This is a genomic window from Ochrobactrum sp. AN78 (assembly GCF_029909885.1).
GTDB classification, from domain to species: Bacteria; Pseudomonadota; Alphaproteobacteria; order Rhizobiales; family Rhizobiaceae; genus Brucella; species Brucella quorumnocens.
Map to the genome: position 1 here is coordinate 57,672 of NZ_JASAMU010000010.1, position 110,091 is coordinate 167,762.

Genomic DNA, 110,091 nt, shown 5'->3' on the forward strand with positions numbered 1-110,091 from the left:
ATCCGCTTTTGTTTTAAAGTCGGCCTTTGAATTGCAGCTCGCCGGTTATGGTCTGACGACGGCGAAAATCTTCTATCATCTGCCTGATCACCCGCATTTGCTGCAACTTTTTGTATGGCAGGACTATGATCTCGCGCCGGAATTTCCGGTGCTCAATCATTTCATAGAATTCTGGAAGGAAAAGATCGACGGGCCGCTGCATTCGGTCGCCTACGCGCATCATCGGTTGCTTGGTCCATCCGACTGGAAGAACGTGCAAGGAGAAATTCTTTTACACTGACAACGGCTCATCTATGATGCGTGCCACGGTCTGATTTGAGAGCGGTTCCAGTTGAGGTTGAATCGTTGGAACCGCTCTCATTGTTTGTTTTTACGCATTATCCGACGCAAAACCGCTACGCACTTTTGCTGGAAATGCTTCAATGTAGGCTGCTGGAAGGCCAAATGGCGTTTGTGCATCTTTCCCACCCAGAAAAGGCGCTGCTTTACGCCTCAAAGACGTTGCTCGGCTGTCTTATTTGTTGGTTTGCATTGCAATGGGCAGGGATTGAGCATCCGATTTGGGCGGTGATCACGGTCCTAATCATTTCAGATCCCGACGTTCGCACAACGCTTGCTCTTTCGCAGGCACGGGCGATCAACACCGCAGTTGGATGTGCCATTGGCATGATAACCATCTGGTTAGTGGGATATTCGCCGGTTGCGAGCTTGTTCGGAGCAGCCCTAACGGTATTTGTCATCCTGATGATCGACCGATATCCAGTCAATTGGCGACTGGCGCCCGCAACCGTGGTAATTGTGATGGATGCGGGGCGCTTTGCTCAAACACGCAACGAGGAGCTGTTGCTTGCCTTATCGCGGTTGATCGAAATCGCGCTCGGCTGCGTGGTAGCGATTGCTTTGGCCTGGATTTATACCAAGTTCATTGAGCGGGTGCGAGCACATAGGCAGCAACTGCCACCTCACGCGGAAGGCGAATAGCTTCGTCCGCCAAAGATCGCCGAACCAACACGCACTGACGTTGCACCAAAGCCAACGGCGGTCTCAAAGTCGCCCGACATGCCCATGGAGAGTTTACCGACATTGGCTTCGCGCGCCAGCTTTTCGAGCAAAGCGAAATGCGGCCCCGGATTTTCGCCCGCAGGTGGAATGCACATCAGCCCTTCAATGGCGAGGCCGTGCTCGTTGCGGCAACGCTCGACGAAGGCGACTGCTTCTTTGGGTGGAATACCAGCCTTTTGTTCTTCAAGCCCGGTATTGACCTGAACATAAAGCTGCGGGCTTATACCTTGCTTTTTGATCTCGGCAGAAAGAGCAACCGCAATTTTCTCACGGTCGACGGTTTCGATAACGTCGAACAGCGCCACCGCATCGGCGGCTTTGTTGGATTGCAGCGGACCGATCAGGTGCAGCTCGACGCCAGAATAAGCTTCTCGAAGTGCTGGCCACTTGCCTTGTGCTTCCTGCACGCGGTTCTCACCAAACACGCGCTGACCGGCATCAAGAACCGGGCGGATTTCGTCTGCCTCGAATGTCTTGGACACGGCTACGAGCATCACAGAGCCCTTATCGCGGCGCGCTTCTTCTTCGGCATTGGCAATGACCGCCTTGACCTTGTTCAGGTTCGCTACAATATCTGACATGAAACTCTCGCTTTCAGGCTTTTCATCCGCAAAAGGTTGACGCTTTCGCCAATACGTGGTGAAGGTCGCCATTAAATATCGACTCTCCTTATTGCATCACCTTCGTACGAGTAAATACGCTCATGGCAGCCGAACGTTATAATCCGCGCGTGGCGGAAGCACATTGGCAGAAAATCTGGGAAGAAAACCAGACTTTCGAGACAGACAACAGCGACAGCCGCGAAAAATATTACGTGCTCGAGATGTTCCCCTATCCATCGGGGCGCATTCACATGGGCCATGTGCGCAACTATGCGATGGGTGACGTGGTCGCTCGCTACAAGCGCGCCAAGGGCTTCAACGTGCTTCATCCAATGGGATGGGACGCCTTTGGTATGCCTGCGGAAAACGCGGCAATGCAAAACAACGTGCATCCTAAAGAATGGACCTATCAGAACATCGCCACGATGAAGCGTCAGCTGAAATCGATGGGTCTGTCGCTCGACTGGTCGCGCGAGTTTGCGACCTGCGATGTTGAATATTATCAGCGCCAGCAGATGCTGTTCATCGATCTGTTTGAAAAAGGTCTGGTGACGCGCAAGACCTCCAAGGTTAACTGGGACCCGGTCGACAACACCGTGCTTGCCAATGAGCAGGTTGTGGATGGTCGCGGCTGGCGTTCGGGTGCGCTGGTCGAACAGCGCGAACTGACGCAATGGTTCTTCAAGATCACCGATTTCAGCGAGGAATTGCTGGCCGGTCTCGACACGCTTGACCAATGGCCGGAAAAAGTTCGCGTCATGCAGAAGAACTGGATCGGCAAGTCGGAAGGCTTGCAGGTTCGCTTCGCGCTCGACGGCAAGACCGCGCCACAAGATTTTTCGGAAGTGGAAGTCTACACGACACGTCCAGATACGCTGTTTGGCGCATCTTTCGTGGCGATCGCCGCCGATCATCCGCTGGCTAAGAAGCTTGCCGAAACCAATGCCGATCTGTCTGAGTTTGCAGATGAATGCCGCCGCACCGGAACCTCCGTTGCAGCGCTTGAAACGGCTGAGAAAAAAGGTTTCGACACAGGCGTCAAGGTTAAGCATCCGTTCGATGAGAACTGGGAACTGCCGGTTTATGTCGCAAACTTCGTGTTGATGGAATATGGCACTGGCGCGATTTTCGGTTGCCCTGCTCATGATCAGCGCGATCTGGATTTCGCCAACAAATATGGTTTGAAGGTAACGCCGGTCGTTCTGCCAAAGGACGAGGATGCGGCGAATTTTGTGATCGGCGAGACAGCCTATACCGATGATGGCGTGATGGTAAACTCACGCTTCCTCGATGGCATGACGCCGGAAGCAGCTTTCAACGATGTCGCGAATCGTCTTGAAAAGACCGATCTTGACGGTCGTGCGCAGGCCCAACGCAAAGTGCAGTTCCGTCTGCGCGACTGGGGTATTTCGCGTCAGCGCTATTGGGGTTGCCCAATCCCGATGATCCATTGCGAAAGCTGTGGCGTCAATCCGGTGCCGCGTGCTGATTTGCCGGTCAAGTTGCCGGATGATGTCGAGTTTGACCGTCCGGGAAATCCGCTTGATCGGCATGCCACATGGCGTCATGTGAACTGCCCGATATGCGGTGGCGTAGCGCGTCGCGAAACCGACACGATGGATACATTTGTTGATTCGTCCTGGTACTATGCACGCTTTACCGCCCCGTGGGAAAACGAGCCTACAAACCGCGCGATTGCCGATCACTGGTTGCCGGTTGATCAGTATATTGGCGGCGTAGAACACGCGATCCTGCATCTGCTTTACTCGCGCTTCTTCACCCGTGCCATGAAAGTGGCTGGTCATGTCGGCATTGATGAGCCGTTCAAGGGCCTGTTCACGCAAGGCATGGTGGTGCACGAGACCTATAAGTCTGATGGCCAGTGGGTGGCACCTGCCGATATTCGCATTGAAGACATTGATGGTAAGCGCACCGCTACCATGCTTGATAGCGGTGCTCCGGTAGACATTGGCTCAATTGAGAAGATGTCGAAGTCGAAGAAGAATGTGGTCGATCCCGATGACATTATTTCTTCTTACGGTGCTGACACTGCGCGCTGGTTCATGCTGTCTGACAGCCCGCCAGAGCGCGATGTAATTTGGACAGAAGCGGGTGCAGAAGGCGCGCATCGTTTCGTGCAGCGCGTCTGGCGTCTGGTATCGGAAGCGGCACCTGTTCTGAAAGATGTTGCGCCCAAGTCGGGCATTGACGGTGATGCTCTCGCTATTTCCAAAGCTGCGCACAAAGCAGTTCAGGCTGTCGGCGACGATATTGAAAAGCTCGCTTTCAATCGTGCGGTTGCGCGTCTTTATGAATTGGTGAATGCGCTTGCAGCATCGTTGCAACTGGCTGCCTCGGGCAAGGCTGACGATCAGTTGAAGGGAGCTCTGCGTGAGGCCACCGAAATGCTGGTTCTGATGGTTGCACCGATGATGCCGCATCTGGCTGAACAGTGCCTGACTGAACTCGGCGGCAAGATCACCGGCAAGGACACGCTCGCTGCAACAGCAGCATGGCCATCGTTCGATGCCGCGATGATCGTGGAAAACGAGATCGTTTTGCCGGTACAGATCAACGGCAAGAAGCGTGGGGATTTGACAATCGCCCGCGACGCTGATCAAGCTACAATCCAGCAGGCGGTGCTCGAACTTGACTTTGTCAAGGCTGCGCTCGATGGGGGCTCGCCGAAGAAGATCATCGTGGTGCCGCAAAGGATCGTCAATGTCGTTGCCTGATCGCCTCATTTCCACATTCAAGGCTTTCCGCGTCGCAATCGCTGCTCTAGGGGCAGCGGTTCTGATCGCAGGCTGCACCGTGCAACCGCTTTATTCGTCGGGTGGTACCGGCGGCACAATCGGTGGCAGCGTCACGCCGGATATGCGCAGCAAGCTTGCGTCGATTTCAATCGACCCGGCAGGCAATGTGTTTCAGCAGCAGGTTCGTAACCGCCTGATCTTTTTGCTCAGCGGTGGGGCAGGTGAGCCTGCCACTCCGAACTATCGCCTCAGCCTGGGCTTAAGCAGCAACACGCTGAACGCGGTGAGTGTGGATATTGGCGATCAGACTGACCGTACCGGTCGTCCATCGGCTGGTATCGTCAAAGCGACATCCAATTATGTGTTGCGTGACAAGGACGGCAAGCCTCTTGTCTCGGGCACACGCACAGCGGGATCGTCATTCGATCGTCCACGTCAGGAATTTGCTAACCTGCGCGCACAACGCGATGCGACCAAGCGTGCAGCGGAAGAACTGGCAGAGCAGATATTCCTCTCACTTGCGATGCAGATGTCGAAGCTCTGAGCGGGTTAGATTTTGTGAGTTTTAAAAGGCGGCGCAATTTGTGCCGCCTTTTGTTTATGGAGCAGAGAAAACATGCGTCTCGTTTCGTTCTCGGCAAAAGGCTATCGGTCGCTTAGATCAGTCCGGTTTGAGCTTGGACAGGTTACGGTCTTTGTCGGTGAGAATGGTGCGGGAAAGTCCAATCTTTATCGCGCGCTTCAATTGGTGAAGGCAGCGGCTGAAGGTACATTCTCGAATGAGATTGTTCGTGAAGGCGGCATGCAATCGGCCATGTGGGGTGGAATTCGACGCAAGCATGAGCAGGCTCGAATCATTCTGGAAGCGGAGTTTGAAGACGAACGGCTTGCATCGTGTCTGTCTTACCGTGTTGAGGCGGGATTACCGCCACCGGTATCGGGTGCTTTTCCGTTTGAGCCGCAGATAAAGGAAGAACAGCTCAATCTCGACACCGGACGCCGCCCCGTTGATCTGATGGATCGAAAAGGACCTGCCGTCTTTGCACGAGATGGAGAAGGGCGGCGGATGGAACATCCGGCACGGCTCCTTACTTCCGAAAGTGGCCTCGCAGTCCTCGGGCAGTCGGGTCACTATCCCGAAATTGGCGATTTATCTGCTCAATTGCGGGGCTGGCGCTTTTATCATGGTTTCAGAAGTGATCGTGATGCGCCGGTGCGGCAGCCATCCATTGCTGCAACTGCTGCGATGCTGGACGAGGACGGTAGCAATCTCGCATCGGTGTTTGCGACACTCGCCCATATTCGTCAGGATACAGTCGATCTTGACCGTCTGATTGCCGATGCCTTGGAAGGCGCAAAGCTTATCATTCCGTTTCCGGAAGAAACAGCAACATTCGGTCTGAATTTTCCAGCTTTCCCACCACGTGTGTTCAGACCCGGTGAATTATCGGATGGGCAGATCAGATTACTAGCCCTGGCAGGTGCGCTTTTATCTTATCGTTTGCCGCCGCTGATTGCATTGAACGAACCAGAAGCAAGTCTTCACCCGGATATGATTCCTTCGCTTGCGAAGATGATCGCGCGAGCCTCGGAGCGCAGTCAGATATGGGTGGTGACGCATTCGGCTCGGCTTGCGGATGCAATTACGGAGCATTGTGGCAGCAGGCCCATCCGTGTTGCCAAGAACGATGGCGAGACGATATTGGGATAAACAAAAACGGCGGATCATTGATCCGCCGTTTTGCTTGATTAAGTGATCTGCCTTAAGCGATCTTCTGGCCAGTCTTCGCCCAGTCGGCAAGGAAGGTTTCGAGGCCCTTGTCGGTCAGCGGATGCTTGACGAGTGCCTTGAGCGTTGCCGGAGGTGCAGTAACAACATCGGCACCGATGAGAGCAGCTTCCTTGACGTGGTTTACGGTGCGAACCGAAGCGGCAAGGATTTCGGTGCGGAAATCGTAATTGTCGAAGATGGTACGGATTTCGGCAATCAGTTCCATGCCGTTGACGCCCATGTCATCGATACGACCGATGAATGGCGAAACGAAGGTCGCGCCGGCCTTGGCAGCGAGCAGAGCCTGATTGGCTGAGAAGCAGAGCGTCACGTTGGTCTTGTGACCGTCCGAGGTCAGAGCCTTACATGCCTTGAGGCCATCAAGGGTCAGTGGAAGCTTAATGCAGATATTGTCTGCGATCTTGGCAATGACTGCCGCTTCCTTCATGATCTGCTCATACTCTGTTCCAGCAACTTCAGCCGAAACCGGGCCCTTGACGAAGGAGCAGATTTCTTTGGTTACTTCAAGAATATCGCGGCCCGATTTCAGGATGAGGGATGGGTTAGTGGTTACGCCATCGACCAGACCCAGGTCGTTGAGTTCGCGGATTTCCTTGACGTCCGCAGTGTCGACGAAAAACTTCATAACAGCGTTCCTCCATAGTGAGCGCGGGTGTTGAGGGAAACTAAATCCATTTAATTCCCGGAAGGTGGCTTTTCTTTAGCGCAAAGCCACGCCAAGGTCACGCAATCATGTCGAAAGATTCGCACGATATTTTGGGCCTCTTTGCGGAACCCACTCCGAGTGTGGTGCCGGTGCTTGTACCCATGCCCGCTGAGCGGCCTTATTCTTATATGGTGCCGGAGGGAATGCGTGTCCAGCCCGGCTCGATCGTGCGCGTCCCGTTGGGACCGCGTGAGGTTGCAGGAATCGTTTGCGATGGCGTGACCGATGCGGTGGATGCCAAAAAGCTCCGCGCAATCTCACAGGTTTTTGATTGTCCGCCCGTGGACAGCGAAATGCTTCGCTTTATGCGCTGGGCTGCTGACTACACGCTTTCACCACCCGGAATGGTGGCGCGCATGGTGCTGCGGGCCCCTGCGGCCTTTGATCCAGAACCCGCTGTTCCGGGTCTTCGCTACAATGGCGGCGAGCCAGAGCGTATGACTGATGCTCGCGCCCGCGTCATGGAATTGGCGCGCGATGGACTCGCCTGGACACGCTCAGGCCTTGCCCATGCAGCAGGTGTCTCGCTGACTGTTGTCGATGGCCTGAAAACGCAGGGCGTGTTTGAAGAAGTGATGTTGCCTCCGCCTGCGGTGGTGGCAACACCTGACACTGATTATGCGCGAGCAGCGCTTTCAGAAGACCAGCAGGCTGCCGCTGAAATGCTGGCCGAATCGGTTGTGGCAAAGTGCTTTTCGGTTTCGCTTCTTGATGGCGTGACGGGCTCGGGCAAAACGGAGGTTTACTTCGAGGCGGTAGCCAAAGCGCTCGATCAGGGCAAACAGGTAATGATTCTCTTGCCTGAAATCGCACTCACACAGCAGTTTCTCGACCGTTTTCATGATCGATTTGGTGCAAAGCCCGCTGAATGGCATTCCGATCTTGCACCGCGCACGCGCGAGCGTGTCTGGCGACAAGTGGCCGAAGGCACGGTGCGTGTTGTGGCGGGCGCACGTTCTGCGCTGTTTTTGCCGTTCAAAGAGCTTGGGCTGATCGTTGTCGATGAAGAGCACGATCCGGCTTACAAGCAGGAAGATCGCGTTTTCTATAATGCGCGCGATATGGCGGTGGTGCGCGGACATATCGGTAATTTTCCGGTCATATTGGCATCGGCTACGCCTTCGATCGAGAGCCAGGTGAATGCCGACCAGGGCCGTTACAAGCGAATCAAGCTTTATGGGCGATATGCGGAAGCGGCATTGCCGACGCTCAAGACCATCGATATGCGGCGCTCGCCGCCGCCGCCAGGACGATTTCTTTCACCGGCACTCACAGAAGCTGTGGGAAAGACGGTGGAGCGTGGCGAGCAGGCGCTGCTGTTCCTCAACCGCCGTGGCTATGCGCCGCTAACGCTTTGCAGGGTGTGCGGACATCGCTTCCAGTGTCCGCAATGCTCAAGCTGGCTGGTCGAACATCGTTTTCGCGGTCAGCTCATGTGTCACCAGTGCGGCTATCATGAGCCAGTGCCGGAAGCGTGTCCTGAATGCGGTACGCTTGATCATCTGGTTGCTTGTGGCCCTGGCGTCGAACGTATTGCAGAAGAAGTTGCTACGACTTTTCCAGATGCGCGAATCATAGTGCTTTCGTCTGATATGGCTGGTGGTGTAAAGCGTTTGCGGCTTGAACTTGATGCCATTGCTAAAGGCGAGGCCGATATCGTGATTGGCACGCAGCTTGTGGCCAAGGGGCATAACTTCCCCAACATGACACTGGTGGGCGTGGTGGATGCCGATCTCGGGCTTGCGAATGGTGATCCGCGTGCCGCTGAGCGCACATTCCAGTTGCTCAATCAGGTCACGGGCCGCGCTGGGCGTACAGGTCGCAAGAGCTTGGGTCTTCTTCAAACCTATCAGCCGGATCATCCCGTGATGCGCGCCATCGTTAGTGGCGATTCGGAAGCATTCTACGCCCGCGAAATCGAAGAGCGGGAACGCAGTGTTTTACCGCCCTTCGGTCGTCTCGCCGCGCTTATCATTTCGGCCGATAATCGACCCGATGCCGAGAATCAGGCACGTGCACTGCGCCGTGCAGCGCCAGCGTCGCCTGAGATTTCAGTGCTTGGACCTGCGGAAGCACCACTCGCCCTTGTGCGTGGCCGGCACCGGTTCCGCATCCTCGTGCACGGAACAAAAAGAGCAGATATTCAAGGGTTTATACGCGCATTGCTCGCCGCCGCTCCCAAGGAACGCGGTTCTATCAGAGTGCAGGTGGATATCGATCCGCAGAGCTTCCTTTAGTTCTGTATCCTACAAAAACGGAGGTCAGAAAAAAGGGTTTGCATCTCTAGTGACTAGAGGATGTAGCCTTTATCCCGCGCGCTTTTTAAGGTTTTTGAAAAATGATGAGATATGACCGAACTTCGCAACAGCAACACGTAAGAAACGGTAGTCGCTTTTGGATTATCTCCCTGATTGGATTAATGATCTGGTCGCTTGCGATCTGGCTTTCCTATTCTTTTTCTGATGCTGTAATCGCCTGGATTGACAGCAATGGGCCAGCTCTGACCTCCATTGGAACAACGGTGGTCGGTAATGAGGCGAGTGCCTTGATCGGTATTTTCAAGCTTGATCAACTGGCTGGTTCTGGGGTCGCTATTCTGCGGGGTTTGCTCGCACCGGCGCTTTGGATCATATGGGTGATTGGCGCGGCGATTATTCTCTTCATTCCGTTAATTGCAGGGCGCATCGCCAAATTACGCAGCTCCAATAAGCACTGAACGTCTGCGGTTCGGTCTGACTGCTGTGTCGTTGCCGGTTAATATACTGCGTAGTGATCGACCTGATCGGTTTTCGGTCGCGCAAAACTGGGTTATAGCCAAGCAGTTCAGATTGAGGGTGAAACGCAATGGAATTTTATCTTCCCGCCACAACCGGCGAATGGCTCGCATGGAGTGCGGCGGTTGTAACCGCTTTTGCTGGCATCGTTATGCTTTTCGCACCGGGCATCACCATGAAACTGATGCGGCTTCAACCGATCAATGCGCGCCCGGAAGCTTATAGCTCCATTCGTGCCGTGCTGGCTGGTCCTTATCTGGGGATAGGGCTTGGCTGCCTCATTTTTGCACAGCCATTTTTGTGGGTCGTTCTTGGCGCTGCGTGGGGATTTGCGCTGTTCGGACGTTTCATTTCGATGATGTCGGATAAGGGGGCAACTTTCTATAATATTGTCGCTGCCGTTATCGAGTTTGCGCTGGCTGCCGGACCTTTGCTTTATGCTTTTGGCTTTATCCGCTGAAGTCGGATTGATGCGCTAAAGAGCACCTTGCTGTATTAGTGGGCTTGGTTAGTACTTTTCTAACCTAAAATTGCGGCAAAACTTACGCAAAAGTGCGGGATTCGCGTGTTGCGAGTCTGGTTCGTCTATGCTAGACGGCAATCACATTTCGGTGTTGTCGCGCTCGCGCGTCAGGGGTTACCCGGAAACATTCAATAAAATCATCTGCTTGGCCTTTCGGTCCTGCCGAATTCCCAAAAAGATGGTTTCAACGTAGAGAGCAGGTTTTTCGTGGCAGAAACGTCTTCGCTCATTTCAGGTGTCGCACAGCGCTACGCCGGATCGTTGTTTGAGCTTGCGCTCGACGCTAAATCCGTTGCTGCTGTGGAAAAAGATCTTGGTCGTTTCGAGGCGCTTCTGAGCGGAAGCGAAGACCTGAAGCGCCTGATTTCCAGCCCGGTCTTCTCTGCTGAAGACCAGCTTCACGCTATTAGCGCGATTGCTGACAAGGCTGGCATCAAGGGTCTGGTCGGCAATTTTCTGCGCGTCGTCGCGCAAAACCGTCGCCTTTTTGTGCTGCCGGGCATTATTGCCGCTTTCCGTGAGATTGCAGCTGAACATCGTGGTGAGATTTCCGCTGATGTTATTTCTGCGCACGCATTGACTGCCGCGCAGCAGAACGAATTGAAGGCAACGCTGAAGGGCGTCGCCGGCAAGGACGTGACGATCAATGTCACCGTCGATCCGTCGATCCTCGGCGGTCTTATCGTCAAAATGGGTTCGCGTCAGATCGACACGTCCCTTCGCACTAAACTTTCTTCTCTCAAGCTTGCACTGAAAGAGGTCGGCTGATGGACATCCGCGCCGCGGAAATTTCCGCTATCCTGAAAGAGCAAATCAAGAACTTCGGCAAGGAGGCTGAGGTCTCCGAAGTCGGTCAGGTTCTGTCCGTCGGCGACGGTATCGCCCGCGTTTACGGTCTGGACAATGTTCAGGCTGGCGAAATGGTCGAATTCCCTGGTGGTATTCGCGGCATGGCGCTTAACCTTGAAACCGACAATGTCGGTGTGGTTATTTTTGGTGCTGACCGTGACATCAAGGAAGGCGACGTCGTCAAGCGTACCGGCGCGATCGTCGACGTTCCAGTCGGTCCAGGCCTGCTCGGCCGTGTTGTCGATGCTCTCGGCAACCCAATCGACGGCAAAGGCCCTATCGTTGCTACTGAACGTCGCCGCGTCGACGTCAAGGCACCGGGCATCATTCCGCGTAAGTCGGTTCACGAGCCAATGTCGACCGGCCTCAAGGCTGTTGACGCTCTGATCCCGGTTGGCCGTGGTCAGCGCGAGCTGGTCATCGGTGACCGTCAGACCGGCAAGACCGCGATCATTCTCGATACCTTCCTTAACCAGAAGCCAATCCACGACAACGGCCCAGACAAAGAAAAGCTTTATTGCGTCTATGTCGCTATCGGCCAGAAGCGTTCGACTGTTGCTCAGTTCGTTAAGGTCCTCGAAGAACGCGGCGCTCTCGAATATTCCGTCGTGATCGCAGCTACTGCTTCTGATCCGGCTCCGATGCAGTACCTTGCGCCATTTGCAGGCTGCGCGATCGGTGAATATTTCCGTGACAATGGCCAGCACGCTCTGATCGGCTATGACGATCTTTCCAAGCAGGCTGTTGCTTACCGTCAGATGTCGCTCCTGCTTCGTCGTCCTCCGGGCCGTGAAGCTTACCCAGGCGACGTTTTCTATCTGCATTCGCGTCTTCTTGAACGCGCTGCAAAGCTCAACGACGAAAACGGTGCTGGCTCGCTGACGGCTCTGCCGGTCATCGAAACGCAGGGCAACGACGTTTCCGCGTTCATTCCGACCAACGTGATCTCGATCACCGACGGCCAGATCTTCCTCGAAACCAACCTGTTCTATCAGGGTATCCGTCCGGCTGTTAACGTCGGTCTGTCGGTTTCCCGCGTTGGTTCGTCGGCTCAGATCAAGGCCATGAAGCAGGTTGCAGGCTCGATTAAGGGTGAACTCGCCCAGTATCGTGAAATGGCAGCATTTGCTCAGTTCGGCTCGGATCTTGATGCTTCGACGCAGCGTCTGCTTAACCGCGGTGCTCGCCTGACCGAACTTCTCAAGCAGCCACAGTTCTCGCCGCTCAAGACGGAAGAACAGGTTGCCGTGATTTACGCTGGCGTGAATGGCTATCTTGATAAGATCGCCGTCAACCAGGTTGGCAAGTTCGAAGCAGGTCTTCTTTCTTCGCTGCGCACCGAGCACAAGGATGTGCTGGATGCGATCCGCGATGAAAAGGCACTCACCGACAACATCAAAGCAAAGCTCAAGGCAGCGGTCGACGCGTTCGCCAAGTCTTTTGCTTGAATTTTGTGACGGGATGAACGGATGCCTTCACTAAAGGATCTGAGAAACCGTATCGCCTCGGTCAAGGCGACGCAGAAAATCACCAAGGCGATGCAGATGGTCGCCGCGGCGAAGCTGCGCCGTGCCCAGGAAGCTGCGGAGGCTGCACGGCCTTACTCGCAGCGCATGGGTGCCGTCCTCGCTAATATCGCGCAAAACGTGAGCGGCGAAGACGCACCGGCATTGATGGCTGGTACGGGCAAGGACGACGTGCATTTGCTCGTCGTCGCGACTGCAGAACGTGGCCTTTGCGGCGGTTTCAACAGCCAGATTGCGCGTCTTGCGCGTGATCATGCTCGTAAGCTCCTCGCTGAAGGCAAGACGGTCAAGATTCTCACCGTTGGCAAAAAGGGCGCAGACATTCTGCGTCGTGAATTTGCCTCGCTGATCATCGACCATGTCAATTTGCGTGAAGTCAAACAGCTTGCTTTCGTGCATGCCGACCAGATCGGCCACAAGGTGATTGAGCTGTTTGAACAGGGCGCATTTGATGTCTGCACGCTGTTCTATTCCGAGTTCAAGTCGGTAATCGCACAGATTCCGACCGCGCAGCAGCTCATTCCAGCTTCGGCTGGTGATGTTGCGCAGGCGGATACTGCAGGCGATGCGATTTATGAGTACGAACCTGATCCTGCGGCGATCCTGAGCACGCTGATCCCGCGCAATATTTCGGTCCAGATTTTCCGCGCTCTGCTGGAAAATGTGGCGGGCGAAATGGGCGCGAAGATGAGCGCAATGGACAATGCGACGCGTAATGCCGGTGACATGATCAACAAGTTGTCGATCACGTATAACCGTCAGCGTCAGGCTCAGATCACCAAGGAACTGATCGAAATCATTTCGGGCGCGGAAGCGCTTTAGAGTTAAGGTTCATCGCATGATCTTCCCCGAAAAGTCTGCAACTTTTCGGGATCATGCTAACGGAAGGTAAAGGATCGATGGCAAAAGCAGCGACCCCGAAAACTACCGCCGCGGCCGAAGCGAAGCCAGCAGCGGCCAAAGCTCCAGCCAAAAAGGCTCCAGCCAAGACTGCTCCAGCTAAGGCAGCTGCCGCTCCTAAGGCAGCTGCGACCGGTGCAGTGGGCAAGATCACTCAGGTCATCGGCGCTGTTGTCGACGTACAGTTCGAAGAAGGTCAGCTCCCGCTGATCCTCAACGCTCTGGAAACCGACAACCTGGGCAGCCGTCTGGTTCTTGAAGTTGCACAGCATCTGGGCGAAAACACTGTTCGCACGATTGCTATGGACTCGACCGAAGGTCTGGTTCGCGGCCACGAAGTGCGCGACACGGGCAACCCGATCATGGTTCCGGTTGGCGAAGAAACGCTCGGCCGTATCATGAACGTTATCGGTGAGCCGGTTGACGAAGCTGGTCCGATCAAGACGACTGCACGTCGCGCGATTCACCAGGAAGCTCCTGAGTATATCGAACAGTCGACCGAAGCTGAAATCCTCGTAACGGGCATTAAGGTTGTTGACCTTCTCGCTCCTTACGCAAAGGGTGGTAAGATCGGTCTGTTCGGCGGCGCAGGCGTTGGCAAGACCGTTCTGATCATGGAACTGATCAACAACGTTGCTAAAGCGCACGGCGGTTACTCCGTATTCGCAGGCGTTGGTGAACGTACCCGTGAAGGTAACGACCTTTACCACGAAATGATCGAATCGGGCGTTAACAAGCTCGGTGGCGGTGAAGGCTCCAAGGCCGCACTCGTTTACGGTCAGATGAACGAGCCTCCGGGTGCGCGCGCTCGCGTTGCACTGTCGGGTCTGACGGTTGCTGAAAACTTCCGTGACAAGGGCCAGGACGTTCTGTTCTTCGTGGACAACATCTTCCGCTTTACGCAGGCTGGTTCGGAACTCTCGGCACTTCTGGGCCGTATTCCTTCCGCAGTGGGTTATCAGCCAACGCTGGCAACCGACATGGGCCAGATGCAGGAACGCATCACCACGACGACCAAGGGTTCGATTACCTCGGTTCAGGCAATTTACGTTCCTGCCGACGATTTGACCGACCCTGCACCGGCAACGTCGTTCGCTCACTTGGATGCGACCACGACGCTTAACCGTTCGATCGCTGAAAAGGGTATTTACCCGGCTGTGGATCCACTTGAATCCACGTCGCGTATGCTCGATCCGATGATTGTTGGTGAAGAACACTACGCAGTTGCACGTCAGGTTCAGTCGATCCTTCAGCGCTACAAGTCGCTTCAGGACATCATCGCCATCCTCGGCATGGACGAACTGTCGGAAGAAGATAAGCTGACTGTTGCGCGCGCTCGTAAGATCGAACGCTTCCTGTCGCAGCCGTTCTTTGTTGCTGAAGTGTTCACCGGTTCGCCAGGTAAGCTGGTTGATCTCGCCGACACCATCAAGGGCTTCAAGGGCCTTTGCGCAGGTGAATACGATCATCTTCCAGAACCAGCCTTTTACATGGTTGGTTCGATTGAAGAAGCGATCGAAAAGGCGAAGAAGTTGGCTGCTGAAGCCGCGTAATGAATTGAGTTTTCGGCGGGCTTTCATGCCCGCCGCAAATGCCTGTTCATTTGTTTGAGCATGATCTTTTCCGAAAATCGGTTTCCACTTTCGGGATCAAGCTCTGGAAATTTAAGTGAGAACCATGGCTCAAGCTTTCCAATTCGAACTCGTGTCGCCTGAACGCCTTCTGCTATCCGCGCAGGTGACGGAAGTCGTCATTCCGGGCAGTGAAGGCTATTTGACGGCTCTTGCCGGACATTCGCCGTTGATGGCGACGATCATGCCGGGTGTTGTTTCGGTTAAGCTGAGCGACGGCAAGTCCGATTCCTATGTGGTTTTTGGCGGCTTTGCCGACATTACCCCACAGGGCTGCACTGTTCTGGCCGAATCGGCAACACATGTCGACGATGTTGATCCCGCCGACATTCAGAAGCGTATCGAAATCGCTCGCAAGCATCTTGAAGATGCTTCGACGAACGAACATCGCACGAAGGCAGAGATTTTCCTGCATCAGCTGATGACACTGCAGGGAACCGTATTGCCGGCCTGAAAAGGTTAGGCTTCGGCTTCCTATACCAACAATTCTTTGAAAGCGGGCCTTGGCCCGCTTTCGTTTTTTTCACGCTCTTACTGCCGGGGATTTTTCGGCCGAACCGGCGCTATGCTTTGGTTGTACCATCACGCTTGCGTGAGTTTGGTATGATCGCTTGAAAACCGTGTGCTGGCCATTTATCTCATTAATTAATTGTTAGGTCCCTAATATAAGGCTTTCACGATGAGCAGAGCAGATCTCAGTGCGGAGATGATCGACGCAATGGCGAAGGTCAATCGCAGGCTTCGCACATTGTTTGATGCTCGCGTCAAGGAGCGCGGCCTTACGCTGGCGCGCGCGCGTACTCTGCTGACGCTGATCGAACAAGAAGGCCTTTACCAGAAGGAACTGGCAGAGGTGCTTGAGATCGAAAACGCCACCATGGTTCGTTTGATCGACGGCTTGGAGCGTCAAGCTTTTGTCGAGCGGCAAGCAGTGGAAGGTGATCGTCGCGCAAAGCGCATTATGATGACCGAACAAGGCAAACAGCTCGCTGAGGAAGTCGTCAAACTTGCTGGTGATGTTCGTGCTGATTTGCTTGAAGGCATCAGTGACGAAGATCTGAGTACAGCACTTCATGTGATGCGTAAAATGTCTGACTCCATGAACAAACCACTGTAGATCGGATCGCGGTTTCGTGAACCGTCGCCCTGCCTTCGATCCACATCTGCCATTTTTTTGACATCAGCGACCGCTTAATTTCATCTCATTAAAGTTCATGGCGGAGCGTTGGAGATGCGTTACTCGTCGCAGACTGTATTTGGTCTTCTGGCCATTCTTTCCATAGCTTCGGTTCAGACGATGGATATGGGGCATGGAACACGGCATTTGTATGCAAATGCGGTCAATGACATAGGCACTGACGACGGCCTTATTTTCGATACGAGATCAACGACGGCCGTTGGCGTTAATGCCCTAGCACAAGTGCGTAATTCGTTAAGCGCAGCCTGATCCATCGGCGCTTTATTGTACTGTTAATTAAAATCCCAAGCCGTTTTGAATTTTGCTGGATGCGGGTTCGATCTTATGGTGCAAGCGTCCGCAGATAAGCCATCAATTCACTGGCCGTGTCGCTGGCGCGCTCCGGTTCACGAGATACGATAGCTTCGATCAGGGTGGCGTGGGCATTGGCAGAACCGGTTATGCCGGTCGAGGGGCGCAGTCTAAACCAGAATCTGCGGCTATGCGTTTGTAAAGGCGCTGCCAGACGTGCCGCGTAGGGATTGCTGGCTGCTGTGCCAAGCACGATATCGAATGCTTTATCCGCATCCAGAAATAGTGAAACATCTTCGGAAGGTATGGCCTGACGCATGGCGTCCGCGGCAGCCTTGAGTCGCTCGTAATCGCGCGCGCTGCCAAAACGCGCAGCATCACGCGCTAGTACCCGCTCGACACCTTCGCGCGCATCCAGAACCTTGGTGAAGTCCGTGGGATCAATTTGCGCGATAGCAATGCCAGAACGCGGACGCACCTCAACCAGTCCTTCCCAAGCCAAACGCTGGATCGCTTCGCGAATAGGGGTTCGGCCCATTCCGGTTAACTCGATCAAGGATCGTTCGTTGACGATAGCACCAGGTTCCAGCTCAAGCGTCACAATCGAGCGCTCCAGAACGCGATAGGCCTGTTCTGCGAGGCTCTCGCTGCCCCAGCTATCAATAAGAGTCGCGGTAGTTTTCGCTGTCTTGTCGTGGATGCTTGCATGTTCCATGCAGATCTAAGCCTTATAATGATAGCAATTGACAGGTTTGAACCTTACAGATATATCTGTGATATATCAATGAAGAGCGCTATGCCGTCGCAAAAATAGCAAGAATACCGATACTGAGCGATTATCATCGATAGCGAGCTTTTGGCATGGTGTCATTCCAAAAAATGGATGGACAGAACCGGTGCGAAATGCGCGAAAATAGATCAAAGTTGTAAGCTGAGGCGAATATTAGCAGACCGGTCGGGAGCCGTGCATTTATGAATTCTGATCCAAAGGGGCAACACGACATCGTCATCGTTGGAGGCGGGATCGTGGGTGTGGCCACCGCTGCATTACTGGCCGAAAAAGGTCGCGATGTTCTTGTGATCGACCGCAGCGGTATCTGCGAGGAAACAAGTTCCGGCAATGCCGCCGCCCTTGCATTTTCCGATATTCTACCAATGGCATCCAAAGGCGTCATGCGCAAGGTTCCCGGTTGGCTGATGGATCCTCTTGGGCCGTTTTCGATCCGGCCTTCCTACTTCCCGAAAATGATCCCTTGGCTTTACCGTTTCTGGCGTGCGAGCAGTGTGGAAGCGCTTGAAAAGACGACAGTCGCTCAGGGCAATATGATGCGCCTTGCCGAGAGCGAGATGCTCGGGCTGATTGATCGTGCTGGTCTGCGCGATTGTCTGCGAGAAGACGGAAATCTTGAACTTTATGAAAGCGAAACAGAGCTTGCTGCGTCGCAACCCGGATGGGATGTGCGTGAGAAGGCCGGTATTGCTTATGAACATGTACGCGCGAGCCGATTGAAGGAATTGCAGCCGGGTCTTGATGCGCGATTTGTGGCTGGCACCTTTGTTCCCGGCTGGAAAAATGTCAGCGATCCAAAACTGTTCGGTCAGGCCATCTGGGCCTATGCGGAGAGTAAAGGTGCGCGCTTCCTGCAGGCGAAGGTGGTAAATGCACAAAAGCGCAATGATGGTGCGGCTGTTCGCCTTGATGATGGTACGGAAATCAACGCATCGCACCTTGTGCTTATGGCGGGTGCGTGGTCGAAGGATATCGCCCAAGGGTTTGGCGATGCGGTGCCTCTCGATACGGAGCGCGGCTATAATACGACACTGCCGGTTGGCAGTTTCGATGTGAAGCGGCAGCTGACTTTTCCCGGTCATGGCTTCGTCATCACGCCAATGGCAACGGGTTTGCGCGTGGGTGGTGCTGTCGAATTTGGAGGCCTTCAATTGCCGCCAAACTTTGCGCGCTCAGCTGCGATGCTGAAAAAAGCCTCGATGTTTTTGCCGGGACTGAAGACAGAGGGCGGGCGACAGTGGATGGGCTATCGTCCTTCGCTGCCCGATTCCATGCCAGTTATCGGCCGCGCATCCTCAGGTGGCAATATTTACTATGGTTTCGGCCATGGTCATCTGGGTCTCACACAATCGGCAGCGACAGGGAGAATTATCTGTGATCTCATCACAGGTTTTGCGCCTGTCATCAATATTGAACCATTCAAGCCACAACGTTTTCGGAACTGACCACCATGGCAAGACATTCTTTCTTTTGCATCGACGGACACACATGCGGTAACCCAGTACGTCTGGTGGCCGGCGGTGGCCCGAACCTTGAAGGTTCCAACATGATGGAAAAGCGCGCACATTTCTTGCGCGAGTATGATTGGATCCGCACTGGTCTCATGTTCGAGCCACGCGGACATGACATGATGTCTGGCTCCATCCTCTATCCACCGACACGTCCGGATTGCGATGTGGCGGTGTTGTTTATTGAAACGTCGGGCTGCTTGCCGATGTGTGGCCATGGTACCATCGGCACCGTGACCATGGCGATCGAGCAGGGGCTTGTGACGCCCAAGACGCCAGGAAAGCTCAATCTAGATACGCCTGCGGGGCTTGTGTCCATTGAATATGAGCAGAACGGTCAATATGTGGACCGCGTCCGTCTCACCAATGTTCCGGCCTTCCTTTATGCGGAAGGGCTGGAAGTGGAATGCCCCGATCTGGGGCCTCTCAAAGTAGATGTCGCATATGGCGGAAACTTCTACGCAATTGTTGAGCCGCAAGAAAATTACACGGACATGCAAGATTATTCCGCGTTGCAGTTCATTGCCTGGAGCCCGGTGCTGCGCGAGCGTTTGAACGAGAAATATAATTTCCAGCACCCTGAGCTGCTGGACATCAATCGTCTGACACATATTCTCTGGACGGGAAAGCCGACGCACCCTGAAGCTCACGCACGCAACGCAGTTTTCTATGGTGACAAAGCGATTGATCGTTCGCCTTGCGGCACCGGCACTTCGGCCCGAATGGCGCAGCTAGCGGCCAAAGGAAAGCTGAAACCAGGTGATGATTTCGTGCATGAATCCATCATTGGATCGCTGTTTCACGGTCGGGTGGAGCGTGCTGTGGAAGTGGCTGGAGGCAGCGGAATCATCCCGTCCATTGCTGGTTGGGCACGCATGACAGGCTACAATACCATCTTCATTGATGACCGCGATCCGTTTGCGCACGGATTTACTGTTGCGTAAAACCGGTACGGTAGGCAAAAATAGGGGGAAACTCCCTATTTTTTGTCTGTGACGCAGTGGGGAAACTATGGAATAAACGGCCCTGGGTAGGAGAAAAAAATATATACAGGGCCCTTCTTAGGGGACATAACTAGTTTGTGGAGGAAGGAAGTCATTAGTCTTTTGTCTGAGACAAAAGGGGCTTGCATTCCTTTATACAGCCGTTAGGTGTAATTATCCGGGAAAAAATGAAGTCGCACGAAATAATGATGCGGCAATAAAACCGGGTAGAGTAAAATGGGTGGCTTCTAGATGGAATATTTCTTCCAGCAGGTGATCAACGGGCTTGCGCTCGGGTCGATCTATGGCCTGATCGCCATCGGCTATACGATGGTCTACGGCATTATCGGCATGATCAACTTTGCGCATGGCGATGTCTTTATGCTCGGCGCCTTTATGGCGCTGATTGTTTTTCTAATCATCACAACATTCATAGGAGCGCTGCCGATCGCGCTCATGCTGCTTCTTATGATGGTTGTCGCAATGGTGCTGACGGGGCTCTGGAGTTGGACGATCGAACGGGCGGCCTACCGGCCTCTGCGTGGGTCGTTTCGCTTGGCGCCGTTGATTACAGCAATCGGTATGTCCATTGCATTGTCCAACTTCGTTCAAGTGACGCAGGGACCGCGCAACAAGCCGGTGCCACAGTTGCTCAACGGCTCCTACAGTATCTTTGGAACCGATGTGACGATCTCGCTTAAGCAGATTGTGGTCATTGTGGTGACGGCGGTTCTGCTGACGATCTTCTGGTATATCGTCAACCGTACATCGCTTGGGCGTGCGCAGCGTGCCTGTGAACAAGATCGTAAGATGGCGGCACTTCTCGGCATCAATGTCGACCGCGTGATTTCGCTGACCTTCGTTATGGGTGCGATGTTGGCTGCTGTTGCTGGTACGCTTTATCTCTCCTTCTACGGCGTGATTTCGTTTGCTGACGGGTTCATCCCCGGCGTCAAGGCGTTCACTGCTGCTGTTCTGGGTGGGATTGGCTCACTGCCGGGTGCTGTTGTCGGTGGTCTGCTGATCGGTCTCATTGAGGCATTGTGGTCGGCTTATTTCTCGATCGATTACAAGGATGTTGCTGCGTTCTCGATCCTTGCCATCGTTCTCATCTTCATGCCGTCCGGCATTCTTGGCCGTCCTGAAGTCGAAAAGGTGTAATCATGGCCGTACAAACAGGTTCACGCCCGGATTCCCTTTTTGCCCGGGCTATTCGTGAAGGGTTCATTGCCGGTCTTGTGGCATTGGGGCTTTTCATTCTGATCGTCGGTTTTAAAACCGAACAGAATATCAACAATGAGCTGGTGCTGCAGCAGCGTTGGGGAGCGCTCGCGATCCTCGTTGCGATGGCTGCTTTCGGGCGCTTTGGCTTTATCGCCTTCCTGCAGCCCTGGCTTGAAGCACGAAAGTTTGCGAAAGCGAGCCGCCCGACGGTTGTAGCCGGAAGCCCGTCTTTCTTCCGCAGGCATTTTTCGCAGTTCGGCGTCGTGTTTCTCTTCGTTTACCCGATCCTGATCGTCAGCATGCTTGGTTGGCAGGGATCGCTTAAGTGGGTCGATAACTTTGGCGTTCAGATCCTTATCTATGTGATGCTAGCATGGGGCTTGAATATCGTGGTTGGCCTCGCTGGCCTACTCGATCTGGGGTACGTCGCTTTTTACGCGGTGGGTGCTTATTCCTACGCGCTGCTCTCTTCTTATTTCGGCCTGTCCTTCTGGATGCTGTTGCCGATTGCAGGCATTCTGGCTGCAACGTGGGGCGTTATCCTGGGTTTCCCGGTCTTGCGTCTGCGCGGAGACTATCTGGCTATCGTGACGCTGGCATTCGGTGAAATCATCCGGCTTGTGTTGATAAACTGGACGGATCTGACCAAAGGAACGTTCGGTATTTCCGGCATTGCCAAGGCAACCTTTTTTGGTCTGCCTTTCAATGCCAGCAAGGATGGCTTCGCAGCATATTTCGGTCTGACCTTCTCGGCCGCCCACTACAAGTTCTTCCTTTACTATGTGATCCTCATTCTCGCCCTGATCACGGCTCTGGTCACGATCCGTCTTCGCCGCATGCCTGTGGGTCGTGCATGGGAAGCACTGCGTGAAGATGAAATCGCTTGCCGTTCGCTCGGGATCAACACCACCACGACCAAACTCACCGCCTTTGCGACGGGTGCGATGTTCGGTGGTTTCGCCGGTTCCTTCTTTGCTGCCCGTCAGGGCTTCGTAAGCCCTGAATCATTCGTGTTCCTTGAGTCCGCTGTCATTCTCGCCATCGTCGTTCTGGGTGGCATGGGGTCGCTTGTCGGTATCGCCATTGCTGCGATTGCGATGATCGGTGGCACGGAAATCCTGCGCGAGATGGGCTTCCTTAAGGCCATCTTCGGTCCAAATTTCACGCCTGAACTTTACCGCATGCTGATCTTCGGCCTTGCCATGGTGGTTGTCATGGTCTGGAAACCACGCGGATTTGTCGGAAGCCGAGAACCAAGCGCGTTCCTTAACGAGAAGAAGATGGTGTCGGGTGCCTTTACCAAGGAAGGGCATGGCTGATGGCGGAGACAAAAAATATGGCTGGCAATGGTTCGAAAGACACCATTCTTACAGTTGAGCATCTGTCGATGCGCTTTGGCGGTCTCGTCGCAATCAATGATCTGAGCTTCGATGTGAAGCGCGGGGACATCACGGCGATCATCGGTCCGAACGGTGCGGGCAAGACGACTGTCTTCAACTGCATCACCGGCTTCTACAAGCCGACCGGCGGTATGCTGACGATGAACCGTAATACCGGCGAGAAGTTCCTTCTAGAACGCTTGCCTGATTTCAAGATCACGCAAGTGGCACGTGTCGCCCGTACATTCCAGAACATCCGCCTGTTCTCAGGTCTGACAGTTCTGGAAAACCTCCTTGTCGCACAGCACAACACGCTGATGCGCTCCTCGGGCTATACGATCCTCGGACTTCTTGGGCTGCCGGGCTACAAGAAGGCTGCCAAGCAAGCGGTTGAAAAAGCCCGTTACTGGCTCGAAAAGATCAACCTCATTGATCGTGCGGACGATCCGGCCGGTGATCTGCCTTACGGCGATCAGCGTCGCTTGGAAATCGCCCGTGCCATGTGCACCGAACCCGAAATCTTATGCCTTGATGAGCCTGCGGCTGGTCTTAATCCGCGAGAATCAGCTGAACTCAACAAGCTGCTGCTCGATATCCGTAAGGAAACGGGTACGTCGATCCTGTTGATCGAACACGATATGTCGGTGGTTATGGAAATTTCCGATCACGTGATCGTACTTGAATATGGCACAAAGATTTCTGACGGTTCGCCGGAGAAAGTGCGTAACGATCCACGCGTTATTGCAGCTTATCTTGGTGTCGATGATGATGAGATTGCCGAGCTGATCGAAGAAGCTGACAAGCCGGGTACCGGCGATCCTGCAGACTTTATCGCAACTCAGCTTGCCGTAGAGGCAATTGAGGAAGAAAAAGCTGAGGAAGCTGTTCGTTTTGCAGGCGGATTGGCAGCCGCGCGTGACGGGAAGCCTGACAATCTGACGCTCATCAAGGGCATCGGTGCAGTCAACGAGAAGAAGCTCAACGAGCACGGCATCTATCATTTCGATCAGATTGCTGCCTGGACTGAAGCCGACATCGTTCAGGCTGAAACCTATCTCGAGTTCGACGGTCGCATTTCCCGCGAAGACTGGGTGGGGCAGGCAACCGAGCTTGCTTCTGGTCAGGCAACCGAGTTTTCAGCGCGTGTTGAAGCCGGTGATGTTCCAACGAGCCATAAGACTGCTCCCGCAAAGGTAGCCAGAACCCCGAAAGGCACAAAGAGCGCCAAAGCTCCGGCAAAGCCCAAGAAGGGAGCTGAATAATGACGGCTGAAACCATGCAAATAAAGCAACCGCTTCTGGCCGTCGAAAAGGTCGAGACCTATTACGGCAACATCCGTGCGCTCAAGGGTATCGACCTGACTGTCAACGAAGGTGAAATCGTAGCGCTTATTGGCGCCAACGGTGCTGGCAAGTCCACGCTGATGATGACCATCTTCGGTTCCCCGCGTGCGAGCACAGGCCGTATTCTCTTCGGAGGCAAAGACATCACGTCGATGCCGCCACATGAGATCGCAAAGCTCCGGATCGCGCAGTCGCCGGAAGGTCGCCGTATCTTCCCGCGCATGACTGTTCTTGAAAACCTTCAGATGGGCGCCAGCCTCGATCACCAGCAATATTTCGAAGAAGATGTTGCGCTGATGTTCGATCTATTTCCGCGTCTGAAAGAGCGTATCACACAGCGTGGCGGGACTCTTTCAGGTGGCGAGCAGCAGATGCTGGCAATTGCCCGTGCACTGATGGCGCGTCCGAAGCTTCTGCTTCTTGATGAACCGTCGCTGGGCCTTGCTCCACTGATCGTCAAGCAGATCTTTGAGGCGATCAAGGAACTTAACCGTACGCAGGGCTTGACCGTGTTTCTCGTCGAACAGAATGCCTTTGGTGCGCTGAAGCTCGCGGATCGCGGCTATGTTATGGTCAATGGATCAATCACGATGAGCGGCGCGGGCCGCGAACTGCTGGCTGACCCGGAAGTGCGTGCTGCCTATCTCGAAGGCGGAAGGCATTAAGGAGAAAAATCATGCAGGGAATTCTCTACGAAGAACCGTCATTCTGGTTGTTTTTTCTCATCACCTGTCTTCTGGGCGGTTGGGCGGCCTGGATGACCGGTCGTGCCTGTGCGCAGACCTGGCGGACTTATCCGCAGCTGCTGCTCTATCTCATCCCTTTGGGTGCAGCGGTCCGGTTCATCCATTATGCCTTGTTTGAAGGCACGCTGCTTTCGCTGCACTATTATCTGGTTGATGTGATTGTGCTGATGATCATCGGCACGGTCGGGTTTCGTTATACCCGCACCAAGCAAATGGTGCGCCAGTATAACTGGCTTTATGAAAAAGCTTCGCCTCTCAGCTGGAAGGCAAAATAATTCAAAGCTTCGCCGTTACGCGGCGGAGCTTTTTTAAAAAGATCACGCTGAAAAACAGGTTCAGCGTAGATATTGCTGGCTAATCAGCAAGATAATAAGGCGATGCAAAAACATCGTTTCGGGGTAACTATAATCGGGAGTTCAAGTAATGAAGAAATCGCTTTTCTCAGGCGTTGCTCTTGCAGCGGTGATGGCTTTCAGTGGCTCGGCTTGGGCAGATGTACTGTTGGGCATCGGCGCACCGCTGACCGGTCCAAATGCTGTTTATGGTGCTCAGATTCAAAAGGGTGCTGAAGCGGCAGTCAAGGAAATCAACGATGCCGGCGGCATCAATGGCGAAAAGATCGCGATCTCGCTCGGTGATGACGTTTCGGATCCGAAGCAGGGCATTTCGGTTGCCAACAAGTTCGCTGCTGACGGCGTAAAATACGTTATCGGCCACTTCAACTCCGGTGTTTCGATCCCGGCATCTGAAGTCTATGCTGAAAACGGCATTCTCGAAATTTCACCGGCAGCAACCAACCCGGTCTATACAGAACGCGGTCTGTGGAACACGTTCCGTACCTGCGGCCGTGACGATCAGCAGGGCATCGTTGCCGGTCAGTATATCTTCGACAACTTCAAAGATGCCAAGATTGCTGTGATCCATGACAAGACACCTTATGGTCAGGGTCTTGCCGACGAAACCAAGAAGAAGCTTAACGAACTTGGCGCAAAAGAAGCACTTTATGAAGGCGTAAACGTCGGTGAAAAAGACTTCTCCGCTCTTATCGCCAAGATGAAGCAGGCTGGTGTGACGGTTGTTTACTGGGGTGGTCTCCACCCAGAAGCTGGTCTCATCATCCGTCAGCTCGCTGATCAGGGTCTGAAAGCCCAGTTCATCTCGGGCGACGGTATCGTGTCGAACGAACTGGCTTCGATCGCAGGTCCTGCTGTTGAAGGTACGCTGAACACGTTTGGTCCGGACCCACGTAACGCCCCAGCCAATGCTGAACTCGTCAAGAAGTTCCGCGATGCTGGCTTTGAACCAGAAGCCTATACGCTCTACTCCTATGCAGCGGTGCAGTCGCTGGCAGGCGCAGCTAAGGCTGCTGGCAGCAATGACCCACAGGAAATTGCCAAGGCTCTGCGAGAAAAGGGGCCATTCCCAACCGTTCTGGGCGACCTTGCTTATGATGAGAAGGGTGACCCCAAACTCCCAGGTTACGTAATGTATAAGTGGGAAAAGGGTGCTGACGGGAAATATAATTACATTCAGCAGTAATATTCATTCAGCATTGTTGCGTTAAGCTAAAGAATGCCCGGACATGTGCCGGGCATTTTTATTTCATAAAATCTATAGTCGCATGAAGTCATGCGAAAAAAGCATCATAATTAGATAATAATGTGGGTAGACAAGCGCAACATAAGCCATTCTACCTATCACAACGATATTGTTCGGTGTAAACCACGGTGAGCAATTTGTTCCCTGGAGGAGGGGTGAGGGCATGTCGCGATCTGATTAAGACAGCGCAACGCTCTGACATTTTGAGTTTACGCGCATCTTTTCCGAAAGCCGTTTCACTGTTTTCGGGGGCGCTCTAATGGGAGTAATTGAAATGAAGAAGTCCTTATTCTGTGGCGTGTGCTTTTCTGCTCTTGTCGCGATGGGCGGAGCGTCTTTCGCTGATGTGCAGCTGGGCGTTGGTGCGCCCTTGACCGGCGGTCAGGCTGCCTACGGCGATCAGATCAAGCGTGGCGTTGAAGCGGCTGTCGCAGAAGCAAATGCTAAGGGCGGCATGAATGGAGAGCAGATCACCATCGTTTATGGCGACGATGCTGCCGACCCACGTCAGGGTATTTCGGTTGCAAATAAGTTCGTCGGCGATGGCGTGCAATTCGTAATTGGTCATTTCAATTCGGGTGTCAGCATTCCGACATCGGATATTTATGCTGAAAACGGCGTACTGATGATTGCGCCAGGCACCACCAATCCGACCTTCACCGAGCGGGAATTGTGGAACACTTTCCGCACCTGCCGTCGCGACGACCAGCAGGGCATCGTTGCGGGCAAGTACATTGCTGACAATTACAAGGACGGCAAAGTCGCAATTCTGCACGACAAGACGCCTTATGGTCAGGGTCTTGCCGATGAAACGAAGAAGTCACTTAATGCCAATGGCAAGGAAGAGACGCTCTACGAAGGCATCAATCAGGGTGACAAGGATTTCTCGGCTCTGATCTCCAAGATGAAGGCCTCAGGCATCACTGCCGTTTATTGGGGCGGCATGCATCCGGAAGCAGGCCTGATTATCCGCCAGATGGCTGATCAGGGCCTGAAGGCTCAGTTCATTTCGGGTGATGGCATCGTGTCGAACGAACTGGCCTCTATCGCTGGTGATGCAGTGTCGGGTGTTCTGAACACATTTGGTCCAGATCCGCGTGACGACGCAGCCAATGCCGATCTGATCAAGGCGTTCCGCGACAAGGGGTTTGAGCCTGAGGCCTACACCTTCTATGCATATGCGGGTGTTCAATCGCTGGTGGATGCGGCCAATGCGGCCGGAAACAATGACCCGCAGTCAGTTGCCGAAGCCATGAAGAGCAAAGGTCCGTTCAAGACCGTGCTGGGCGATGTATCCTATGATGCAAAGGGTGATCCAAGCCTTTCGCCTTATGTCATGTTTGAGTGGCGCAAGGGAGATGACGGCAAGTATAACTACTTCCAGAAGAAATAAGGCTGATTGAGGCAGACTCAACCGCCTGATGGGGTGCTGAACAGTGTTCAGCTAGCTGAATGTATTATTTATTCAGTAACATTGTGCAGATTGCCTCATATATTAGCATATTTTGCTTTAAATTTCAGCAGATTGCCCGACTTTTGGTCGGGCATTCTGTTTTTATCTCCTGATTGCACAGTTTGTTTGCGCTGGCCCATTTTGCGGGTTAAGCAAAGGCACATTTTTCATTGCAGCCTGGGAGACCTGCCTTGTCCATACGTAAAATACTGGTCGCCAATCGTTCAGAGATTGCCATCCGCGTGTTCCGTGCAGCCAACGAGCTTGGCATAAAAACGGTTGCGATATGGGCTGAGGAAGACAAACTTTCGCTGCATCGTTTTAAAGCGGATGAGAGCTATCAGGTCGGTCGCGGACCGCATCTGGAGCGCGATCTTGGGCCAATCGAAAGCTATCTGTCGATTGATGAAGTGATCCGCGTAGCCAAGATTTCGGGCGCGGATGCCATTCATCCGGGCTATGGCTTGTTGTCGGAAAGCCCTGAGTTTGCCGATGCTTGTGCTGAAAACGGTATTATCTTCATTGGCCCGAAGCCTGAAACCATGCGTCGTCTTGGCAACAAGGTGGCCGCGCGCAATCTCGCGATCGAGATTGGCGTTCCGGTTGTACCTGCAACTGATCCGCTGCCAGACGATATAGCAGAAGTAAAGAAGCTTGCGGCCAAGATCGGTTATCCTTTGATGCTGAAAGCGTCATGGGGCGGTGGTGGTCGCGGTATGCGTGCGATCCGTGCCGAGGAAGATCTGGCGCGTGAAGTGACGGAAGCCAAGCGCGAAGCCAAGGCAGCGTTCGGCAAGGATGAAGTCTATCTCGAAAAGCTCGTCGAACGTGCGCGTCACGTCGAAGTGCAGATTTTGGGTGATACGCATGGCAATGCGGTTCATCTTTATGAGCGTGATTGTTCGATCCAGCGCCGTAATCAGAAAGTGGTGGAGCGTGCGCCTGCGCCTTATCTCAATGATGCGCAGCGTCAGGAACTGGCCGGACATGCGCTCAAGATTGCGCACGCAACCGATTACATCGGTGCTGGCACGGTCGAATTCCTGATGGATGCCGATACGGGCAAGTTCTACTTCATCGAAGTGAACCCGCGTATTCAGGTCGAGCATACCGTTACGGAAGAAGTGACGGGCATCGATATCGTCAAGGCGCAGATCCATATTCTGGAAGGTTTTGCGATTGGTACGCCAGAATCGGGTGTGCCTGAGCAGAAAGATATTCGTCTCAACGGTCATGCGCTGCAGTGCCGTATTACGACTGAAGACCCTGAGCACAACTTCATTCCTGACTATGGTCGCATTCAGGCCTATCGCTCGGCATCGGGTTTCGGCATTCGCCTTGACGGCGGCACGGCTTATTCGGGTGCGGTCATTACCCGCTATTATGATCCGCTGCTGGTGAAGGTGACAGCTTCTGGTTCGACACCGCTTGAAGCGATCCGCCGTATGGATCGCGCGCTGCGCGAGTTCCGCATTCGCGGCGTTGCCACGAACCTTACTTTCGTGGAAGCGATTATCAATCACCCAAGCTTCCTGGCGAATGACTATACAACGCGCTTTATCGACACGACGCCTGAACTTTTCACCCATATGAAGCGTCAGGATCGTGCGACCAAGCTTTTGACCTATGTGGCTGATGTGACCGTCAATGGTCACCCGGAAACCAAGGGTCGCGCCGAGCCGTCGAAAGATGCCGCAACGCCGGTATTGCCGTGGTTTGGTGATCGTCCGGTAGTGGATGGCACCAAGCAGTTGCTCGACAAGCTTGGGCCGAAAAAGTTTGCCGAATGGATGCGTAATGAAAAGCGCGTTCTCATGACCGACACGACGATGCGTGATGGCCATCAGTCTTTGCTAGCTACCCGCGTGCGTACCTATGACATTGCGCGTGTGGCAAATGCCTATGCACAAGCACTGCCGAACCTCTTCTCGCTTGAGTGCTGGGGTGGTGCGACCTTTGACGTGTCGATGCGCTTCTTGACGGAAGATCCGTGGGAGCGTCTGGCAATGGTGCGCGAAGGTGCGCCGAATATCTTGCTGCAAATGCTGCTGCGCGGCGCCAATGGCGTTGGCTACAAGTCTTACCCGGACAATGTGGTGAAGTACTTCGTGCGTGAAGCTGCACGTGGCGGCATGGATATCTTCCGCGTGTTCGACAGCCTCAACTGGGTTGAAAACATGCGCGTGTCGATGGATGCTATTCTGGAAGAGGATAAGCTCTGCGAAGCAGCCATCTGCTATACAGGCGATATTCTCAATCCGGACCGCGCCAAATACGACCTTAAATATTACGTCGATCTGGCCAAGCAGGTTGAAAAGGCCGGCGCGCATATCATTGCGCTGAAGGATATGGCGGGGTTGTTGAAGCCTGCGGCTGCACGTGTGCTTTTCAAGGCGCTGCGTGAAGAAACCGATCTGCCGATCCATTTCCACACCCATGATACGTCGGGTATTTCGGCGGCAACGGTGCTTGCAGCGGTTGATGCAGGTGTCGATGCCGTCGATGCGGCGATGGATGCCTTCTCCGGCAATACCTCACAGCCGTGCTTGGGATCAATTGTTGAAGCACTGCATGGAACGGAGCGTGATCCGGGTCTTGATACGGAAACGATCCGCCGCATTTCATTCTATTGGGAAGCAGTGCGCAATCAGTATGCGGCCTTTGAAAGTGATCTCAAGGGACCTGCTTCGGAAGTTTATCTTCATGAAATGCCGGGTGGTCAGTTCACCAACCTCAAAGAACAGGCGCGTTCGCTTGGCCTTGAAACCCGCTGGCATGAAGTGGCCCAAGCCTACGCCAATGTGAACCGCATGTTTGGCGATATCGTCAAGGTCACACCATCCTCCAAGGTGGTGGGAGACATGGCGCTGATGATGGTCTCTCAGGACTTGACCACGGCAGATGTCGAAAACCCGGACAAGGACATTGCTTTCCCGGATTCGGTTGTTTCGATGATGCGCGGTGATCTCGGTCAGCCGCCTTCGGGTTGGCCAAAGGCACTTCAGAAGAAGATCCTGAAAGACGAAAAGCCGTTCACTGTGCGCCCGGGCTCGCTGCTTCCGGCTGCTGATCTTGATGCAGAACGCAAGTCGGTTGAAGAGACTGTTGGCCGTGAAATCAGCGATCAGGAATTTGCTTCCGCGCTGATGTATCCAAAGGTCTTCACGGACTATGCTGCGGCACAGGAAAATTATGGCCCGACCAGTGTTCTGCCAACGCCTGTTTACTTCTATGGCCTGAAGCCAGAAGAAGAAGTCTTCGTTGATCTGGAGCGCGGCAAGACGCTTGTTATCGTCAATCAGGCGATGAGCGAGACGGATGAGAAGGGCATGGTGACCGTGTTCTTCGAGCTCAATGGTCAGCCGCGCCGCGTAAAGGTGCCAAACCGCGCCAAGGGTGCGTCAGGTGGCGTCAAGCGCAAGGCAGAACTGGGCAATGACAAACAGGTCGGCGCGCCGATGCCGGGTGTTGTGTCTACTGTTGCTGTCTCGCAAGGGCAGAGTGTGAAGGCAGGCGATGTGCTGCTTTCTATTGAAGCCATGAAGATGGAAACGGCTCTTCGTGCCGAACGCGATGGTGCAATTGCCGAAGTTCTGGTCCGCCCCGGTGAGCAGATTGATGCGAAGGATTTGCTCATCGTTTATAACGACTAAGCTCGCTTATTTTACTGATCGAACAACGCCGCGTCCTGCAAAGGGCGCGGCGTTTTGGTTTTGGTTTGCGTCATCACAAAAATCTGGTATGCACGTTTGTACCGATTCATGCGTGTTTATGCATGTTAATAGGAAGGCGATTATGACCGAGCTTTTATTGCATGAAAGACAGGCGCACATTCAGGCGCTGCTCGACCAGTCAGGGCGTGTGCTGGCGAGTGAGTTGGCTGAGTCTTTTGGCGTATCGGAAGACACGATCCGCCGCGATCTGCGCGAGATGGCGGCTGCAGGTCTTTGCAAGCGTGTTTATGGTGGTGCACTGAAGGCAGCACCTTCTTACGCGCCGCTTGTTGAGCGCGATGGCGAAAGGCCAGAGGCGAAAGCAGCGCTTGCTACGGCTTTGGCCGGATTGATCGAACCGGATACAACAGTGTTTCTGGATTCGTCGTCAGCCAACCTTGCCCTCGCCCGTTTGCTGGTGGATCGCGGCGATCCGCTGACTATTGTCACCAACACGCCGTCCATCGCTGCTATCCTTCTGCAATCAGAAAACATTGATGTGGTCATGATAGGCGGTCCTATCGATCGCCGCGTCAGTGCAGCTGTTGGCGCCCGTGCTCTGCGCGATGCAGAACTGGTGCGGCCTGATCTTTGCGTGCTGGGTGCCTGCGGTATCGCTGCAGAAATAGGTGTAACGGCGCTTCATCTTGAAGATGCAGAATTCAAGCGGGTGATTGCAGGTCGCAGCCGTAAAGTTGCCCTCGCTATCACGACAGAAAAGCTTGGTACGGTTGCTGCTCACGATGTCGTCTCACTTGATGATGTGAGTGTCATGGTTGTCGAAGACGATGTGGATGAAGATGTGCTTGCGCCTTATACGGCGTTAGGCCTGAACATAGTATGCGCGGCACAGGGCCGTAACTGAGGACCAAATGGAACAGACTGCCGGACGAAATGATGTGCTGAATGACCGTGCGCCTATCGTGACCAGAGAGCGTATCGCTGTGGCGCTGCTCTTTTTGATGAATGGCTATATCTTTGGCGGCTGGGCACCGAAAATTCCCGAATTTGCAGGGCGTCTCGGGCTCGATACCAGTGGTATGGGATTGATGATTCTCGTCTTCGGTGTTGGCTCTCTGTCGATGATGCCGGTGGCCGGTGCACTGTCTGCGCATCGCGGTTCGGGCGCGGTCGTCAAGCTATTTGCAATCGGACTTATCCCCGCTTTGCTGATTATTGCGCTTGTGCCGAATATCGTCACAGCTGTGATTGTCATGTTCTATTTTGGCGGCATGATCGGTGCGATGGATGTCGCAATGAACGCCAATGCAGTCGCCGTTGAGAAGAACATGCGCCGGGCCATCATGTCGTCCTGTCATGCATTCTGGAGTCTTGGTGGTCTGATTGGGGCAGCAACTGGTGGCTTTCTCATCGCGCATGTCGGCTCGACTATTCATGCGCTGATTGCGACCGTTGTGGCAGCAGGATTGCTGGTTTTTGCATGGCCTTCGATTGTCGCGGACAAGTTTCATCATCCAAGCGGCGAGAAGCAGAAGCTGGTGCTGCCGCGCAATGCGCTGCCATGGCTGGTCGGCATTATCGCATTGTTCTCGATGATCCCGGAGGGCGCGATACTTGACTGGGGTGCATATTATCTGCGCGATGAAATGGGTGCGTCAGTGACGGTCGCTGGTTTTGGCTTCGCAGCTTTCTCCATGACCATGGCGATCATGCGCTTTGCAGGCGATATCGTCCGCGACCGTTTCGGCGCGATCAACACGCTACGCTTCTGCACTTCGATTGCGATTGTCGGCATGGTGATCGTCGGACTGTCGAGCCATCCTTACGCGGTGATCTTTGGCTTTGCCATTTGCGGTATCGGCATTTCCAACATGGTGCCGATAGCCTTCTCGATTGGCGGCAATCTGCCGGGCATCAATCCAAGTGTTGGCCTGTCGATTGCCACCACCATGGGCTATTCCGGTATGCTGGTTGCGCCTTCGCTGATCGGCTTTGTCGCCAAGCATAGCGGTTTCAGTATTGTGTTTTTGGCACTGCCTGTTCTGTTGCTGGTCGTTCTCGCGTTTTCAGGACTGGCGAAGTATGCGGATAGTTCACACTAAAAGCATTTCCCACAAAAGTGCGAAGCGGTTTTACGCAGGATAATGCGATGGAAAAAATGCATCGAGCGGTTATCGCTCGACGTTATTCAGCGGTCCAGCCGCCCTCGACTGGCAGGGCGGCACCGTTGATCTGTGCTGCTGCGTCCGTTGCAAGGAAGGCTGCAAGCGCGCCGATCTGGGCGGTGGTCACAAATTCCTTCGTCGGCTGTTTATCCAGCATGACTTCGCGGATTACTGTTTCCCGATCCATGTTATGGGCTTTCATCTGATCCGGGATTTGCGCTTCGACAAGCGGGGTCAGCACATAGCCGGGGCAGATGGAATTGGCCGTGATTCTGTCAAGGGCAAGCTCAAGTGCCAGCGTTTTTGTGAAGCCGACAATACCGTGCTTTGCTGCCACATAGGCCGATTTGAATGGCGAGGCGACAAGTCCATGGGCCGATGCGATGTTGATGATCCGGCCCCAGCCAGCTTTCTTCATATGAGGAATTGCAGCCGCTGACGTGTGGAACGCCGAGGTCAGGTTGATCGCAATGATCCGGTCCCATTGCTCGGTCGGAAACTCTTCGACCGGTGCCACATGCTGGATGCCGGCATTGTTGACGAGGATATCGGCACTGCCCAAGGCTTCCACGCTCTTGTCAATCAGCGTTCGGCAGTCATCAGCTTTGGACATATCGGCGCTGACATAGATCACGCTTACGCCATGTTCTGCGGCGATTGTTTTTGCCAAATCGTGGTCTTCGCTGCGGTCCGTGAAGGAGTTGATCACAACATTGTGCCCGGAGCCCGCAAGCGCGTGGGCAATGCCAAGCCCGATGCCTGAATTGGAACCGGTGATAATCGCGGTTTTGCGGGCATTCGCATTTGGCATGTTTAAATTCCTCCCATTTGACGCGCAACTCTTCCGAAAACCGCTTTACACTTTTCGGGATGCACTTTGAATTCTTCGTATAATGAGGAGGCGACAAGGCGTCGGCAAGTGATTATATAACAACAAAGCGAGGCGGTCAGGCGTTGACAATTGCGCCTTGCTACGCCACCTGAAAGCAGGCCCGTACCAAGAGCAGTTCCCGATGCGTGAAATATGGTTTCCATCGGCAATTGCGGCAGGACAAAAGAACAGAGCACAATGTCTTCCGAGACCGTCAGCTATTTTTCGCATCCATTTCCCCGTCGCCAATCCGTTGGCGTGAGCGTTGGCGGAGTTATCGTTGGCGGCAGCGAACCGGTTGTTGTCCAGTCGATGACCAATACCGATACGGCTGATATCGATGGCACAGTAGCGCAGGTTGCAGCCTTGCATCGCGCGGGTTCCGAGATTGTGCGCATCACGGTGGATCGTGATGAATCCGCTGCTGCCGTTCCAAAAATTCGTGAACGTCTTGAACGCCTCGGTATGAATGTGCCGCTGGTCGGAGACTTCCATTATATCGGCCACAAGCTACTCGCCGATCATCCGGCCTGTGCGGAAGCGCTCGCAAAATATCGCATCAATCCGGGCAATGTCGGCTTCAAGGACAAGAAGGACAAGCAGTTCGCCGATATCGTCGAAATGGCAATCCGCTACGACAAGCCTGTCCGTATCGGCGTTAACTGGGGTTCGCTTGATCAGGAATTGCTGACCACGCTGATGGATCGTAATCAGGCTGAGGGTGCGCCTTTGAGCGCGCAGGAAGTCATGCGTGAAGCCATTGTTCAGTCGGCACTGATTTCGGCAAATCTTGCAGAAGAAATCGGTCTTAGCCGCGACAAGATCATCCTGTCGGCCAAGGTCAGTCAGGTGCAGGATCTGATCGCCGTTTACACAATGCTTGCACAGCGCTCCGATCACGCGCTGCATCTGGGCCTCACCGAAGCGGGCATGGGTACCAAGGGCGTTGTCGCTTCGTCGGCTGCCATGGGTATTCTGCTTCAGCAGGGCATTGGCGATACGATCCGTATCTCGCTGACGCCAGAGCCGGGCGGTGACCGCACGCGTGAAGTGCAGGTGGCACAGGAACTGCTGCAGACCATGGGTTTCCGTCAGTTTATTCCGATTGTTGCAGCATGCCCCGGTTGTGGGCGCACAACCTCAACCGTGTTTCAGGAACTGGCGCAGAATATTCAGGACGATATTCGTCGCAGTATGCCTGTCTGGCGCGAGAAATATCCGGGTGTGGAATCGCTTTCGGTCGCCGTCATGGGCTGCATCGTCAACGGTCCGGGCGAATCGAAACATGCTGATATTGGCATCTCGCTTCCCGGCACGGGCGAAACGCCGTCCGCACCGGTCTTTGTCGATGGCAAGAAGGTTACGACGTTGCGCGGACCTGAGATTGCCGCTGATTTCCAGAAGATGGTTGCCGAATATATCGAGAACCGCTTCGGGCTTGATCAGAAGATCGCCGCAGGCCAGAATTGATTTCAGTTTAAGACAGGGGATGTGACGGCTTCAGGCATTGATTTACGGGTTGCTGCCCAGAATATGAGCGTGAATAGGCTGATGCTTGCACCAAGCAGAGAAACGCCGTTCCAGCCTGCATAGGCATAGATCCAAGTTGAAATTGCCGAACCACTGGCGCTGCCGATGGAATAAAAAACCATATAGGCAGCAGTCAGTCGATTTTGCGCGTCTGGACGCACGCGATAGATCATTGCCTGATTGGTGACATGTACGGCCTGAAGCCCGAAATCAATTACCAGTACGCCTATAATCAGCCAGAGTAACGAATGCCCAAGCAGAGCAATCGGCAGCCATGAAACCAGCATGAGTGTAAGCGCTACGCCAGTCATACGTTGGCCGTGCCCGCGGTCGGCGGCGCTTCCTGCACGTGAAGCAGCAAGCGCGCCTGCAGCCCCTGCAAGGCCAAACAAGCCGATTTGCGCATGGCTCAGTTCGAATGGCGGCGCGCTCAGTGGCATGACAAGTGGTGCAAGCAGCGTGGTGATATCCGCAAAGATCAGCATCGCGATGATTGCACGAATGCGCAGTACTGGCTCTGCTCGGAAGAGCGTTATCAGCGAAAGGATAAGGGTTGGGTAGGAGACGCTCGCCGTCTGGCGATGCTGTTGCGGCAGGCTGCGCCAGAGAAGAAGCGAGATCAGCAAGGTCAGTGCTGCAGAACTGAGATAGACGCTGCGCCAGCCGCCAATGTCGGTAAGCGCTCCGGCTATGGCGCGCGCCAGCAGTATACCGAGCACGATGCCGCTTGTGACAATACCCACCACATGACCACGCCGTGCGGGATCTGCGAGACTTGCCGCATAGGCTACAAGCGCCTGAGTAACGACAGCCAGAAGGCCCGTCGCGGCCATTGCCAGGAGAAGTATGCCCGCACTTCCTGCGAAGCCAATGGCGAGCAGCGATAAAGCTGATAGCAGGAAATGAGCGATAATCAGCTTGCGTCGGTCGAAAAGATCGCCAAGAGGCACTAAAAAAATGAGGCCGATTGCATAGCCAATCTGGCTGGCGGCGACGATTAGGCCTGCGGTCGAACGCTTAAGCCCCATATCATCTGCCATCACATCAAGAAGCGGATGCGCGAAATAAACATTGGCCACTGCTAGGCCGCTGGCGATGGCGAATAGCAAAAGTGTCGCTTTAGAAAGCGCAGGGCGTGCGAGGTCATTCACAGCAGACGGTGCTGCTGCGTCAACGGAGGACGTCATGATTGGCTCCTATAAATGGTTTTAAAATGAAACCATTTTGCTTTTAGCTCGATTGGTTTTATATTGCAACCAAGTTGCAATGATGGAGTAAACATGGTTCGCAAGAAGAGCCTGAAAGGTGACTATTGCCCAAGTGCGCGCGCGCTTGATGTGATCGGGGATTGGTGGTCGCTGCTGATCGTACGTGAAGCATTTGACGGCGTAACGCGCTTCAGCGCTTTCCAGAAGAGCTTGGGTATAGCGCGCAACATACTCGCCGAGCGGCTACGTAAACTGACCGGTGAAGGGATTCTGGAATTAGTGCCCGATCCCAAAGGTGGCGCGCATCAGGAATACGGGCTAACAGCCAAGGGGCGTGATCTGTTGCCAGTTGTCGTCGCCTTGCGGCAATGGGGAGAGAACTATCTTTTCTCGCCTGATGAGCCGCATTCAAAGCTGGTCGATACGGCAAATGGTAAAGGTGTCGCGCAGCTGCAAGTTCGCGCACTTGATGGTCGCCCGCTCTCGGTCGATGACGTTGCCATCATCAAGGTGCGCGAAGAGGATTTATAAAACTTTGTTTTTGACGCGCATCTTGTCCGAAAACTGGTTCCCGCTTTTCGGGATGCGCTCTAGTTTCTTTTAACTAACGCATGTTCGCGACCGCTAAATGACGCCATTTGGGAGCGACATGCTTTAGCTCTGGCGTTCTGCGATGAAGCGGGCAGCCTGCTTGAGAATAGTCGCGTCGTCGGCAAAAGGCTCGAGTAGGCTCTCGGCCTGAGCGACAAGGCCGGATAGCTGCTTGCGGGTCCAGTCAATGCCATGAAGCGCCACGAGTGTGGCTTTGCCAGCGGCGGCGTCTTTGCCGGTTGCCTTGCCCATAGCAGCCGCATCTGCGGTCACGTCGAGAAGATCGTCGGCGAGTTGGAAAGCAAGGCCGATTGCCGAGCCGAATTCGGCCATACGCTCACGGTCCTCGCGTGATGCGCCTGCAATGATTGCGCCCGCTTCACAGGCAAAGCGGATCAGTGCTCCGGTTTTCATCGCCTGCAGGGTTATAATGCCTGCTTCATCTGGCTTGTTGTCTTCCGCCATCAGATCAAGCGCCTGACCGCCAGCCATGCCACCAACGCCGGATGCACGTGCGAGCGCCGATACAAGCTGGATGCGAATATCGGCAGGCAGATCGGTTTCGTCTGAAGCCACAATGTCGAACGCATAGGTCAGCAGGCTATCGCCCGCGAGTATGGCTGCAGCTTCATCATAAGCTTTGTGTACGGTTGGCTGGCCGCGCCGAATGTCGTCATCATCCATCGCCGGCAGATCGTCATGGACAAGCGAATAGCAGTGAATGCATTCAAGCGCCGATGCAACGCGCAGGACCGCATCGCCGTGTTTGCCGAACAGGGCCGCACTCTCGACGACGAGGAAAGGGCGCAGCCTTTTTCCGCCGTTCAGCACGCCGTGGCGCATGGCTGCAAGCAGTCGCTCCGGGCGAGCCACTTCTCCAGTGCGCAAACGAAGATCCAGAAGCCCGACCAGCATTGTCTCGACTTCGAGCGCACGCAGGTTCAGGGATTGAGCAAAATCGACAGACACGTTTTCCATGCAGAAGGGGATGGACGAAAGCGCTGAATTGGTCAACTGGGCACAACGATCAGCACAGGCTTTTTCATCAAGCGGTCATCAAACGGCAAGTTTGTAGCAAGGACTGGTTGAATTTGGTGTTTGAATACCGCCACCGGCTTATGGAATCGGGTTCATTATTGTTAAGGAATAGTTTATGTCGCTTGAAAGGGATTAACGGGCGGTGGAAGTGGCAAAAATCATTCTCAAGAGCAAAGATGGGCGCAATTACTTGGCTGATCCCGTTTGGGGTGGCAGAATTGCCCTTATGCTCAAGATTTTGGTGGCACTTGCTATTCTTCCGCTTTTTCTGATCCTGATCTATTCGGTTCCCTTTGTGCGCCCGATTTCGACTTTGATGGTCAAGGATTATGTCCTCTTACGGGATGTCGACCGGCAGTGGGTTAGCATAGAAGATGTGGCACCCGTTCTGGTGAATTCAGTCATGATGGCAGAGGACGGACAGTTCTGCAGCCATGGTGGCGTGGACTGGCATCAGCTCAGTCTGGTGCTTGATAACTCGGGCGAGGGTGGCCCGAGCCGTGGGGCCTCTACCATCACCATGCAGACGGTGAAGAACCTGTTTCTCTGGAACGGGCGTTCCTATGTGCGTAAAGGGCTTGAATTTCCTCTGGCAATTGCTGCCGATGCGGTGCTTTCGAAACGGCGTATCATGGAGATTTATTTGAATATCGCCGAATGGGGGCCGGGTATCTATGGAATCGAGGCTGCAGCTCAACATTATTTCAAGCGCCCCGCATCTCGCCTCACACCTCAGCAAGCAGCACTGCTTGCCGTAACGCTTCCCAATCCTGCTCTTCGCAATCCGTCTAAACCCACCCGAAACATGCAGCGCATCTCGCGCATTGTTGCCGGTCGCGCTTCACGAGCTGGTCCTTATGTGACGTGTGTGCGATAAACGCCTGGACCGGAAAAAAGATAAGACTCCGACTGGTCAAATGCCGCAAGAGCGTGTATAGGCACGTGACTTTCCGGAATTTTGTCCGATGTGACAGGCTCCTCGGGGCCGTGCCGGACGTTTGTTTATCGATCAGTGGAGCTGGATCCATGGCAGTACCAAAACGCAAAACGTCTCCGTCGAAGCGCGGCATGCGCCGTTCGGCAGACGCTCTCAAGGCCCCGACTTACGTCGAGGACAAGAACTCGGGCGAACTTCGTCGTCCGCATCATATCGATCTTAAGAGCGGTATGTATCGCGGCCGTCAGGTCCTCGAAGCTAAGGAATAAAGTCTGAAGCTGCATTGCAGCTGAAAGATGGATTTCAAAAACGCCGTTTCCGGTTTCCGGAAGCGGCGTTTTCTTTTTGAGAGTTTTGAATTACGAGGCCACTACAGCATAATTCCTTCAACTTGAATCAGTTTAACGTAAAATTATGCTGTCAATATAGAGTGTTAGAGCGCCGTGCGCCCAAGAGGGCGCACGGCGCTCTAGTGTACGTCACCTCGAGATGACAAACTCAGCCAGCGTCGGCGTTGAACCCGGTGGCTTCGATGCCTGCAATCGCTGCGAGTTCATCATTGTCCGACGTATCACCTGAAATGCCGACGGCGCCGATGATTTCGTTTGATTCATCTTTAATCACGACGCCGCCCGGAACAGGAACGATTTTCCCACCAGATACGCCTGAGAGACCTTCCAGAAAATGCGGACGATCCTTGGCCTGATTGTGGAGCCAGCGTGAGCCGGTGCCAACAGCCAAAGCGCCAAATGCTTTACCAGAGGCGATCTCAAAGCGAAGAATTGAAGTTCCATCCTGTCGCTGAAAGGCCTTGAGATGGCCACCAGCGTCGAAGACTGAAACAACAATTGGCTTCAGTTGCAGTTCTGTGGCCTTGGCAAAAGCGCCGGCAATGATCGCGTTCGCTTTTTCCAGCGTTAGTTGGGACATGGTTTTCTCCTTTGTTTGCATGGTGCTAATCTAACGGTTGTTGAGCAATGCGCATGGTCAAAAATGCATGCCTATCGAAGAAACTGATTATCATTTTGAGCGAAGGTGTCTTCTCGCAACCCTTGCGTCAGTTCTTGCAAAAGGGTTCATTTTGGGTTTTCTCTGTCAGTGATTTTTCAAGGAGGAAAGAATGACAGCCACAAATAATCCGAAGGCCATCGTTATTGCCAGCGCTGCCCGTACAGCGGTGGGGGCTTTCAACGGTGCCTTTGCCAACGTGCCAGCGCATGAGCTGGGTGCTGCTGTTATCGCGGCAGCTCTTGAACGCGCAGGCGTTGATGCGGTCGATGTGGACGAGGTCATTCTTGGTCAGGTGTTAACGGCTGGTGAGGGGCAGAACCCGGCCCGTCAGGCGGCAATGGCTGCTGGTTGCCCGCAAGAAACGACGGCTTTCTCGATCAACCAACTCTGCGGTTCCGGTTTGCGCTCTGTGGCGCTTGGTATGCAGCAAATTCTGTCAGGCGACGCAAAAATCATCGTGGCGGGTGGACAGGAGTCCATGTCAATGGCGCCACACTGCGCACATCTGCGCGGTGGCGTGAAAATGGGCGATTTCAAAATGGTCGACACCATGATGAAAGACGGCTTGGTCGACGCCTTTCACGGTTATCCCATGGGGATTACAGCGGAGAATATTGCCAAACAGTGGCAGTTGAGCCGCGAGGAACAGGATGTGTTTGCGCTTGCCTCCCAACATAACGCCGAGGCCGCACAGAAGGCCGGCCGCTTCGATGATGAAATCGTTCCTTTTACTGTGAAGAACCGCAAGGGCGAGACGATCGTTTCCGCCGACGAATATATCCGTGCTGGCACGACCATTGAAGCACTTGCCAAGCTGAAGCCTGCTTTCGACAAGGAAGGCACGGTCACAGCGGGCAATGCCTCCGGCATAAATGACGGTGCTGCTGCCGTGGTTCTGATGGATGTGGACGAAGCTGTAAAACGCGGTGTCGAACCGCTTGCGCATGTTGTTTCCTGGGCGACTGCGGGTGTCGATCCATCAATCATGGGGACGGGCCCAATTCCTGCGACAAGGAAAGCGCTCGAAAAGGCAGGCTGGACTGTTTCTGATCTGGAGCTGGTTGAAGCCAATGAGGCTTTTGCAGCGCAATCCTGCGCTGTCGTGCGCGATCTCGGTCTTGATCCAGCAATTGTCAACGTCAATGGCGGCGCTATCGCTATTGGCCATCCGATTGGCGCCTCGGGTGCGCGTGTGCTGACAACGCTTCTCTATGAAATGAAACGGCGCAATGTGAAGCGCGGTCTGGCAACGCTATGCATCGGCGGCGGCATGGGTGTCGCCCTGTGTGTCGAGCGGTAATAAATGGGTAAAAGTTAACGCCGACATCGTTTGTATCAAAAATGGAGCGGCAAAGCTGGGCTGCTCTATGGGATTTACGCCCGGTCGCTACCATATATGGTGAGAACAAAAGAGGAAAACCTGCAGATCAGCGATTCGTCGCCGATTCGTTCCGGCTTTGGCCTGAAGGTTAATGAAAATGGGTTCTCATGGGATGTGGGCGTTAACTAACTGTCAGGAAAGATTGATACTTTATAAACGATTGGGTTTCGCGCTTCTCTTGTACGAAAGCGTCAAAAGCAAAGGTTAACGTGCCCATTGTTTTGTTCTTGCTTAAGCTCGAACCTTAACGCGAGTGATTCATCATATGGTGGGTCCGGGTTTCTTCACCACCATATGTGGCCGTGAACAAAAGGCGAAGAGCGCAGAAACAGCGATTCGTCGCCGATTCGTTCTGGAGTCGTTCTAGTTCTTAAGAGAGGCATTTGTTAAGATATGGAAACGCATATAATCAATGTCCCAATCTGTGTTCTCACTCCTATGGCCATTTGAAAGCCGTTTTGTTCTTTTCAGGGTGCGTTTGAGAACAGTTCCAGTTAAAACAGCGAAGGTTTTGCAGGGCGATAAAGGCCCTAAAACACTGAATGAAACTTAACAGGAGCGCTTTAAGCTCAAGTCATATAGTGCTATCGCATGGCATTTGTTCCGGGAATTCTATTATTGGCATGAACCATCTCCCTGCCCACGATCTGCCGCTAAGCTTGAGCGGCCGCGGTGTTACTGCGGTGCTGGGGCCAACAAATACCGGCAAGACACATCTCGCTATTGAGCGGATGTTGTCGCATGGCAGTGGCATGATAGGCCTTCCGCTGCGCTTGCTTGCGCGCGAGGTTTACAATCGTGTTGTCGAGAAGGTCGGAGCTGCTAATGTCTCGCTGATAACAGGCGAGGAAAAAATCACACCTCCCGGTTCGCGTTATTCAGTTTGCACCGTTGAAGCCATGCCACGTCGGACAGATATGCCTTTTGTGGCTATCGATGAAGTGCAGCTCGCGGGTGATCTGGAACGTGGTCACATCTTTACCGACCGTATTCTGCATCTGCGTGGGCGACAGGAAACCTTGTTGCTTGGTGCAGGCACCATGCGCGGCATTCTTGAAAAGCTTTTGCGCGGCATCACCGTGGTGACACGTCCGCGTCTGTCTCATCTTTCCTATGCGGGCGCCAAGAAAATCATTCGTCTGCCGAATCGCTCAGCTATCGTGGCGTTCTCAGCCGACGAAGTTTATGCGATTGCAGAACTGATCCGACGTCAGCGTGGTGGTGCTGCCGTGGTGATGGGTGCGCTCAGTCCACGCACCCGCAATGCGCAGGTTGAGCTTTATCAGTCGGGCGATGTCGATTTTCTGGTTGCGACCGATGCGATCGGCATGGGACTTAACCTTGATGTTGATCATGTGGCATTTGCACAGAACCGCAAGTTTGATGGCTACCAGTTCCGCGATCTGACACCCGCCGAGGTTGGTCAGGTCGCAGGTCGCGCTGGGCGTCATTTGCGTGACGGTACTTTTGGCGTGACAGGGCAGGTGCAGCCGCTTGACGATGAGCTTGTGGAGCGGGTCGAAGCGCATGCGTTTGATCCGGTGAAAGTGCTGCAGTGGCGGACGGGGAGGTTCGACTTTTCGTCGCTCAGTGATTTGCGTTATTCTCTGGAAACACCGACGCCCATCGAAGGGCTCACCAAAGCATTGCCTGCGGTTGATCAACAAGCGCTTGAAAATTTGTCGAAAGACGAAGACATTGTGCGGCTTGCAACGACGCCTGCGCGGATCGAACTTTTGTGGGATACCTGTGCGCTCCCCGATTATCGTAAGATCGCGCCGGCTCAACATGCCGATATCATTGCAACCATTTATCAGGATCTGGTCCGCCGAGGGAGCGTTGATGAAGATTATATGAGCGAACAGGTGCGCCGCGCAGACAGTACAGAGGGGGAAATTGACACTCTGTCGCATCGCGTGGCGCAAATCCGTACCTGGACTTTTGTGTCGCACAGGCCGGGATGGCTTGCCGATCCGACACACTGGCAGGAAAAGACGCGCGAAATTGAGGACAGACTGTCCGATGCGCTGCATGAAAGGTTGACGAAACGCTTTGTAGACCGCAGGACAAGCGTGCTTATGAGGCGCCTGAGAGAGAATGCCATGCTAGAAGCAGAAATCAGCCCGGCCGGTGACGTAATTGTCGAGGGCCACAATGTTGGGCAACTAGAAGGATTCCGGTTCACTGCCGACGTTCAGGCTGAAGGGCCGGACGCGAAGGCTGTGAAGACGGCTGCACAAAAGGCGCTTGCCGCCGAGTTCGAACGTCGTGCGGAGCGGTTTGCTGCGGCACCCAATGGCGATTTTGCGCTTGGGTCGGATGGCGTGATGCGCTGGGTTGGTGCAACCGTAGCAACGCTCGTCGCTGGCGACGATGTGTTGAAGCCGCGCGCAATCATTCTGGCCGACGAACAACTCACCGGATCAGCACGCGACAAGGTTGCTGCCCGTATTGAACGTTTTGTCGTGCACCATATCGAAACCGTATTGAAGCCACTGACTGATCTCAGTGCTGCTGACGCTTTGACCGGTATGACACGCGGCCTGGCTTTCCAGATCGTCGAAGGTCTTGGTATTCTTCAGCGCCGCGAAGTGACTGAGGAAGTACGGGGTCTGGATCAGGATTCGCGAGCAGCACTTCGACGTCTCGGCGTACGTTTTGGTGCCTACCACGTTTTCATGCCAATGCTGCTGAAGCCCGCTCCGGCTGGCCTTATCACACTGCTCTGGGCTCTGAAGAATGATGGTCGTGAACGCGCTGGTTATGGCGATGTGGTCAATGTACTGGCCGCCGGTCGTACATCGGTCGTCGTTGATCCGGCTTTTGATCCGATGTTCTATCGTCTGGCCGGTTATCGCGTGCTTGGTCGTCGTGCCGTGCGTATCGATATTCTGGAGCGTCTTGCTGACCTCATTCGTCCGGCACTTGCCTGGCGTCCGGGTTCGGGTACGCGTCCGGAAGGTGCCTATGACGGTGGCCGTTTCATCGTGACCCCTGCCATGATGTCCATTCTGGGCGCGACCGGCGAGGACATGGAAGAAATCCTCAAGAGCCTGGGCTATCGTCATGAAGCCATGGATGCAGCCGATGTAACGGCAAAGCTTGCCGAGCTCGATGCATTCGCTGCCGAAGCCACTGTCAAGGACACGGTCTTCAAGGCTGCCATACCTGTTGCAGTTTCAGTTGCAAGTGAAGGCGAAAAGCCTGCCGTCCCGGCAGCTGAGCCTGTGCCTGCACCAGTGGAAGCCGCTGTTGCTGAGACTGTTGCAGAAGCCAAGCCTGTTGCAGAAACAACTGAATCTCCGGCTGAAGAGCCGAAGCCTGTTCTTCTGTGGCGTCAGGGCCGCTTTGAAGGTCGCAACCGCAATCAGGATCAAAACCGTCAGCGCCACAATCGCCCACAGCATGGTGGTCAAGGTGCCGAGGCTCGCAAGTCCGAAAGTGGTTCAGAAGGCGGCGAAACGCAGAACACGCGTGACAATCGTGGCGGCAAGCGGTTTGACAAGAACCGTCGCAATCATGATGGTGCCGGTCAGAATCAAGGACAGAATCAGGGCCAAAACCAGAGTCAGGGCAAGCGCGAAGGCTTTAAGGGCAAGCCGCGTGATGGCGATCGTAACCGTCAGCCAAAGCGCGACAATGCAGGCCAGCAGGGCAATAAGCGTTTCGAGCAGGAACGTCCTGTAAGAGTCGATCCCGATTCGCCTTTTGCAAAGCTTCTTGCTCTTAAGGAGCAACTGAAGAAGTAAGATGGCGACCGAAGCGATTGCAAAGCAGCGTATCGACAAGTGGCTGTTCTTTGCGCGCGTGGTCAAATCAAGATCGCTGGCGGCGAAACTCGCCGTCGGCGGCAAAGTTCGTGTTAATCGCGACAAGATCGAGCAGGCCTCGCATCAGGTGAAAGTCGGTGATGTTTTAACCATCACCCTTGAGCGGCGCATTGTGGTCTACAAGATATTGTCCGGCGGAGAGCGGCGTGGTCCAGCTCCAGAAGCGCAGCTTCTTTACGAAGATCTGACGCCACAGCCCACTCAACAATCTGAAACCGATGAAGCTATGCAGCCCCGACGCGAAAGCGGTACAGGCCGTCCGACCAAGAAAGAACGGCGCGACACAGACCGGTTGCGCGGTGGTTGATGCGGACGCGTTGCCGCAGTATTACGCGGCAGCGTGATGAAAATTGCGCATTAAAGCGTTAAATTAAAAGCTCTTTCCGTGATTGATGCCATAAATGGAACGTCGTTTCAGATGTTCGTGACATATTGATATTGCGGCGTTTCGGCCCTTGTCATAGGACAATAAAGTCGCTACCTCACCGTTGGCGATTGCAAAGGCATGAGCTGGCAAGCAAGCCACACGCCGTACACCATATGCGTGACACATATGTCGTGACCGGAGCGAACCATTCAGATGTCCGATCTGAGTGTTCAAACAGCCAGTTCAGGATAGATAAGCCGTTCCTTCAAACAGAAGGTTGGCAACAGGAGTTGGACAATGACTTATGTCGTGACCGATAATTGCATTCGTTGCAAATATACGGACTGCGTCGAGGTTTGTCCTGTCGACTGTTTCTATGAGGGCGAGAACATGCTCGTCATTAATCCGGACGAATGCATTGATTGCGGCGTCTGTGAGCCTGAATGCCCAGCGGAAGCCATCAGCCCGGATACCGAGCCGGGTCTCGACAAATGGCTTGAGCTGAACGCGGAATATGCGGCCAAGTGGCCAAACCTGACCGCCAAGAAGGACGAGCTCCCAGAAGCCAAGGAAATGGATGGCGTAACGGGTAAGCTTGAGCAGTTCTTCTCGGCAGAACCAGGCTCGGGCGACTAAAAATCGCATTGCGGGCGCGTTTTGTCTGCACGGTTGCGCGAATACAGCCTATTTTAAGGGCGTCTAAAGTTGCCGAAAGTAAGATATTTGGCAATTTGTTGATTCTTGCGCAAAATTGTGTTAAGTTGCACAGATAATTTCGGTGACTGGACGTCAACTCGTGGCGCAAACGCATTAATCTCTGAAAGGGCTATATTTTTTTACTGGGCTGTATGGCACCGGAACGGATTTTTGCGATTTCGCGTCCGTCCCTAACCAACCTTCCCGGTAGATAAATCTGTGTCCGAGACGCGCTTCCAGTTCAAACCGCAACGACTTCCGTAGCTCTCCCAAGAGGTGCGGTCGAAATCATGTGTAAACCGGCGAGTTGCGCCGGGCACAACAGGGAGTATTGAAGCGTATGTCATCCCAGCAGAAGAAGACTCCGGCTCGTCAGGGTTTCAAGACCGGTGAATCGATTGTATATCCAGCTCACGGCGTTGGCCAGATCGTCGCGATCGAAGAGCAGGAAGTAGCCGGTCATAAGCTTGAGCTTTTTGTTATCGACTTTGAAAAAGACAAAATGCGCCTCAAGGTGCCAGTCGCTAAGGCTGTAACCATTGGTATGCGCAAGCTGTCGGAAACCGATTATGTCGAGCGCGCATTGAAGGTCGTTCAAGGCCGTGCGCGCGTGAAGCGTACCATGTGGTCGCGCCGTGCGCAGGAATATGATGCAAAGATCAATTCCGGCGACCTCATCATGATTTCTGAAGTCGTTCGCGATCTGCATCGCGCTGAAAACCAGCCTGAGCAGTCTTATTCCGAGCGTCAGCTTTATGAAGCAGCCCTCGACCGTATGGCGCGCGAAATCGCTGCCGTGAACAAGCTTTCCGACACGGAAGCTGTTCGTCTTATCGAAGCAAATCTCGCCAAGAGCCCGAAACGCACCAAGGCTGATGCTGATGCGGAAGGTGATGCTGACGGCGATGAAGTCGAAGCAGCGTAATAAACGCTCGCATTGTTCTCTAAAAAGCCCGGTTCTGCCGGGCTTTTTATTTATCTGAATTAGAACAGACCAAGTTGTGTGCTTCTAAGATACCTATTTTTCAATGGGGTCTTATCTAAAGCCGCTTCGGACTTTTGGCTCAAGTGCTCTATTTTCCTGCAATGTCAAAGATTTATAGTGCGTAAATGGAACCGGAAGGTTCTTGCCGCGTTGTTAAGCAGCACCAGTTCGTAAACGGGTTTGTTTTGCGGCGTATCAGTCTGGCCTCAGAGCAGGTCTGTAAAAGGCATTTTGAACGAATACGTGACGTTCATTCAATTGTTCTTCGCAGAGCTGGAATATCTTTTGTCTTGCGCTTCCAATTTTTTTGAAAGCCTCGCAGTCAGAACAGGAGAACCAGATGAAGACGTCATCCACGAGCAGTTCCTCCACCGTTCCAGCAGTGCGTTTGCCAATGGCGGCGCGCAACATGCCACCAGCTGCCGCCTCTTCTCCCCAGTCAATGATCCGCAACGCAATGTCCGCTCCTTATCTGGAGCGCGAAGAAGAACGCGCGCTGGCCATTCGCTGGAAAGAAAACAAAGATCAGGAAGCACTTCATCGTATAACCGCGTCGCATATGCGATTGGTGATTTCCATGGCCGGGCGCTTCCGTAAATTCAAGTTGCCAATGAGCGATCTCATTCAGGAAGGCTATGTGGGTTTGCTCGAAGCGGCTGCGCGCTTTGATCCTGAGCGAGATGTGCGCTTTTCGACTTATGCGTCGTGGTGGATACGCGCTTCGATGCAGGATTACATTCTGCGCAACTGGTCTATTGTCCGCGGCGGCACAAGTTCTGCGCAAAAGTCGCTATTTTTTAATCTTCGTCGTCTGCGCTCCAAGCTTGCTCAGGAAGATGAGACGATGAGCAAGGCGGAAATCTATAGCCAGATTTCCACTCAGCTTGGTGTTTCTGCAAGCGATGTCGAATTCATGGATAGCAGGCTCTCTGGGTCAGACAGTTCGCTCTCGGCTTCGGTGAACAGCGATGAATCCGGTGGATCCAGCCGCATGGATTTTCTTGTCGATGATCATCCATTGCAGGATGAGGTGGTGGAAAGCACCATCGACATGGAGCGCCGAGTAAGCTGGCTTCACACAGCCCTTCATGCGCTGAACGAGCGTGAGTTGCATATTATTCGGGAGCGTCGGCTTGATGATGACGGTGTGACATTGGAAGCGTTGGGCGAAAAGCTCGGCATTTCAAAAGAGCGTGTCAGGCAAATTGAGAGCCGGGCTATGGAAAAACTCAAGCTTGCCCTATTGGATCAGCACGAAATGGCCGCCTATCAGGCTTAAAGTTTTTCCTGGAGCGCATCCTACGCAAAACTACTTCGGACTTTTTGGCGATGTTCTAATTGCCTTTAAGCCGGGGCGACCAGTCTTCTACCTTGCGATTTTCGAGACGGCGGACAGCATAACGCTTCCAGCCGTCTGCAAGGTGTGGGATCTGAGCCATCTCAGCAAGCTGATCATAGTTGAGCATATCGACGTAAAGCAGATGCCAGATCCGTTGCAGCGTCCATTCTGGTGATAGCCGCTCGACGAGCAGCATCGCATCGTTCTCAGCAATGACCCCTTCTTCAAGAACACGATAATACCAGCCGGTGCGTCCGGTTTTTTGAACCCGCACGGCCATATCCGGTACATCAAAACGTGCATTGAGTTTCCAGCAAGGCTGTCGGCCTTGCGACACTTCCACCAGCGCTGTACCAATGCGAAAGCGATCACCGACTGCAACATTGTGCTCGGTCAGTCCGGTCGTGGAAATATTCTCGCCAAAAGCGCCAGATGCATCAAGACGAGGATTGTCACCTACATCCTTACGCCAATCGGCATAATGATCGTGTGGATAGTGATGGACGGCCTTTTCTGGGCCGCCATGCACTTTTCTGTCGCCTTGCTCATCGCATTCAAGACCGTCACGAAGAAGCCTTACGCGGCCAGAAACGGGCTTCTTATCAATGCCGCTCGGTGCCTGTCGTTCTCCCAATGGAGCGATCTTTCCGGCAAGCAATGCACTGATACAGATTTCCACTTCTGGGGCATCCTTATTCGCTAATGAGCTTTACCCGATCACCAACCGACACCGTCGCGCCAGCAGACATCGCATTGAGCAAACGGAACAATTCAAGCTTACGGGTTGTGCCTTGCATGCGTGCGGAAAGGCTCGCCATCGTATCGCCCGGCTTCACAGTAACGACGCGGATGCGCAAAGGCTTGATCGCCTCCTGTTCGGCTGGTGACAGCAAGCGGAAGGATTGCGTAACGGTTTGCGATGCGGGAAGCAAGGTATTGCTGCCCTTCGGCGCTGCGGTGAGGAAGCGATAAACCTTATTGTTTGCGCCAATTACCACAATGTCGAACTGCCAGCGGTCGGCGCTTGCGCGCGCGGTTGCGGCAGGCAGGCCATTGATGGTGATCGGACGGATCGAGCTTTCGTCAAGGCCTGTTACCCAGCCCGATTTGATATAATCGGTGAGGCTTGAACCTGAAGGCAAAGATGCGCCGTCAAAACGGATCGCCACTTCACCCGGACCGCTTGCCATAACGGCATTGGCCGAATTGTCGATCGTGAAGCCTTCTGGTGCGGTGAAGGTCACGCCCAGTTTTGGATGAATGAAGGTCTGCTCCCGAACATAGCCTTCATTGGGCGAGTCGCCATAAAGCAGGCCATCAATCCCGTTGAGGAAGGAATCGCGGTCTGTCGTGCCAACTCCGGGCGCACCAATACGGCGTGCATGTCCGAGCGCAAGCTGAATGCGCTGCGGGGTGGCAGGGTGGCTTGCGAGGAAATCTAGGCTTGCATCCGTTGCGCCAGAAACCGATCGGAAGTCCGTATAGGCTTCCATCGACTGCAGGAAGCGCGCGGATGCAAAGGGATCGTAGCCCGCTTCACCGATCATCTTGATGCCAATGGCGTCGGCCTGCAGTTCCTGATTGCGTGAGAATTGCGCTAGGCGCAGTTTGCCGCGAATGGTAGCTTCCCGGCTTGCGCTCTCATTATGCAGGACTTCCGTCGCGACACGTCCGGCAATTGCCGTTTCGGCTTCCTTCTCCTGACGAAGGATACCGTGATTAGCAACAACATGGCCCATTTCGTGGGCGATAACAGCTGCGACTTCCGAGGAATCATTGGCAAGCGCCAGCAAGCCGCGCGTTACATAAAGAAAGCCGCCGGGCAGTGCGAAGGCATTGATATTAGGACTATCAAGAATAGTGATGCGATAGGTCTGATCCGGCTTGTCGGAAACTGTCGTCAGATTGCCAACGATCTTGGCAACCATGCGCTCAAGCCTCTGATCCTTGTATTCGCCGCCATAGGTGGCAAGGATGCGTGGGTGCTGCTGCGCGCCGATCTGTGCCAGACGGTCGTTGCGGGTGACGTTTTCAACTGTTACCGGATTTGAGGATGGCTGAAGGCCAAGATCCTTGCTTGAATTGATCGACTGACAGCCTGAAATCAAAGCAAGAGCAAGCAAGCCAAGACCGATGGCTGGTTTCCGCCAATTGCGCTGCATCCGTTCTGGCAGAGAGACTGGAAGACACAGGGAGGCCCGGGCACGGGTCTGTTGACGGATCAGTATTTTACCCTCGCAATTGAATCAGCGTCGATATCTTGGCGCAAATCTAGCTACAGACTGAATATCCTACAAGAAGCAGATCAGCGTTCTAAGCCGTTCTTCAAGCTGATTGCGAACAAAATATGTCCACAACCGTAACATTAGGAGTGTTTCCTGCTGCGTGTGAATCGCAGGGGCACTCTAAATTTTTGCCTGTTCACCGATATAGCGTTTCAATGCTTCCGGTCCAGATGGTGATAGCAACTCGCGTGCGGGCCCCTGAGCGGAAATCTGTCCGCCGTCGAGAAACAGCAACAATGCATCGAGATAGATGGCATCTTCAGGAGTATGGGTGACCATCAACACGGTCATGGCGTTTTCCTGTTGCAGTTCACGCATAAGATCAAGCATCTGATGACGCAACGCCGGTCCCAATGAAGCGAAAGCCTCATCAAGCAAAAGCACGGGTCGCTCGCGCACCAGTGCACGCGCTATCGCCACGCGCTGACGTTCGCCACCGGAAAGCGCTTCAGGTTTACGCTGTTCTTTCCCTCGAAGGCCGACGCGGGCAAGAGCGTTAGCAACAGTTTCGCGGTCCATTTGACTGAATTTTAGATCGGGCGAACGCCCAAGTCCGACATTCTGTTCGACCGTCAGATGGGCGAAGAGATTGTTTTCCTGAAACACCATCGAGACAGGTCGAGATGCTGGCGGCAGGCGGGTGACGTCTGTCGTGCCGATCAGAATTTTCCCAGACTGTGGTGTTTCGAACCCGGCAATGAGATTGAGAAAAGTGGATTTACCCGAGCCACTTGGGCCGACAATCGCTGCGATGACACCGCCCGGCACTGTCGCATCGAAATTCATAGTGGTTTCGCCATAGCTGAAACGCACATCCTGAAAGCAGATATCAGCCAGATTGGCTTTAGGCGGCTGGGCATTCATGGACAGGACGTTTCCTTTCGGGCTGCGGCGCGGTCTGCAATAAACATCAGACCAAGACACAGCAGGCCGAGGATAAGCGCAAGGCCTGCTGCGTCGAATGTGCGATAGCTGCCCATGCGTTGGAACAGAAGATAGGGCAGAGTTAGCAATGCGTCGCTGCCGAACAGGGCGATAGTGCCGAGATCGCCGAGAGACAGTGCCATGGCAAAGGCAAAAGCCATTCCGAATGGTCTGCGGATGGACGGCCAGTCGATAAGTCTCAACCGGTTAAGGCCTGTGATTCCAAGCTGTGCGCAAAGTCGGTTATGGCGCGCCGCCGATGTGTCCCATGCGGGCCTGAGTAGCCGTACTGCGAATGGCATTGCCATGGCGGCGTTGACCGTTACGACCATGAAGGGGGCCATAACGAATGGGTCGGTGAAATGGCGTAGCAGAATGAACCAGCCTGCACCCAAAACGATGGGCGGCATCACCAATATGAGGCTGGCGCCAGTGTCGAAGAGATTGGCAAGACGTATGCTGCGTGTCGCCTCACGCGCGATTACCAGTGAGAGCGAGAGAATGACGGAAAGAAGGGCGGCAGAAAAACCAAGTGCGATGCTGGTAGAGATAGCGCGCCATACGGTCCATTCGCTTAACAAGCGTATGAGATCGGCCGCGAGGCCTGAAATGACAACGCCTGAAACGGGTAGCGCCACATAAAGAAAGCCGATAGCGATGGCGAAAATATTGAAAACCCGTTCTCGCTTGGATGGGGTGCCATAGCGTCTGGCTGTCGCCGCTAGGGTGAAACCCTCTTCTGACGGCCGTCCAGTCAGGCGCAATCCCAGCAAGATCGCCAGTGTGAGCGCGAGTTGTGCCAGGGTGAGGGCTACGGCTCGTGCCGGATCAAAGTCGAAATGCAGGCTTTGGTAGATGGCGACTTCAAGCGTTGTTGCGCGAGGGCCGCCGCCAAGCGTCAGCACAGTGGTAAAACTGGTGACACAGAGCATAAATATGAGGCCGATCATGCCTGGCAGGTTGCGGCGAATGACCGGCCATTCGATGAAACGGAAGCGCGGTGTGCTGCGCATACCAAGCTGCGAGGAAAGTTTCGAGTAATCAGCGGGGATCGTTTCATAAGCGGCAAGAATGAGCCTGACCGCCAGCGGCATATTGAAAAACACATGCGCAATCAGAATGCCGGTGATGCCGTAAACATCGGGAGAAACCGGGTAGCCTGCCGATTGCGAAAGCTGCGCGATAAATCCATTGCGCCCATAAATGCTGGTGATACCGAGCACAGTCACAAGGGCTGGCAGCGCCAACGGCAGCGCGAACAGACGCAGAATCAGACCACGTCCCGGAAAGCTTGCTTCCGAATAAAGCGCGCGCGCCACAGGAATTGCAAACAGCACTGATAGAAGGCTCGATGCTGCCGCCTGCAGAACCGTGAAACGGGCAGCCCTGAGTAGGTAGCTGTCGAAATAGACATCCGTGTTAAAACCACTGGCCTCCATCGCCAGAGCAAGGAGAGACCCGCCGACCAGAACCGCCAGAAAGCCAAGCGCTAATATGCCTGCAAGTGGTTTCATTGCAGGCGTTTGTCTTGCGCGGCTGATGGTCAGCGGGTTGTTCATTTGCTGGAGGCTTTAAGCCATTCGTCGACCCAAGCCTTGCGGTTCTTTGCAACCTCATCAGCAGGGATCAGAAGTGTCTTTTCAGGCTTTGGCAACTTGTCGAAAGCGTCAGGAAGAGGAGTGGAAGTTTTACCAGCCGGGAACATCCAGTTGGTTTCCGGGATTACATCCTGAAAGCCGGGGCCGGTCATGAAGGCAAGAAATTTCTGTGCCAGCGGGTTCTTGGCACCAGTGGTTGTCTGTGCCGCCAGCTCGATCTGCAGGTAGTTGCCTTCTGGATAGGCCAGCGCCTTACAGCGCTCGGTGTTTTCCGCGACCATGTGATAGGCAGGCGATGTCGTATAGGAGAGCACCATTGGTGCTTCGCCTTTGGTGAAAAGACCATAGGCTTCCGACCAGCCCGGCGTCACCGTCAGGATGCGCTTTTGCAGCTTTTCCCAAGCTTCATCGGCCTGATCGCCATAGACTGATTTGATCCACAGCAGAATGCCAAGGCCGGGTGTTGAAGTCCGCGGGTCCTGAATGACGATTTTCTGCGACGGATCTCCTTCGACCAGTTCCTTCAGGCTTTGCGGTGGGTTGGGCAGTTTCTCGGAATCATAGACGATAGCGAAGTAGCCATAGTCATAAGGTACGAAAACATCGTCCTTGAAGTCACCCGGCACTTTGACATTGGACAGATCAATACCGCTTGGCGCGAAATAGCCCGTGGCACGTGCTTCTGTTGTGAGGTTCGTGTCTAGACCAAGCACGATGTCGGCTTTTGTGTTGCCGCCTTCCAGCTTCAGGCGATTGAGAAGGGCGACGCCATCAGCCGATGCGATCCATTCCAGTTCGCAATCGCATTCCTTCTCGAAGTTTTCCTTCACCTTGGGGCCGGGACCCCATTCGGAAACGAAACTGTCATAGGTATAGATTGTGAGCTTGTTTTTTGCCTGAGCAGCCGGTGCAAAGGCAAAAGCTGCAGAGAGCGAGAAGGTCAGCAGAGATAAAAGCCGCATAACGGCAGGTCCTTTCTTTTACTTAAAGGATTGAGCGCCGTTATCGATAAATCGGGCAGCATCTAATCCCTCCGCCGGTATAAGCCGGATCAGGTTCAGCGGGTTAGCCGGAGTACGGCTTCTCAGCTATTCAATGGTTGAATGGCACCCCGTTAGAGCAGGGCCGACAATAGAGCCTTGCAAAGAGAAGGGCAAGGGATGCTTCCGCATCAACATGCAGGCTTCCGGGTAGAATTAACGCGTGTTATGAGCGATTTATGAGCACATTTGTTATTCTTCTCGGCGGCGATCTCGTCGTCACGGAACGCTTGAAACGGCAGATAGCTGGCGCGCGAGTTCTTGCTGCGGACGGCGGGATGCGCCACGCGGAAGCCCTTGAGGTTGAGCCCGAACTTTGGTTGGGAGATTTCGATTCAACCTCCGACGCATTGAAAAAGAAATATGCGCATGTGCCGCAAAGAACCTTTCCCGCTGCCAAGGATATGACGGATGGTGAGCTTGCGCTTGAGGAAGCCTTTAAGCGTGGAGCGAGTAAGGTCATTCTCTGCGGTGCTTTTGGCGGCTCGCGCACCGATCACACCTTGCTGCATCTGACTATGGCAACCGCGCAAGTCGCAAAAGGCAGAGACATTCTTCTGTCCAGCGGAGCGGAGGAAGCATGGCCATTGGTCGCAGGAGACTATGTTTATGATTTACCCGACGGCACATCTTTTAGCGTTGTGAATTTCTGCACCGTTGAAGGACTTACAATCACAAATGCCGAGTGGCCGTTAGACAATGTGACCTTGCCGTTTGGTTCATCGTGGACTGTCTCCAATATTGTGCGTGGAACTCTTTGCGTTTCAGCGCGTTCAGGTCTTGCGATACTTGTAGCGAACTTGAGTGAGGAGGCTCATTTTCAGGGCAGCTGCTAACCTTAAAAATTGAAACTGCTTGACGCTGACAGGTGAAACGTATTGTAAATGGGTCAAGCGGGTATGATCTGCTTTACGCCGAAGTTGGGGACGCAAAGTCGGTGTTGGTGTAACTCTAGTAGGAGATTGTTTCATGAAGTCACGTCTTTCCATGATTGCAATCGTCGGTGCGCTTGCGTTCTCAACAGCAGCATGCACGACGGGTGAACAACGTACTGCCGGTTATGGTGTCGGTGGTGCAGCTCTTGGTGCGCTCGCAGGCGGCGCAATCGGTGGCAATGGTCGTGGTGCTTTGACCGGGGCTGCCATTGGTGCTGTCGGCGGTACGCTTCTCGGTGCTGCGACAACCCGTAACAATGTTCAGTATTGTCGTTACCGCGATAATTACGGTCGCGTTTACGAAGCACCTTGTAACTAAGACGGGTTGGTCCGTTTAGCGGGATCAAAGTTTAAAAACAGGCCGGGGAAACCCGGCCTGTTTGTTTTTTGACGGTTCCATTTGACAGAACGGCTTTTGTCCCCGACAAGCAGGGCGGAATTTTCAACCGCTTTTTTCAAAGAGAACCATGGCACCTCCGCTTCTTCGCCTCGACCAGATCAAGCTCACCTTTGGCGGCACACCGCTTTTGGAGGAAGCTGCCCTTTCTGTGAGTGAGGGCGACCGCATCGCGCTGGTCGGCCGCAACGGTTCAGGCAAGTCCACTTTGCTCAAAATCGCGGCCAATATGGTCGAGCCGACCTCGGGCGAAGTGTTCAAGCATCCGGGCGCGACGGTTCGTTATCTGCCGCAGGTGCCGGACCTTGATGGTTTTCCCAATGTACGTGCATATGTCGAAGCCGGGCTTGGACCGGCAGATGATCCGCATCGCGTAACCTATCTTCTTGAGCATCTGGGCCTTACTGGCGAAGAAAAACCCGATCATCTGTCTGGTGGTGAGGCGCGCCGTGCAGCCCTTGCACGCGTGATCGCGCCGCAGCCTGATGTGCTGTTGCTTGATGAGCCGACAAACCATCTCGATCTCAATACCATTGAATGGCTGGAAGACGAACTGCGTCAGATCCGTTCGGCTATCGTGTTGATCTCGCATGACCGTCGCTTTCTTGAAAATGTCAGCCGTTCGACTGTGTGGCTTGATCGCGGCATTACCCGTCGCATCGATCAGGGCTTTGCGCATTTTGAGGAATGGCGTGACAAGGTTCTGGAAGAAGAAGAGCGCGATCTGCACAAGCTTGGCCGCCAGATCGCACGCGAAGAGCATTGGTTGCGCTATGGCGTGACGGCTCGCCGCAAGCGCAACGTGCGTCGTCTTGGTGAGCTGCATTCGATGCGGTCGGAGTTTCGCAATCATCGCAAGGCGCAAGGCAATGCTGTTCTGGCAGCAAGCGATTCCAAGGAGTCCGGCAAGCTTGTCATTGAAGCGAAAAAGCTCAACAAAGCTTATGATGAGCGCGTACTGGTCCGAGATTTTTCGACTCGTGTTCAACGCGGTGACCGGATCGGGCTTGTTGGTCCTAACGGGGCAGGCAAGACCACACTTTTGTCAATGCTTACTGGCAAGCTTCAACCGGACTCAGGCACTTTGCGCCTTGGTGTCAATCTCGAAATGGCCGAGCTTGATCAGAAGCGTGAAAGCCTCAATCTGGATGATACGCTGGCGCATTATCTGACCGATGGTCGCGGCGAAAGCCTCATCGTCAACGGTGAGCAGCGCCATGTCGTTTCTTACATGAAGGACTTTCTTTTCCAGCCTGAACAGATACGCACGCCGATCCGTGAGCTGTCAGGCGGTGAAAGAGCGCGTCTTATGTTGGCGCGCGTTCTGGCAAGGCCTGCCAATCTGTTGATCCTTGACGAGCCGACCAATGATCTCGACATGGAGACGCTCGATCTTTTGCAGGAACTGGTTTCCGGATTCCCTGGCACGGTCATTCTCGTCAGCCATGATCGCGATTTCCTTGACCGCACTGTGACCTCTGTGATTGCGCCGGAAGGTGATGGCAACTGGCTCGAATATGCTGGTGGCTATGCCGATATGATGGCGCAGCGCAAAGAACAGGCTTTGGCGCGCCGCAATGTGAAGGCCGCTGCCGCACGCGCCGACGAAAAGGGCAATGAGGCTGTGCAGCCCAAGCGGGAGGAAAAGCGCAAGCTTTCCTACAAGCAGAAATTTGCACTTGAAAGCCTGCCGGGCAAAATGGATGCGCTGGCAAAGGAAATCACCGTTCTGGAAGGGAAGCTGGCTGATCCGCAGCTGTATGCCAAAGATCCAACGCTGTTTGCCAAGACGGCCGATCTTCTTGAAAAGAAGCGCACAGAGCATTCTTCCATGGAAGAAGAATGGCTGGAATTGGAGATGCTGAGGGAGGAGATCGAGGGATAATTTCTTATCCCTCGACGACCGATTCTAAGCACTTGCCTTGTTGAGCAGCGCGATAGCTTCCGCATCCAGTTTTATCTGCGTTGCGTCGATCAGTTCACCAAGCTGGGCAGAACGCGTTGCACTGGCAATGGGTGCAGTGATTGCCGGATGGGCAATCAGCCAGGCAATCGCAATCTGCGCAGGTGTGGCATCATTTGCGCGGGCAACCTGATCGAGCGCCGCAATAATGCGTGATCCACGATCGGTCAGGTATTTTTCGACGGATGAGCCGCGCGCACTCTGCCCAAGATCATCCTTCGAACGGTATTTACCCGTCAGGAAGCCGGCTGCGAGCGCGTAATAGGGAATGACGCCCAGCTCATTGTCACGGCAGATTGCTTCAAGTCCGCTTTCAAAACCCGAACGATCATAGAGATTGTAAAGTGGCTGCAAAGTTTCATAGCGCGGCAGATTGTGTTTGCTGGACGTATCAAGCGCTTCGGTGAGACGTTCTGGGGTGAGGTTTGATGCGCCGATAGCGCGCACTTTGCCAGCGGCCATGAGCTCTTTATAGGTTCCCAGCACATCCTCGAACGGTGTTTCCGGGTCGTCCCAGTGAGACTGGTATAGATCGATATAGTCGGTTTGGAGCCGCTTGAGGGAGGCATCGACGGCTTTGCGGATATAAGTGGGAGAAAGGCCTTTTTCGTCCGGCCCCATTTCTGAGCCAACTTTGGTGGCGATGACGACTTTATGGCGCAGGCCACGGGATTTCAGCCAGTTGCCGATAATAGTTTCGGATTCACCACCAGTATTTCCTGTCGCCCATGCGGAATAGACATCCGCCGTGTCGATGAAATTAAGTCCTGCATCGACAAAACGGTCGAGAAGCGAAAATGAAGTCGCTTCGTCGACCGTCCATCCAAATACGTTGCCGCCAAAACAAAGCGGCGAAACTTCGAGTTCAGTACGTCCGAGCTTTCTAAACTCCATGGACCCTATCCTCTTCCTGTGCATACGACCCCTTGCGGACCCGCAGGGTTACGATTTCAGGAAGAGAGTCGGGCCCTTAAAGTCAGCCCATGCCCAATGCATCCATATAGAGCTGGAGCATGGCTTCTTCTTCCTGACGTTCATGGTCTTCTTTTTTACGCAGACGAATAATGGTCCTTACGACCTTGCTGTCAAACCCCGAACCCTTCAATTCCGCGTAAACTTCCTTGATATCGTCGCCGATGGTCTTTTTTTCTTCTTCGAGACGCTCAATGCGCTCGATGAAAGCACGCAACTGGCCAACAGCAATTGTCTGGGCTTCGCTGGTAATGTCGTCGCTCACGGGTTTCTCCAATTCAAAGTCGATTATGAATGCAAGCAATAGCGGTTTGTTTCGACGCGCGTATCGTCACCGGAAAGCCGGTTCCATCTTTTCTGCGACATGCTGTAAAGGAACGGCGCGATTGTCGAAAGTCTGAAACGTTTTTCGTGCGAGTCGCGAGCAAAATTAAGAGGCTTTGGGGCCATTTATCGCCTTTTGGCTGTGGATAGCGGGCAAAGGCGATTAATCGATAGGCCCTGTTCGCGAACCAAAATGCCGGATTTCATGGATTTCCGGCAGCGTGTTGATAGCGGTAAGCATTGGTGCCAGTCGCTCGGCCCACTCAGTCGCGCCAGTTTTCTCTGCGATCAGATCCTGTCGTACTTCAATGAGCACATGCGCATAGCCGCGGCTGGTTGCGTGACGATACATGGCATCGTTTTTCAGCGCGCCATTATATGGCTCATTGTCGCCTACGATCAGGCCGGGTTGGTCGCGTAGCATCGAAAGGAGTGGAGTAATCGCGCGCGGGTCGGAATCCCATAGAAGACCAATGTGCCATGGCCGATCGTTGCCACGCCAGTTTGGCGTGAAGGAGTGGATGGAAACAACAAAAGGCGCTTTGCCACTCGCAAGTGCGACCTGGGTGCTCACGGATGCGACTGCATCATGATAGGGACGATAGAACTTATCGAGGCGTTTTTTACGCTCATCCGGGGTCATCGGATAATTGCCGGAAATGACCGCGCCGTCCGATAATTGCATGATGAGGGTCGGATCATCCTCACCGCGATTGGGGTCGATCAGCAGGCGCGAGAAGCCACCCATGACTGCTGGTGCGTCAATCTTTGCAGCGAGCTGACGTGTAAGTTCCTCGACGCCGATATCATACGCGATATGCCGTTCAAACTCGCTTTTTGCCAGACCCAGACTGCCATATTCAGCCGGCAAATCACGTCGGGCATGGTCGGCGGTCAGAAGCAGGCCAAGACCGAGATTGCCATCGACCTGATGGACGGGGGAAAAGGACGGAGCAGATGACATGCAAGTGGCTTCTTCGGTGAGATTTTTGTCACAAATCGCAAGTAGTTCCAGCTCTGTCATGAGAAAGTCGAGATTGCAACGATCATTCTCAAAAGATTGAGGAAGGAGTTTCCGGGTTGAGACAAAGAAGCCAATCTAATCGTTTAAATTGGACGTTTTTCCGCTTAAATCGCTATGCAGTTTGAATGGAAATGCTGTAACTGATTTGTTCTCTCCGGGATTGCGTTGACATCAAAGGCGAAACTGCCGAAAAGAGAGCGATCGAAAGAGGATTTCCTTGCGTGAGACAAAAGCGATTGCGGGCTGAAGGAGTTCGGCGAATGCGACTTCCACTTTTCTTAGGTTTGTTCTCCAGCGTGCTTATCGGTACACTGGGCATAACAGCTTTGGAAGCGCGTGCTGATTTTCGGGTGTGTAACTCAACTCAGAACCTGGTTGGTGTCGCCATTGGCTATAGAGCCAAGACAGGCTGGGTGACTGAGGGCTGGTGGCATATTGACGGTTCAACCTGCAAGACGCTGCTCGAAGGCCCACTCTCGTCACGCTATTACTATCTCTATGCTGAAGATTCCCAGAGCGGCGGCCGCTGGGAAGGTAAGGTGAACATGTGTGTTGCGGAAAAGGAATTCCGTATCACGGGTGTTCAGGACTGCTTTGCGCGGGGTTTCCAGCGCAATGGCTTCCAGGAATACGATACCGGGGAACAATCGAGCTGGATGGTACAGCTTACTGACGAAACGCCGCTAGAAAACTCCACAGTTACAGGAACTAATAATCAATGAAGCGCAACCGCAAGGTCAAGATTCTCGCCACACTCGGCCCGGCGTCCGGCGAGGAATCCGTCATCCGTCAGCTTTTTGAAGCCGGTGCAGACGTCTTCCGTATCAACATGAGTCATGCCGATCATGACACGATGCGTACGCTTGTTCAGCGCATTCGTAATGTAGAAAAGGAACTTGGCCGTCCTATCGGAATTCTGGCTGACCTTCAGGGTCCCAAGCTGCGCGTTGGCAAGTTCAAGAATACCAAGGTTGCGCTCGTTGCAGGCCAGACTTTCACACTCGACAACAATGAAGAGCCGGGCGACGAAACCCGTGTGTATCTTCCGCACCCGGAAATTCTGGAAGCTGTGGAGCCCGGTCATCGTCTGTTGATCGACGACGGCAAGCTGGAACTGATTGCCGAAGCCTCTGACGGCAAGTCGATCCGCTGCAAGGTTGTCGCTGGCACAAGCATTTCTGATCGCAAGGGCGTGAGCCTTCCGGACACCACTTTGGGTGTCGGTGCTCTGACAGAGAAAGATTACAAGGATTTCCACGCGGTTCTGAAGGAAGAAATCGACTGGGTTGCCCTGTCGTTCATTCAGCGTCCGGAAGATCTGATCGAAGCACGCAAGATTTCGGGTGGCAAGGTCGGCCTGATGTCGAAGATTGAAAAGCCGCAGGCTGTGACGCGTCTCGATGAGATCATCGAGCTTTCCGATGCGATCATGGTTGCTCGTGGTGATCTTGGCGTTGAAATGCCACTGGAAAGCGTTCCGGGCATTCAAAAGCAGATGATCCGCAAGGCACGCCGCGCTGGTAAGCCGGTCGTGGTGGCGACGCAGATGCTCGAATCGATGATCACTGCACCGGTTCCGACCCGCGCTGAAGTGTCTGACGTTGCGACCGCTGTTTTCGAAGGCGCTGATGCTGTCATGCTTTCTGCTGAATCCGCGTCCGGCCAGTATCCGGTCGAAGCTGTTGCAACAATGAACCGTATCGCCGAGAAGGTTGAGCGCGAGCCGACCTATCCGGGTATTCTCGATGCACAGCGTGCGATCCCTGAGCCGACTGGTTCAGATGCGATAGCGCTGGCTGCTCGTCAGATTGCTGAAACGCTCAATCTTTCGGCTATTGTCACCTATACGGCTTCAGGAGCCACGGGCCTGCGTGCAGCGCGTGAACGTCCTCGTACGCCAATCATTGCACTGTCGCCGATTGTTGAAACCGCGCGCCGTCTCTCGGTCGTCTGGGGTCTGCATTGCGTGGTGACAGAAGACGCGCATGATCTGGAAGACATGGTTGATCACGCCTGTCAGGTTGCTTTCAAGGAAGAGTTTGGCAAGGCTGGTGATCGTTTGATTGTTACGGCAGGTGTACCATTCGGAACGCCGGGTGCTACCAATTTGCTGCGCATCGCCTATATCGGTGCCGACGGTCAGTCCACAGACTAAACTGCCGGCATTCGGTTAAGGTGCTAGTTATGGTTGATAAAAAACGCGCTCCTTTCGGGGCGCGTTTTTGTTTGTTGAAGAAGGACAAGGCCTCGGTCTCATCCTAAGCATGGCAAAGGATCAAGCCATGGAGAGCCGCAGGTGATCAACGCCTTGCGCTTTGAGATGACGCTCTACACTTTCTCAGTTTGAGGCGTCCTGCAAAGGAATCAGGTGCGAGTGTCGCTCAGTTCTTCGGTGAGATCGAAGAAACTCTTCTGCGCGTCCCGCATCATTGGATTGATCTGTAGCGCTTGTTCATAGGCGCGCAGCGCCTGTTCTTTCAGCCCGCGTGCACGCAGAATCTCGGCCATGCCGGTAAGCGCACCATAATGACGCGGCTCAAGTTCCAGCGTACGATTGATGTCGTACATAGCGTGGGCATAGTCGTTGCGAAGGTAATAGACAGTCGCACGACGGTTCCATGCTTCAGCATAGTCCGGATCGATTGCGATGGCTTCATTTAGGAAATCGAGTGCTGAAGTATAGCGTTTTTCAAGCATGGCGCTACTCGCCCATTGCACGAGAAGGTCTACCGTAGCGCTGCCAGATTGCGACCAGATCTGATTGATCTGAACGGTGATGCGGCGCGCCTTTGTCTCGTTGGATGTGCGCTTGAGATCAGCAAAAAGCTTGTCGAGGCGCTCTTCAGGCGTTTGCGCTGCAGCCGGAGCAGGCTTTTCCTGCTGTGGCTTTTGTTCGCTGTCAGCGCCAACCTGAACAGGCAGAATAGGGGCTGTGAGCGATGGCTTTGTATCAGCAAGGGCAGAGCTTATGATAAGCAAAGCTGCGCTGATAGCTGACAAAAGCGAGGTGTGACCCAGATGTGCAAAAACGTTCCGCATGCGCATAATCTTCATCATGCGCAGCGAAACGTCAAATGCAAAATCAGAAATAAGATTAGCCCTGGCGAGCCTTGAAGCGCGGAGCAGTCTTATTGATGATGTAAACGCGGCCCTTGCGGCGAACGAGCTGGCAGTCACGATGACGAGCCTTGAGCGCCTTGAGCGAATTCTTGATCTTCATGTCAATCACCGGTCTTGGTTGGCCCATCGACAGAACATGCCGCCGGGCTGCATAAAAACAGGCGCCCAAGGCGCCAATTGGTTACAGGCAGTATTCCTGCCCGAAGGGTTGGCCGAAATACACAATATTCCAGCCAAATGTCAACTCCCGCACGACAGATTCACGAAGCTCTGTTCGGAAAATCTTGCCGCAGGGGCCTGTTAACAGGGGAATCTGATGGATTCCCCTGTAATGCTTAACTTGCACGGGGCTTAATGCGGGTCACATGACCCATTTTGCGGCCCGGGCGAGCTTCCTTCTTGCCATAGAGATGAAGCACTGCATTCGATTCTGCGAGAATCGCTGGCACCTGCTCAATGTCGTCACCGATCAGATTCTCCATCACGCAGTCTGAATGGCGAACCGTATCACCAAGCGAAAGCCCCGCAACTGCGCGAATATGCTGTTCGAACTGTGAAATGGCGCAAGCGGCTTCTGTCCAGTGACCTGAATTGTGCACACGTGGCGCAAACTCATTGGCCAGCAGAGTGCCGTCGGCGAGAACGAAAAATTCGAGGCCAAGCACACCGACATAGTCGAGTGCATGTAAAAGCTTCTCGGCTGCCTTGCTGGCCGCTTCCGCCGTTTTTGCAGGGATGGTTGCTGGAACGCTAGAGGTCGCGAGAATGCCGTCCTTGTGGACGTTTTCGGCGATATCGAAAATCGCAATATTGCCGCTGCGGTCGCGGGCGGCGATAACCGAAACCTCGCGCTCAAACGCAACAAAGCCTTCAAGGATCGCAGGCGCGTGCTTGATCGTCTCAAGTGCTGCGCGAGCCTCGCTTTCATTGAGCGACGTCAGGCGAACCTGTCCTTTGCCGTCATAGCCCAGACGGCGGGTTTTCAGGATGCCGCGTCCGCCAAGTGCACCCAAAGCTGCAATGAGCGATTCTTCATCATCAACCAGACGCCATGGTGCGGTCGCGATATCGCTTTCATTGAGGAACTGCTTTTCTGTAAAGCGATCCTGCGAGATTTCGAGTGCAGCGGGCGGTGGCAGGACGAGCGCCGTTTCCGCTAGCTTGTCTGCGGCAATCACCGGCACATTTTCGAATTCATAGGTAATGACATCAGAGGCGGTAGCAAGCTCTGCGAGCGCAGCTGGATCATCATAGGCAGCAACGATCTGGCGATTTGCGACTTGTGCTGCAGGGCAATCAGCCTGAGGTTCCAGAATAACGGTCTCATATCCGAGACGAGCAGCCGCCATTGCAAGCATACGGCCAAGTTGGCCGCCGCCGATAATGCCGATTGTCGATCCGGCTTTCAGGCTAGCTGTGAGTGCTGAATTTGCCATATCAGACCTCGTCGGATGGGCGTTCTGCAACGCTTTCGGTCTGCGCTGTGCGCCATTCATCCAGACGTGCCGCGAGTGCATCGTCATAAAGTGCAAGAACGGCTGCGGAAAGAAGGGCTGCATTCACAGCACCTGCACGGCCAATCGCCAGAGTGCCGACTGGAATGCCTGCTGGCATCTGGACGATCGAAAGAAGCGAGTCCTGTCCCGAAAGAGCTTTGGATTGCACGGGCACGCCAAATACCGGAAGAGGCGTCATGGCTGCGGCCATGCCTGGAAGGTGGGCAGCACCGCCTGCACCGGCAATCACCACCTTGAAACCTTCGGCTTTCGCGCCTTTGGCGAAAGCAACAAGGCGATCAGGCGTCCGATGCGCGGAAACAATACGGGCATCAAAAGATATTCCCAATGCATCCAGCGTATCGGCAGCATGACGCATGGTTTCCCAATCGGACTGGCTACCCATAATGATGGCGACGTCTGCACTCACGCTCATTGATCTTTCCTATTTCCGCTTCCGTAGTTCGGTCGTTAGTGTAGTAAAAACAAAGCCGGGCGGACCCCGGCTAAAAACTCATTGCTATCTGAAGGTCAGGCGATGATGTCAGGAATGACGTGATCTTCCATTTCCTGCAGCTTGTCTTTGATAGCGAGTTTTTTCTTTTTCATGCGCTGGATACGCAACTGATCACAGCCGACCGTCATCATGGCGTTGATGGCTGCATCGAAATCCGCGTGTTCCTGTTTCAGACGTGCGACGGCCAATCTGATTTCGGCCTGTTCCTGATCGGACATGCGGTTTGCCCCGTATTGTTCAGAATAATATTACGGGCCGCGCCAGCGTGGCACAGACCCGTTTCGAGAGCAGCCCTTATCACATTTTTCGTGATTGGAAAATGCTACCACGACAAATTCGACTTTCGACCTCACTCATGCCAAAGTGTCATGGTTCTGTCATGGGCGGCTGTCAACGAGCTGCGGTTCATGACAGTCGGGACTGCGTAACTGGCCCGAAAAAACAGGAGTATTTTGGGTATTTGCGCAGTGTGAGCGGGTGAAGCTTTGCGGTTGGCAGGTACTTCGCGCACGGTTTCATCCTTTGGGAAATCAATCAAAGGAGAAATGATGATGGCTATCGAGTCCCATCTTGCCACGCTCGAAAAAAAGCACGGCGCTCTGGAGCAGGAAATTTCCGATGCCATGGCGTCACCGGCAATGGACAATCTTCACGTTGCATCTCTCAAGCGCAAAAAGCTCGTGCTCAAGGAGCAGATCGAAAAACTGAGAACACAAGTCACTCGACATTAAACCATCCGTCAGTAGCGTGTGTTCGATCTGATCGAATAAGGTCGACACCCTAATGTTTTGGATCTTCGCGTATTCTATCCGAGAATAACTTCAGACTTCTCGGGCCGCGCTCCAAAGCTTATCGCTTTCGGACTTTTTCAAATCCGAAAGTTCCATGGACAGTACGCAATCGCCATTGGTGACGGCCAATAGGATGGTACTGTTGAAGATGTTGGCGGCTGTGCGTCAGCCGCCGAGCATCCCAAGCATCCAATATTAGATAAATTTAACAGCATGGTGAAAAGCAGCGATTATTCGCTGCTTTTTTGTTGCTTGCCTGAAGCGACTTCTCAGCCGTCAACTTCCGCTCTCGGGTCGAGATTCATGCCTTCTGGTGTCGCGCTCTTCACAGAAGGCATGCTCTTGAACTGTTCTTTCTCAGCCTTTGGCACGGATGCGCGCCTGCGCGAGCGGAACAGCGCATAGCCGGTGATCGAGATGTGGGCGAGGGCAGTTATTGCAAATAGACCGGATGGCCAGAAGATGTCCATAGCGGCGGCTGCCAGCAAGGGCCCGAGCATGGTGCCAAAACCGTAAAGCAGCAGCAGTCCACTTGATACTTTCACGAAACTTTCAGACGACGCGTGGTCATTCGCATGGGCAACGGCGACGGGATAGAGTGCATAGGCGAGCGCGCCATAGCAGCCTGTCATGATGATTATGACTTTGCCGTTCGACGGGCCGATGATGAAGGCCATAAGTCCGACGAGAGCTGCAAGTGAAGCAACCCCGGCCAGAACATAACGTCTGTCAACAAGATCGGAAATGCGCCCGACCGGAATTTGCATCAGAGCACCGGCAGCAATGGTTACGCTGACCATCAATGCGATTTCTGTAGTCGAAATGCCAGATTTTGCGCCGAACACAGCGCCCAGTGTGCCCCATGCGCCATTGGCAATGCCGATCAGGATACAGCCGACGAAGGCGGCGGGTGAATTGCGGTAAAGCGCTTTGAGATCAAGTTGAACCTCGGTGAGAGGTTTTGGGCTGACAGCCGTCGACATGGCAGTTGGAATAAGCGCCAGACAGAAAAGAATGCCGGTGATCATGAACAGATGATCGCCGCGGATATCTCCGTTCGCCACCATCATCTGACCACTCATTGTGGCCCCGTAGTTGACCATCATATAGAGGCCAAAAATCTTGCCGCGGGATTCGTTGGTGGCGCGCTCGTTGAGCCAGCTTTCGATCACCATGAATGCGCCCGCCATAGAGAAGCCAGTGAAGGTGCGCAAAATAATCCATGATATCGCATCAATATAGATGCCGGACAGAAGTGCAATGATCGCTGCGGAGGCTGCAAAGCAGCCAAATGCACGAACGTGCCCGACGCGTCGCACAAGGCGCGGGGCGAAGACACAGCCCGCGACAAAGCCACCCGCCCATGTGGTGCCCAGCATACCCAGAGATGCAACGGAGAAGCCTTCAAGGCCGCCGCGCAATGGCAGCAGCAGGCCGTGAAGGCCGGAGGCCATCAGAAGAAAGGCTGTGCCACACAGTAGCGCCAGAACCTGAATGTAAATTCGCAAGATCACGTTCCCGGGATTTTATGAAGTCGCGAGAGGTGCGACTTCGCTCTATCGTTGATGATCGGGCTGAGACGATAGCTCAGCGGAAAAGCGCTTCGGCAGCAGCGCGGCTGTCACCTTTTTTAAGCCTTTCAGCCTTCAGACGCTCAATTTCGGATTGTAGCAAAGTGATGCGCTGGTCGATCTCTATGACTGAAAGCAGCGCCAGCTCATCCTCACTTAGAACCACGCTGTCGCGGGGCTTACTTGCATCTTCATCGATACCGATCATGGCCTTCCTCCGGAGTCTATGACGGACTTATAAGCGCAGAAAAGATTTAACACCTTGAATCTTCGCATATATATTTCAAGAAATCGATGGAGAATTATATTGAAATGAGCAGTGTACTCCTGTGGGTGGTATTTCTGCGACGAGACGTTTGAACAGGAGTTTGATCATGATGGCCGAATTGCCTTCCCAGATGACAGCAATCGAAATCGCAGGCCCGGGTGGCGCTCATATGCTGCGCCCGATCCAGCGTTCGGTGCCTGCGCCAAAAGCAGGGGAGGTTCTGGTTCGGATACGTGCGGCGGGCGTCAATCGCCCCGACGTTCTTCAGCGCGAGGGGCATTATGCGCCACCGGCGGGTGCTTCCGATATTCCGGGCCTTGAGATCGCGGGAGATATTGTTGCGCTTGGCGAAGGTGTCAGGCGCTACAAGATCGGCGATCAGGTCGTGGCCTTGCTTGCTGGTGGCGGCTATGCCGAATATGCGGTTGTGCACGAAACCAACGCGCTGCCGCTGCCGTCTGGCTATGGCTATATTGAAGCTGCGGCAATTCCCGAAACCTTTTTCACCGTCTGGCATAACGTGTTTGAACGTGGCGGCTTGAAAGAAGGCGAGACTTTGCTGATCCACGGCGGCTCATCCGGTATTGGAACAACAGCTATTCAGCTTGGCAAAGCGTTTGGTGCCAATGTGATTGTCACGGCAGGTTCGACGGACAAGTGCGAAGCCTGTCTGAAGCTCGGCGTAGACAGGGCCGTTAACTATCGCGACGAGGATTTCGTCACGGTGGTCAAAGATGTGACCAAAGGCAAAGGAGCCGATGTCATTCTCGATATGGTGGGCGGCGATTACGTCGATCGTAATTACAAGGCCGCCGCAGAGGATGGGCGCATTGTGCAGATTGCGTTTCTGAATGGCGCGAAGGCAACCGCAAACTTTGCACTTCTGATGACAAAGCGCCTTACCCATACCGGCTCGACATTGCGTCCGCGGTCTGTTGGCTTCAAAGCGGACATTGCGCGTGAACTGGAAGCAAAAGTCTGGCCGCTGCTGGCGGAACGCCGCGTCTCCCCGGTTATGGATATGATTTTCCCGCTCAAAGACGCGTGGCGGGCGCATGACCGGATGGAAGGTGGTCAGCATATCGGCAAAATCGTGCTCGACGTGGCATGATTTTAGCTTGCGATAGAGAATAGGGGATGTGGTGGAAGCACTTTCTTGCTCTATGGTCAAAAAAAATATATATAGGCCGTGATTTCCCGGAATTTGTGGTTTTTCCCACGTCCCGCGCCACCGGAGCGGACGAACAGAAGGATTATATCTAATGGCCACCCAGCTTCTTATGCCGAAGGCAACGGCCGTCTGGCTCGTCGATAATACGGCTTTGTCTTTTGATCAGATTGCTGCTTTCTGTAAGCTGCATCCGCTTGAGGTAAAGGCAATTGCTGACGGTGAAGCTTCGCAGGGCATCAAGGGGCTTGATCCAGTTATCACCGGCCAGATTTCGCGCGAAGAAATTGCCAAGGGTGAAAAGGATCCTTATCACCGCCTGAAGCTTTCCGATCCAAAGGTGCGCGTGCCAGAAGCCAAGCGCAAGGGACCGCGTTATACGCCGCTTTCCAAGCGTCAGGACCGTCCAAATGCGATTCTCTGGCTGGTGCGTAACCATCCTGAACTGAAGGATGCGCAGGTTTCCCGTCTGATCGGCACGACCAAGTCGACCATCGAACAGATTCGCAACCGTAGCCACTGGAATTCAGCCAATCTGACAGCAATGGATCCTGTGACACTCGGCCTTTGCACGCAGATCGACCTCGACCTTGAAGTCGAACGTGCAGCACGCAATCGCCCAGCGCAGGAATCTGACAGCACGCTGCTGCCAGCATCTGCGACCGAAAACTTCGATTACCGTGATGAGCAGCCTGAAGAAGAAGAGCTGGATGCGGACAAGGTATTCGCAAAGCTCTCTTCGCTGAAGGGCTCAAACACCGAAGAAGACGAAGAATAAGCTTTCTTCGAATGGACATAAAAAACCCGCCGGTCTGGCGGGTTTTTTATGAGGTTTTGGGAGATCAATCCTTAAATGCGTTGTATTCGCTCATTTCCATGAGACGATAGAAATCGGCAAGCGTCTTGCCGCGCTCAGAGCGAAAGGTGCGACCTGCATTGCCTGCCGTAAGAATACGGTCTGTGCGGAAAGTGCGGAAAGCATTGCGCAACTCGCACCAGCCAATCACTGTCCACACTTTGCCCCAGAACCACAGACCCAGCGGACGGATATCGCGCTCGCTCTCCCGGGCTTCCAGATCGCGATAACGGATGTTAAGAACTGTGCCTTCATCGACAGCACGTTCGACCGCATCGATGACACGGCGTTCACTTACGCTGATGCTTGTCGACGGCGCGTGAATTTGTGTGCCGGTGATGCGGGCACGTTCTTCCTTGGGCAGAACGGCTTCGATTTTTACCAGCGCTTCTTCAGCGCCACGCGCCATGGAAACGCCGCCCCAGGCGCGGATTAGGCGCGCGCCTGCTACAAGCGCCACGATTTCATCACGCGTAAACATCAGCGGCGGCAGCTCAAAGCCTTGCCGCAGAATATAGCCAACGCCGGCCTCGCCATCGATAGGAACGCCTGTCGATTGCAGATCAGCAATATCGCGATAGATGGTTCGTTCTGACACTTCGAGCCGCTCGGCAAGCTGTCGCGCGGTGACAAGCCTGCCACCGCGCAGGTGCTGAACGATCTGGAAAAGGCGGTCTGCGCGGCGCATTCCGGGTTCATTCTCCGTTGCATTGTTTGGCTTTGCGCTGCTCCAGATAGCGATCTGGCCAACCCATATCCTTGCGCAGGTCACGCGGGAGATTGTCGAGCGCGCGTTGTGTGAGGATGAAGCGTCGACGTTCGTCCTGCCTGCGCATGTATTCTTTCAGAACTGCGAGCAGTGGTGCGATTGCGAGTGCCATGGTGAATCCCTCTTCTCTAGGAAGATACTATGACACAGGGCTCCTGACAGCTATCTGTCAGGAGGGATCGCTTTATTATCATCCTAATATTAGCGCACCGCAATTACTTGATCAGGCTTTAAACCGTGGTGTGGCGGTGTAGCTCAGTGGCAGACGACCACCATCTGCATAGATCGTCTGGCCGGTGACATAACTCGAATCACGGGATGCCAGAAACGACGCAATTGCTGCGATTTCAGAAGCTTGACCGATTCGCCCGAGCGGCGTGCGCTCGACAATCTTTTTGCGTGCTTCGGCATTCGTGTTTACGGCTGACAGCATATCAGTTTCGATGGAACCCGGACCAATTGCATTGACCCGAATCCCCCATTTGGCAAGTGCCACTGCCATCGTGCGTGTCAGCTGGTTCATGCCGCCTTTGGAGACAGAATAAGCAAGTTGTTCCGGTAAGCCGAATATCGCATTGATCGACGACATGTTGATGATGCTGCCAGCCTCGCCCCCCGCTTCCACGCGGGCAACCATACGTTTGGCGACAGCCTGACCACAGAGAAACGCGCCTTTGAGATTGACGCGCATCACGCGATCGAAGTCTTCTTCCTTGAGATCGAGAAAATCGGCCTGATGCACGATGCCTGCATTGTTGACGAGGATATCAATCTCACCAAGATTGGTGGCGGCATAGGTCAGAAGATTGTGAATATCGAGCTTGTCGCCAACATCGCAAGCAATGCCGAGAACCTTGCCATACTGTTCCAGATCCCTGACAGCCTTTGACGCTCCTGTGCCGTCTATATCCGACACAACAACGCTCGCACCATCCATGAGGAAACGCTTGGCAATGGCATAGCCAATACCGCGGGCAGCACCCGTGACGATTGCCACCTTGCCTTCTAACTGCATCGATCAATCTCCGAATTTTGACGGAGAGTGGACCGGCGACTTGCGCCGGTCAAGAGTTGGAAGCGCATCCCGAAAAGTGTGAAGCGGTTTTCGGATTTGATGTGCGATAATGCAGAGCTACGCAAAAGCCAGACCGATGTGTCGCTCTCGTAAAACTGAGCTGATTTCATCGAGAATAGCCGGATCGTCGATGGTGGCTGGCATTTTCCATTCTTCGCCATCCGCAATTTTCTGGATCGTTGATCGCAATATTTTCCCCGAACGGGTCTTTGGCAGGCGCTTTACGGTCAAAGCCAGTCGGAAAGCAGCGATAGGGCCAATGACATCGCGAATCATACTGACACATTCCTTCTCGACCTCGTGCGTATCGCGGTCGATATTGGATTTCAGCACAAGGAAGCCGCAGGGCACCTGACCTTTGACGGCATCGGAAATGCCAAGCACCGCACATTCTGCAACATCGGGATGACTGGACAGCACTTCCTCCATGGCCCCCGTCGAAAGACGGTGGCCCGCGACATTGATGATGTCGTCGGTGCGGCTCATGATGTAGAGATAGCCGTCTTCATCCATGTAGCCCGCGTCAGCGGTTTTATAATAGCCGGGAAATTCGTTGAGATAGGCTTTGCGAAAACGGTCATCGGCGTTCCACAGGGTTGGCAGACAGCCGGGCGGTAATGGCAATTTGATCAGGATGTTGCCGAGCTGACCGCGTTCGACCTCATGGCCTGCATCATCGAGCACGCGAATATCATAGCCTGGCAGGCAGACAGCGGGGGAGCCGTATTTGGTTTCGAGCAGTCCAAGGCCAAGCGGGTTGGCAACCATCGGCCAGCCACTTTCAGTCTGCCACCAATGATCGATTACCGGACAGCCGAGCAGATTTTCCGCCCAGTGGATCGTGTCAGGATCTGCGCGTTCACCAGCAAGATAAAGGGCGCGGAATTTGGAAAGATCGTAGCGTCGCACGAAATTGCCGTCTGCGTCTTCCTTCTTGATAGCACGCAGCGCAGTAGGCGCGGTGAACATCACTTCAACACCATGCTCCGCGATAATGCGCCAGTAGGTGCCAGCATCAGGCGTTCCGATGGGTTTGCCTTCAAAAAGGATACTGGTCGCGCCTGCAATCAGCGGTGCATAGACGATGTAGGAGTGACCGACCACCCAGCCGACATCGGATGCTGCCCAGAAAACCTGTCCCGGCTCAATACCGAAGACATGTTTCAGCGACCATGCGAGCGCCACCATATGCCCGCCATTGTCGCGCACCACGCCTTTGGGCTCGCCGGTGGTGCCCGATGTGTAAAGCACATAAAGCGGATCGGTGGCTGCGACCGATGTGCAAGGGACATGACGACCGCGCGCCGCATCTACTGCTGATCGATAATCGATATCGCGACCTTCAATAAGATTGTGCGGATGTTGTTCGCGCTGGAGGATGATGCAGTGTTTGACTTTGTGGTGGGCAGTTGCAATCGCCTTGTCGAGCATCGCCTGATAGGGCACGACGCGCGTTGGTTCGATGCCGCATGAACCGGCAATGATCATCACGGGCTTTGCATCATCGATACGGGTTGCAAGCTCGTTGGCGGCAAAGCCACCAAACACCACCGAATGCACGGCGCCGATTCGAGCGCAAGCCAGCATGGCAATGGCTGCTTCCGGCACCATCGGCATATAAATGAGAATGCGGTCACCTTTCGTTACACCATTGTCGAGCATGACGGCAGACAGCGCCACAACCTCTTCGAGCAATTCGGAATAGGTGAATTTGCGTGCCGAATTTGTAACAGGACTATCGTAGATAAGCGCTACCTGATCACCACGCCCATTTGCGACATGGCGGTCGAGTGCATTGTAGCAGGTGTTGCATTCGGCTCCCGTGAACCAACGACCATAGACACCTTCATCGCTTGCGAGAACCTGATCCCACGGCTTGAACCAGTCGATGGCCTTGGCTGCTTCGGCCCAAAAACCTTCGGGGTCGTTCTGCCATGCGGCATAGGTTTCGGCATATCTTGACGTCATGCGTTCCTCCCAGAAGCGCGTGCTCTACCAGACCGGATGGCCCGCAAAAGCGTCGCGATAACATGCTGGATGAAAGCGCAAGACAGGCCAGTTTGGCCTCGTCTCCTCCATGCGCTTTTCATCACCTCCGGTGGTTAGTGTATGCTGACGATTAAAGCCTCGTCCATGAAACTAAAGATGAATAAGTGTATCATAGCCACCGTATAATTTGATGAGGCTTGCGGGATACGAATGGCTGGGCCACAAGAAAGCATGAGAGGTGTTTTGTGACCAAAGTCCTGCCTGTGCTGCTTATGGCCCTCATGGGCTTGCACATCATCAAGCCGCTTGGCTTGCCGGGTTTGAAGAAACGTGGTGATTTCTGGAAGATCGCTGTTATTGCAATCTTTGTAATGGCATTGGCCGTTGGGTTTCATTTTGCGGAAAACTAAAAGGCCCGGTCGTAAACCAGGCCTTTCATGTGCAATATCCGGTTAGGCAGCTTTTTCGAGGTCTTTTTGCCAGCCGCCAGTTGCAGCAAGGCCATTCATCTTGGCGCGATGCGCAAAGGCACGCTGGCCAGCAGCAACGTTTTCGTCCTTGCCGCCCCAGGCTTCCAGTGAAGCGGCTTGCAACGCACGGCCATAGGAGAAGGTCATTTTCCATGGCATTTCGAAGCCGGCATTCATTGCAGACAGATGTGCTGTTGCTTCTTCGCCAGTCTGGCCACCCGACAGGAAAGCAATGCCCGGCACTGCGGCAGGGACCGTGTTGCGGAAGCAGCGGACGGTCTTTTCGGCCACTTCTTCAACAGAGGCTTTGCGCGCCTTCTTGCCGTCGATAACCATGTTCGGTTTCAGGATTATGCCTTCAAGTCTGACGCGTGCGTCGTAGAGTTCTGTGAAAACGGTCTTGAGCACCCATTCGGTGACTTCGTAGCAACGGTCGATGGAATGATCGCCCGGCTTGCCATCCATCAGCACTTCCGGCTCAACGATTGGCACGATACCCGCTTCCTGACAGAGTGCCGCATAACGGGCGAGGGCCTGCGCGTTTTGCTTGACCGCTCCCCATGTCGGAAGCCCATCAGAGATGGAAATCACAGCGCGCCATTTCGCAAAGCGTGCGCCAACGCCATAATATTCGTTGAGGCGCTCACGCAGGCCATCAAGACCTTCCGTGATGGTTTCACCGTCAAAACCTGCAAGAGGTTTTGCACCGGCGTCAACCTTGATGCCCGGAACAGCACCCGCCTTGCGGATAAGATCGACAAGTGGTGTGCCGTCTTTGGCCTTCTGACGAATGGTTTCATCATAGAGGATGACGCCAGAAATGTAATTCTTCATCGCGTCGTCAGAGCGGAGCAGCATCTCGCGATAATCGCGGCGCGAATCCTCAGTCGAGGCGAGGCCGATGCTTTCAAAACGTTTTGCGATGGTGCCGGAGCTTTCGTCCGCAGCCAGAATCCCTTTGCCGTTTGCGACGAGTGCAATTGCAATATCTTCAAGACGTTCGGTCATGTGTTAGCTCCTTAAGGCCCCGCAAGGGGCAATATTGGGAAGCTGGGCAAAGAGCCTCAGCCGCTCTCAAGACACATATTCATTTTCGATAGCAGAAGAGTTAGGCCAACAAAATGGCAGCGCAAGTGGTTGAAACGATTGAAATTTTTTCAAACGATTTAGCCGGGACAAGTTTTCTTACCGGCTGTCAGAACTCTGCTCTAATTGGCGTGCAGAATGAATATTCCAGATTCGACAGACGAATATGCGATTTCAACCCCATTTGGTTTTGACATGACGCCTGAGAATCCCATCTAAAGGATATCAATTATAAGGAGGAGAGATGCGAAGTGCCCTACTAAGCCTGCCGTTCATTCTGGCTGCATCGATGATCGCCCTTCCGGCTCAGACCGCCTTTGCGGACAGCATCAATGCAGGAAGCAGGGAAGCCACCACTGAATTGCCTTTCAATGTGGCAGCAGTGGCGGAATTTGACACACCATGGGCGATTGCATTTCTGCCGGGCGGCAAACTGATCCTCACCGAGAAGGGTGGCAAGATTTTTGTCGTAACCGAAAAGGGTGAGAAGACGGAAGTTGCAGGCGTGCCGGAGGTTTTGTTCAGCGGCCAGAATGGTCTGCTGGATGTTGTTCCTGCGCCTGATTTTGCCAAGAGCAAGGCGATCTATTTCACCTATGTCATGCCGGAAAATGGTGGCGGCGCGCTCATTTTGGCGCGTGCAACGCTGTCTGAAGGCAAGGGCAAGGCTGAGCTTAAGGATATCAAGGCAATTTGGCAGCAGGCTACGCCCGCGAAGGGCGGCCAGCCAGGCGGCAAGATTGCCTTTGCGCTGGACAAAAAACATCTGTTCTTGTCGGTCGGTGATCGAATGTCACCGGCGACTGCTCAGGATGAAAATGCACCGATGGGCAAAATCCTGCGCATGAACCTCGACGGTTCTGTGCCCAAGGATAATCCGATGGCTTCCGAAGGCGGCGTTAAGGCACTGACATGGACAACGGGTCATCGTAATCCCTATGGGCTAGCTTTCGCGCCGGACGGCAAATTGTGGGAACATGAGATGGGGCCGCGCGGTGGCGACGAGTTCAATCTCATCAAGCCGGGTCTCAATTACGGCTGGCCGGTTGTCTCCAATGGCGACAATTATAGTGGCCGTCCGATCCCGCGCCACAGCACGCGGCCAGAGTTCGAAGCACCGATGCTGTTCTGGACGCCGGTGATCTCGCCGGGCGGACTGGCATTCTACAAGGGCAAAATGTTTGCCGACTGGAATGGCTCTGCGCTGATCGCTGGCCTTTCGTCGATGGCGCTGATCCGCGTGACGATCAACAGCGACGGTCAGCCGAATGAAACTGAACGGTTTTCCATGGAAAACCGTATTCGCGACGTGGCAGTTGGTCCTGACGGCGCGATCTGGGTGATTGAGGATGATAATCCTGGGCGGTTGTTGAAATTGACGCCTAAGACATAAAGAAAAAGCCCGGAGGAAACCCCGGGCTTTTCGTTTTCTTACTTCTTCAGCACATCAACGCCGGGAAGTGGCTTGCCTTCCATCCATTCAAGGAAAGCGCCGCCAGCGGTCGAGATATAGGTAAAGTCGTCGGCGACACCTGCATGGTTGAGCGCTGCAACAGTGTCGCCGCCGCCGCCGACAGATACCAGCTTGCCTGCCTTGGTGCGAGCTGCAACATGCTTGGCTGTCTTGACGGTTGCTGCATCGAAAGGACGCAATTCGAATGCGCCGAGCGGGCCGTTCCAGACGAGTGTTGCCGCATCATCGATGGCCGAGGCGATCAGGTCGGTGGAAAGCGCGCCAGCATCCAGAATCATGCCGTCGCTTGGCACAGCGTCAACGCCATAGGTCTGGTTTGGTGTGTCGGCAGCAAAATGCCAGCCAACAACCGCATCGACAGGCAGAATGATGGCGCATTTGGTCTTTTCAGCCTTGGCCATGATTTCGCGCGCAGTGTGAGCAAGGTCATGTTCGCAAAGCGATTTGCCGACATCGCGGCCTTGTGCTGCGAGGAAAGTGTTGGCCATGCCGCCACCAATCACCAGTGCATCAACCTTCTCGATAAGGTTTGACAACAGGTCGAGCTTGGTCGAAACCTTGGCGCCGCCAACGATTGCAACGACCGGACGCGCTGGCTGACCGAGGCCCTTTTCAAGCGCTTCAAGTTCTGCCTGCATGGCGCGGCCTGCATAGGCTGGCAGCACATGGGCGAGACCTTCGGTCGAAGCGTGCGCGCGGTGCGCTGCCGAGAAGGCGTCATTGACATAGATGTCTCCGTTGGCTGCAAGTGCTGCAACGAATTCTGGATCGTTCTTTTCTTCGCCCTTGTGGAAGCGGGTGTTTTCAAGAAGCAGAACATCGCCGTCTTTGAGTGCCTCCACTGCCGACTTGGCTTTATCGCCAATGCAATCTTCGGCAAAATGCACTCCGTGACCAAGCACTTTTGCGAGCGGCTTGACGACGTGTTTCAGGGAGTTTTCGTCAGAAGAAACGCCTTTTGGACGGCCGAAATGAGCGAGCAGGATGACTTTGGCACCCTTCTTCGACAGTTCCGCAATGGTTGGAACAATACGTTCGATACGGGTGAGGTCGGTTACCTCGCCGTTAGCCATAGGCACGTTGAGGTCAACGCGAACCAGAACGCGTTTTGATTTGACGTCGGCATCATCGAGGGTGCGGAAACTCATGAGAATTCTCCCGGGGCTTTTTCCAGCAGTCTGTGAGCGATTATCGCTCAGACAGGCAGGCGCTGGAACAGGGTTGGGTAATCGGTGACAAGCCCGTCTTCATCGACGGGCAATTCAGCGGTAAACGTGCGGTCGGCGGCAGCGTAACGGTAGAGCTTGTCTTCCTTAAGACAGGTATAACGTTGGCTGTCTCGCAACGGACGGAAACTATTGAACGGTACATAGAGCATGTCGAGCTGTACCGTGCCGCTTTCGGGCGTCAAACCCAAACGGCGGATAGGCAGAGTATTCGTGAAAGGTGTTCCTGCCAGATCAATGTCTATGCAACCATCAAACTCGGATAGTACGTCGCCGGCCATAGTAGTCCAGCGCCCATTTCCATCGGATTTGAGTTCGAGCGTTAAGCCGGATGTCGTTTCGATGAGGAAATGGAATACGCGCCAGTCGCTTGCGCAATCGATGCTATAACGTACACCGTAAGGAACATCGCCACGCTCGCCGATAATAACGCCAGTTGCGTTGATAGTGTTACCGGCGGGCGTGATATTGAGATGTTCGAGCCCTTCTCCTTCCAGCGAACGCCAGCGCGCAACGGTGGGGAGAAGGGAGCGAAACATTGAGCTGCTTAGATCAGCTTGCCGAAAGCGACTGCAGTGTCGCTCATGCGGCTCGAGAAGCCCCATTCATTGTCGTACCAAGACAGGATGCGTACCATCGTGCCGTCCATGACCTTGGTCTGGTCGGTGTGGAAGATCGACGAATGCGAATCGTGGTTGAAGTCGTGCGATACGAGTGGTTCATCGGTGTAACCGAGGATGCCCTTGAGACGGCCATTGGCAGCTTCGCGGATCGCATTGTTGATTTCTTCAACAGTGGTCGTGCGCTTGGCGACGAAGGTCAGGTCGACAACCGAGACATTCGGGGTTGGAACGCGGATTGCAACGCCGTCGAGCTTGCCCTTGAGTTCTGGCAGAACCAGACCAACAGCCTTTGCAGCACCCGTCGAAGTCGGGATCATGGAAAGTGCTGCTGCGCGTGCGCGGTAGAGATCCTTGTGCATGGTGTCCAGCGTTGGCTGGTCGCCCGTGTAGGAGTGGATCGTGGTCATGAAGCCCTTTTCGATGCCGATTGCATCGTTGAGAACCTGAGCCACTGGCGCGAGGCAGTTGGTGGTGCAAGAAGCGTTGGAAATGACCAGGTGGTCCTTCGTCAGCTTGTCGTGGTTCACACCGTAGACGACAGTGAGGTCAGCACCGTCGGCAGGAGCTGAAACGATGACGCGCTTGGCACCTGCTTCAAGATGAAGAGCGGCCTTGTCGCGTGCAGTGAAAATGCCGGTGCATTCCAGAGCGATATCGACGCCTTCTTCTTTCCACGGCAATTCAGCCGGGTTGCGAACAGCGTGTACCTTGATCGGACCGTAGCCAACGTCGATGGTGTCGCCAACGACTTTTACTTCTTTTGGAAAACGACCATGAACGCTGTCATAGCGCAGCAGATGCGCATTTGTTTCCACCGGGCCAAGGTCGTTGATTGCAACGACCTGAATGTCGGTGCGGCCTGATTCGACGATAGCGCGGAGGACATTACGGCCGATGCGGCCAAAACCGTTGATTGCGACGCGAACTGCCATTTTCTCTAAATCTCCCGAAAGGGTTCTGCATATGCAGTGGCTTGATAAAACAGTTGAATGCGTTTGGGAACGCCCCAACTGGAAACGTAAACGCCGGCGTGTTTAACGCCGGCGTTTGATAATTATGCGGCGGCGTTGAGTTTCTTTTCCGCGGCTTCGGCAGCAGCTTCTGCTGTGATGCCGAAATGCTTGTAAAGATCGTTGATCTCGCCCGAAGCGCCGAAGCCCTTCATGCCGATGAACACGCCGTTGTCGCCGATGAAGCGTTCCCAGCCGAGGCCGAGCGCTGCTTCGATAGCAATCTTGACCGGCGCATTTCCAAGCGTTGCCTGCTTGTATGCATCGCTCTGTTCTTCAAACAGCTCAAAGCAAGGAACGGAAACAACACGGGTTGCAATGCCCTTGCCTTCGAGAAGGTCGCGAGCCTTGAGCGCGATTTCCACTTCCGAACCGGTTGCGAAGATCGTGACTTTGGCATCGTTGCTTGCGGCTGCAAGTTCGTATGCGCCGAATGCGGAGAGGTTTTCTTCGCGATGTTCGGTACGCACGACTGGCAGGTTCTGACGGGTCAGAGCGAGCGTCGAAGGGGTCTTTGTCGACTTCAGTGCAAGCTGCCAGCATTCTGCTGCTTCCACTGCGTCTGCCGGACGGAAGACGTTGTGGTTTGGAATTGCGCGCAGAACAGCCAGATGTTCGACCGGCTGGTGGGTCGGACCATCTTCGCCAAGACCAATCGAATCATGCGTCATGACGTAAACGACGCGGATGCCCATCAGCGACGACAGACGCATTGCCGGACGGCAATAATCTGAGAAGGTCAGGAAGGTGCCGGAGTAAGGAATGACGCCGCCATGCAGTGTCATGCCATTCATCGCAGCCGCCATGCCGTGTTCGCGGATACCATAGTGGACGTAACGGCCACCGTAGTTTTCTGGCGTCACAGCTTTGGTCTGGCTGGTCTTGGTGTTGTTGGAACCGGTCAGGTCGGCAGAGCCGCCGATGGTTTCAGGAACAACGCCATTGATGACTTCCAGAGCCATTTCCGACGCCTTGCGGGTCGCAACCTTGGGCTTTTCAGCGGAAAGCTTCCTTTTATATTCGATGATGGTTTCATCGAAGTTTGCAGGCAGATCGCCACGCATGCGACGTTCAAATTCTGCACGGGTTTCAGCATCGACATTTGCCAGACGCTTTTCCCATTCCTGACGCTTCTTGGCAGAGTTCAGGCCAGCAACGCGCCAAGCGTCGAGAACCTCAGCAGGAACCACAAATGGTTCTGCCGACCAGCCAAGTGCCTTACGGGTCGCAGCGATTTCTTCTGCGCCGAGTGGCGAGCCGTGGACCTTGTTCGTGCCGGCCTTGTTTGGCGAACCGAAACCAATGGTGGTCTTGCACGCGATGAGCGTTGGCTTTTCCGAAACCTTGGCCAGTTCGATAGCCTTGGCAATCGCATCCTGATCATGGCCGTCAACAGCAAGCGTATTCCAGCCGGAAGCGGCGAAACGTGCAGGCTGGTCGGTGTTATCGGAAAGGGAAACGGCACCGTCGATGGTGATGTTGTTGTCATCCCAGAAGACGATGAGCTTGTTAAGCTTCAGATGGCCGGCAAGCGCGATGGCTTCCTGGCTGATGCCTTCCATGAGGCAGCCGTCACCGGCAATCACATAGGTGTAATGGTCAACAAGGCTGTCGCCGAACTGTGCGTTCAGGATGCGCTCGGACAGCGCCATTCCGACAGCATTGGCAATGCCCTGACCAAGTGGACCGGTGGTGGTCTCGATGCCTGCGGCATGACCATATTCCGGGTGACCTGCGGTGCGCGAGCCCAGCTGACGGAAATTCTTGATTTCGTCGATGGTGATATCTTCGTAGCCCGAGAGGAAGAGCAGCGAATAAAGAAGCATTGAGCCGTGACCTGCTGACAGCACGAAACGGTCGCGATCTGGCCAATGTGGGTTCTGCGGGTCGTGCGACAGGAAACGCGTATAGAGCGTTGTCGCGATGTCGGCTGCGCCCATCGGCAGGCCGGGATGGCCGGAATTGGCTTTCTCAACCGCATCAATCGAGAGAAAGCGGATAGCGTTGGCCAACTGGTTTTGTTTATCGGAATTCGTCATGGTCTCGGCCGTCTTTCCATAGAGGTTTTAACGGGGTTGCGGCGATGCCTCGGGACTGAAGCACGAACTCCTTATACTAAACGATTTAATCTCTTTAAACCGATTAAATTCTTCAGATGCTCGCGCTGCAGAAGGCTTTGGGACACATAGCACCTGCGCCCGAGGAGTCAACAAAACGATGACTTTTGAACGATAAACAGTCCGCGACTGTGCGTTGAATGCGGGCAATTTATGGGCTGTTCATCACCGAAAAGCCTTTTTTGCGCTGATAACGGTGCATGAACAGCCAGTCTGGCTCGTCATTTGTTGCTTATCGGGCGGTCGATTATTACAGTATTTTCAAAGATGCCCGTCCGGCAGGCGCGATTCGATGTCTGTGATCTGGCATTGGAAAGGATATGGATGGCACCCGAAACGACCCTCAGGCAGGTCCTTGAACGGCTGGAAAAGGCACTCAATACGCTTGAACAAGCGGTGGACCTGCGGCTGGACAAGGAAGGCGATTTCGCCGAAGCCGAGGAAGAGGTGCAGCGCATGAACGCTGACCGCAGCCGTCTTGCTCAGGAACTCGATCAGTCTGAGGCGCGCGCGGAACGGCTGGAAGCCGCAAATCGCGAAGTCTCGCGTCGTCTTGTGACGGCGATGGAGACCATACGCGCCGTTCTGGATCGATAGGGGAATAAGCATGGCGACTGTTACCGTTACCATTGACGGCAAAGCTTATCGCATGGCCTGTGACGAAGGGCAGGAGGAGCATCTCTCAGGTCTTGCTGATCGTTTCGACCAATACGTCACCCATCTCAAATCTTCTTTCGGCGAAATCGGCGATCTGCGTCTGACGGTGATGGCCGGCATCATGGTGATGGATGAGCTTGCCGAAACGCAGAAGCGTATTAAAGGGCTTGAGGCCGAAATTGAAACTTTGCGCCGATCCCGCGATGAGGCACTGACCAGTGCCGACAAGAACGATGCGGCGATTACCGGTCTGCTTTCGGACGTAGCCGCTCGGCTTGAACAGGTCGCCTCGCGCATTGCGCCGCGCCCAAGCTCTTCGTAACGAAAATATAATAGCTCATATCAAGGTAGCTACTGGCGCTCACCTGTGACAGGGCCTATATAGGTTGTCGGCGTACTGCGCTTCCCGACAGGTGTTACAGCATCCCCGGGGCCTTATTGATCTCTAAGGGAGCTGTCCCTGTGAAGGCCTGTGGGCTTTCGCATATGGCACCCACCTACGTTGTAGGTTCCCGGGATCAATCACAACCATCGGTCGTCGTGGTCGCCACTTTTCTCTAAATTACGCATTTTTCCTAACTTGTGCATGGTCCGGGCCAAAGGTGCCTCGCGCTTTCGGTTCAAATGCTCTAAAACGCGTTATCCTTCAAAGATATGTGCGTTTTTAGATGAATTCTTCTTCCCCAAATGTAGCCGGCTTTTTTGAACGTTTGCGCGTGGCTGTTCCAGTCGCAGTGGCTTACGGGCTTTTGCTCTATCTCCTGATTTGGGTGAGCACAGCGCGGGAATGGATGCCGTTCATCGGCGGGCTTATGCTTTTGCCGATGGCGATATCAAGTCTTGCTTCCAGCCTCAGCGATCCGCGTGCAGAAAAAGACCTCTGGCGTCATGTAAGAATGGGCTGGATGATTATCGGCGGTTTGGTTGTCGTCAGCATGGTTGGCTTCAGAGAAGGTGGCATTTGCGTCGTGATGGCATCGCCATTTTTCTGCATTTTCTCCGCACTGGGTTCATGGGTGACGCTTTCGCTTATTCGGCGTTTCCGCACACCGCGTTCCACGATGCTGGTGATCGCGCTGCCGTTGCTGTTTTATCCGCTTGAGCCATTGCTGAAATATGAGCCGCATGATGGGGCTGTGACAACAATCATTGACATCGCAGCGCCACCGGAAGTGGTTTGGCAACAAACGGCGGAAATCCGCAATGTACGTCAGGACGAGCTATCATGGACATTCAGCCATGGCATCGTTGGCGTTCCACAGCCCGTGGACGCTCGTCTTGAGGGAACGGGCATCGGTGCCGTGCGTCAGCTTGAATGGACGCGGGGCGTCAAGTTTCAGGAAGTCGTGACGCGCTGGGAAGAAAACAAGCTTTTAGCGTGGGATTTCCGGTTTTTGTCTGATTCGATTCCCGCGGCTGTCGAGGCCCATATCAATGTGAACAGCAACTATCTCAAGCTCGCCAATGGCGATTATCGTCTTGAAGCATTGCCGAACGGTCATACGCGCCTCACACTCACTACCCGCTATCAGATTGCGACGCCGATCAATTTCTACTGTGACCTGTGGGGCAAGGTTTTCCTGAATGATTTTCATAGTGTTGTGCTGAAAGTCATTCGGGATCGCTCAGAACAGATTGCAGCTGCTTCTTGACGGATGCCGCCATTCCGGCTCCACTAATGTTTATCTCCCAAAAGTGGGAACCGGTTATTGGATAAAGACATACGAGAAAACAAGGGCTTAAATCGTGTTGCATGGATATGATTAAACACGACATGCTTTAGCAAAATCACTGGAGGGCGCTGCAATGAACGACGATGGACAGCCACGAGGCGATGACAAGCAGGCATTAAGGCGTGAGGTGCTTTCGCGCCGTGACGCACTTGATCCCCGGTTTCGCTATGAGGCTTCCTTGTCGGCAGCGAAGAAGGCTGAAACGGCTATCGTTGCCCTCAAAGGCATGATGATCGCTGGTTACTGGCCAATCCGTTCAGAGATCGATCCGCGCCCGTTGTTGTCTTACATGCGTGAAAAGGGTGTGCGGCTCTGCCTGCCTGTTGTGCTCGACAAGGTAACGATTGCTTTTCGTGAATTTCTACCCGATGCGGAACTCGTTCAAACAGGTTTCGGTACCATGGGACCAGACAAAAATGCACCGCTGGTCGATCCTGCGATCATGCTGATGCCGCTGGCGGGTTTTGACAAGCGTGGACATCGGTTGGGTTATGGTGCTGGGCATTATGACCGAGCGCTGGCTCGCTTTGCCGAACGCGGTCTGGAGCCGCTGTTAGTCGGGATGGCTTTTGACTGCCAGGAAGTGCCACATGTGCCCAATGAGCCGCACGACATTGCTCTTCACCATATACTGACCGAGACCGGCTTGCGCTCATTCAATCAGGGCTGATAAAGACGCATTTATGAGATTACTTTTTCTTGGTGACATGGTGGGCCGGTCGGGGCGCACGGCGGTCTATGAAAAGCTGCCGGGGCTGATCTCTGATCTCAAGCTGGATTTTGTGATCGTCAACGGTGAAAACGCCGCTGGCGGCTTCGGCATAACCGAAGAAATTTTTCACGACACGATCCGCGCAGGCGCGGATGTGGTGACGACGGGAAACCACGTATGGGATCAGCGCGAAGCGCTGGATTTTTCCAAGCGTGAAGATCGGTTTCTGCGTCCGGCCAATTTTCCGAAAGGAACAGCGGGTAAAGGCGAGGGGCTCTTCATTGCGAAGAACGGCGCGCGCGTGCTGGTGTCCAATGTGATGGGCCGCGTGTTCATGCATCCGGACCTCGATGATCCTTTCATCGCTGCCGAGAAGATCCTTGAAGCTTGCCCGCTTGGTGAACAGGCGGATGCGGTGTTCTTCGATTTCCATGCGGAAGCAACCAGTGAAAAGCAGTGCTTCGGCCATTTCGTCGATGGGCGGGCGAGCGCCGTTGTTGGAACGCATACCCATGTGCCGACCGCTGATTGCCAGATACTGCGCAATGGCACTGCTTATATGTCTGATGCAGGCATGTGCGGCGACTATGACTCGTCGCTTGGTATGGATAAGGAAGAGCCGCTCAATCGCTTTTTGTCGAAAGTACCCAAAGGCCGTTTTGAAGCGGCCAGCGGCCCAGCGACAATTTGCGGTGTCGGGATCGAGATTTCCGACCGTACGGGTCTTGCCGAAAAAGTGGCTCCTTTGCGTATCGGCGCAAGGCTTGAAGAGGCCATTCCGGAATTCTGGAAATAAAGCATCTGAGCCAAAAGTGGGAACCGGTTTTGCGTTCGGAAATGCGTAAAAACAAATAGTTACAGCGGTTCCAACGATTAAGTCTTAACTGGAACCGCTGTAACGCTTCATTTTGTGCTGATTTACGAAGTTATCGCCAATGGGGCTGCTGATTGCAGATAGGGGATCGCCGCCCGTTGAACGCTTTTGCGGAGTTCCTATTTCCTTGCGATGAGCTTTCGTAAGGGGACACGACTCAATGGAGTTTTTTGCCGAGCATCTGGCATTTCTTTCAAGTCCAGGCGGATGGGCCGCACTGATCACGCTGGTGACGATGGAAGTCGTCCTTGGCATCGACAATCTTATTTTCATATCGATTCTGACCAATAAGCTTCCCGCTGAATTGCAATCCAAAGCACGGCGCATTGGCATTGGTGCAGCGCTCATTTTGCGTCTGGCATTGCTGTTTACGATCTCAATCATTGTGCAGCTCAAAGAACCGGTTTTCCACGCCTTCGATCATGGTTTCTCCTGGCGTGATATAATTCTCATCGCTGGTGGTCTTTTCCTCGTCTGGAAGGCGACCAAGGAAATTCACCACACTGTCGATCCGGAAGACGGTAAGGAGAACATTGGCGGCAAGGTCGTTCAGCTGACGATGAGTGCTGCCATTGTGCAGATATTGATCCTCGATCTCGTGTTCTCCGTCGATTCGATCATTACCGCTGTCGGTATGACCGACGAGATTGCGATTATGGTTATTGCTGTGCTCGCCGCCGTTACAGTCATGCTGCTCGCTGCCGATCCGCTGTCGCGGTTCATTGCCAACAATCCAACCATTGTGATGCTGGCACTGGGCTTCCTGTTGATGATCGGTATGACGCTGATTGCCGATGGTTTTGGCTTCCATGTGCCAAAGGGCTATATTTACGCGGCTATGGGCTTTTCGGCGCTGGTCGAGGCTCTCAATATGCTGGCTCGACGCAGGCGAAAACAGTAAAGTTTTCAGGCACGAAAAAGCCGCCCTCTTTTGAAGAGGGCGGCTTTGTTATGTTTGAGTTAGCGTGCGGCAGCTTTGAGAATGGCAGCACCGAGGGCTGACTTGATGAGCGCGCCGATGAGGAATGGCGTTACGCCGAAGGCGACGGCCTTTTCAATGCCGATAGCACCTGCAAGCCACATTGCACCCAGTGCAAGGCAGAGAAGATTGGCGGCAAGAAACGATACAAAAGCTAGGCCTACGCGCTTACCATTCCAGCCGCGTTCTGCCAGATAGCCTGTCATTGCTGCGATGATCGGAAACGAGACGAGATAGCCCGCCGTCGGGCCCGCAAAATGCTGGATGCCACCAGCGCCACCAGCCAGAACTGGCAAGCCGATCATGGCTTCGCCGAGCCACGCCAGAACGGTAATAAGGCCAAGACGCCAGCCATATAGTGCACCAATCAGTGGAACGATCAGTGTTTGCAGCGTGATTGGGACGGGAATCATCGGCACCGCGACCTGTGATGAAATCGCCAGAGCCAATGTGCCGAGTGCAATGGCTGCGAGACGCATTGCCGGTGAACGGGATTCAAGATTGAGTGGGCTGAACGTTGAGCGTGGTTGCGTGATGCTTACCATAGCGTCCTCAAATTATAGATAAAAATAAGATTCGATCTATTTAAATTCCAGCGAAACGCTGGATTTGGCAAGTGTGAAATTAATAAAATATATAATTCACTTATCACGAGGCGCAAAGTGCCCGGAAATCAAAGATTTATAGCTGTGACTTTAAATTGGTCAGCCGACGATAGCGAAGGAATCGCGTGTTTTGCCGGAAGCGGTCTTGACCGGACGATGGCCAATCCACTGCACATGGCGGGAAAGAATCGTCGCAGCGACATCGACATCATTTTGCCGGAGTGCTGTCAGAATCGCGCGGTGATCGTGATCTGTTCGGGTTTCCCATTCGGAGCGCCAGGTGGCAAACAGAAAGCGGGCGCTGGCCGCGTGGAGATCATCTATCGCGGCAAGCAGGCGCGGCATGTTGCAGGGGTCGAGAATCAATCGGTGAAACCGGCGATTGGCATCTTCCCAGCTTTTTACGTCGCGCGATTTATCGCCTTCAAGGGTTGCCTGTTCTGCGGCATCGAGTGTGGCGCGGGTGATATGCGGGGCCGCGTGACGTAGCGCCAGCACTTCAAGCGCTGCTCGCATTTCGGCAACTTCGTGGAGTTCACTGATATCAAATGATGCAACCCGCACGCCCCGGCGCGGTTCCGACACAGCAAGCCCCTGAGCTTCAAGCCGCCGAAACGCCTCGCGCACAGGCACATGGCTGGTTTCGAACTCTTCGGCAATATGATCCTGCCGCAGTTTGCTGCCCGGCTCAATCTCACCCGCAATGATGCGATCCGCGAGGATGCGGCTGATGCGGACGGCAATGGTTTCGCCGGGAGTTTCACTGGAGCGCTGATTCATGATTTTATAGATAATTTGTTTGCAACATCACGTCGAGACTTAAGTGCATTATCGACATAGGAATCAGCAAATTAGCGCTTTTGCTGGACGAATGAGGCTCAATTCCTTATAACGCGCGCATTCTGCACGGAAAGCACGGTGGCCCGAGCTGTGGCCTGCCCTATTCTCATGTGACGCTTTCTCCGTGCGCTTCATTAGAACAGAACAGGGGTGCCATGGCTGGCCATTCACAGTTTAAGAATATCATGCACCGCAAAGGGCGCCAGGATGCCGTGCGGTCGAAAATGTTTTCCAAGCTCGGACGCGAAATTACTGTCGCGGCCAAGCAGGGTCTGCCTGACCCATTGATGAACCCGCGCCTGCGTCTGGCAATTCAGAACGCCAAGGCGCAGTCTATGCCGAAAGACAATATCGAACGCGCTATCAAGAAGGCCGCCGGCAATGACGGTGAAAACTATGATGAAGTGCGTTACGAAGGCCGCGGCCCGGGTGGTGTTTCGGTGATCGTCGAAGCCCTGACCGACAACCGCAATCGTACCGCATCGAATGTGCGTGCTGCTTTCACGAAGTCGGGCGGCGCGCTTGGCGAAACCGGTTCTGCATCCTTCATGTTCGATCGCGTTGGCGAAATCGTCTACAAGGCCGAAGTCGGTGATGCCGATAAGGTCATGGAAGCAGCCATTGAAGCTGGCGCTGAGGATGTTCAGTCGGGCGAGGAAGATCACGTGATCCTTTGCGCCTTTGAAGACATCGGTGACGTCTCCAAGGCCCTCGAAGCCTCATTGGGTGAAGCCGAATCGATCAAGACGATCTGGAAGCCGCAGACCAATACCGAGCTTGATGAGGAAAAGGCACGCTCTGTCCTCAAGCTGCTCAATGCACTCGAAGACGATGACGATGTGCAGAACGTTTACACGAACTTCGAAGTCAGCGAAGAAATCATGGAAAAGCTGAGCGCCTGATTTCGGCTTTCAGTTCTGGATTGGAAAACTCCCGGTTTGTTCGGGAGTTTTTTTATTGTGCTGATGAAGAGTTGGGGGTCGCTTACCGCAATACAGCGGTTCCGGTTAATATTGAATCGTTGGAACCGCTGTAACTATTTGTTTTTACGCATTTCCGAACACAAAACCGGTTCCCACTTTTGCTGGAAATGCATTAATTCCTCATAAAGCTCATCCATTGCGCCGCTATCAGCCACATTCACCAATTTCATATGGTGAGTTTGTGCGGCAGCTTGCATTTCAATGTTTTCACGGAGAGAGCGTTCAATGAATTTATCGATGATAGCCTGATGAAGGGCGTCGGCTCTGCTGTAGCCAGTTTCGCTGCGCATTCGCTCTTGCAGAAAATCGGCTTCCGCATAAAGACAAACGCAGCTCGTGAAAGCCGGGTTGAGCGTTGCAAGATATTCGGGGCGTAGCGCTGCGCCTTCAAAGATGAAAGGCCTTCGGGCGTGGATTTCATCTTCAATTTTTCGCCTGATAACAGGCCAGATATTTTGATGGTGCACTTTCAGAAACCAATGAATCGTCTCTGATGACAAGTGTTGATAATATTCAGCGATTGTGGGGCGAACTGTTGGCCACGGACGTCCGGGATGACGGGCAAGTTCATCTGTAGAAATGACGTTCCATCCAAGCTTATCGGCAAGCCGGTGAGCAAAAGAAGTTTTGCCGACATGAGACGTGCCGGTAATCATTATGCCTGAAAGCGCTCTCATCATCATTGGAGTAAAGATTAGAGCGTTTGTTCGTACTTTAAAAGCCGCAACAAAAAACCTCGCCGAAGCGAGGTTTTTCGTAAGTTCATCAATGACGGTATTAGATACCGAGATTGCCGAAACGGTTCTTGAACTTGGTTACGCGGCCACCGCGATCAAGCAGGGTCTGCGAACCACCGGTCCATGCTGGATGCGTGGATGGATCGATATCGAGATTCATCGTATCGCCTTCCTTGCCCCAGGTAGAGCGGGTTGAATATTCAGTGCCATCGGTCATCACGACCTTGATGGTGTGGTAGTCGGGATGGATATCAGCTTTCATCTTCTCAATCCTGAAAGTCTGGGAAGAAAAGCCCAGCTCTAATGTTAAAAACTGCGGCACTTTCGCCCAATGGCAGATATGAAGACCCGTTACTTGCAGGCAACGGCTTCCAAAAGGGTTGGCGAGCCTATACATCAGGCGCACAGCAATAACAAGGGCGCAATCTCAAGAATGGCCAGCAGAGACAGTCAAATTCGCATGAATCCCGATTTCGATGCACAGGAAGGCCGTAAACGCCGCTCGCTGAAGCCTCTGAAGCGCATGGTTCCCTTCCTTTCACGCTATAAGATTCTGGTTGTGGGCGCTCTTTTCTCGCTGGTTCTTGCTGCCGTGACGACGCTTGCCGTTCCAGTCGCTGTGCGCCGGATGATCGACCACGGCTTCACGGGTGCCAATGCTATCTTCGTCAATAATTACTTTGGCATGCTTGTGGCACTCGCGCTCGTTTTGGCTGTTGCCTCGGGGCTTCGCTATTTCTTCGTTATCTCGCTTGGCGAACGTGTGGTTGCCGACTTACGCAATGCGGTGTTTTCGCATGTGACGAGTCTTTCGCCGGAATTCTTTGACCGCTCGCAATCGGGCGAAATCGTTTCGCGCCTGTCTGTCGATACCACGCAGATCAAGTCAGTTGTTGGCGCGACTGCCTCTGTTGCGCTCCGGAACCTTATTTTGGGCATTGGCGCGCTCATCATGATGGTGATCACAAGCCCGAAGCTCTCGGCACTGGTGATTGGAGCCATTCCGCTGATCGTTATCCCGCTGATTGCATTTGGGCGTTCTGTACGCCGTCGCTCGCGCATGACGCAGGATATGCTTGCCCACGCCAATGCCTATGCCAGCGAACAAATCGGTGCCATGCGCACTTTGCAGGCCTTTACCAATGAAAATATGGTGGTGGGTCGTTTTGCGGGTGCGGTCGAAAAGGCCTATCAGGCTGCAAGGTCTTCGATCAAGGCCCGCGCAATCCTGACCGGCTTTGCAATTTTCCTGATCTTTTCGAGTGTTGTTGTAGTGCTCTGGTTCGGTTCGCGTGATGTGCTTTCCGGCACTATGACTGCGGGGACATTGGGCCAGTTCGTTCTCTATGCCGTCTTTGCGGCCAGTGCGTTTGGTGCGCTTTCAGAAGTGGGCGGCGAACTTGCGCAGGCAGCGGGCGCTACAGAGCGGCTTGCAGAAATACTGGATGAGAATCCCGATATTGCAGCGCCTTTGAAGCCGGTCGCATTGCCGGAGCCGCCGCGTGGCGAAATCAGCTTCGATGCAGTGCATTTTTCTTACCCTTCACGCCCGGACGCTCCGTCACTCAATGGCGTGAGCTTCACTGTAAAGCCCGGTGAGACGGTTGCGATCGTTGGGCCATCAGGTGCTGGTAAAAGCACAATCTTCTCGCTGGTGATGCGCTATTACGACCCTCAGACGGGTTCTATACGGATGGACGGTGTGGCACTGCCTGAAGCGGATCCGGTCGCTGTGCGCGCGCGCATTGCTGTTGTTCCACAGGACGTAGCAATCTTTGCAACAAGCATTCGCGAGAACATTGGCTTCGGCAGACCTGGTGCGAGCGATGCAGACATTGAAGCTGCCGCGAAGGCCGCCTTGGCGCATGATTTCATTCTGGCACTCGACAAGGGTTATGACACAGAGGTGGGCGAACGCGGCGTTACGCTTTCCGGTGGTCAGCGACAGCGCATTGCTATAGCGCGCGCTGTCTTACGTGCTGCACCAATCTTGCTGCTCGATGAAGCGACATCTGCGCTGGATGCCGAAAGCGAAATGCTGGTGCAAAAGGCGCTCGATGTTCTGATGGACAATCGCACAACGCTAGTCGTTGCTCACCGTCTGGCAACCGTGCTTAAAGCCGACCGTATTCTGGTGCTCGACAAGGGTCGAATTGTGGAAGAAGGCACGCATCAAACACTCGTTGCTCAGGGCGGTATTTATGCGCGCCTTGCCAAGTTGCAGTTTGAGGCAGGCGCTGGAGCCTTTGGTATTTAATGTGAAGGGGGGCGAAAGCCCCCTTTACAGCGGTTCCAGTTAATATTGAATCGTTGTAACCGCTGTAACTATTTGTTTTTACGCATTTCCGAACGCAAAACCGGTTCCCGCTTTTGCTGGAAATGCTTTAATTCACGTGCATCTTATTCGAAAACCGCCTCACCCTTTTTGGGATGTGCTCTTTTATCTCTCAGTCAGTTTCAACTCGATACGACGGTTTCTGGCGCGGGCATCTGGTGCGTCTGAACTATCGAGGGGCTGATATTCGCCAAAGCCGGCTGCGACGAGCCTATTGGCTGGAACGCCATTGGCGATCAGATATTTGACCACAGCCGTCGCACGCGCCGACGAAAGCTCCCAGTTGTCGCGGAAGCGCCCGGTGCCTGCAAGCGGCACATTATCGGTATGTCCATCCACGCGCAGAACCCAGTTTATATCGTCCGGGATTTCCTGATTGAGCGTGATAACCGCATCAGCGAGCTTTTTCATTTCGTCCTGACCCGCAGGGTTGAGGTCAGATGAGCCTGTCGGGAAAAGCACTTCCGACTGGAACACGAAGCGGTCGCCGACAATGCGGATGTTTTCCTTGTCAGAAAGAATCGCACGCAGGCGGCCGAAGAAATCCGACCGATAGCGGTTGAGTTCCTGCACGCGCTGCGCCAGCGCCACATTGAGCCGGCGGCCAAGGTCGGCAATCTTGGCATTCGATTCGCGGTCACGCGATTCGGAAGCATTGAGCGCATCTTCAAGCGCTGCTATCTGGCGCCGAAGCGCAGAAATCTGCTGATTGAGCAGCTCAACCTGTGAAAGCGCCTGCGCACTGACCTGCTTTTCCGAATCAAGGCTCTGGCTGAGTTCGCCCGCCCGCTTTTCTGCAGCAGCACCCGCGCCGGTTCCTTCATTGAGCAGAGCTTGCAGGCGTGAACGCTCGCTTTCAGCGCCTGAAAGTGAGGCTTGCAAGTTGGCAATCGTGTCCTGCATATCCTGCGAATTGCTTTTTTCAAGCGACAGAAGCTGTGTCAGTTCCTGTATCTGGCTGTTGAGACGCGCCAGCGCGCTGTCCTTACTGTCGACATCGCGGCTTAGCAAAAACTGTCCCAGCACGAAGACCGTCAGCAGGAACATAATGGCCAGGAGCAGGGTCGTCAGCGCATCGACAAAGCCTGGCCAATAATCGACATGACGCTGTGGGCGGCGGTTACGAGCAAGACCCATGATGCTTACTCCGTCCGCTTGTTGTCGGTCGGACGCTCGTTTGCGGTTTTCGAGCCGATGGCTTTGTTAAGACGGTCCAGCGTCTCGCGGATGGCTTTTTGTTCCTCGGCCTGTTTTTCGACCCAGTCACGCATCATCTGTTGTTCGCTGCGCATGCTTTTGACGAGGCCCTGAATTCCTTCAGCCAGATTGGCGAGTGCTGCTGATGTGCGCTGGCTGGAAGCCTCGTCCCCTTTCAGGTTTTGCACGTGTTCAGCGAGGTTGCGAATACCGCCAAGATTATCGTCGGGTGTCAGATCGGAACTAAGGTCCGTGACTGACGAAAGCCAGTTTTCCAGTTCGGTGTAGAAACGGTTTTGCGCGCGTCCTGCTTGCAGATCGAGAAAACCTAAGATTAGCGAGCCGGAAAGGCCGAAGAGTGAGGAGGAGAATGCAGTGCCCATGCCGGAAAGCGGTGCCTGTAAGCCCGCTTTAAGCGAATCAAGCACATCCGTAGTGCTACCCGAACTTGGGTCCAGTGACTGAATGGTTTGTCCAATGGAACCTACAGTTTCAAGCAGACCCCAGAAAGTGCCGAGCAGGCCGAGGAACACTAGAAGGCCGATCAGATAGCGCGATATATCGCGGCTTTCATCAAGGCGTGTGGCGATCGAATCGAGGATGGAGCGCATCGACGCTGTCGTGAGTGCCATGGATTGCCTGCGCCCGATCAAAGCACGCATGGGAGCAAGCAGCACAGGCGGGCGCGTGGCTCCGTCGCGTTCGCCGTCTCGGAATGAATTAACCCATCGGATTTCCGGGAGCAGTCGCAGCACCTGACCAAAGGCCAGCAGAATTCCCACGAGCAGCACAAGGAAGATCAAGCCATTGAGGCCCGGATTGGTGACGAAGAATGTATGGATCTGCCGCATCAGCACCGCAGCCAGGAAAGCGACAATGATGAGAAAGATGACCATGGAGAGAATGACAATTCTCGGGCTGCTCAGGCGGTAGGGGTCATAGTCCCGTGCATCGTCCAGTCGTTCCCGTGAAAGTCTCAAATCGCTCATGCGTCCTGCTCCATGGTCGGGTGCTCAAACAGAATCCTACTTCATTAGTTCATGAAGCGGAATCATCTGAAACAAGAAAATTGCACAGCTTTATGACGTTGGCTCTCAGCTTTACGATGCGGACAAAAACAAATCTTCCAATGCAGCTTTTATATTAATATTGGTAGCTAAAATAACTTTAGAGAATGCTTCTTTTAGTATAAAAAATTGTTATATCAATTTAAATAAAATATTGGTCTTTTTAATTATTCAGATCTTGCTATTTATTTTTGGTACACTCAAATATAGAAAGGGATATTATCATGCATTGGTGGAATATACTTGGGAAGGTACTTGAAGTTATCGGTAAGGCTCTGTCGTATTTCTAATACTAATTCGTTGTTTTATAATTAAATTAAGACAAAGCCGAGCGATTTATCGCTCGGCTTTGTTTGTCCACTTTGTTGATTCGATCCAAAGAAAAAGAAGAGTGGATCAATAAAGTAATGGAGCTTGTTTTTAGATAGGTTTCTTGATGGTCTTCAACAGTGCGCCATGAATGGCTTCATTGCCTGCAACAATGGTCTTGGTGCCGAAGATATCCTGACCGCCATTCTTATCGGAAATAAAGCCACCAGCTTCGCGGATCATCAGCATACCTGCGCCGAGATCCCAGGGATGCATGCCATCTTCCCAGAAACCGTCAAGACGGCCCGCAGCAACATAGGCCAGATCAAGGGCAACAGCGCCCATGCGGCGAATGCCAGCCGTTTCGGCCATGACATTGCGCAGTTCGACCAGGTAATGGCCGTGATGGCCGCGACCCAGATGCGGTATGCCGGTGCCGATTACGCAATCGACCAGCTTTGAACGGGCCGCAACACGCAGACGACGATCATTGAGGAACACACCACCACCGCGTTCAGCCGTGTAGAGTTCGTCCATAGCTGGATTGTAGATTACGCCCGCAACGATCTGTCCCTGACGCTCAAGAGCGATAGAGACTGCGAAAACTGGAATACCGTGCAGGAAGTTGGTGGTGCCGTCGAGTGGATCAATCAGCCAGCGATGCTGACCGTCCTTGGATTCGACCTCACCCGATTCTTCCATCAGGAAGCCGAAATCAGGGCGGGCGCGGCTCAATTCCGTGTAGATGATCTTTTCCGCTTTGCGGTCGGCCTGGCTGACGTAGTCGCCGGGACCTTTAAGGGAAACCTGAAGGTTCTGGACTTCGCCGAAGTCGCGCGCAAGGCTGCGGCCGGCCTTCATAGCGGCCTGTACCATGACATTGAGAAGGGCTGAGCGGGCCATTTCTTTTATCCTTTTTGGCGTGATCCCGAAACGTGGCTTCCAGCTGGATCACACAGTTTATAGTAGACATCTTGATGTTTCTGACGCCAAGGCATCTGAAAACAATCGGGGAATTGAGTAATCTGAGAAAGAACAGTCACAGCTTCGCACTTTTCGGGATGCGCTTTGGCTGTGACGAAACATGCGACGCCTGAAACAAGCGCCGCATGTTGATAAGCATATTTATGCGCGGCTGATGTAGGTCAGCTCGTTGGTATCAACGATGACGCGCTCGCCAGATGCGATAAATGGCGGAACCAGAATGCGGATGCCATTTTCAAGAACAGCTGGCTTGTAGGAAGAAGCAGCAGTCTGGCCTTTGACGACCGGATCGGCTTCAGTGATTGCGAGCGTTACCTGATCTGGAAGACGGATGCCGATTGGCTTTTCTTCGTAGAGTTCAACGGTGACCATCATGCCGTCCTGAAGGAAGGCCGCGCGGTCGCCAACGAAATCTTTCAGGAGTTCGAGCTGTTCGTAGGATTCAGTATCCATAAAAATCAGCGCTTCACCCTGTTCGTAGAGGAACGAGAAATCCTTCTGTTCCAGACGAACGCGCTCGACGGTTTCAGCAGCGCGGAAACGTTCATTGAGCTTGGTACCGGTGATGAGGTTCTTCAGTTCAACCTGATTGTAGGCGCCGCCTTTGCCGGGCTTGACCGCATTGGTCTTGACCGCAACCCACAGGCCGCCATCATGCTCGATGACATTGCCGGGGCGGATTTCGTTACCATTGATCTTCATGAGCTTAATCCGGGAATAAATGTGAAAACTGTTGCGGCCCGGCGCATCACGACAGAAAGGCAATCTCCCGCTTTATTTCGGGGATTGCGTCCATCTTTAACTCGAACCACGATAATCGGGTCTCCAAGACCATAAAACGAGGCTTTGTGCAAGCCTGAGCAAGCATTCAGCTCGTTTTGAATCTCTAAACCGGCGTCAAATCCATCAATTAGGCGGTGGTTTTTCGGGTATTTTCGATCCTGCGGCTCTGGGGTTCATCGCAATTTCTTGTGGCTTGATGCCAAAATCTGCCCTATGTCCGAACACCAGTTCCCCGTGCGAGATCGCAGGAGATCTGGTTTATCGCAGTAGTTTTGCCGCTCATGCGGGCAGGGCACTGCAACCAGTCTTCATGTTATCCGCAGACATTTTGGAGAGACATATGAGAACCATTGTGAAGGCATCGCCTGCGTTTCGCCGTCAATATGTTCGTTCTGCCGTGGCAGGTTTGTTGGTCTCTACCTTTGCGGTTATGTCCGCTCCGGAGCTTGCGACAGCAGCATCGCCAGCAGTCAGTGCGCATCAGCACGATGCTGCGGTTTCAGCGCCCGACGCTGCAACTGTTTTGAAGTCCATCTACAATGTTGCAGGCGATGGTTCTGATTCCTACGATGTTGGAAAAGGCGTGACGGCGACCTACTGGTTCGGTCATGCGTTTGAGCGCGATGGAAAGCAGTACTTCACCGGTTTTGCCTGGGAAACTCTTGAAAAGCAGGGTGATTCCGGCGAGGCAGAGGCGGCCCCCGAAGCGCAGGTTAATCTGTCTGAAGCAACCTTCATGCTTTCTGACGGATCGTGGTCCCTCCAGCATGCCGCGCGAGATATCGGTGCGATGGGATCTTATGAAAAGCCCGATGAGGTCGACACCGATCGCAAGGCGGTGGAACATCGCACGCCAGCAGGTAAACTGGTGCTGGCAATCCCGATTGCTGGTTTTGACCGTGGCACGTCTTACAATGGCTATGATGTATTTGCATTGGGCAAGTCATGGACACATGTCGGCTATCTTCTGGCGGGCGAAGATAATGGTGCGGCCTGTTCAGATGGCGAGGTCATGCCATGTATATCCAATCTGGGAGAGGTGACTTTCGCTCCTGATGACAAGTCCGATATGCCGAAACTTGTTGTAAATTTCAGCGGAACAACAATTTCCGCGCCGGGTAAGACACGTGAGCTCAGTGCTGCCGATGCTGCGACCTACATTTATGATGCCAGCAAGAAGGCTTACGAAAGTCAGTAAGGCTATGCCGTTCCAAAGAATGAAAAAGCGCGTCACTTCTGGTGACGCGCTTTTTGCATTTTCAAAGTGGACGATGCCCGAGATTACCGGACGCGAAGGCTGTTAGCGGTCTGGATCGCTTCTTTGAGTTGCTCGTCGGACAAGCCATCCATCATGTCATTGAGATCGGGCGAATGGAAACCGGCGCGCTGCGCGATGACATACCAGGCGGCAGATTTTACCAGATCACCATCTGTACCGATGCCATCACGATAAAGACGGGCGAGCCATGCCTGTGCCAGGACCATACCGCGCTGGGCGGCAATCTGCATCCAGCCAAAGCCTTGTTCGTAATTGCGGTCGCCGCCACGACCTTCGATCAGCCAGCGTCCCAGATCATATTGAGCGGTGTCGTAGCCTTTGCGTGCAGCGAGAAGCAGATATTCCCGCGCCTTCTTTTCATCTTTTGCGATTTTGTCAGTGCCATTGGCGTAAATCTGGCTGACTGCATATTCTGCATCAGGCAGTTTTGCTGCAGCAGCCTTTTCAAACCATGGGAAGGCCTGATCAATTCCTGCCTTGCCGGATGCCTTCATCATGACGAGCTGGCCGTAATTGAACTGTGCCATAGCATTGCCGCCTTCGGCAGCTTTCTGCATCAGTTGAGTGGCCTTGGCGGCATCTTTCTGAATGTATCGGCCCTGAAGCAGCAAGGCGGCGTAACGAAACTGCGCTTCGTTAACGCCATTTTCTGCGGCCTTGGCATACCATTCGGCAGCCTTCTTCTGATCGGCAGGCACACCCAGCCCACGGGCATAGATTTCAGCGATAAGCGTTTGCGATGCTGGGTCACCTTTTTCAGCCTGTGGCTTGGCGAGATTGAAGGCCGTCAAATAAAGTCCGCGCTGATAGGCGCCAAAAGCTTCATCGGCAGGTTTATCGCCGAACCGGCTTGGATCGATGTGAGGCAAAGTGTTTGTCGACGCTGGCTGCGGCAGCATCTTTGGCTTTTCCGCAGGCTTGTCGCTTTTACCGTCATGCTTTTTTTGAGCGCTTGCCGGTTCGCCTGCAGCCATTGCAGCAGGGACGGACGCGACAAAGATCAAAGCCGTGGCGAGAAGAATTCTGCTCTTCATGGGGGCGTACAAAACCTTGGCGGATTTAGTTTTCGAAACGAGGGGCATTTTCATCAAGAAGGCGGTTGGCTTCCGCTACGGCCTTTGCAGGATCTTCTGCTTCAAAGACTGCGCGGCCAAGGGCTACAAAATCAGCACCGGTCTGTGATGCTTCAATGACGCTTTCAATTGTATTTCCAGCCTGTGCGACGCTTGGAATTTCGACCAGTTCAGCCCACCATCCGGCCAATGCCAGATTGCGAGGGTGAGCATCTGGCTTGTTATCCGCGCCAATTTTGCCAAAGAAAACGTAATCGGGCTGCAATTCACCAATTTCCATAGCGCTGTGACGATCACGAAGATTGCCCGTTCCAACGATGAATTTCGGTGTGTGCTTCTCGATGGCTTCCGCAAGCTCTGCAGCCTTGCCTTCAATGTGAATGCCATCCGCGCCGACACGGCCGGCAATACGCGTATCGTTGAGAATGATTGCAGCAGCGCCTTTTTCCTGGATAACGGCAACGGCCTTTTGGGCAGATGCCTGAAAAGTCGCTTCATCCAGATCGCCGCCGTCGAGAATCACGCTTGCGACATCGCCACCTGAAAGCGCTGCGGACAGGAGTTTCGCCAACGCATCACCATTTGAGATCGGTGGTGCAACCAGCAAAAGGCGGCAGCGTTCGTTATCTTTTGTAGCAGTTGGCGCGTTCATAAACCAAACCTAGCGAAAAATGTTGATGGAATTCGGGCATAAAGTAAGAGGGGTTCATTGAACAGCCCCTTTACATTTTCGGGACATTTGCGGGCCAATGTTCGGGGGCGATGAAAGTCTCATGTTGGCATTATGTTATCCACTGGAACGAAAGTTGATTGGAACCAACCGGGTTCCGCCGGAATTACCCGCTATATAGACGGCAATGAGTGCTGCGCTATTGCAGACGAAAAACAAACGGCAGGCAGGCGAAATGACGAATGAAACGGCGAAAATAGTGCCAAAAGTTCGCGATACACGCATCGACGTGTTTCGTGCTTTGGCCCTGCTTACGATTTTCATCAATCATGTACCCGGTACGATTTATGAGCACTTCACGCACAAGAATCTCGGCTTTTCTGATTCTGCCGAAGCTTTTGTTCTGATTTCAGGCATGGCTGTTGCGTTGGCCTATGGCGGCAAATTTGCGCCAGGCAATCGTCTCGTGCTGACATTGAAAATGTGGCGCCGTGCGTGCGTGCTTTATACGGCGCATATTATGACGACGCTTGCGACCATCGGAATTTTTGCTGCTGCCGCCATTTTCCTCAAGCATCGTGAGCTTCTGACCCAGATCAATATCGGCCCGCTGGTCAAGCAGCCGGTAGAATCTTTACTGGGTCTCGTCACGCTGGGTCATCAGCTTGGCTATAACAACATTCTGTCGATGTATGCCGTCATGCTTCTTATGACGCCGCTGCTGCTACTTCTTGCGCGCATCAGCCTTTCGCTGATGGTTGCTGTGTCGGGCACAGTCTGGCTGTTGTCGGGCCTTTATGGTGTAGCGCCTATCAACTATCCGACCGGAGGCGTCTGGTTCCTTAACCCGCTATCGTGGCAGTTCTTGTTTGCAATTGGTATTGCTGGCGTCATCCATGTGCGTCGCGGTGGTAAGTTGCCAACACATCCTGCGCTGATTGCAGTAGCAGTTGGTTATCTGGTTCTCTCACTGGCCTGGGTTCGTATTCCGCTTTGGGGCATTGACGCATCAATGGGCATGCCGGCAGTTCTGACCGGTTTCGACAAGACCTTTCTTTCTGCTCCGCGTCTTCTGCATGTATTGGCGATGGCCTACCTGATTGCTGTCGTGCCGACACTGAACAGCATCGCGCGCACGGCACCGGATAATCCGCTCGCTATTCTCGGCAAGCATTCGCTGCCCGTCTTTATCGCGGGTACGCTGTTGGCGATGGTGGCACAGGTCATGAAGCTGATTAATCCAGGTGGCCTGCCATATGATACACTCTTGATCGCAACGGGCGTGGTGATGCAATTTGCACTTGCTTATTATCTTGAGTGGCTGCCAACCATCGGTTGGGGCAAGAAGCCCGCTGCGAAGCCTGTGGTGTCCGAGGGTTCCAAGACTCCTGTCACTTCAAGTCCAAAACCTGCGTTACAGCGCGGTTAATAAGCCAGTTTTAAAAGCCGCCTTCGGGCGGCTTTTTCGTTTGGGTGTATTCTGAGAATAACGATTTTTCCACAGCTCGAACGTAAAATTAACCCTTCATTAATCTTAACGGCGTTAAATGGTTTACATCCAGTTCGGCTGGATTCTTACCGAGTGGTTTAGCCACTCTGTTTGACGCCTCCCTGTTAAACTCCTGAGAGCCGCCTTTGCGGCTCTTTTTTTATGCGCTTCATAGAATCAAGTGCATCTGGGACTGTCTGGCGTCCAAACTTTTCACGCTTTGTTTAAATCTGCCGAAAAATATTAACCGAACGTTAAACATAAACTTGCGCGACCGTGCATGAAGGTGCAGTTTGTCGTGGACTTGTCTAACGCAGCTGTTCCGTCCCAGCTCTCCCCATGGTCGAACAGCGGTTCAATAATTTCATTCGCATTCATTTGACGAGAATGCGAGCAACAGAATGATCGCCCGTTGTGCGGTCATGTAAGGTGGCAGAGCAGTGATTAGCGAACAGGGACAGATGCCGGGTAACATGATCAGCCTTGCTGAACGCATGGTGTTCTCGGATTCCTTCAAGCCGATTTACAGTGAAGGCATGGATATGGTCGAGGAAGCCGCAAGCTATCTCGACGGTGAAGGCCGCGAAGACGCGCGTAATCTCTCGCGCGTTGCCGCAACGCTTTATGCTGCCGAATCGATGCGCCTGACCACCCGTCTCATGCAGGTGGCGTCCTGGCTTCTGTTGCAGCGCGCCGCTCGCAATGGTGAAATGTCTCGCCAGCAGGTCGAGGCCGAGAAGGCGAAAGTTCGTCTTGATACGCCTTCGGCTGGTGAAGTGGCGACCGGCTGGAATGAACTGCCATTCGCATTCATTGAACTCATCGAACGCTCAATCCGCCTTCAGGCGCGCGTCCGTCGCATGGATCGTAATGTTTATGGTGAAGTCGTTTCACTGCAAACTGCTCCACGCGGCAATCCGGTTTCGGATCAGATCGTGTTGCTTAAGACGGCTTTCGGCGCCTCTTAAAAACTGCTGATATTTCGGCTGTGATGGCCTGCAAATGACGCTCTTTTGCGCTTCCGGTGCTCATGTACCTTTTAGTACACTCCGCTCCGGTTCTCAAAGAACGGCATTTTCGGCGGATCACAGCCAAAATCTACCCAGTTTTCCTGCATCAGCAGATGTGTATGTTTCTCTTTTGTTCACTTTTGTGCTGTCAAGTGAACCTGTCTGAGGATAGGGTTCACTTATGAAAGAAACGATTCGCATCATTGGTATTGATCCAGGGCTCCGCCGCACCGGTTGGGGCGTTGTCGAATCGCTTGGAAATTCCCTGCATTTCATCGCTTCCGGTACGGTAACCTCGAATGCTGAAATGGATCTGGCTTCGCGGCTTTGTCAGCTGCATGAGGGCCTTTCCAAAGTCCTGCATGAATTCATGCCCCATGAAGCAGCGGTTGAGCATACATTCGTCAACAAGGATGCGACGGCCACGCTGAAGCTCGGGCAAGCGCGCGGCATTGCGCTATTGGCACCGGCACAGGCGGGACTTCCGGTTGCGGAATATGCGCCAAATGCTGTCAAGAAGGCGGTGATTGGCGTTGGCCATGGCGAAAAGCAGCAGATTCATATGATGGTGAAGGTTTTGATGCCGCGTGCAACATTCGATACCAGCGATGCTGCCGATGCGCTCGCCATCGCAATTTGTCACGCACATCATCGGCAAAGTATTGTCAGCGCACGCAGGATGCAGGCGCTTTTGAGTTAACGCGCATTTGGTCCTGAAAACCATTTTACACTTTCGGGATGCGCTTTTAGCGGGGTAGCACTGATATGATCGGCAAGCTTAAGGGCGTGATCGATGAAATCGCTGAGGATCATGCTGTTATTGACGTGCATGGTGTCGGCTATGTTGCCTTTTGTTCCGCCCGCACGCTCGGTAATCTGGGTGGGGCAGGCGAGGCGGCTATTCTGTTTATCGAGACCTATGTGCGCGAAGACATGATCCGCCTCTATGGCTTCGGATCACAGCTTGAACGCGAATGGTTTCGTCTGTTGCAGAATGTGCAGGGCGTGGGTGCCAAGGTGGCGCTTGCCGTGCTTGGAACATTGACGCCACCTGAGCTTGCCAATGCCATTGCACTGCGTGATCTCGCGATGGTTTCGCGTGCGCCGGGCGTCGGCAAGAAGGTGGCCGAGCGCATTGTTACTGAATTGAAGAACAAGGCACCTGCCTTTGCGGGTGATGCAAGCGGGACTATCGGTCTTAAGCAGGAGCTGGGCGCAGGTGCAGCCTCTGCTCCCGTAACAGATGCGGTTTCAGCACTTTCCAATTTGGGTTATTCGCGCGATCAGGCAGCGAATGCCGTAGCTGCGGCTTTGAGGGAAGCCGGTGATGATGCCGATTCGGCCAAGCTTATTCGCCTCGGCCTGAAGGAGCTGTCGCGGTGAGATACTTGCCTGATTTCAGCGATCATGCGAGGAGGGAGCCATGAGCGACCGTAATCCTCTTATCGATGCTGACTTGCGTGGCGAAGACGCCGACAGCACCTTGCGTCCACAAACGCTTAACGATTTTGTTGGGCAGGCGGCGGCGCGCGCCAATCTCAAAGTGTTCATCGAAGCTGCCAAGGTTCGCGGTGAAGCACTCGATCATGTGCTCTTTGTGGGGCCTCCGGGACTTGGCAAGACGACGCTCGCGCAAATCATGGCCAAGGAACTTGGCGTTAATTTCCGCTCAACGTCTGGTCCGGTGATTGCGAAGGCCGGTGATCTGGCCGCCCTTCTGACCAATCTTGAAGATCGCGATGTACTCTTTATTGATGAAATTCATCGACTGAGCCCGGCCGTTGAGGAAATCCTCTATCCGGCGATGGAAGATTTCCAGCTCGACCTCATTATCGGGGAAGGCCCGGCAGCACGTTCGGTCAAGATCGATCTGGCGAAGTTTACGCTGGTCGCAGCAACGACGCGGCTTGGTCTTCTGACCACGCCTTTGCGTGATCGTTTCGGTATTCCGGTAAGGCTCAATTTCTATACGGTTGAAGAGCTCGAATATATTGTGCGCCGTGGTGCTCGCATTATGCAGATGGGTATTTCGCCGGATGGTGCTCTGGAAGTAGCGCGCCGCTCGCGCGGGACACCGCGTATTGCGGGCCGTCTGTTGCGACGTGTGCGCGATTTTGCGCTGGTCGCGGGTGCTGATGTCATAGATCGCAAGATTGCCGACGAAGCTCTGTCACGGCTTGAAGTGGATAATCGCGGCTTTGACCAGCTTGACCGGCGTTATCTGGATATGATCGCCCGTAATTTTGGTGGTGGCCCAGTCGGGATTGAAACCATTGCGGCCGGCTTGTCTGAGCCGCGTGATGCTATCGAAGACATTATCGAACCCTATATGATCCAGCAGGGCTTTCTGCAGCGCACGCCGCGCGGACGTGTTCTAACTGCGCTCGCGTGGCAACATATGGGGCTGGCAGCACCTGCCGAGGTGGTCCAGCAGTCGCAGTTCGGCCTTTTTATGGAAGACGAATGACGGATAAAATCGATCAAGCCGCAGCGCAATCTGTTTCGGGTGAGTTGAGGGACGGTGCCCATTATCTTTATGCGCGCATCTATTATGCTGATACGGATTTTTCCGGCTTCGTCTATCACGGTCGTTATCTCGAATTTTACGAGCGTGGCCGCACCGATTTTCTGCGCTTGCAGGATGTCAACCATATCGAGCTTGCTGAAGGCGCGCTTGGCGAAGAAATGGTCTGGGTCGTTCGTCGTATGGAAATCGACTATAAATCGCCCGCAAAAATGGATGATCTCATCCTGGTCGAAACACGGGTGAGCGAGATTCGCGGCGCGCGCGTAATCATGGCGCAGAAGATCACTTGTGGGGATCGGCTGCTGTCGGAGGCCAAGGTTGAAGCGGTCATGATTACCAAACAGGGCCATCCCCGCCGTATTCCGGATGAATGGCGCGAAGCTTTCACGAAGGCCGACTGATTTTTTGAGTTGCCCTGCAATAATTAACGGGCAAGCTCGCCTTCTCAGCAAATGCTAACGCATCTTTAACCATAATATTCCATTAATGATGATGACGGAATCGGTTGAAGGGCCGGGTTGAAGCGCAGCGCCTTCCTTTCACCAAAATTAACCGTAACAAGCGCTTTGAGGATTTAAAGTTGAAATCCGGAATGGCGGTTGTGGCGTAGAGCGTCAGCATATCCGTCAGGGTGTGCAAATAGCTCCCGCATAATTCCTTGAATGAATTCAATTCAGGGAATTATGCATAAACTTAAGTTGTTAGAGCGTCCTTTGTGCATCCCAAGGGACGCACGGCGCTCTAATGATAAAGCTGCGCAGGTTGAGACGTTCGGAAGCGGATGTTTCTTGAATAATTTGCGATGCCGCCCGGTCAAGAGGCCGGGCGTTTGGATTCGAGGACGGTAGATCGATGGAAAATGTTGCGCTCGCGGCCCCTGCCGCCGATATTACCCTCTGGGGCCTGTTCATGCAGGCGGGCTGGGTCGTTAAGCTGGTTATGCTTGGTCTCGTGGTCGCCTCGGTCTGGACTTGGGCTATCATCGTGGACAAAATTGTTGCTTACGGACGCGCGCGTCGCGCGATTGATCGCTTTGAACAAGCGTTCTGGTCCGGGCAGTCACTGGAAGAACTTTACCGCAATCTCAATGATCGCCGAACGACTGGTATGGCCTCCATCTTCATGGCTGCCATGCGCGAGTGGAAAAAGTCGTTTGAGAAGGGCGCACGTTCTCCGATTGCACTTCAGATGCGTATCGACAAGGCAATGGATGTGGCTCTGGCGCGAGAAAGCGACAAGCTGGAATCGCGACTAGGCTTTCTTGCTACAATCGGTTCTGCTGCTCCGTTTATCGGCCTGTTCGGTACGGTTGTTGGTATTATGACGTCGTTCCAGGCAATTGCTGCATCGAAGAACACCAATCTCGCGGTGGTGGCACCGGGCATCGCCGAAGCGCTGCTCGCAACAGCTATTGGTCTGCTTGCCGCTATTCCAGCAGTTATCGCCTACAACAAGCTTTCGAGCGATGCGGGTAAGGTCAATGGCCGGCTCGAAGGTTTTGCGGATGAGTTCTCTGCCATACTGTCGCGCCAAATTGATGAGAAGCTGACGCCGCGCAGCTAAAGCATGTCGCGGAAAAGTGGGAACCGGTTTTCCGCGACATGCGTGAAAGCAAAAAATAGAGCGTTCCAGCATCAAAGCTAAAACGAGCCTTCGGGAATATTGAAATGGGCATGTCAGTTGGAAATCAGGGAATGCAGTCGGGTGGTCGCCGCAGGCGTGGCCGCAAGAAGGCATTGATGAGTGAAATCAACGTTACGCCATTCGTGGACGTGATGCTGGTGCTGCTTATCATCTTCATGGTTTCTGCCCCGCTTTTGACGGTCGGTGTGCCTATTGATCTGCCAGATACGCAGGCGAAAGCCATGAATGCTGACACACAGCCGATCACCGTATCGGTGAACAGCGAAGGCCAGATTTATCTGCAGGAAACTGAAATTCCGCTTGATGAAGTTGTTGCCAAACTTCAGGCGATTGCCAAGACCGGTTACGAAGAGCGCATTTTCGTGCGCGGTGACAAGTCTGCCGATTACGGCACTGTCATGAAGGTCATGGCTCGCATTTCCGCCGCCGGTTTCAAGAATATCGGCCTTGTGACACTCCAGGAGCAGGATAGCTGACGCCATCATGAAGGCTGGCCTGACATCTTCTGTAGCGCTCCATACCGTCGTTATCGCGTTGGGGCTCTTCTCCTTCTCCTCGCCGAAGGCATTCGACGTGCAGGATTCGGAGTCGTTTCCGGTCGACATCGTGCCGATCGAATCGATTACCCAGATTCAGCAGGGCGATAAAACCGCGCCGATGAAGGAAAAGTCGGCGCCTGTTCCGACGAAAAAGCCGCAGACTGTTCCTGAAGCTCAGAATTTCGGCGATCAGGAAGTCGATAGCCAAACGCCACCACGGCCTGAAAATAAGGCCAAGCCGATTGAAGCGGCTGAGGAACCAAAAGCGCAGCCGGAGCCGGTGAAGAAGCCGGAACCGAAGCCCGATCCTAAGCCAGAACCCACGCCGCAGGAAAAACCGACGCCGGTGCCCGCGACGGAAGTTCAGACCAAACCGGAAGAAAAACAGGAAGTGAAACCTGATCCGGTTGCTGAAGCGATCGAAAAACAGGCCGAAACGCCAGATCAGACCGCGCCGAAACTGCCGGACAATGTTCCTGCACCACAGGCAAAGCCAAAACCGCCGCAGGCGCAAACGGCTAAGACACCAGACCGCAAGCCAACGGAAGATCAGAAGAAGTCCCAAACTGCTTCTCAGACATCGCAGTCGAAGAATGACGCCATTGCTGATGAGGTCGCCGCCCTGCTTAACAAGCAGAAGGCATCCGGTGGTGGTGCAAAGCGTTCGACCGATCAGGCATCGCTGGGCGGCAAGAAGAATACGGGCGGCTCGAAGCTGAGCCAGAATGAAATGGATGCCCTTCGTGGCGCGATTTCCAAGTGCTGGAACGTTCCTGCCGGTGTGGCAGATGCACCAGGACTTGTCGTGACGGTGAAGATGCGTCTCAATCAGGATGGTTCTATCCAGGGTTCCCCCGAGGTGACATCTGGTGGTGGTGGAGATGGTGTGGGTCGTGCCGCAGCTGAAAGCGCCAAGCGCGCTGTGGCTCGTTGCGCACCATACAATCTGCCTGCAGACAAATATGACAACTGGTCGGAAGTGATCGTCAACTTCGACCCGAGCGAAATGTTCTGATCAGCTTGACTGATCACTCCTAACGAATGCCTGAATGAGGCCCGCCAATAAGGCCCCTCAATAAGGTCTCTGCATAGTTCCCTAGGAATTATGCAGCAAATCTAAACTGTTAGAGCGACCTTTGTGCGCCCAAGAGGGCGCACGGCACTCTAAGGACAAAAGAGGTCCCTGAAGACATGAAGATCGGCATCATGAAAACAAAGATCCGGACAGTTTTTTCGGCTTTCGCCTGTATGATTGCTGCAAGCCTTGTTGCTACCATGCCTGCTCGTGCGGTGGTGGAAATCAACATCAACAAGGGTGTGGTAGAGCCATTACCGGTAGCGATCACGGATTTCCTTTCGGGCGATCAGCTCGGAGCGAATATCACCTCGGTCATTGCGGCAGATCTTGAGCGTTCGGGCCTTTTCGCACCGATCAACAAGAATGCTTTCATTGAAAAGATTTCCAACCCGGACGCAACACCGCGTTTTGAAGATTGGAAAGTCATCAATGCGCAGGCACTGGTCACGGGCCGTATTACAAAGCAGCCGGATGGCAGGCTCAAGGCTGAATTTCGTCTCTGGGATACGTTTGGTGGCCAGCAGCTGATCGGTCAGCAGTTCTTCACAACACCGGATAACTGGCGTCGTGTTGCTCACATCATCGCAGATGCGATCTATGAACGCCTGACCGGTGAAAAAGGCTATTTTGACACCCGCGTTGTTTTCGTCGATGAATCGGGTCCGGCACAGAAGCGTGTGAAGCGCTTGGCTATTATGGATCAGGACGGCGCGAATGTTCGATACCTTTCCGATGGTCGCGCCATTTCACTGACGCCGCGTTTCTCGCCAAATCGTCAGGAAGTAACCTATATGTCGTTCGAAGGCGGTTCGCCGAAGGTGTACCTGCTGCAGCTCGAAACCGGCCAGCGTGAGCTTGTTGGCAATTTCCCAGGCATGACGATTGCACCACGCTTCTCGCCAGACGGCCAGAAGGTTGTGATGAGCCTTCTTCAGGATGACGGCAGCGCGAACGTCTACACGATGGACTTGCGTAATCGCACCACAACGCGCCTCACCAATAGTCAGGCGATTGATACCAGTGCATCCTATTCGCCAGACGGTTCGCAGATCGTATTTTCATCTGACCGTGGTGGACGCCCACAGCTCTATGTGATGGGTGCCGATGGTTCCAACCCGCGTCGTATATCTGCCGGTGACGGTAGCTACTCCACTCCAGTATGGTCGCCACGCGGTGATTTGATCGCCTTCACAAAACAGTCGCAGGGACAGTTCTCCATTGGCGTCATGAAGACCGATGGTACGGGCGAGCGTCTGTTGACCTCAGGCTTTCACAATGAAGGTCCGACCTGGGCTCCGAATGGTCGCGTCCTGATGTTCTTCCGCAAGGCAGCAGGTGCCGGTGGCTCAAGGCTGTTTACGATTGATCTGACGGGCCGCAACGAACGCCAGATACAGACGCCGAATTTCGGTTCCGACCCGGCCTGGTCGCCGCTGCTCGACTAAAGCATGTCGCGCTCAAATGGATTCCTTTGAGCTCCCGCGAACATGCGACAGTTAAAAGAATCTAGAGCGAGCGCCATGGGTGCGATTAAGCGCGGCACGCTCTACAGCATAATTCCTTAAACTTGAATCAGTTTAAGGTAAAATTATGCTGTAAATATAGAGTGTTAGAGCGACCTTTGTGCGCCCAAGAGGGCGC

General features: G+C 53.9%; 107 protein-coding genes, 1 other RNA gene and 1 riboswitch (1 of these 109 cut by a window edge). Of the genes, 67 read left to right on the top strand and 41 right to left on the bottom strand.

Annotation, left to right across the window (positions count from 1 at the left end; genetic code table 11):
• Together QBD00_RS17430 and QBD00_RS17435 are read left to right on the top strand one after the other, a co-directional pair.
• Window positions 1-280 carry the 3' portion of an usg protein gene (locus tag QBD00_RS17430; RefSeq protein ID WP_095447404.1) on the top strand. Its footprint begins 8 nt before the window's first position, so only the last 280 of its 288 coding nucleotides appear in the window; its start codon lies beyond the left edge, outside the window; the stop codon is at window positions 278-280.
• A 164-nt stretch (window positions 281-444) separates the two neighbouring features.
• Window positions 445-981: an FUSC family protein gene (locus QBD00_RS17435; protein ID WP_095447981.1), complete on the top strand. Its 537-nt coding sequence runs from the start codon at window positions 445-447 to the stop codon at window positions 979-981.
• Here the strand turns inward: QBD00_RS17435 and QBD00_RS17440 are convergent.
• Window positions 963-1,643 (bottom strand): YggS family pyridoxal phosphate-dependent enzyme, encoded by a 681-nt coding sequence (locus QBD00_RS17440; protein WP_095447980.1) that lies wholly within the window; start codon window positions 1,641-1,643, stop codon window positions 963-965. The two genes, QBD00_RS17435 and QBD00_RS17440, sit on opposite strands and share 19 nt — an antisense overlap.
• 122 nt (window positions 1,644-1,765) lie before the next feature.
• Here QBD00_RS17440 and leuS point away from each other — a divergent pair, with 122 nt between their 5' ends.
• The 3 genes from leuS (at window position 1,766) to QBD00_RS17455 (ending at window position 6,131) form a co-directional block, all read left to right on the top strand.
• Complete coding sequence (gene leuS / locus QBD00_RS17445; RefSeq protein ID WP_318580115.1) at window positions 1,766-4,399, top strand: leucine--tRNA ligase; 2,634 nt, start codon at window positions 1,766-1,768, stop codon at window positions 4,397-4,399.
• Entirely contained in the window at window positions 4,386-4,964 is a 579-nt protein-coding gene (gene lptE / locus QBD00_RS17450) for an LPS assembly lipoprotein LptE (RefSeq protein WP_318580116.1), read from the top strand. Before leuS ends, lptE begins: the two co-directional genes overlap by 14 nt.
• A 72-nt stretch (window positions 4,965-5,036) precedes the next feature.
• On the top strand, window positions 5,037-6,131 hold the full coding sequence (locus tag QBD00_RS17455) for an AAA family ATPase (RefSeq protein ID WP_318580117.1): 1,095 nt from the start codon (window positions 5,037-5,039) through the stop codon (window positions 6,129-6,131).
• A gap of 52 nt (window positions 6,132-6,183) precedes the next feature.
• On the opposite strand, the gene fsa is transcribed toward QBD00_RS17455, so the two are convergent.
• Window positions 6,184-6,837 (bottom strand): fructose-6-phosphate aldolase, encoded by a 654-nt coding sequence (gene fsa, locus QBD00_RS17460; protein ID WP_007876832.1) that lies wholly within the window; start codon window positions 6,835-6,837, stop codon window positions 6,184-6,186.
• A 107-nt stretch (window positions 6,838-6,944) separates the two neighbouring features.
• On the opposite strand from fsa, the gene QBD00_RS17465 reads away from it, so the two are divergent.
• The 10 genes from QBD00_RS17465 (at window position 6,945) to QBD00_RS17510 (ending at window position 16,568) form a co-directional block, all read left to right on the top strand.
• Window positions 6,945-9,155: a primosomal protein N' gene (locus QBD00_RS17465; protein ID WP_318580118.1), complete on the top strand. Its 2,211-nt coding sequence runs from the start codon at window positions 6,945-6,947 to the stop codon at window positions 9,153-9,155.
• 182 nt (window positions 9,156-9,337) lie between these two features.
• On the top strand, window positions 9,338-9,634 hold the full coding sequence (locus QBD00_RS17470) for a hypothetical protein (protein WP_318580119.1): 297 nt from the start codon (window positions 9,338-9,340) through the stop codon (window positions 9,632-9,634).
• Between the two features lie 128 nt (window positions 9,635-9,762).
• A complete protein-coding gene (locus QBD00_RS17475; protein WP_095447397.1) occupies window positions 9,763-10,152 on the top strand; it encodes a DUF4345 family protein in 390 nt (129 codons plus the stop codon).
• Window positions 10,153-10,422: 270 nt separating this feature from the next.
• Window positions 10,423-10,983 (top strand): F0F1 ATP synthase subunit delta, encoded by a 561-nt coding sequence (locus tag QBD00_RS17480; protein ID WP_095447396.1) that lies wholly within the window; start codon window positions 10,423-10,425, stop codon window positions 10,981-10,983.
• Window positions 10,983-12,512: a F0F1 ATP synthase subunit alpha gene (atpA, locus tag QBD00_RS17485; RefSeq protein ID WP_024895799.1), complete on the top strand. Its 1,530-nt coding sequence runs from the start codon at window positions 10,983-10,985 to the stop codon at window positions 12,510-12,512. The genes QBD00_RS17480 and atpA overlap by 1 nt, the downstream gene beginning before the upstream one ends.
• A 21-nt stretch (window positions 12,513-12,533) precedes the next feature.
• The gene (locus QBD00_RS17490; RefSeq protein ID WP_095447395.1) at window positions 12,534-13,412 is read left to right on the top strand and encodes a F0F1 ATP synthase subunit gamma; all 879 of its coding nucleotides are present in this window, start codon (window positions 12,534-12,536) and stop codon (window positions 13,410-13,412) included.
• A gap of 77 nt (window positions 13,413-13,489) precedes the next feature.
• The gene (gene atpD / locus QBD00_RS17495) at window positions 13,490-15,043 is read left to right on the top strand and encodes a F0F1 ATP synthase subunit beta (RefSeq protein WP_318580120.1); all 1,554 of its coding nucleotides are present in this window, start codon (window positions 13,490-13,492) and stop codon (window positions 15,041-15,043) included.
• Window positions 15,044-15,167: 124 nt separating this feature from the next.
• Window positions 15,168-15,575, top strand: coding sequence for a F0F1 ATP synthase subunit epsilon (locus QBD00_RS17500; protein ID WP_318580121.1), 408 nt, complete (start codon window positions 15,168-15,170; stop codon window positions 15,573-15,575).
• Between the two features lie 225 nt (window positions 15,576-15,800).
• Complete coding sequence (locus QBD00_RS17505) at window positions 15,801-16,238, top strand: MarR family winged helix-turn-helix transcriptional regulator (RefSeq protein ID WP_095447392.1); 438 nt, start codon at window positions 15,801-15,803, stop codon at window positions 16,236-16,238.
• A 114-nt stretch (window positions 16,239-16,352) separates the two neighbouring features.
• Complete coding sequence (locus QBD00_RS17510) at window positions 16,353-16,568, top strand: hypothetical protein (protein WP_191793437.1); 216 nt, start codon at window positions 16,353-16,355, stop codon at window positions 16,566-16,568.
• A 73-nt stretch (window positions 16,569-16,641) separates the two neighbouring features.
• On the opposite strand, the gene QBD00_RS17515 is transcribed toward QBD00_RS17510, so the two are convergent.
• Window positions 16,642-17,325, bottom strand: a complete 684-nt coding sequence (locus QBD00_RS17515) for a GntR family transcriptional regulator (RefSeq protein WP_318580122.1) — start codon at window positions 17,323-17,325, stop codon at window positions 16,642-16,644.
• 257 nt (window positions 17,326-17,582) lie between these two features.
• Between QBD00_RS17515 and QBD00_RS17520 the strand changes: the two genes are divergently transcribed.
• From QBD00_RS17520 to QBD00_RS17575, 12 genes are all read left to right on the top strand, one after another.
• Window positions 17,583-18,845: an NAD(P)/FAD-dependent oxidoreductase gene (locus tag QBD00_RS17520; protein ID WP_095447389.1), complete on the top strand. Its 1,263-nt coding sequence runs from the start codon at window positions 17,583-17,585 to the stop codon at window positions 18,843-18,845.
• Between the two features lie 5 nt (window positions 18,846-18,850).
• Window positions 18,851-19,852: a 4-hydroxyproline epimerase gene (locus QBD00_RS17525; RefSeq protein WP_318580123.1), complete on the top strand. Its 1,002-nt coding sequence runs from the start codon at window positions 18,851-18,853 to the stop codon at window positions 19,850-19,852.
• Window positions 19,853-20,143: 291 nt separating this feature from the next.
• A complete protein-coding gene (locus QBD00_RS17530) occupies window positions 20,144-21,052 on the top strand; it encodes a branched-chain amino acid ABC transporter permease (RefSeq protein WP_094505617.1) in 909 nt (302 codons plus the stop codon).
• Window positions 21,053-21,054: 2 nt separating this feature from the next.
• Complete coding sequence (gene livM, locus QBD00_RS17535; RefSeq protein ID WP_318580124.1) at window positions 21,055-22,434, top strand: high-affinity branched-chain amino acid ABC transporter permease LivM; 1,380 nt, start codon at window positions 21,055-21,057, stop codon at window positions 22,432-22,434.
• A 17-nt stretch (window positions 22,435-22,451) separates the two neighbouring features.
• Window positions 22,452-23,756, top strand: a complete 1,305-nt coding sequence (locus QBD00_RS17540; protein ID WP_318580158.1) for an ATP-binding cassette domain-containing protein — start codon at window positions 22,452-22,454, stop codon at window positions 23,754-23,756.
• Window positions 23,756-24,502, top strand: coding sequence for an ABC transporter ATP-binding protein (locus QBD00_RS17545; protein ID WP_318580125.1), 747 nt, complete (start codon window positions 23,756-23,758; stop codon window positions 24,500-24,502). Before QBD00_RS17540 ends, QBD00_RS17545 begins: the two co-directional genes overlap by 1 nt.
• 11 nt (window positions 24,503-24,513) lie before the next feature.
• Window positions 24,514-24,858: a DUF6867 family protein gene (locus QBD00_RS17550; RefSeq protein ID WP_024895786.1), complete on the top strand. Its 345-nt coding sequence runs from the start codon at window positions 24,514-24,516 to the stop codon at window positions 24,856-24,858.
• Between the two features lie 148 nt (window positions 24,859-25,006).
• Window positions 25,007-26,122, top strand: coding sequence for a branched-chain amino acid ABC transporter substrate-binding protein (locus tag QBD00_RS17555; RefSeq protein ID WP_095447385.1), 1,116 nt, complete (start codon window positions 25,007-25,009; stop codon window positions 26,120-26,122).
• A 334-nt stretch (window positions 26,123-26,456) separates the two neighbouring features.
• A complete protein-coding gene (locus QBD00_RS17560; protein ID WP_095447384.1) occupies window positions 26,457-27,575 on the top strand; it encodes a branched-chain amino acid ABC transporter substrate-binding protein in 1,119 nt (372 codons plus the stop codon).
• Between the two features lie 251 nt (window positions 27,576-27,826).
• Window positions 27,827-31,288, top strand: a complete 3,462-nt coding sequence (pyc, locus tag QBD00_RS17565; protein ID WP_095447383.1) for a pyruvate carboxylase — start codon at window positions 27,827-27,829, stop codon at window positions 31,286-31,288.
• Between the two features lie 118 nt (window positions 31,289-31,406).
• Window positions 31,407-32,213, top strand: coding sequence for a DeoR/GlpR family DNA-binding transcription regulator (locus QBD00_RS17570; RefSeq protein WP_191793439.1), 807 nt, complete (start codon window positions 31,407-31,409; stop codon window positions 32,211-32,213).
• 7 nt (window positions 32,214-32,220) lie between these two features.
• Window positions 32,221-33,411, top strand: coding sequence for an MFS transporter (locus QBD00_RS17575; RefSeq protein WP_318580126.1), 1,191 nt, complete (start codon window positions 32,221-32,223; stop codon window positions 33,409-33,411).
• 82 nt (window positions 33,412-33,493) lie between these two features.
• Here QBD00_RS17575 and QBD00_RS17580 read toward each other — a convergent pair whose 3' ends face one another.
• Window positions 33,494-34,285, bottom strand: coding sequence for a 3-hydroxybutyrate dehydrogenase (locus tag QBD00_RS17580; RefSeq protein ID WP_318580127.1), 792 nt, complete (start codon window positions 34,283-34,285; stop codon window positions 33,494-33,496).
• A 258-nt stretch (window positions 34,286-34,543) separates the two neighbouring features.
• On the opposite strand from QBD00_RS17580, the gene ispG reads away from it, so the two are divergent.
• Entirely contained in the window at window positions 34,544-35,815 is a 1,272-nt protein-coding gene (ispG, locus tag QBD00_RS17585; protein WP_318580128.1) for a flavodoxin-dependent (E)-4-hydroxy-3-methylbut-2-enyl-diphosphate synthase, read from the top strand.
• 2 nt (window positions 35,816-35,817) lie between these two features.
• Here ispG and QBD00_RS17590 read toward each other — a convergent pair whose 3' ends face one another.
• Window positions 35,818-37,062 (bottom strand): MFS transporter, encoded by a 1,245-nt coding sequence (locus QBD00_RS17590; RefSeq protein WP_318580129.1) that lies wholly within the window; start codon window positions 37,060-37,062, stop codon window positions 35,818-35,820.
• 93 nt (window positions 37,063-37,155) lie between these two features.
• Here QBD00_RS17590 and QBD00_RS17595 point away from each other — a divergent pair, with 93 nt between their 5' ends.
• Complete coding sequence (locus tag QBD00_RS17595; RefSeq protein ID WP_318580130.1) at window positions 37,156-37,614, top strand: helix-turn-helix domain-containing protein; 459 nt, start codon at window positions 37,156-37,158, stop codon at window positions 37,612-37,614.
• A 123-nt stretch (window positions 37,615-37,737) separates the two neighbouring features.
• On the opposite strand, the gene QBD00_RS17600 is transcribed toward QBD00_RS17595, so the two are convergent.
• Entirely contained in the window at window positions 37,738-38,652 is a 915-nt protein-coding gene (locus tag QBD00_RS17600) for a polyprenyl synthetase family protein (RefSeq protein WP_095447977.1), read from the bottom strand.
• A gap of 208 nt (window positions 38,653-38,860) precedes the next feature.
• Here QBD00_RS17600 and mtgA point away from each other — a divergent pair, with 208 nt between their 5' ends.
• Complete coding sequence (gene mtgA / locus QBD00_RS17605; RefSeq protein ID WP_318580131.1) at window positions 38,861-39,589, top strand: monofunctional biosynthetic peptidoglycan transglycosylase; 729 nt, start codon at window positions 38,861-38,863, stop codon at window positions 39,587-39,589.
• 149 nt (window positions 39,590-39,738) lie between these two features.
• Window positions 39,739-39,918, top strand: a complete 180-nt coding sequence (rpmF, locus tag QBD00_RS17610; RefSeq protein ID WP_006467787.1) for a 50S ribosomal protein L32 — start codon at window positions 39,739-39,741, stop codon at window positions 39,916-39,918.
• Window positions 39,919-40,147: 229 nt separating this feature from the next.
• On the opposite strand, the gene QBD00_RS17615 is transcribed toward rpmF, so the two are convergent.
• The gene (locus tag QBD00_RS17615) at window positions 40,148-40,579 is read right to left on the bottom strand and encodes a GlcG/HbpS family heme-binding protein (protein WP_095447377.1); all 432 of its coding nucleotides are present in this window, start codon (window positions 40,577-40,579) and stop codon (window positions 40,148-40,150) included.
• Between the two features lie 190 nt (window positions 40,580-40,769).
• Here QBD00_RS17615 and QBD00_RS17620 point away from each other — a divergent pair, with 190 nt between their 5' ends.
• The 6 genes from QBD00_RS17620 (at window position 40,770) to QBD00_RS17645 (ending at window position 49,198) form a co-directional block, all read left to right on the top strand.
• On the top strand, window positions 40,770-41,960 hold the full coding sequence (locus QBD00_RS17620) for an acetyl-CoA C-acetyltransferase (RefSeq protein ID WP_318580132.1): 1,191 nt from the start codon (window positions 40,770-40,772) through the stop codon (window positions 41,958-41,960).
• A gap of 704 nt (window positions 41,961-42,664) precedes the next feature.
• Window positions 42,665-45,790 carry a helicase-related protein gene (locus QBD00_RS17625; protein WP_318580133.1) on the top strand — a complete coding sequence of 1,042 codons (3,126 nt, stop codon included), beginning with the start codon at window positions 42,665-42,667 and terminating at the stop codon, window positions 45,788-45,790.
• A gap of 1 nt (window position 45,791) precedes the next feature.
• Window positions 45,792-46,178 (top strand): RNA-binding S4 domain-containing protein, encoded by a 387-nt coding sequence (locus tag QBD00_RS17630; RefSeq protein WP_318580134.1) that lies wholly within the window; start codon window positions 45,792-45,794, stop codon window positions 46,176-46,178.
• A gap of 357 nt (window positions 46,179-46,535) precedes the next feature.
• Window positions 46,536-46,874: a ferredoxin FdxA gene (gene fdxA / locus QBD00_RS17635; protein ID WP_007876747.1), complete on the top strand. Its 339-nt coding sequence runs from the start codon at window positions 46,536-46,538 to the stop codon at window positions 46,872-46,874.
• Between the two features lie 400 nt (window positions 46,875-47,274).
• Complete coding sequence (locus tag QBD00_RS17640) at window positions 47,275-47,859, top strand: CarD family transcriptional regulator (protein ID WP_095447373.1); 585 nt, start codon at window positions 47,275-47,277, stop codon at window positions 47,857-47,859.
• Window positions 47,860-48,259: 400 nt separating this feature from the next.
• Window positions 48,260-49,198 (top strand): RNA polymerase factor sigma-32, encoded by a 939-nt coding sequence (locus tag QBD00_RS17645; protein WP_264233019.1) that lies wholly within the window; start codon window positions 48,260-48,262, stop codon window positions 49,196-49,198.
• A 55-nt stretch (window positions 49,199-49,253) separates the two neighbouring features.
• Here the strand turns inward: QBD00_RS17645 and QBD00_RS17650 are convergent, their stop codons facing one another.
• The 5 genes from QBD00_RS17650 to thiB form a co-directional block, all read right to left on the bottom strand.
• Window positions 49,254-49,937 carry an MOSC domain-containing protein gene (locus QBD00_RS17650; RefSeq protein WP_264233021.1) on the bottom strand — a complete coding sequence of 228 codons (684 nt, stop codon included), beginning with the start codon at window positions 49,935-49,937 and terminating at the stop codon, window positions 49,254-49,256.
• Window positions 49,938-49,950: 13 nt separating this feature from the next.
• The gene (gene cdlP, locus QBD00_RS17655; RefSeq protein ID WP_095447370.1) at window positions 49,951-51,420 is read right to left on the bottom strand and encodes a cell division protease CdlP; all 1,470 of its coding nucleotides are present in this window, start codon (window positions 51,418-51,420) and stop codon (window positions 49,951-49,953) included.
• Between the two features lie 243 nt (window positions 51,421-51,663).
• Window positions 51,664-52,407: a thiamine ABC transporter ATP-binding protein gene (gene thiQ, locus QBD00_RS17660; protein WP_318580135.1), complete on the bottom strand. Its 744-nt coding sequence runs from the start codon at window positions 52,405-52,407 to the stop codon at window positions 51,664-51,666.
• Entirely contained in the window at window positions 52,404-54,014 is a 1,611-nt protein-coding gene (gene thiP, locus QBD00_RS17665; RefSeq protein WP_318580159.1) for a thiamine/thiamine pyrophosphate ABC transporter permease ThiP, read from the bottom strand. Before thiP ends, thiQ begins: the two co-directional genes overlap by 4 nt.
• Window positions 54,015-54,022: 8 nt before the next feature.
• On the bottom strand, window positions 54,023-55,027 hold the full coding sequence (gene thiB / locus QBD00_RS17670) for a thiamine ABC transporter substrate binding subunit (protein WP_318580136.1): 1,005 nt from the start codon (window positions 55,025-55,027) through the stop codon (window positions 54,023-54,025).
• Window positions 55,028-55,076: 49 nt separating this feature from the next.
• A riboswitch (TPP riboswitch) is annotated at window positions 55,077-55,189 on the bottom strand.
• A gap of 95 nt (window positions 55,190-55,284) precedes the next feature.
• Here thiB and QBD00_RS17675 point away from each other — a divergent pair.
• From QBD00_RS17675 to QBD00_RS17685, 3 genes are all read left to right on the top strand, one after another.
• Window positions 55,285-55,941 (top strand): thiamine diphosphokinase, encoded by a 657-nt coding sequence (locus QBD00_RS17675; protein ID WP_318580137.1) that lies wholly within the window; start codon window positions 55,285-55,287, stop codon window positions 55,939-55,941.
• 133 nt (window positions 55,942-56,074) lie between these two features.
• On the top strand, window positions 56,075-56,359 hold the full coding sequence (locus tag QBD00_RS17680) for a glycine zipper domain-containing protein (protein ID WP_094578220.1): 285 nt from the start codon (window positions 56,075-56,077) through the stop codon (window positions 56,357-56,359).
• Between the two features lie 148 nt (window positions 56,360-56,507).
• Complete coding sequence (locus tag QBD00_RS17685; RefSeq protein WP_318580138.1) at window positions 56,508-58,322, top strand: ABC-F family ATP-binding cassette domain-containing protein; 1,815 nt, start codon at window positions 56,508-56,510, stop codon at window positions 58,320-58,322.
• Window positions 58,323-58,346: 24 nt separating this feature from the next.
• On the opposite strand, the gene QBD00_RS17690 is transcribed toward QBD00_RS17685, so the two are convergent.
• The 3 genes from QBD00_RS17690 to QBD00_RS17700 form a co-directional block, all read right to left on the bottom strand.
• A complete protein-coding gene (locus tag QBD00_RS17690) occupies window positions 58,347-59,294 on the bottom strand; it encodes an aldo/keto reductase (protein WP_095447364.1) in 948 nt (315 codons plus the stop codon).
• Between the two features lie 82 nt (window positions 59,295-59,376).
• Window positions 59,377-59,637, bottom strand: a complete 261-nt coding sequence (locus tag QBD00_RS17695) for a DUF2312 domain-containing protein (protein WP_007876730.1) — start codon at window positions 59,635-59,637, stop codon at window positions 59,377-59,379.
• 222 nt (window positions 59,638-59,859) lie between these two features.
• A complete protein-coding gene (locus QBD00_RS17700; protein ID WP_318580139.1) occupies window positions 59,860-60,660 on the bottom strand; it encodes an N-formylglutamate amidohydrolase in 801 nt (266 codons plus the stop codon).
• A gap of 320 nt (window positions 60,661-60,980) precedes the next feature.
• Between QBD00_RS17700 and QBD00_RS17705 the strand changes: the two genes are divergently transcribed.
• Together QBD00_RS17705 and pyk are read left to right on the top strand one after the other, a co-directional pair.
• Window positions 60,981-61,442 (top strand): DUF1036 domain-containing protein, encoded by a 462-nt coding sequence (locus QBD00_RS17705; protein ID WP_095447363.1) that lies wholly within the window; start codon window positions 60,981-60,983, stop codon window positions 61,440-61,442.
• Window positions 61,439-62,875: a pyruvate kinase gene (gene pyk, locus QBD00_RS17710; RefSeq protein ID WP_095447362.1), complete on the top strand. Its 1,437-nt coding sequence runs from the start codon at window positions 61,439-61,441 to the stop codon at window positions 62,873-62,875. Before QBD00_RS17705 ends, pyk begins: the two co-directional genes overlap by 4 nt.
• A gap of 209 nt (window positions 62,876-63,084) precedes the next feature.
• On the opposite strand, the gene QBD00_RS17715 is transcribed toward pyk, so the two are convergent.
• The 5 genes from QBD00_RS17715 to QBD00_RS17735 form a co-directional block, all read right to left on the bottom strand.
• Window positions 63,085-63,765 (bottom strand): tetratricopeptide repeat protein, encoded by a 681-nt coding sequence (locus QBD00_RS17715; RefSeq protein ID WP_412535043.1) that lies wholly within the window; start codon window positions 63,763-63,765, stop codon window positions 63,085-63,087.
• Between the two features lie 49 nt (window positions 63,766-63,814).
• Window positions 63,815-63,940, bottom strand: coding sequence for a type B 50S ribosomal protein L36 (gene ykgO / locus QBD00_RS17720; RefSeq protein WP_002967908.1), 126 nt, complete (start codon window positions 63,938-63,940; stop codon window positions 63,815-63,817).
• 235 nt (window positions 63,941-64,175) lie between these two features.
• Window positions 64,176-65,276, bottom strand: coding sequence for a 5-(carboxyamino)imidazole ribonucleotide synthase (locus tag QBD00_RS17725; RefSeq protein ID WP_264233163.1), 1,101 nt, complete (start codon window positions 65,274-65,276; stop codon window positions 64,176-64,178).
• 1 nt (window position 65,277) lies between these two features.
• Window positions 65,278-65,766, bottom strand: coding sequence for a 5-(carboxyamino)imidazole ribonucleotide mutase (gene purE / locus QBD00_RS17730; RefSeq protein WP_191793453.1), 489 nt, complete (start codon window positions 65,764-65,766; stop codon window positions 65,278-65,280).
• Between the two features lie 101 nt (window positions 65,767-65,867).
• Complete coding sequence (locus QBD00_RS17735; protein ID WP_095447358.1) at window positions 65,868-66,071, bottom strand: YdcH family protein; 204 nt, start codon at window positions 66,069-66,071, stop codon at window positions 65,868-65,870.
• Between the two features lie 330 nt (window positions 66,072-66,401).
• Here QBD00_RS17735 and QBD00_RS17740 point away from each other — a divergent pair, with 330 nt between their 5' ends.
• Window positions 66,402-66,584, top strand: coding sequence for a YdcH family protein (locus tag QBD00_RS17740; RefSeq protein WP_024895753.1), 183 nt, complete (start codon window positions 66,402-66,404; stop codon window positions 66,582-66,584).
• A gap of 329 nt (window positions 66,585-66,913) precedes the next feature.
• Here the strand turns inward: QBD00_RS17740 and QBD00_RS17745 are convergent, their stop codons facing one another.
• Together QBD00_RS17745 and QBD00_RS17750 are read right to left on the bottom strand one after the other, a co-directional pair.
• The gene (locus QBD00_RS17745; RefSeq protein ID WP_095447357.1) at window positions 66,914-68,152 is read right to left on the bottom strand and encodes an MFS transporter; all 1,239 of its coding nucleotides are present in this window, start codon (window positions 68,150-68,152) and stop codon (window positions 66,914-66,916) included.
• Window positions 68,153-68,231: 79 nt separating this feature from the next.
• Window positions 68,232-68,423 carry a DUF1192 domain-containing protein gene (locus tag QBD00_RS17750; protein WP_095447356.1) on the bottom strand — a complete coding sequence of 64 codons (192 nt, stop codon included), beginning with the start codon at window positions 68,421-68,423 and terminating at the stop codon, window positions 68,232-68,234.
• Between the two features lie 166 nt (window positions 68,424-68,589).
• On the opposite strand from QBD00_RS17750, the gene QBD00_RS17755 reads away from it, so the two are divergent.
• Complete coding sequence (locus QBD00_RS17755; protein WP_264233167.1) at window positions 68,590-69,594, top strand: NAD(P)H-quinone oxidoreductase; 1,005 nt, start codon at window positions 68,590-68,592, stop codon at window positions 69,592-69,594.
• Between the two features lie 151 nt (window positions 69,595-69,745).
• Entirely contained in the window at window positions 69,746-70,429 is a 684-nt protein-coding gene (locus tag QBD00_RS17760) for a DUF1013 domain-containing protein (RefSeq protein ID WP_095447354.1), read from the top strand.
• 64 nt (window positions 70,430-70,493) lie between these two features.
• Here the strand turns inward: QBD00_RS17760 and QBD00_RS17765 are convergent, their stop codons facing one another.
• The 4 genes from QBD00_RS17765 to QBD00_RS17780 all read right to left on the bottom strand — a co-directional run bounded on the left by QBD00_RS17765 (window position 70,494) and on the right by QBD00_RS17780 (window position 74,319).
• A complete protein-coding gene (locus tag QBD00_RS17765) occupies window positions 70,494-71,195 on the bottom strand; it encodes a helix-turn-helix transcriptional regulator (protein WP_095447353.1) in 702 nt (233 codons plus the stop codon).
• A 7-nt stretch (window positions 71,196-71,202) separates the two neighbouring features.
• A complete protein-coding gene (locus tag QBD00_RS17770) occupies window positions 71,203-71,388 on the bottom strand; it encodes a hypothetical protein (RefSeq protein ID WP_095447352.1) in 186 nt (61 codons plus the stop codon).
• A 111-nt stretch (window positions 71,389-71,499) separates the two neighbouring features.
• Complete coding sequence (locus tag QBD00_RS17775) at window positions 71,500-72,291, bottom strand: SDR family oxidoreductase (protein ID WP_318580141.1); 792 nt, start codon at window positions 72,289-72,291, stop codon at window positions 71,500-71,502.
• 117 nt (window positions 72,292-72,408) lie between these two features.
• Window positions 72,409-74,319 carry a propionyl-CoA synthetase gene (locus tag QBD00_RS17780; RefSeq protein ID WP_318580142.1) on the bottom strand — a complete coding sequence of 637 codons (1,911 nt, stop codon included), beginning with the start codon at window positions 74,317-74,319 and terminating at the stop codon, window positions 72,409-72,411.
• Window positions 74,320-74,585: 266 nt separating this feature from the next.
• Here QBD00_RS17780 and QBD00_RS17785 point away from each other — a divergent pair, with 266 nt between their 5' ends.
• Complete coding sequence (locus QBD00_RS17785) at window positions 74,586-74,750, top strand: hypothetical protein (RefSeq protein ID WP_167388303.1); 165 nt, start codon at window positions 74,586-74,588, stop codon at window positions 74,748-74,750.
• A 42-nt stretch (window positions 74,751-74,792) separates the two neighbouring features.
• On the opposite strand, the gene QBD00_RS17790 is transcribed toward QBD00_RS17785, so the two are convergent.
• Window positions 74,793-75,818, bottom strand: coding sequence for a class I fructose-bisphosphate aldolase (locus QBD00_RS17790; RefSeq protein ID WP_318580143.1), 1,026 nt, complete (start codon window positions 75,816-75,818; stop codon window positions 74,793-74,795).
• Window positions 75,819-76,140: 322 nt separating this feature from the next.
• On the opposite strand from QBD00_RS17790, the gene QBD00_RS17795 reads away from it, so the two are divergent.
• Window positions 76,141-77,289: a PQQ-dependent sugar dehydrogenase gene (locus tag QBD00_RS17795; RefSeq protein ID WP_095447348.1), complete on the top strand. Its 1,149-nt coding sequence runs from the start codon at window positions 76,141-76,143 to the stop codon at window positions 77,287-77,289.
• A 38-nt stretch (window positions 77,290-77,327) separates the two neighbouring features.
• Here the strand turns inward: QBD00_RS17795 and QBD00_RS17800 are convergent, their stop codons facing one another.
• The 4 genes from QBD00_RS17800 to tkt all read right to left on the bottom strand — a co-directional run bounded on the left by QBD00_RS17800 (window position 77,328) and on the right by tkt (window position 82,268).
• A complete protein-coding gene (locus QBD00_RS17800; RefSeq protein ID WP_095447347.1) occupies window positions 77,328-78,518 on the bottom strand; it encodes a phosphoglycerate kinase in 1,191 nt (396 codons plus the stop codon).
• A 47-nt stretch (window positions 78,519-78,565) separates the two neighbouring features.
• Entirely contained in the window at window positions 78,566-79,135 is a 570-nt protein-coding gene (locus QBD00_RS17805; RefSeq protein WP_095447346.1) for a putative glycolipid-binding domain-containing protein, read from the bottom strand.
• Between the two features lie 8 nt (window positions 79,136-79,143).
• Entirely contained in the window at window positions 79,144-80,151 is a 1,008-nt protein-coding gene (gene gap, locus QBD00_RS17810) for a type I glyceraldehyde-3-phosphate dehydrogenase (protein ID WP_095447345.1), read from the bottom strand.
• A 122-nt stretch (window positions 80,152-80,273) separates the two neighbouring features.
• Window positions 80,274-82,268 carry a transketolase gene (gene tkt / locus QBD00_RS17815; RefSeq protein WP_318580144.1) on the bottom strand — a complete coding sequence of 665 codons (1,995 nt, stop codon included), beginning with the start codon at window positions 82,266-82,268 and terminating at the stop codon, window positions 80,274-80,276.
• A 402-nt stretch (window positions 82,269-82,670) separates the two neighbouring features.
• Between tkt and QBD00_RS17820 the strand changes: the two genes are divergently transcribed.
• The 7 genes from QBD00_RS17820 (at window position 82,671) to QBD00_RS17850 (ending at window position 87,223) form a co-directional block, all read left to right on the top strand.
• Window positions 82,671-82,943 (top strand): DUF4164 domain-containing protein, encoded by a 273-nt coding sequence (locus tag QBD00_RS17820; RefSeq protein WP_010661399.1) that lies wholly within the window; start codon window positions 82,671-82,673, stop codon window positions 82,941-82,943.
• A gap of 10 nt (window positions 82,944-82,953) precedes the next feature.
• Window positions 82,954-83,325 carry a cell division protein ZapA gene (locus QBD00_RS17825; RefSeq protein ID WP_318580145.1) on the top strand — a complete coding sequence of 124 codons (372 nt, stop codon included), beginning with the start codon at window positions 82,954-82,956 and terminating at the stop codon, window positions 83,323-83,325.
• A 69-nt stretch (window positions 83,326-83,394) separates the two neighbouring features.
• Window positions 83,395-83,553: non-coding RNA, 6S RNA (gene ssrS, locus QBD00_RS17830), on the top strand.
• 118 nt (window positions 83,554-83,671) lie between these two features.
• The gene (locus tag QBD00_RS17835) at window positions 83,672-84,655 is read left to right on the top strand and encodes an SRPBCC family protein (RefSeq protein WP_318580146.1); all 984 of its coding nucleotides are present in this window, start codon (window positions 83,672-83,674) and stop codon (window positions 84,653-84,655) included.
• Window positions 84,656-84,809: 154 nt separating this feature from the next.
• On the top strand, window positions 84,810-85,406 hold the full coding sequence (locus QBD00_RS17840; RefSeq protein ID WP_318580147.1) for a 5-formyltetrahydrofolate cyclo-ligase: 597 nt from the start codon (window positions 84,810-84,812) through the stop codon (window positions 85,404-85,406).
• Window positions 85,407-85,419: 13 nt separating this feature from the next.
• Window positions 85,420-86,244, top strand: coding sequence for a TIGR00282 family metallophosphoesterase (locus QBD00_RS17845; RefSeq protein ID WP_095447340.1), 825 nt, complete (start codon window positions 85,420-85,422; stop codon window positions 86,242-86,244).
• A 238-nt stretch (window positions 86,245-86,482) separates the two neighbouring features.
• Window positions 86,483-87,223 (top strand): TerC family protein, encoded by a 741-nt coding sequence (locus tag QBD00_RS17850; protein ID WP_095447339.1) that lies wholly within the window; start codon window positions 86,483-86,485, stop codon window positions 87,221-87,223.
• A 59-nt stretch (window positions 87,224-87,282) separates the two neighbouring features.
• Here the strand turns inward: QBD00_RS17850 and QBD00_RS17855 are convergent, their stop codons facing one another.
• Together QBD00_RS17855 and QBD00_RS17860 are read right to left on the bottom strand one after the other, a co-directional pair.
• Window positions 87,283-87,846 (bottom strand): biotin transporter BioY, encoded by a 564-nt coding sequence (locus QBD00_RS17855; protein ID WP_318580148.1) that lies wholly within the window; start codon window positions 87,844-87,846, stop codon window positions 87,283-87,285.
• A 159-nt stretch (window positions 87,847-88,005) separates the two neighbouring features.
• Window positions 88,006-88,686, bottom strand: a complete 681-nt coding sequence (locus QBD00_RS17860) for a GntR family transcriptional regulator (RefSeq protein ID WP_095447337.1) — start codon at window positions 88,684-88,686, stop codon at window positions 88,006-88,008.
• Window positions 88,687-88,901: 215 nt separating this feature from the next.
• Here QBD00_RS17860 and QBD00_RS17865 point away from each other — a divergent pair, with 215 nt between their 5' ends.
• On the top strand, window positions 88,902-89,648 hold the full coding sequence (locus tag QBD00_RS17865) for a YebC/PmpR family DNA-binding transcriptional regulator (protein ID WP_095447336.1): 747 nt from the start codon (window positions 88,902-88,904) through the stop codon (window positions 89,646-89,648).
• 134 nt (window positions 89,649-89,782) lie between these two features.
• Here the strand turns inward: QBD00_RS17865 and QBD00_RS17870 are convergent, their stop codons facing one another.
• Window positions 89,783-90,409, bottom strand: a complete 627-nt coding sequence (locus tag QBD00_RS17870) for an AAA family ATPase (protein ID WP_412535044.1) — start codon at window positions 90,407-90,409, stop codon at window positions 89,783-89,785.
• 97 nt (window positions 90,410-90,506) lie between these two features.
• The gene (gene rpmE, locus QBD00_RS17875; RefSeq protein ID WP_094505480.1) at window positions 90,507-90,728 is read right to left on the bottom strand and encodes a 50S ribosomal protein L31; all 222 of its coding nucleotides are present in this window, start codon (window positions 90,726-90,728) and stop codon (window positions 90,507-90,509) included.
• Window positions 90,729-90,797: 69 nt separating this feature from the next.
• Between rpmE and QBD00_RS17880 the strand changes: the two genes are divergently transcribed.
• Complete coding sequence (locus QBD00_RS17880) at window positions 90,798-92,723, top strand: ABC transporter transmembrane domain-containing protein (RefSeq protein ID WP_318580150.1); 1,926 nt, start codon at window positions 90,798-90,800, stop codon at window positions 92,721-92,723.
• 183 nt (window positions 92,724-92,906) lie between these two features.
• Here QBD00_RS17880 and QBD00_RS17885 read toward each other — a convergent pair whose 3' ends face one another.
• From QBD00_RS17885 to efp, 4 genes are all read right to left on the bottom strand, one after another.
• Window positions 92,907-93,938, bottom strand: a complete 1,032-nt coding sequence (locus QBD00_RS17885; protein WP_318580151.1) for a peptidoglycan -binding protein — start codon at window positions 93,936-93,938, stop codon at window positions 92,907-92,909.
• Window positions 93,939-93,943: 5 nt separating this feature from the next.
• Complete coding sequence (locus QBD00_RS17890; RefSeq protein WP_264233202.1) at window positions 93,944-94,987, bottom strand: MotA/TolQ/ExbB proton channel family protein; 1,044 nt, start codon at window positions 94,985-94,987, stop codon at window positions 93,944-93,946.
• Window positions 94,988-95,485: 498 nt separating this feature from the next.
• Complete coding sequence (locus QBD00_RS17895) at window positions 95,486-96,277, bottom strand: inositol monophosphatase family protein (protein WP_095447332.1); 792 nt, start codon at window positions 96,275-96,277, stop codon at window positions 95,486-95,488.
• A 222-nt stretch (window positions 96,278-96,499) separates the two neighbouring features.
• Window positions 96,500-97,060, bottom strand: a complete 561-nt coding sequence (gene efp / locus QBD00_RS17900; protein WP_095447331.1) for an elongation factor P — start codon at window positions 97,058-97,060, stop codon at window positions 96,500-96,502.
• 421 nt (window positions 97,061-97,481) lie between these two features.
• Between efp and QBD00_RS17905 the strand changes: the two genes are divergently transcribed.
• Entirely contained in the window at window positions 97,482-98,339 is an 858-nt protein-coding gene (locus QBD00_RS17905) for a hypothetical protein (protein ID WP_318580152.1), read from the top strand.
• A gap of 83 nt (window positions 98,340-98,422) precedes the next feature.
• On the opposite strand, the gene QBD00_RS17910 is transcribed toward QBD00_RS17905, so the two are convergent.
• Together QBD00_RS17910 and QBD00_RS17915 are read right to left on the bottom strand one after the other, a co-directional pair.
• Window positions 98,423-99,454: a tetratricopeptide repeat protein gene (locus QBD00_RS17910; protein WP_095447330.1), complete on the bottom strand. Its 1,032-nt coding sequence runs from the start codon at window positions 99,452-99,454 to the stop codon at window positions 98,423-98,425.
• A gap of 25 nt (window positions 99,455-99,479) precedes the next feature.
• The gene (locus QBD00_RS17915; RefSeq protein WP_151095120.1) at window positions 99,480-100,145 is read right to left on the bottom strand and encodes a thiamine phosphate synthase; all 666 of its coding nucleotides are present in this window, start codon (window positions 100,143-100,145) and stop codon (window positions 99,480-99,482) included.
• Window positions 100,146-100,398: 253 nt separating this feature from the next.
• Between QBD00_RS17915 and QBD00_RS17920 the strand changes: the two genes are divergently transcribed.
• From QBD00_RS17920 to tolB, 10 genes are all read left to right on the top strand, one after another.
• Window positions 100,399-101,592 (top strand): OpgC family protein, encoded by a 1,194-nt coding sequence (locus QBD00_RS17920; protein WP_318580153.1) that lies wholly within the window; start codon window positions 100,399-100,401, stop codon window positions 101,590-101,592.
• A 521-nt stretch (window positions 101,593-102,113) separates the two neighbouring features.
• Window positions 102,114-102,620: a DUF1465 family protein gene (locus tag QBD00_RS17925; RefSeq protein WP_318580160.1), complete on the top strand. Its 507-nt coding sequence runs from the start codon at window positions 102,114-102,116 to the stop codon at window positions 102,618-102,620.
• 223 nt (window positions 102,621-102,843) lie between these two features.
• Entirely contained in the window at window positions 102,844-103,362 is a 519-nt protein-coding gene (ruvC, locus tag QBD00_RS17930) for a crossover junction endodeoxyribonuclease RuvC (RefSeq protein ID WP_095447328.1), read from the top strand.
• A 65-nt stretch (window positions 103,363-103,427) separates the two neighbouring features.
• The gene (gene ruvA, locus QBD00_RS17935) at window positions 103,428-104,045 is read left to right on the top strand and encodes a Holliday junction branch migration protein RuvA (protein WP_095447327.1); all 618 of its coding nucleotides are present in this window, start codon (window positions 103,428-103,430) and stop codon (window positions 104,043-104,045) included.
• Between the two features lie 40 nt (window positions 104,046-104,085).
• Window positions 104,086-105,129 (top strand): Holliday junction branch migration DNA helicase RuvB, encoded by a 1,044-nt coding sequence (gene ruvB, locus QBD00_RS17940; RefSeq protein WP_095447326.1) that lies wholly within the window; start codon window positions 104,086-104,088, stop codon window positions 105,127-105,129.
• Complete coding sequence (locus tag QBD00_RS17945; RefSeq protein WP_095447325.1) at window positions 105,126-105,590, top strand: YbgC/FadM family acyl-CoA thioesterase; 465 nt, start codon at window positions 105,126-105,128, stop codon at window positions 105,588-105,590. The genes ruvB and QBD00_RS17945 overlap by 4 nt, the downstream gene beginning before the upstream one ends.
• Before the next feature lie 451 nt (window positions 105,591-106,041).
• Entirely contained in the window at window positions 106,042-106,752 is a 711-nt protein-coding gene (tolQ, locus tag QBD00_RS17950; RefSeq protein ID WP_024895714.1) for a protein TolQ, read from the top strand.
• A 104-nt stretch (window positions 106,753-106,856) separates the two neighbouring features.
• Complete coding sequence (gene tolR, locus QBD00_RS17955; RefSeq protein WP_024895713.1) at window positions 106,857-107,309, top strand: protein TolR; 453 nt, start codon at window positions 106,857-106,859, stop codon at window positions 107,307-107,309.
• A gap of 7 nt (window positions 107,310-107,316) precedes the next feature.
• Window positions 107,317-108,387, top strand: coding sequence for a cell envelope integrity protein TolA (locus tag QBD00_RS17960; RefSeq protein WP_095447324.1), 1,071 nt, complete (start codon window positions 107,317-107,319; stop codon window positions 108,385-108,387).
• A gap of 176 nt (window positions 108,388-108,563) precedes the next feature.
• A complete protein-coding gene (tolB, locus tag QBD00_RS17965; RefSeq protein ID WP_318580154.1) occupies window positions 108,564-109,895 on the top strand; it encodes a Tol-Pal system beta propeller repeat protein TolB in 1,332 nt (443 codons plus the stop codon).
• Window positions 109,896-110,091 lie beyond the last annotated feature (196 nt).

What these genes read in the sequence shown, in the direction of transcription:
- QBD00_RS17435 (WP_095447981.1), top strand. Translation starts at nt 445, where the DNA reads ATGGCGTTTGTGCATCTTTCCCACCCAGAAAAGGCGCTGCTTTACGCC.
- QBD00_RS17440 (WP_095447980.1), bottom strand. Translation starts at nt 1,643, where the DNA reads ATGTCAGATATTGTAGCGAACCTGAACAAGGTCAAGGCGGTCATTGCC.
- leuS (WP_318580115.1), top strand. Translation starts at nt 1,766, where the DNA reads ATGGCAGCCGAACGTTATAATCCGCGCGTGGCGGAAGCACATTGGCAG.
- lptE (WP_318580116.1), top strand. Translation starts at nt 4,386, where the DNA reads ATGTCGTTGCCTGATCGCCTCATTTCCACATTCAAGGCTTTCCGCGTC.
- QBD00_RS17455 (WP_318580117.1), top strand. Translation starts at nt 5,037, where the DNA reads ATGCGTCTCGTTTCGTTCTCGGCAAAAGGCTATCGGTCGCTTAGATCA.
- fsa (WP_007876832.1), bottom strand. Translation starts at nt 6,837, where the DNA reads ATGAAGTTTTTCGTCGACACTGCGGACGTCAAGGAAATCCGCGAACTC.
- QBD00_RS17465 (WP_318580118.1), top strand. Translation starts at nt 6,945, where the DNA reads ATGTCGAAAGATTCGCACGATATTTTGGGCCTCTTTGCGGAACCCACT.
- QBD00_RS17470 (WP_318580119.1), top strand. Translation starts at nt 9,338, where the DNA reads ATGATCTGGTCGCTTGCGATCTGGCTTTCCTATTCTTTTTCTGATGCT.
- QBD00_RS17475 (WP_095447397.1), top strand. Translation starts at nt 9,763, where the DNA reads ATGGAATTTTATCTTCCCGCCACAACCGGCGAATGGCTCGCATGGAGT.
- atpA (WP_024895799.1), top strand. Translation starts at nt 10,983, where the DNA reads ATGGACATCCGCGCCGCGGAAATTTCCGCTATCCTGAAAGAGCAAATC.
- QBD00_RS17490 (WP_095447395.1), top strand. Translation starts at nt 12,534, where the DNA reads ATGCCTTCACTAAAGGATCTGAGAAACCGTATCGCCTCGGTCAAGGCG.
- atpD (WP_318580120.1), top strand. Translation starts at nt 13,490, where the DNA reads ATGGCAAAAGCAGCGACCCCGAAAACTACCGCCGCGGCCGAAGCGAAG.
- QBD00_RS17500 (WP_318580121.1), top strand. Translation starts at nt 15,168, where the DNA reads ATGGCTCAAGCTTTCCAATTCGAACTCGTGTCGCCTGAACGCCTTCTG.
- QBD00_RS17505 (WP_095447392.1), top strand. Translation starts at nt 15,801, where the DNA reads ATGAGCAGAGCAGATCTCAGTGCGGAGATGATCGACGCAATGGCGAAG.
- QBD00_RS17510 (WP_191793437.1), top strand. Translation starts at nt 16,353, where the DNA reads ATGCGTTACTCGTCGCAGACTGTATTTGGTCTTCTGGCCATTCTTTCC.
- QBD00_RS17515 (WP_318580122.1), bottom strand. Translation starts at nt 17,325, where the DNA reads ATGGAACATGCAAGCATCCACGACAAGACAGCGAAAACTACCGCGACT.
- QBD00_RS17520 (WP_095447389.1), top strand. Translation starts at nt 17,583, where the DNA reads ATGAATTCTGATCCAAAGGGGCAACACGACATCGTCATCGTTGGAGGC.
- QBD00_RS17525 (WP_318580123.1), top strand. Translation starts at nt 18,851, where the DNA reads ATGGCAAGACATTCTTTCTTTTGCATCGACGGACACACATGCGGTAAC.
- QBD00_RS17530 (WP_094505617.1), top strand. Translation starts at nt 20,144, where the DNA reads ATGGAATATTTCTTCCAGCAGGTGATCAACGGGCTTGCGCTCGGGTCG.
- livM (WP_318580124.1), top strand. Translation starts at nt 21,055, where the DNA reads ATGGCCGTACAAACAGGTTCACGCCCGGATTCCCTTTTTGCCCGGGCT.
- QBD00_RS17540 (WP_318580158.1), top strand. Translation starts at nt 22,452, where the DNA reads ATGGCTGGCAATGGTTCGAAAGACACCATTCTTACAGTTGAGCATCTG.
- QBD00_RS17545 (WP_318580125.1), top strand. Translation starts at nt 23,756, where the DNA reads ATGACGGCTGAAACCATGCAAATAAAGCAACCGCTTCTGGCCGTCGAA.
- QBD00_RS17550 (WP_024895786.1), top strand. Translation starts at nt 24,514, where the DNA reads ATGCAGGGAATTCTCTACGAAGAACCGTCATTCTGGTTGTTTTTTCTC.
- QBD00_RS17555 (WP_095447385.1), top strand. Translation starts at nt 25,007, where the DNA reads ATGAAGAAATCGCTTTTCTCAGGCGTTGCTCTTGCAGCGGTGATGGCT.
- QBD00_RS17560 (WP_095447384.1), top strand. Translation starts at nt 26,457, where the DNA reads ATGAAGAAGTCCTTATTCTGTGGCGTGTGCTTTTCTGCTCTTGTCGCG.
- QBD00_RS17570 (WP_191793439.1), top strand. Translation starts at nt 31,407, where the DNA reads ATGCATGTTAATAGGAAGGCGATTATGACCGAGCTTTTATTGCATGAA.
- QBD00_RS17575 (WP_318580126.1), top strand. Translation starts at nt 32,221, where the DNA reads ATGGAACAGACTGCCGGACGAAATGATGTGCTGAATGACCGTGCGCCT.
- QBD00_RS17580 (WP_318580127.1), bottom strand. Translation starts at nt 34,285, where the DNA reads ATGCCAAATGCGAATGCCCGCAAAACCGCGATTATCACCGGTTCCAAT.
- ispG (WP_318580128.1), top strand. Translation starts at nt 34,544, where the DNA reads ATGTCTTCCGAGACCGTCAGCTATTTTTCGCATCCATTTCCCCGTCGC.
- QBD00_RS17590 (WP_318580129.1), bottom strand. Translation starts at nt 37,062, where the DNA reads ATGACGTCCTCCGTTGACGCAGCAGCACCGTCTGCTGTGAATGACCTC.
- QBD00_RS17595 (WP_318580130.1), top strand. Translation starts at nt 37,156, where the DNA reads ATGGTTCGCAAGAAGAGCCTGAAAGGTGACTATTGCCCAAGTGCGCGC.
- QBD00_RS17600 (WP_095447977.1), bottom strand. Translation starts at nt 38,652, where the DNA reads ATGGAAAACGTGTCTGTCGATTTTGCTCAATCCCTGAACCTGCGTGCG.
- rpmF (WP_006467787.1), top strand. Translation starts at nt 39,739, where the DNA reads ATGGCAGTACCAAAACGCAAAACGTCTCCGTCGAAGCGCGGCATGCGC.
- QBD00_RS17615 (WP_095447377.1), bottom strand. Translation starts at nt 40,579, where the DNA reads ATGTCCCAACTAACGCTGGAAAAAGCGAACGCGATCATTGCCGGCGCT.
- QBD00_RS17620 (WP_318580132.1), top strand. Translation starts at nt 40,770, where the DNA reads ATGACAGCCACAAATAATCCGAAGGCCATCGTTATTGCCAGCGCTGCC.
- QBD00_RS17625 (WP_318580133.1), top strand. Translation starts at nt 42,665, where the DNA reads ATGAACCATCTCCCTGCCCACGATCTGCCGCTAAGCTTGAGCGGCCGC.
- QBD00_RS17630 (WP_318580134.1), top strand. Translation starts at nt 45,792, where the DNA reads ATGGCGACCGAAGCGATTGCAAAGCAGCGTATCGACAAGTGGCTGTTC.
- fdxA (WP_007876747.1), top strand. Translation starts at nt 46,536, where the DNA reads ATGACTTATGTCGTGACCGATAATTGCATTCGTTGCAAATATACGGAC.
- QBD00_RS17640 (WP_095447373.1), top strand. Translation starts at nt 47,275, where the DNA reads ATGTCATCCCAGCAGAAGAAGACTCCGGCTCGTCAGGGTTTCAAGACC.
- QBD00_RS17645 (WP_264233019.1), top strand. Translation starts at nt 48,260, where the DNA reads ATGAAGACGTCATCCACGAGCAGTTCCTCCACCGTTCCAGCAGTGCGT.
- cdlP (WP_095447370.1), bottom strand. Translation starts at nt 51,420, where the DNA reads ATGCAGCGCAATTGGCGGAAACCAGCCATCGGTCTTGGCTTGCTTGCT.
- thiQ (WP_318580135.1), bottom strand. Translation starts at nt 52,407, where the DNA reads ATGAATGCCCAGCCGCCTAAAGCCAATCTGGCTGATATCTGCTTTCAG.
- thiB (WP_318580136.1), bottom strand. Translation starts at nt 55,027, where the DNA reads ATGCGGCTTTTATCTCTGCTGACCTTCTCGCTCTCTGCAGCTTTTGCC.
- QBD00_RS17675 (WP_318580137.1), top strand. Translation starts at nt 55,285, where the DNA reads ATGAGCACATTTGTTATTCTTCTCGGCGGCGATCTCGTCGTCACGGAA.
- QBD00_RS17680 (WP_094578220.1), top strand. Translation starts at nt 56,075, where the DNA reads ATGAAGTCACGTCTTTCCATGATTGCAATCGTCGGTGCGCTTGCGTTC.
- QBD00_RS17685 (WP_318580138.1), top strand. Translation starts at nt 56,508, where the DNA reads ATGGCACCTCCGCTTCTTCGCCTCGACCAGATCAAGCTCACCTTTGGC.
- QBD00_RS17690 (WP_095447364.1), bottom strand. Translation starts at nt 59,294, where the DNA reads ATGGAGTTTAGAAAGCTCGGACGTACTGAACTCGAAGTTTCGCCGCTT.
- QBD00_RS17700 (WP_318580139.1), bottom strand. Translation starts at nt 60,660, where the DNA reads ATGTCATCTGCTCCGTCCTTTTCCCCCGTCCATCAGGTCGATGGCAAT.
- QBD00_RS17705 (WP_095447363.1), top strand. Translation starts at nt 60,981, where the DNA reads ATGCGACTTCCACTTTTCTTAGGTTTGTTCTCCAGCGTGCTTATCGGT.
- pyk (WP_095447362.1), top strand. Translation starts at nt 61,439, where the DNA reads ATGAAGCGCAACCGCAAGGTCAAGATTCTCGCCACACTCGGCCCGGCG.
- QBD00_RS17715 (WP_412535043.1), bottom strand. Translation starts at nt 63,765, where the DNA reads ATGCGCATGCGGAACGTTTTTGCACATCTGGGTCACACCTCGCTTTTG.
- ykgO (WP_002967908.1), bottom strand. Translation starts at nt 63,940, where the DNA reads ATGAAGATCAAGAATTCGCTCAAGGCGCTCAAGGCTCGTCATCGTGAC.
- QBD00_RS17725 (WP_264233163.1), bottom strand. Translation starts at nt 65,276, where the DNA reads ATGGCAAATTCAGCACTCACAGCTAGCCTGAAAGCCGGATCGACAATC.
- QBD00_RS17735 (WP_095447358.1), bottom strand. Translation starts at nt 66,071, where the DNA reads ATGTCCGATCAGGAACAGGCCGAAATCAGATTGGCCGTCGCACGTCTG.
- QBD00_RS17740 (WP_024895753.1), top strand. Translation starts at nt 66,402, where the DNA reads ATGATGGCTATCGAGTCCCATCTTGCCACGCTCGAAAAAAAGCACGGC.
- QBD00_RS17750 (WP_095447356.1), bottom strand. Translation starts at nt 68,423, where the DNA reads ATGATCGGTATCGATGAAGATGCAAGTAAGCCCCGCGACAGCGTGGTT.
- QBD00_RS17755 (WP_264233167.1), top strand. Translation starts at nt 68,590, where the DNA reads ATGATGGCCGAATTGCCTTCCCAGATGACAGCAATCGAAATCGCAGGC.
- QBD00_RS17760 (WP_095447354.1), top strand. Translation starts at nt 69,746, where the DNA reads ATGGCCACCCAGCTTCTTATGCCGAAGGCAACGGCCGTCTGGCTCGTC.
- QBD00_RS17765 (WP_095447353.1), bottom strand. Translation starts at nt 71,195, where the DNA reads ATGCGCCGCGCAGACCGCCTTTTCCAGATCGTTCAGCACCTGCGCGGT.
- QBD00_RS17770 (WP_095447352.1), bottom strand. Translation starts at nt 71,388, where the DNA reads ATGGCACTCGCAATCGCACCACTGCTCGCAGTTCTGAAAGAATACATG.
- QBD00_RS17775 (WP_318580141.1), bottom strand. Translation starts at nt 72,291, where the DNA reads ATGCAGTTAGAAGGCAAGGTGGCAATCGTCACGGGTGCTGCCCGCGGT.
- QBD00_RS17780 (WP_318580142.1), bottom strand. Translation starts at nt 74,319, where the DNA reads ATGACGTCAAGATATGCCGAAACCTATGCCGCATGGCAGAACGACCCC.
- QBD00_RS17790 (WP_318580143.1), bottom strand. Translation starts at nt 75,818, where the DNA reads ATGACCGAACGTCTTGAAGATATTGCAATTGCACTCGTCGCAAACGGC.
- QBD00_RS17795 (WP_095447348.1), top strand. Translation starts at nt 76,141, where the DNA reads ATGCGAAGTGCCCTACTAAGCCTGCCGTTCATTCTGGCTGCATCGATG.
- QBD00_RS17800 (WP_095447347.1), bottom strand. Translation starts at nt 78,518, where the DNA reads ATGAGTTTCCGCACCCTCGATGATGCCGACGTCAAATCAAAACGCGTT.
- QBD00_RS17805 (WP_095447346.1), bottom strand. Translation starts at nt 79,135, where the DNA reads ATGTTTCGCTCCCTTCTCCCCACCGTTGCGCGCTGGCGTTCGCTGGAA.
- gap (WP_095447345.1), bottom strand. Translation starts at nt 80,151, where the DNA reads ATGGCAGTTCGCGTCGCAATCAACGGTTTTGGCCGCATCGGCCGTAAT.
- tkt (WP_318580144.1), bottom strand. Translation starts at nt 82,268, where the DNA reads ATGACGAATTCCGATAAACAAAACCAGTTGGCCAACGCTATCCGCTTT.
- QBD00_RS17820 (WP_010661399.1), top strand. Translation starts at nt 82,671, where the DNA reads ATGGCACCCGAAACGACCCTCAGGCAGGTCCTTGAACGGCTGGAAAAG.
- QBD00_RS17825 (WP_318580145.1), top strand. Translation starts at nt 82,954, where the DNA reads ATGGCGACTGTTACCGTTACCATTGACGGCAAAGCTTATCGCATGGCC.
- QBD00_RS17835 (WP_318580146.1), top strand. Translation starts at nt 83,672, where the DNA reads ATGAATTCTTCTTCCCCAAATGTAGCCGGCTTTTTTGAACGTTTGCGC.
- QBD00_RS17840 (WP_318580147.1), top strand. Translation starts at nt 84,810, where the DNA reads ATGAACGACGATGGACAGCCACGAGGCGATGACAAGCAGGCATTAAGG.
- QBD00_RS17845 (WP_095447340.1), top strand. Translation starts at nt 85,420, where the DNA reads ATGAGATTACTTTTTCTTGGTGACATGGTGGGCCGGTCGGGGCGCACG.
- QBD00_RS17850 (WP_095447339.1), top strand. Translation starts at nt 86,483, where the DNA reads ATGGAGTTTTTTGCCGAGCATCTGGCATTTCTTTCAAGTCCAGGCGGA.
- QBD00_RS17855 (WP_318580148.1), bottom strand. Translation starts at nt 87,846, where the DNA reads ATGGTAAGCATCACGCAACCACGCTCAACGTTCAGCCCACTCAATCTT.
- QBD00_RS17860 (WP_095447337.1), bottom strand. Translation starts at nt 88,686, where the DNA reads ATGAATCAGCGCTCCAGTGAAACTCCCGGCGAAACCATTGCCGTCCGC.
- QBD00_RS17865 (WP_095447336.1), top strand. Translation starts at nt 88,902, where the DNA reads ATGGCTGGCCATTCACAGTTTAAGAATATCATGCACCGCAAAGGGCGC.
- QBD00_RS17870 (WP_412535044.1), bottom strand. Translation starts at nt 90,409, where the DNA reads ATGATGAGAGCGCTTTCAGGCATAATGATTACCGGCACGTCTCATGTC.
- rpmE (WP_094505480.1), bottom strand. Translation starts at nt 90,728, where the DNA reads ATGAAAGCTGATATCCATCCCGACTACCACACCATCAAGGTCGTGATG.
- QBD00_RS17880 (WP_318580150.1), top strand. Translation starts at nt 90,798, where the DNA reads ATGGCAGATATGAAGACCCGTTACTTGCAGGCAACGGCTTCCAAAAGG.
- QBD00_RS17885 (WP_318580151.1), bottom strand. Translation starts at nt 93,938, where the DNA reads ATGGGTCTTGCTCGTAACCGCCGCCCACAGCGTCATGTCGATTATTGG.
- QBD00_RS17890 (WP_264233202.1), bottom strand. Translation starts at nt 94,987, where the DNA reads ATGAGCGATTTGAGACTTTCACGGGAACGACTGGACGATGCACGGGAC.
- QBD00_RS17895 (WP_095447332.1), bottom strand. Translation starts at nt 96,277, where the DNA reads ATGGCCCGCTCAGCCCTTCTCAATGTCATGGTACAGGCCGCTATGAAG.
- efp (WP_095447331.1), bottom strand. Translation starts at nt 97,060, where the DNA reads ATGAAGATCAATGGTAACGAAATCCGCCCCGGCAATGTCATCGAGCAT.
- QBD00_RS17905 (WP_318580152.1), top strand. Translation starts at nt 97,482, where the DNA reads ATGAGAACCATTGTGAAGGCATCGCCTGCGTTTCGCCGTCAATATGTT.
- QBD00_RS17910 (WP_095447330.1), bottom strand. Translation starts at nt 99,454, where the DNA reads ATGAAGAGCAGAATTCTTCTCGCCACGGCTTTGATCTTTGTCGCGTCC.
- QBD00_RS17915 (WP_151095120.1), bottom strand. Translation starts at nt 100,145, where the DNA reads ATGAACGCGCCAACTGCTACAAAAGATAACGAACGCTGCCGCCTTTTG.
- QBD00_RS17920 (WP_318580153.1), top strand. Translation starts at nt 100,399, where the DNA reads ATGACGAATGAAACGGCGAAAATAGTGCCAAAAGTTCGCGATACACGC.
- QBD00_RS17925 (WP_318580160.1), top strand. Translation starts at nt 102,114, where the DNA reads ATGCCGGGTAACATGATCAGCCTTGCTGAACGCATGGTGTTCTCGGAT.
- ruvC (WP_095447328.1), top strand. Translation starts at nt 102,844, where the DNA reads ATGAAAGAAACGATTCGCATCATTGGTATTGATCCAGGGCTCCGCCGC.
- ruvA (WP_095447327.1), top strand. Translation starts at nt 103,428, where the DNA reads ATGATCGGCAAGCTTAAGGGCGTGATCGATGAAATCGCTGAGGATCAT.
- ruvB (WP_095447326.1), top strand. Translation starts at nt 104,086, where the DNA reads ATGAGCGACCGTAATCCTCTTATCGATGCTGACTTGCGTGGCGAAGAC.
- QBD00_RS17945 (WP_095447325.1), top strand. Translation starts at nt 105,126, where the DNA reads ATGACGGATAAAATCGATCAAGCCGCAGCGCAATCTGTTTCGGGTGAG.
- tolQ (WP_024895714.1), top strand. Translation starts at nt 106,042, where the DNA reads ATGGAAAATGTTGCGCTCGCGGCCCCTGCCGCCGATATTACCCTCTGG.
- tolR (WP_024895713.1), top strand. Translation starts at nt 106,857, where the DNA reads ATGGGCATGTCAGTTGGAAATCAGGGAATGCAGTCGGGTGGTCGCCGC.
- QBD00_RS17960 (WP_095447324.1), top strand. Translation starts at nt 107,317, where the DNA reads ATGAAGGCTGGCCTGACATCTTCTGTAGCGCTCCATACCGTCGTTATC.
- tolB (WP_318580154.1), top strand. Translation starts at nt 108,564, where the DNA reads ATGAAGATCGGCATCATGAAAACAAAGATCCGGACAGTTTTTTCGGCT.